The organism is Chromobacterium sp. ATCC 53434 (assembly GCF_002848345.1).
GTDB lineage: Bacteria > Pseudomonadota > Gammaproteobacteria > Burkholderiales > Chromobacteriaceae > Chromobacterium.
The window spans coordinates 4,521,775-4,633,457 of sequence record NZ_CP025429.1; the positions used below are offsets into that span (position 1 = coordinate 4,521,775).

Annotated in this window: 108 protein-coding genes (2 of these 108 only partly in view); 77 read left to right on the forward strand and 31 right to left on the reverse strand. The window is 67.4% G+C overall.

All coding sequences use genetic code 11. From position 1 onward, the window contains the following. Positions 1-939: the 5' portion of a DNA topoisomerase IV subunit A gene (gene parC / locus CXB49_RS20115; protein WP_101710011.1), read on the reverse strand. It extends 1,416 nt beyond the left edge of the window; 939 of the gene's 2,355 nt are visible here — the first part of the coding sequence; its start codon is at positions 937-939; its stop codon lies beyond the left edge, outside the window. A 94-nt stretch (positions 940-1,033) separates the two neighbouring features. Here parC and CXB49_RS20120 point away from each other — a divergent pair, with 94 nt between their 5' ends. Continuing rightward, entirely contained in the window at positions 1,034-1,501 is a 468-nt protein-coding gene (locus CXB49_RS20120; protein WP_101710012.1) for a GNAT family N-acetyltransferase, read from the forward strand. A 43-nt stretch (positions 1,502-1,544) separates the two neighbouring features. On the opposite strand, the gene CXB49_RS20125 is transcribed toward CXB49_RS20120, so the two are convergent. Then, positions 1,545-4,184, reverse strand: coding sequence for a TonB-dependent siderophore receptor (locus CXB49_RS20125; protein WP_101710013.1), 2,640 nt, complete (start codon positions 4,182-4,184; stop codon positions 1,545-1,547). Positions 4,185-4,557: 373 nt separating this feature from the next. Between CXB49_RS20125 and hemA the strand changes: the two genes are divergently transcribed. Next, a complete protein-coding gene (gene hemA / locus CXB49_RS20130; protein WP_101710014.1) occupies positions 4,558-5,811 on the forward strand; it encodes a glutamyl-tRNA reductase in 1,254 nt (417 codons plus the stop codon). Further along, entirely contained in the window at positions 5,811-6,887 is a 1,077-nt protein-coding gene (prfA, locus tag CXB49_RS20135) for a peptide chain release factor 1 (protein WP_101710015.1), read from the forward strand. Before hemA ends, prfA begins: the two co-directional genes overlap by 1 nt. 77 nt (positions 6,888-6,964) lie before the next feature. On the opposite strand, the gene CXB49_RS20140 is transcribed toward prfA, so the two are convergent. Beyond that, a complete protein-coding gene (locus tag CXB49_RS20140) occupies positions 6,965-7,546 on the reverse strand; it encodes a c-type cytochrome (RefSeq protein ID WP_101710016.1) in 582 nt (193 codons plus the stop codon). 170 nt (positions 7,547-7,716) lie between these two features. Here CXB49_RS20140 and CXB49_RS20145 point away from each other — a divergent pair, with 170 nt between their 5' ends. The 4 genes from CXB49_RS20145 to CXB49_RS20160 all read left to right on the forward strand — a co-directional run bounded on the left by CXB49_RS20145 (position 7,717) and on the right by CXB49_RS20160 (position 11,677). Next, positions 7,717-9,627 carry a radical SAM protein gene (locus tag CXB49_RS20145; protein WP_101710017.1) on the forward strand — a complete coding sequence of 637 codons (1,911 nt, stop codon included), beginning with the start codon at positions 7,717-7,719 and terminating at the stop codon, positions 9,625-9,627. 68 nt (positions 9,628-9,695) lie between these two features. Continuing rightward, entirely contained in the window at positions 9,696-10,346 is a 651-nt protein-coding gene (locus CXB49_RS20150; RefSeq protein ID WP_101710018.1) for an MBL fold metallo-hydrolase, read from the forward strand. After that, positions 10,346-10,663, forward strand: coding sequence for an MGMT family protein (locus CXB49_RS20155; protein ID WP_101710019.1), 318 nt, complete (start codon positions 10,346-10,348; stop codon positions 10,661-10,663). The genes CXB49_RS20150 and CXB49_RS20155 overlap by 1 nt, the downstream gene beginning before the upstream one ends. Positions 10,664-10,909: 246 nt before the next feature. Then, positions 10,910-11,677: an outer membrane protein OmpK gene (locus CXB49_RS20160; RefSeq protein WP_101710020.1), complete on the forward strand. Its 768-nt coding sequence runs from the start codon at positions 10,910-10,912 to the stop codon at positions 11,675-11,677. 88 nt (positions 11,678-11,765) lie between these two features. On the opposite strand, the gene CXB49_RS20165 is transcribed toward CXB49_RS20160, so the two are convergent. Then, positions 11,766-13,361 (reverse strand): diguanylate cyclase, encoded by a 1,596-nt coding sequence (locus CXB49_RS20165; protein WP_233492868.1) that lies wholly within the window; start codon positions 13,359-13,361, stop codon positions 11,766-11,768. A 118-nt stretch (positions 13,362-13,479) separates the two neighbouring features. Between CXB49_RS20165 and CXB49_RS20170 the strand changes: the two genes are divergently transcribed. Further along, positions 13,480-15,354, forward strand: a complete 1,875-nt coding sequence (locus CXB49_RS20170) for a ribonuclease catalytic domain-containing protein (protein WP_101710021.1) — start codon at positions 13,480-13,482, stop codon at positions 15,352-15,354. A 237-nt stretch (positions 15,355-15,591) separates the two neighbouring features. Next, complete coding sequence (locus CXB49_RS20175) at positions 15,592-17,253, forward strand: AMP-binding protein (protein ID WP_101710022.1); 1,662 nt, start codon at positions 15,592-15,594, stop codon at positions 17,251-17,253. Positions 17,254-17,270: 17 nt separating this feature from the next. On the opposite strand, the gene CXB49_RS20180 is transcribed toward CXB49_RS20175, so the two are convergent. Beyond that, entirely contained in the window at positions 17,271-18,092 is an 822-nt protein-coding gene (locus tag CXB49_RS20180; RefSeq protein ID WP_101710023.1) for an HDOD domain-containing protein, read from the reverse strand. Positions 18,093-18,303: 211 nt separating this feature from the next. On the opposite strand from CXB49_RS20180, the gene CXB49_RS20185 reads away from it, so the two are divergent. The 3 genes from CXB49_RS20185 (at position 18,304) to CXB49_RS20195 (ending at position 21,501) form a co-directional block, all read left to right on the forward strand. After that, positions 18,304-19,932 carry a methyl-accepting chemotaxis protein gene (locus CXB49_RS20185; RefSeq protein ID WP_101710024.1) on the forward strand — a complete coding sequence of 543 codons (1,629 nt, stop codon included), beginning with the start codon at positions 18,304-18,306 and terminating at the stop codon, positions 19,930-19,932. 85 nt (positions 19,933-20,017) lie between these two features. Beyond that, positions 20,018-20,758, forward strand: a complete 741-nt coding sequence (locus tag CXB49_RS20190; RefSeq protein ID WP_101710025.1) for a glycoside hydrolase family 16 protein — start codon at positions 20,018-20,020, stop codon at positions 20,756-20,758. Between the two features lie 95 nt (positions 20,759-20,853). Further along, positions 20,854-21,501: a hypothetical protein gene (locus tag CXB49_RS20195; RefSeq protein WP_101710026.1), complete on the forward strand. Its 648-nt coding sequence runs from the start codon at positions 20,854-20,856 to the stop codon at positions 21,499-21,501. A gap of 189 nt (positions 21,502-21,690) precedes the next feature. Here CXB49_RS20195 and CXB49_RS20200 read toward each other — a convergent pair whose 3' ends face one another. The 6 genes from CXB49_RS20200 to CXB49_RS20225 all read right to left on the reverse strand — a co-directional run bounded on the left by CXB49_RS20200 (position 21,691) and on the right by CXB49_RS20225 (position 27,392). Then, positions 21,691-22,512: an SAM-dependent methyltransferase gene (locus CXB49_RS20200; protein ID WP_101710027.1), complete on the reverse strand. Its 822-nt coding sequence runs from the start codon at positions 22,510-22,512 to the stop codon at positions 21,691-21,693. Positions 22,513-22,568: 56 nt separating this feature from the next. Then, positions 22,569-23,234: an META and DUF4377 domain-containing protein gene (locus CXB49_RS23985; RefSeq protein ID WP_199406728.1), complete on the reverse strand. Its 666-nt coding sequence runs from the start codon at positions 23,232-23,234 to the stop codon at positions 22,569-22,571. 119 nt (positions 23,235-23,353) lie between these two features. Continuing rightward, complete coding sequence (locus CXB49_RS20210) at positions 23,354-24,727, reverse strand: NAD(P)(+) transhydrogenase (Re/Si-specific) subunit beta (protein WP_101710028.1); 1,374 nt, start codon at positions 24,725-24,727, stop codon at positions 23,354-23,356. Between the two features lie 2 nt (positions 24,728-24,729). Continuing rightward, on the reverse strand, positions 24,730-25,029 hold the full coding sequence (locus CXB49_RS20215; RefSeq protein WP_101710029.1) for a proton-translocating transhydrogenase family protein: 300 nt from the start codon (positions 25,027-25,029) through the stop codon (positions 24,730-24,732). After that, entirely contained in the window at positions 25,022-26,185 is a 1,164-nt protein-coding gene (locus CXB49_RS20220) for a Re/Si-specific NAD(P)(+) transhydrogenase subunit alpha (protein WP_101710030.1), read from the reverse strand. Before CXB49_RS20220 ends, CXB49_RS20215 begins: the two co-directional genes overlap by 8 nt. Positions 26,186-26,588: 403 nt before the next feature. Continuing rightward, on the reverse strand, positions 26,589-27,392 hold the full coding sequence (locus CXB49_RS20225; RefSeq protein ID WP_233492869.1) for a 3-oxoacyl-ACP reductase family protein: 804 nt from the start codon (positions 27,390-27,392) through the stop codon (positions 26,589-26,591). A 102-nt stretch (positions 27,393-27,494) separates the two neighbouring features. Here CXB49_RS20225 and CXB49_RS20230 point away from each other — a divergent pair, with 102 nt between their 5' ends. From CXB49_RS20230 to ybgF, 10 genes are all read left to right on the forward strand, one after another. Then, entirely contained in the window at positions 27,495-28,433 is a 939-nt protein-coding gene (locus CXB49_RS20230; protein ID WP_101710031.1) for a LysR family transcriptional regulator, read from the forward strand. A gap of 124 nt (positions 28,434-28,557) precedes the next feature. After that, a complete protein-coding gene (locus tag CXB49_RS20235; RefSeq protein ID WP_101710032.1) occupies positions 28,558-29,550 on the forward strand; it encodes a sensor histidine kinase in 993 nt (330 codons plus the stop codon). A 31-nt stretch (positions 29,551-29,581) separates the two neighbouring features. Further along, positions 29,582-30,172, forward strand: a complete 591-nt coding sequence (locus CXB49_RS20240) for a TMEM175 family protein (RefSeq protein ID WP_101710033.1) — start codon at positions 29,582-29,584, stop codon at positions 30,170-30,172. A gap of 64 nt (positions 30,173-30,236) precedes the next feature. Then, positions 30,237-30,416 (forward strand): DUF3460 family protein, encoded by a 180-nt coding sequence (locus CXB49_RS20245; protein ID WP_101710034.1) that lies wholly within the window; start codon positions 30,237-30,239, stop codon positions 30,414-30,416. 61 nt (positions 30,417-30,477) lie between these two features. After that, positions 30,478-31,143, forward strand: coding sequence for a class I SAM-dependent methyltransferase (locus tag CXB49_RS20250; protein WP_101710035.1), 666 nt, complete (start codon positions 30,478-30,480; stop codon positions 31,141-31,143). Between the two features lie 117 nt (positions 31,144-31,260). Then, entirely contained in the window at positions 31,261-31,674 is a 414-nt protein-coding gene (locus CXB49_RS20255) for a biopolymer transporter ExbD (RefSeq protein ID WP_101710036.1), read from the forward strand. Next, the gene (locus CXB49_RS20260) at positions 31,671-32,558 is read left to right on the forward strand and encodes a cell envelope integrity protein TolA (RefSeq protein ID WP_101710037.1); all 888 of its coding nucleotides are present in this window, start codon (positions 31,671-31,673) and stop codon (positions 32,556-32,558) included. The genes CXB49_RS20255 and CXB49_RS20260 overlap by 4 nt, the downstream gene beginning before the upstream one ends. A gap of 28 nt (positions 32,559-32,586) precedes the next feature. After that, a complete protein-coding gene (gene tolB / locus CXB49_RS20265) occupies positions 32,587-33,873 on the forward strand; it encodes a Tol-Pal system beta propeller repeat protein TolB (protein WP_101710038.1) in 1,287 nt (428 codons plus the stop codon). 13 nt (positions 33,874-33,886) lie between these two features. Then, positions 33,887-34,405: an OmpA family protein gene (locus CXB49_RS20270; RefSeq protein ID WP_101710039.1), complete on the forward strand. Its 519-nt coding sequence runs from the start codon at positions 33,887-33,889 to the stop codon at positions 34,403-34,405. 123 nt (positions 34,406-34,528) lie between these two features. Beyond that, positions 34,529-35,269: a tol-pal system protein YbgF gene (gene ybgF, locus CXB49_RS20275; protein WP_101710040.1), complete on the forward strand. Its 741-nt coding sequence runs from the start codon at positions 34,529-34,531 to the stop codon at positions 35,267-35,269. Positions 35,270-35,339: 70 nt separating this feature from the next. Here ybgF and CXB49_RS20280 read toward each other — a convergent pair whose 3' ends face one another. Together CXB49_RS20280 and edd are read right to left on the reverse strand one after the other, a co-directional pair. Next, entirely contained in the window at positions 35,340-35,966 is a 627-nt protein-coding gene (locus tag CXB49_RS20280; protein ID WP_101710041.1) for a bifunctional 4-hydroxy-2-oxoglutarate aldolase/2-dehydro-3-deoxy-phosphogluconate aldolase, read from the reverse strand. Between the two features lie 68 nt (positions 35,967-36,034). Further along, positions 36,035-37,867 carry a phosphogluconate dehydratase gene (edd, locus tag CXB49_RS20285; RefSeq protein WP_101710042.1) on the reverse strand — a complete coding sequence of 611 codons (1,833 nt, stop codon included), beginning with the start codon at positions 37,865-37,867 and terminating at the stop codon, positions 36,035-36,037. Positions 37,868-38,120: 253 nt separating this feature from the next. On the opposite strand from edd, the gene zwf reads away from it, so the two are divergent. The 6 genes from zwf (at position 38,121) to CXB49_RS20315 (ending at position 44,481) form a co-directional block, all read left to right on the forward strand. Further along, positions 38,121-39,599, forward strand: a complete 1,479-nt coding sequence (gene zwf, locus CXB49_RS20290; protein WP_101710043.1) for a glucose-6-phosphate dehydrogenase — start codon at positions 38,121-38,123, stop codon at positions 39,597-39,599. Positions 39,600-39,749: 150 nt separating this feature from the next. Next, entirely contained in the window at positions 39,750-40,427 is a 678-nt protein-coding gene (gene pgl, locus CXB49_RS20295) for a 6-phosphogluconolactonase (RefSeq protein ID WP_101710044.1), read from the forward strand. Continuing rightward, positions 40,408-41,457 (forward strand): glucokinase, encoded by a 1,050-nt coding sequence (locus CXB49_RS20300; RefSeq protein ID WP_101710045.1) that lies wholly within the window; start codon positions 40,408-40,410, stop codon positions 41,455-41,457. Before pgl ends, CXB49_RS20300 begins: the two co-directional genes overlap by 20 nt. Beyond that, positions 41,450-42,298 carry a transcriptional regulator HexR gene (hexR, locus tag CXB49_RS20305; RefSeq protein ID WP_101710046.1) on the forward strand — a complete coding sequence of 283 codons (849 nt, stop codon included), beginning with the start codon at positions 41,450-41,452 and terminating at the stop codon, positions 42,296-42,298. The genes CXB49_RS20300 and hexR overlap by 8 nt, the downstream gene beginning before the upstream one ends. A gap of 11 nt (positions 42,299-42,309) precedes the next feature. Beyond that, complete coding sequence (gene pgi, locus CXB49_RS20310) at positions 42,310-43,953, forward strand: glucose-6-phosphate isomerase (RefSeq protein ID WP_101710047.1); 1,644 nt, start codon at positions 42,310-42,312, stop codon at positions 43,951-43,953. Positions 43,954-44,106: 153 nt separating this feature from the next. Then, positions 44,107-44,481: a hypothetical protein gene (locus tag CXB49_RS20315; protein ID WP_101710048.1), complete on the forward strand. Its 375-nt coding sequence runs from the start codon at positions 44,107-44,109 to the stop codon at positions 44,479-44,481. Here the strand turns inward: CXB49_RS20315 and thiE are convergent. Together thiE and thiD are read right to left on the reverse strand one after the other, a co-directional pair. Beyond that, entirely contained in the window at positions 44,468-45,091 is a 624-nt protein-coding gene (gene thiE, locus CXB49_RS20320) for a thiamine phosphate synthase (RefSeq protein ID WP_101710049.1), read from the reverse strand. The genes CXB49_RS20315 and thiE overlap by 14 nt on opposite strands. Then, complete coding sequence (thiD, locus tag CXB49_RS20325; RefSeq protein ID WP_101710050.1) at positions 45,075-45,917, reverse strand: bifunctional hydroxymethylpyrimidine kinase/phosphomethylpyrimidine kinase; 843 nt, start codon at positions 45,915-45,917, stop codon at positions 45,075-45,077. The genes thiE and thiD overlap by 17 nt, the downstream gene beginning before the upstream one ends. 74 nt (positions 45,918-45,991) lie before the next feature. On the opposite strand from thiD, the gene CXB49_RS20330 reads away from it, so the two are divergent. From CXB49_RS20330 to CXB49_RS20350, 5 genes are read left to right on the forward strand one after another with little or no spacing between them, the layout of a single operon-like run. Further along, positions 45,992-46,156 (forward strand): rubredoxin, encoded by a 165-nt coding sequence (locus CXB49_RS20330; protein ID WP_011133707.1) that lies wholly within the window; start codon positions 45,992-45,994, stop codon positions 46,154-46,156. Beyond that, positions 46,153-46,983 carry a M48 family metallopeptidase gene (locus CXB49_RS20335; protein WP_233492871.1) on the forward strand — a complete coding sequence of 277 codons (831 nt, stop codon included), beginning with the start codon at positions 46,153-46,155 and terminating at the stop codon, positions 46,981-46,983. The genes CXB49_RS20330 and CXB49_RS20335 overlap by 4 nt, the downstream gene beginning before the upstream one ends. A 3-nt stretch (positions 46,984-46,986) precedes the next feature. After that, positions 46,987-47,328: an MmcQ/YjbR family DNA-binding protein gene (locus tag CXB49_RS20340; protein ID WP_101710051.1), complete on the forward strand. Its 342-nt coding sequence runs from the start codon at positions 46,987-46,989 to the stop codon at positions 47,326-47,328. A 31-nt stretch (positions 47,329-47,359) separates the two neighbouring features. Further along, the gene (locus CXB49_RS20345) at positions 47,360-47,776 is read left to right on the forward strand and encodes a CopD family protein (protein WP_101710052.1); all 417 of its coding nucleotides are present in this window, start codon (positions 47,360-47,362) and stop codon (positions 47,774-47,776) included. 37 nt (positions 47,777-47,813) lie between these two features. After that, on the forward strand, positions 47,814-48,275 hold the full coding sequence (locus CXB49_RS20350) for a CYTH domain-containing protein (RefSeq protein ID WP_101710053.1): 462 nt from the start codon (positions 47,814-47,816) through the stop codon (positions 48,273-48,275). A 57-nt stretch (positions 48,276-48,332) separates the two neighbouring features. On the opposite strand, the gene CXB49_RS23765 is transcribed toward CXB49_RS20350, so the two are convergent. Both CXB49_RS23765 and CXB49_RS20355 read right to left on the reverse strand, forming a co-directional pair. Further along, on the reverse strand, positions 48,333-48,497 hold the full coding sequence (locus CXB49_RS23765) for a hypothetical protein (protein WP_158300967.1): 165 nt from the start codon (positions 48,495-48,497) through the stop codon (positions 48,333-48,335). 59 nt (positions 48,498-48,556) lie between these two features. Beyond that, the gene (locus CXB49_RS20355) at positions 48,557-49,000 is read right to left on the reverse strand and encodes a nitrogen fixation protein (RefSeq protein WP_101710054.1); all 444 of its coding nucleotides are present in this window, start codon (positions 48,998-49,000) and stop codon (positions 48,557-48,559) included. A 519-nt stretch (positions 49,001-49,519) separates the two neighbouring features. Between CXB49_RS20355 and hemL the strand changes: the two genes are divergently transcribed. From hemL to CXB49_RS20420, 13 genes are all read left to right on the forward strand, one after another. Beyond that, positions 49,520-50,797 (forward strand): glutamate-1-semialdehyde 2,1-aminomutase, encoded by a 1,278-nt coding sequence (gene hemL / locus CXB49_RS20360; RefSeq protein ID WP_101710055.1) that lies wholly within the window; start codon positions 49,520-49,522, stop codon positions 50,795-50,797. A 149-nt stretch (positions 50,798-50,946) separates the two neighbouring features. Continuing rightward, positions 50,947-52,233, forward strand: a complete 1,287-nt coding sequence (locus CXB49_RS20365) for a hypothetical protein (RefSeq protein WP_158300968.1) — start codon at positions 50,947-50,949, stop codon at positions 52,231-52,233. A gap of 121 nt (positions 52,234-52,354) precedes the next feature. Continuing rightward, entirely contained in the window at positions 52,355-53,695 is a 1,341-nt protein-coding gene (locus tag CXB49_RS20370; protein ID WP_101710057.1) for a hypothetical protein, read from the forward strand. A 225-nt stretch (positions 53,696-53,920) separates the two neighbouring features. Further along, positions 53,921-56,653 carry a DEAD/DEAH box helicase gene (locus CXB49_RS20375; RefSeq protein WP_158300969.1) on the forward strand — a complete coding sequence of 911 codons (2,733 nt, stop codon included), beginning with the start codon at positions 53,921-53,923 and terminating at the stop codon, positions 56,651-56,653. A 124-nt stretch (positions 56,654-56,777) separates the two neighbouring features. Continuing rightward, positions 56,778-57,242 (forward strand): hypothetical protein, encoded by a 465-nt coding sequence (locus CXB49_RS20380; RefSeq protein ID WP_101710059.1) that lies wholly within the window; start codon positions 56,778-56,780, stop codon positions 57,240-57,242. Further along, positions 57,239-58,045: a DUF2145 domain-containing protein gene (locus CXB49_RS20385; RefSeq protein WP_101710060.1), complete on the forward strand. Its 807-nt coding sequence runs from the start codon at positions 57,239-57,241 to the stop codon at positions 58,043-58,045. The genes CXB49_RS20380 and CXB49_RS20385 overlap by 4 nt, the downstream gene beginning before the upstream one ends. A gap of 376 nt (positions 58,046-58,421) precedes the next feature. After that, positions 58,422-59,246 (forward strand): S1/P1 nuclease, encoded by an 825-nt coding sequence (locus CXB49_RS20390; RefSeq protein WP_101710061.1) that lies wholly within the window; start codon positions 58,422-58,424, stop codon positions 59,244-59,246. A gap of 119 nt (positions 59,247-59,365) precedes the next feature. Continuing rightward, complete coding sequence (gene pdxH, locus CXB49_RS20395) at positions 59,366-60,007, forward strand: pyridoxamine 5'-phosphate oxidase (RefSeq protein ID WP_101710062.1); 642 nt, start codon at positions 59,366-59,368, stop codon at positions 60,005-60,007. 601 nt (positions 60,008-60,608) lie between these two features. After that, a complete protein-coding gene (locus CXB49_RS20400; RefSeq protein ID WP_101710063.1) occupies positions 60,609-62,087 on the forward strand; it encodes a M4 family metallopeptidase in 1,479 nt (492 codons plus the stop codon). Between the two features lie 93 nt (positions 62,088-62,180). Continuing rightward, on the forward strand, positions 62,181-63,428 hold the full coding sequence (locus CXB49_RS20405; protein ID WP_101710064.1) for a M28 family metallopeptidase: 1,248 nt from the start codon (positions 62,181-62,183) through the stop codon (positions 63,426-63,428). Positions 63,429-64,029: 601 nt separating this feature from the next. Beyond that, complete coding sequence (locus CXB49_RS20410) at positions 64,030-65,517, forward strand: M4 family metallopeptidase (RefSeq protein ID WP_101710065.1); 1,488 nt, start codon at positions 64,030-64,032, stop codon at positions 65,515-65,517. Between the two features lie 68 nt (positions 65,518-65,585). Beyond that, the gene (locus tag CXB49_RS20415) at positions 65,586-66,833 is read left to right on the forward strand and encodes a M28 family metallopeptidase (protein ID WP_101710066.1); all 1,248 of its coding nucleotides are present in this window, start codon (positions 65,586-65,588) and stop codon (positions 66,831-66,833) included. Positions 66,834-66,972: 139 nt separating this feature from the next. After that, positions 66,973-68,199: a M28 family peptidase gene (locus CXB49_RS20420; RefSeq protein ID WP_101710067.1), complete on the forward strand. Its 1,227-nt coding sequence runs from the start codon at positions 66,973-66,975 to the stop codon at positions 68,197-68,199. 77 nt (positions 68,200-68,276) lie between these two features. Here CXB49_RS20420 and ppc read toward each other — a convergent pair whose 3' ends face one another. Continuing rightward, positions 68,277-70,973 (reverse strand): phosphoenolpyruvate carboxylase, encoded by a 2,697-nt coding sequence (gene ppc, locus CXB49_RS20425; protein WP_101710068.1) that lies wholly within the window; start codon positions 70,971-70,973, stop codon positions 68,277-68,279. Positions 70,974-71,170: 197 nt separating this feature from the next. Here ppc and hemC point away from each other — a divergent pair, with 197 nt between their 5' ends. From hemC to CXB49_RS20465, 8 genes are all read left to right on the forward strand, one after another. Beyond that, positions 71,171-72,100 (forward strand): hydroxymethylbilane synthase, encoded by a 930-nt coding sequence (gene hemC, locus CXB49_RS20430; RefSeq protein ID WP_101710069.1) that lies wholly within the window; start codon positions 71,171-71,173, stop codon positions 72,098-72,100. Between the two features lie 32 nt (positions 72,101-72,132). Beyond that, positions 72,133-72,663: a DUF1697 domain-containing protein gene (locus tag CXB49_RS20435; RefSeq protein ID WP_101710070.1), complete on the forward strand. Its 531-nt coding sequence runs from the start codon at positions 72,133-72,135 to the stop codon at positions 72,661-72,663. Beyond that, positions 72,660-73,391, forward strand: a complete 732-nt coding sequence (locus CXB49_RS20440; protein ID WP_101710071.1) for a uroporphyrinogen-III synthase — start codon at positions 72,660-72,662, stop codon at positions 73,389-73,391. Before CXB49_RS20435 ends, CXB49_RS20440 begins: the two co-directional genes overlap by 4 nt. Next, positions 73,388-74,419: a uroporphyrinogen-III C-methyltransferase gene (locus tag CXB49_RS20445; RefSeq protein ID WP_101710072.1), complete on the forward strand. Its 1,032-nt coding sequence runs from the start codon at positions 73,388-73,390 to the stop codon at positions 74,417-74,419. Before CXB49_RS20440 ends, CXB49_RS20445 begins: the two co-directional genes overlap by 4 nt. A gap of 3 nt (positions 74,420-74,422) precedes the next feature. Further along, on the forward strand, positions 74,423-75,631 hold the full coding sequence (locus CXB49_RS20450) for a heme biosynthesis HemY N-terminal domain-containing protein (protein WP_101710073.1): 1,209 nt from the start codon (positions 74,423-74,425) through the stop codon (positions 75,629-75,631). Between the two features lie 353 nt (positions 75,632-75,984). Continuing rightward, positions 75,985-76,905 carry a transcriptional regulator GcvA gene (gcvA, locus tag CXB49_RS20455; protein WP_101710074.1) on the forward strand — a complete coding sequence of 307 codons (921 nt, stop codon included), beginning with the start codon at positions 75,985-75,987 and terminating at the stop codon, positions 76,903-76,905. 115 nt (positions 76,906-77,020) lie between these two features. Next, a complete protein-coding gene (locus CXB49_RS20460) occupies positions 77,021-78,601 on the forward strand; it encodes an MDR family MFS transporter (RefSeq protein WP_233492872.1) in 1,581 nt (526 codons plus the stop codon). Further along, a complete protein-coding gene (locus tag CXB49_RS20465) occupies positions 78,594-79,022 on the forward strand; it encodes a MarR family winged helix-turn-helix transcriptional regulator (RefSeq protein WP_101710075.1) in 429 nt (142 codons plus the stop codon). Before CXB49_RS20460 ends, CXB49_RS20465 begins: the two co-directional genes overlap by 8 nt. On the opposite strand, the gene CXB49_RS20470 is transcribed toward CXB49_RS20465, so the two are convergent. The 3 genes from CXB49_RS20470 to cysE form a co-directional block, all read right to left on the reverse strand. Beyond that, a complete protein-coding gene (locus CXB49_RS20470) occupies positions 79,019-80,566 on the reverse strand; it encodes an MASE1 domain-containing protein (protein ID WP_101710076.1) in 1,548 nt (515 codons plus the stop codon). The two genes, CXB49_RS20465 and CXB49_RS20470, sit on opposite strands and share 4 nt — an antisense overlap. 161 nt (positions 80,567-80,727) lie before the next feature. Further along, a complete protein-coding gene (locus CXB49_RS20475) occupies positions 80,728-81,570 on the reverse strand; it encodes an isopenicillin N synthase family oxygenase (RefSeq protein ID WP_101710077.1) in 843 nt (280 codons plus the stop codon). A gap of 244 nt (positions 81,571-81,814) precedes the next feature. Beyond that, a complete protein-coding gene (cysE, locus tag CXB49_RS20480) occupies positions 81,815-82,597 on the reverse strand; it encodes a serine O-acetyltransferase (protein WP_101710078.1) in 783 nt (260 codons plus the stop codon). A gap of 129 nt (positions 82,598-82,726) precedes the next feature. On the opposite strand from cysE, the gene CXB49_RS20485 reads away from it, so the two are divergent. Continuing rightward, on the forward strand, positions 82,727-83,389 hold the full coding sequence (locus CXB49_RS20485; RefSeq protein WP_101710079.1) for a tetratricopeptide repeat protein: 663 nt from the start codon (positions 82,727-82,729) through the stop codon (positions 83,387-83,389). On the opposite strand, the gene CXB49_RS20490 is transcribed toward CXB49_RS20485, so the two are convergent. Both CXB49_RS20490 and cyaY read right to left on the reverse strand, forming a co-directional pair. Continuing rightward, complete coding sequence (locus tag CXB49_RS20490) at positions 83,359-84,219, reverse strand: MBL fold metallo-hydrolase (protein ID WP_101710080.1); 861 nt, start codon at positions 84,217-84,219, stop codon at positions 83,359-83,361. The two genes, CXB49_RS20485 and CXB49_RS20490, sit on opposite strands and share 31 nt — an antisense overlap. Before the next feature lie 86 nt (positions 84,220-84,305). After that, positions 84,306-84,626, reverse strand: a complete 321-nt coding sequence (gene cyaY / locus CXB49_RS20495; RefSeq protein ID WP_199406910.1) for an iron donor protein CyaY — start codon at positions 84,624-84,626, stop codon at positions 84,306-84,308. Between the two features lie 87 nt (positions 84,627-84,713). On the opposite strand from cyaY, the gene CXB49_RS23990 reads away from it, so the two are divergent. From CXB49_RS23990 to CXB49_RS20565, 15 genes are all read left to right on the forward strand, one after another. Beyond that, positions 84,714-84,878: a lipoprotein gene (locus CXB49_RS23990; protein WP_199406729.1), complete on the forward strand. Its 165-nt coding sequence runs from the start codon at positions 84,714-84,716 to the stop codon at positions 84,876-84,878. 93 nt (positions 84,879-84,971) lie between these two features. Next, entirely contained in the window at positions 84,972-86,066 is a 1,095-nt protein-coding gene (locus CXB49_RS20500; protein ID WP_101710082.1) for a histidinol-phosphate transaminase, read from the forward strand. Positions 86,067-86,157: 91 nt separating this feature from the next. Further along, positions 86,158-86,964 (forward strand): hypothetical protein, encoded by an 807-nt coding sequence (locus tag CXB49_RS20505; protein ID WP_158300971.1) that lies wholly within the window; start codon positions 86,158-86,160, stop codon positions 86,962-86,964. A 66-nt stretch (positions 86,965-87,030) separates the two neighbouring features. Continuing rightward, positions 87,031-87,405 carry a hypothetical protein gene (locus CXB49_RS20510; protein ID WP_101710084.1) on the forward strand — a complete coding sequence of 125 codons (375 nt, stop codon included), beginning with the start codon at positions 87,031-87,033 and terminating at the stop codon, positions 87,403-87,405. Positions 87,406-87,556: 151 nt separating this feature from the next. Then, on the forward strand, positions 87,557-88,780 hold the full coding sequence (locus CXB49_RS20515; protein WP_101710085.1) for a molybdopterin-dependent oxidoreductase: 1,224 nt from the start codon (positions 87,557-87,559) through the stop codon (positions 88,778-88,780). Next, positions 88,777-89,100 (forward strand): sulfite:cytochrome C oxidoreductase subunit B, encoded by a 324-nt coding sequence (locus CXB49_RS20520; protein ID WP_101710086.1) that lies wholly within the window; start codon positions 88,777-88,779, stop codon positions 89,098-89,100. Before CXB49_RS20515 ends, CXB49_RS20520 begins: the two co-directional genes overlap by 4 nt. A 163-nt stretch (positions 89,101-89,263) precedes the next feature. Further along, on the forward strand, positions 89,264-90,085 hold the full coding sequence (locus CXB49_RS20525) for a CPBP family intramembrane glutamic endopeptidase (protein WP_101710087.1): 822 nt from the start codon (positions 89,264-89,266) through the stop codon (positions 90,083-90,085). A 124-nt stretch (positions 90,086-90,209) separates the two neighbouring features. Further along, on the forward strand, positions 90,210-90,698 hold the full coding sequence (gene purE / locus CXB49_RS20530; RefSeq protein ID WP_046156077.1) for a 5-(carboxyamino)imidazole ribonucleotide mutase: 489 nt from the start codon (positions 90,210-90,212) through the stop codon (positions 90,696-90,698). Next, positions 90,698-91,828, forward strand: coding sequence for a 5-(carboxyamino)imidazole ribonucleotide synthase (locus tag CXB49_RS20535; RefSeq protein ID WP_101710088.1), 1,131 nt, complete (start codon positions 90,698-90,700; stop codon positions 91,826-91,828). Before purE ends, CXB49_RS20535 begins: the two co-directional genes overlap by 1 nt. Before the next feature lie 104 nt (positions 91,829-91,932). Next, the gene (locus tag CXB49_RS20540; RefSeq protein WP_101710089.1) at positions 91,933-92,667 is read left to right on the forward strand and encodes a tetratricopeptide repeat protein; all 735 of its coding nucleotides are present in this window, start codon (positions 91,933-91,935) and stop codon (positions 92,665-92,667) included. Between the two features lie 7 nt (positions 92,668-92,674). Beyond that, complete coding sequence (locus CXB49_RS20545) at positions 92,675-93,346, forward strand: DNA alkylation repair protein (protein ID WP_101710090.1); 672 nt, start codon at positions 92,675-92,677, stop codon at positions 93,344-93,346. Positions 93,347-93,372: 26 nt separating this feature from the next. Continuing rightward, positions 93,373-94,251, forward strand: coding sequence for a phosphoribosylaminoimidazolesuccinocarboxamide synthase (locus CXB49_RS20550; RefSeq protein WP_101710091.1), 879 nt, complete (start codon positions 93,373-93,375; stop codon positions 94,249-94,251). Between the two features lie 105 nt (positions 94,252-94,356). Further along, positions 94,357-94,938 (forward strand): GNAT family N-acetyltransferase, encoded by a 582-nt coding sequence (locus tag CXB49_RS20555; RefSeq protein WP_101710092.1) that lies wholly within the window; start codon positions 94,357-94,359, stop codon positions 94,936-94,938. A 16-nt stretch (positions 94,939-94,954) separates the two neighbouring features. Then, positions 94,955-95,896, forward strand: a complete 942-nt coding sequence (locus CXB49_RS20560) for an alpha/beta fold hydrolase (RefSeq protein ID WP_101710093.1) — start codon at positions 94,955-94,957, stop codon at positions 95,894-95,896. Then, positions 95,893-96,504 (forward strand): glutathione S-transferase family protein, encoded by a 612-nt coding sequence (locus CXB49_RS20565; protein ID WP_101710094.1) that lies wholly within the window; start codon positions 95,893-95,895, stop codon positions 96,502-96,504. The genes CXB49_RS20560 and CXB49_RS20565 overlap by 4 nt, the downstream gene beginning before the upstream one ends. Positions 96,505-96,535: 31 nt before the next feature. On the opposite strand, the gene CXB49_RS20570 is transcribed toward CXB49_RS20565, so the two are convergent. After that, positions 96,536-97,105 (reverse strand): carbonic anhydrase, encoded by a 570-nt coding sequence (locus CXB49_RS20570; protein ID WP_101710095.1) that lies wholly within the window; start codon positions 97,103-97,105, stop codon positions 96,536-96,538. 194 nt (positions 97,106-97,299) lie between these two features. Here CXB49_RS20570 and CXB49_RS20575 point away from each other — a divergent pair, with 194 nt between their 5' ends. Further along, positions 97,300-99,321: an NADPH-dependent 2,4-dienoyl-CoA reductase gene (locus CXB49_RS20575; RefSeq protein ID WP_101710096.1), complete on the forward strand. Its 2,022-nt coding sequence runs from the start codon at positions 97,300-97,302 to the stop codon at positions 99,319-99,321. Between the two features lie 64 nt (positions 99,322-99,385). Here the strand turns inward: CXB49_RS20575 and CXB49_RS20580 are convergent, their stop codons facing one another. After that, positions 99,386-100,114, reverse strand: a complete 729-nt coding sequence (locus CXB49_RS20580; protein ID WP_101710097.1) for a bifunctional 2-polyprenyl-6-hydroxyphenol methylase/3-demethylubiquinol 3-O-methyltransferase UbiG — start codon at positions 100,112-100,114, stop codon at positions 99,386-99,388. A gap of 391 nt (positions 100,115-100,505) precedes the next feature. Here CXB49_RS20580 and CXB49_RS20585 point away from each other — a divergent pair, with 391 nt between their 5' ends. Together CXB49_RS20585 and CXB49_RS20590 are read left to right on the forward strand one after the other, a co-directional pair. Further along, a complete protein-coding gene (locus CXB49_RS20585; RefSeq protein WP_158300972.1) occupies positions 100,506-101,765 on the forward strand; it encodes a deoxyribonuclease II family protein in 1,260 nt (419 codons plus the stop codon). A gap of 205 nt (positions 101,766-101,970) precedes the next feature. Next, positions 101,971-102,963 carry a PHB depolymerase family esterase gene (locus CXB49_RS20590; protein ID WP_101710099.1) on the forward strand — a complete coding sequence of 331 codons (993 nt, stop codon included), beginning with the start codon at positions 101,971-101,973 and terminating at the stop codon, positions 102,961-102,963. Positions 102,964-103,026: 63 nt separating this feature from the next. Here the strand turns inward: CXB49_RS20590 and aroG are convergent, their stop codons facing one another. The 6 genes from aroG to CXB49_RS20620 form a co-directional block, all read right to left on the reverse strand. Next, positions 103,027-104,085 carry a 3-deoxy-7-phosphoheptulonate synthase AroG gene (gene aroG, locus CXB49_RS20595; RefSeq protein WP_101710100.1) on the reverse strand — a complete coding sequence of 353 codons (1,059 nt, stop codon included), beginning with the start codon at positions 104,083-104,085 and terminating at the stop codon, positions 103,027-103,029. Between the two features lie 140 nt (positions 104,086-104,225). Next, positions 104,226-104,636 carry an RNA polymerase-binding protein DksA gene (gene dksA / locus CXB49_RS20600; RefSeq protein ID WP_101710101.1) on the reverse strand — a complete coding sequence of 137 codons (411 nt, stop codon included), beginning with the start codon at positions 104,634-104,636 and terminating at the stop codon, positions 104,226-104,228. A gap of 283 nt (positions 104,637-104,919) precedes the next feature. Beyond that, on the reverse strand, positions 104,920-105,225 hold the full coding sequence (locus CXB49_RS20605) for a c-type cytochrome (RefSeq protein ID WP_101710793.1): 306 nt from the start codon (positions 105,223-105,225) through the stop codon (positions 104,920-104,922). 75 nt (positions 105,226-105,300) lie between these two features. Beyond that, a complete protein-coding gene (locus CXB49_RS20610) occupies positions 105,301-105,885 on the reverse strand; it encodes a YggT family protein (RefSeq protein ID WP_101710102.1) in 585 nt (194 codons plus the stop codon). Between the two features lie 9 nt (positions 105,886-105,894). Continuing rightward, entirely contained in the window at positions 105,895-106,698 is an 804-nt protein-coding gene (proC, locus tag CXB49_RS20615; protein WP_101710103.1) for a pyrroline-5-carboxylate reductase, read from the reverse strand. A gap of 49 nt (positions 106,699-106,747) precedes the next feature. Continuing rightward, positions 106,748-107,443, reverse strand: a complete 696-nt coding sequence (locus CXB49_RS20620) for a YggS family pyridoxal phosphate-dependent enzyme (RefSeq protein WP_101710104.1) — start codon at positions 107,441-107,443, stop codon at positions 106,748-106,750. 254 nt (positions 107,444-107,697) lie between these two features. Here CXB49_RS20620 and CXB49_RS20625 point away from each other — a divergent pair, with 254 nt between their 5' ends. The 4 genes from CXB49_RS20625 to CXB49_RS20640 all read left to right on the forward strand — a co-directional run. After that, complete coding sequence (locus CXB49_RS20625) at positions 107,698-108,192, forward strand: molybdopterin-dependent oxidoreductase (RefSeq protein ID WP_101710105.1); 495 nt, start codon at positions 107,698-107,700, stop codon at positions 108,190-108,192. 22 nt (positions 108,193-108,214) lie between these two features. Beyond that, positions 108,215-109,936 carry a hybrid sensor histidine kinase/response regulator gene (locus tag CXB49_RS20630; protein WP_101710106.1) on the forward strand — a complete coding sequence of 574 codons (1,722 nt, stop codon included), beginning with the start codon at positions 108,215-108,217 and terminating at the stop codon, positions 109,934-109,936. Positions 109,937-110,076: 140 nt separating this feature from the next. Continuing rightward, positions 110,077-111,114, forward strand: a complete 1,038-nt coding sequence (locus CXB49_RS20635) for a type IV pilus twitching motility protein PilT (protein ID WP_101710107.1) — start codon at positions 110,077-110,079, stop codon at positions 111,112-111,114. Between the two features lie 123 nt (positions 111,115-111,237). Beyond that, positions 111,238-111,683, forward strand: partial view of a PilT/PilU family type 4a pilus ATPase gene (locus CXB49_RS20640; RefSeq protein WP_101710108.1) — the beginning only. It continues 691 nt past the right edge of the window; the window shows 446 of its 1,137 coding nt (coding positions 1-446); it begins with the start codon at positions 111,238-111,240; its stop codon lies off the right edge, out of view.

The following is a 111,683-nucleotide window of genomic DNA, read 5'->3' on the forward strand; positions in this document are numbered from 1 at the left end:
CAGCTGCTTCTTGCCGGCCTTCAGCTTCGGATTGGTCGCCTCCTCGATCTCGGCCAGCACCTTCTGCGCCGACGAGCCGGGCGGCAGCTCGGTGACGATGGCGCGCCACTGGCCGCGGGCCAGCTTGTCCACTTCCCATTTGGCGCGCACCCGCACGCTGCCCCTGCCGGTTTCATAAGCGGCGCGGATGTCGGCGGCCGGCGTGATGATCTGGCCGCCGCCGGGGAAGTCCGGCCCGGGGATGTATCGCATCAGGCCGTCGGTGTCGAGCGAGGGGTCGTCCAGCAAGGCCACGCAGGCGGCGGCGACCTCGGTCAGATTGTGCGGCGGGATTTCGGTGGCCAGGCCCACGGCGATGCCGGAAGCCCCGTTCAGCAACACCATGGGCAACCGGGCCGGCAGCAGCGACGGCTCTTCGAAGGCGCCGTCGTAATTGGGCACGAAGTCCACCGTGCCCATGTCGATCTCGGACAGCAGCAACTCGGCGATGGGAGTCAACCGCGCCTCGGTGTAACGCATCGCCGCCGCGCCGTCGCCGTCGCGCGAGCCGAAGTTGCCCTGGCCGTCGATCAGCGGGTAGCGCAGCGTGAAGTCCTGCGCCATCCGCACCAGCGCCTCGTAGGCCGAGCTGTCGCCGTGCGGGTGATACTTACCCAGGATTTCGCCGACCACCCGCGCCGACTTCACCGGCTTGGCGCCATGGACCAGGCCCATGTCGCGCATCGCGTACAGGATGCGGCGCTGCACCGGCTTCTGGCCGTCGGCCACTTCCGGCAGCGCGCGGCCCTTGACCACGCTCATCGCGTATTCCAGGTAGGCCCGCTCGGCGTAGAGGTCGAGCGGAATCCAGTCGCCGGCGGCGGCGTCCGGCGCCGACGGCGGCGGTGGCGTGAGGTCGCCGGCAGGGCCCGGCGGGGCGAAGAGATCGTGATCGTTCATGTTTTCTTGCTGTCTTGATCTGGATTGAGGCGCGCGGCTGCAGCCGATGGTATAGCATCTCCGACGACCGCGACCGGAATGGAGGAATTCTACTATGGCAAACAGGATAGCGTGGCACTGCCACGGTTTCGACGGCTTCAAGCCGCATGCGCTGTATCAGGTATTGCAACTGCGCGACCGCGTTTTCGTCGTGGAGCAGCAATCGATTTACGGCGATGTCGACGGTGTCGACACCCATTGCCTGCATCTGTCCGGCCGCGACGACGCCGGCCGGCTGCTGGCCTACGCGCGGCTGATCGCGCCCGGCGACAAATACCCGGACGCCGCCGCCGTCGGCCGGGTGGTGGTGGCGCCGGAAGCCCGCGGCCAGGGCCTGGGCAAGGCGCTGATGGCTCAGGCTGTGGCGCAGTGCCAGGCCCACTTCCCGGACGCGGCCATCATGCTGTCGGCCCAGCTGGACGCCAGCGCGCTGTATGCGTCCTTCGGTTTCGAGCCGGTGTCCGAGCCGTACGACGACGGCGGGATACTGCATCTGGACATGAGGCGGGCGCGGCAGCAATGAAAACAGCCGCCTGGAAGGCGGCTGTCTTTTGCTGACCCGGCTATCAGAACTTGTAGTTGACGTTCAGATAGTAGGTGCGGCCCCACAGGTCGGTGTCGCTGCCGGAGAAGGTGCCCGGCGTCGAGGTGTTGGTGAAGTACGGCGGCGTACGGTTGCCGACGTTCTTCACCCCGCCGCCTATCTTCAGCTTCTTCAGCGGAGAGATGGTGAAGTCCACGTCGAAGGCGGTATAGGACGGAATCCGCGCGGACTTGCCCTGCAGCGAGCCGGTCGGGGAAATCGCCGTCTCCAGGTTCTTGAAGCCGGCGTAGCTGCGCGCGGTCATGCCCACCGAATACTTGTCATAGCTGTATTCGGCGGTGAACACGTTCTTCCAGCGCGGCTGGGCGGCATAGTCCAGCTCTTCCAGCCAGGGATCGCTAGCCAGCTTGTGGTCCTTGAAGCTCAACAGGTGGCTGTGCTGGTTTTCCAGCTTCAGCTTGCCGTAGCTGCCCAGCGACCAGTCGTAACGCAGATCGATGTCGAGGCCCGAAGTGCTCAGGCCGCCGGCGTTCTGATACGGCGTGTTCACGTAGTCGATATCGCCCAGCACGCCGGGACCGGCCGGCTTGCGGACGATGGCGCCCGGGTATTTGGCCGGATTGGTGACCACGTCCTCGAGGTCGACGGCGTTGATGACGTTCTTCTGGTTGATGCGATAGAAGTCCACCGACGCGAACAGATCCTTCACCGGCTGCAATACCACGCCCAGGCTGAAGCTGTCGTTGGTCTCCGGCTGCAGGCCCGGATTGCCGCCGCTGACGATCTTGGTGCTGCTGGCCGGGCACTTGTTGGCCGGAATGCCCTGCTGGGCGCACTGGTCGTAATCCTTCACCGAACCGTAGGCGGTGCGGGTCAGGTTCAGCTGGGTGAACGACGGCGCCTTGAAGCCGGACGTCGCCGAGCCGCGGAACATCACTTCCTTGATCGGCCGGTACGAGAAAGCGACCTTCGGATTGATGGTGTTGCCGAAGTCGCTGTAATGGTCGCCGCGCAAGGCCAGCTGCACTTCCAGGTTCTTGGCCAGCGGCAGGTTGAATTCGCCGTAGGCGGCGAAGATGCTGTGGCTGGCGTCCAGATAGCTCTGCGGCGCGGAGTTCATCACCAGGCCTTGCTGGCTGTTCATGTCCGGCGTGCTGACCAGGGTCTCGCGCCACCACTGGATGCCGGTGGCGAAGCCGGCGGCGCCGCCCGGCAGCTGGAACAGCTCGCTCTTAGACGCCTTCAATTCCAGGGCCTGCAGGCTGGTGGACGCCTTGTTGACGTCGTAGGCCTGGTACGGCGCCAGGCTGGAAGCCGGATTGCCGTGGAGGAACGGATTGTAGGTCGGGCCGTTCGGATTGCCGGTGCCCAGCGAATCCTCCAGCGAGCTCAGGTAGTCCTGGTTATTGTTGGTGACATTGTTGCCGCTGAGGTTGACGGACGCGTCGAAATCCCAGTCCTTCAGCGTCGTCGAATAACCGAGCACGGCGTGGTAGGTGTTGCTGGTGGCCTCGCGATCGCGGCCCCAGCCTTCGTTCAGGCCGCGATAGATCGTGATGTTGTCGACGCCGGGCTTGAAGCCGGGATTTTGCTTCAGAAGGTCATTGATCAGCTTCTGGTCGGTCGGGTAGGCGGCGTCGCCCGGGGCCAGCGTGATCGCGTTGAGGAAGTTGCTGCCGCCTTGCAGATAAGTCTTGGTCTGGTTGAAGCCCAGCTCGGCGTAGACCTGGCTGTCCGCGTCCAGCTTCTTCGTCAGCACCGACAGCACGCCGTAGCGGGTGGTGCGCGGCGAGACCTGGGCGTCGACGCGGTCATAGTCGATCGGGCAGATGGTCTGCCCGGTGGACTTGGTCACCAGCGGCAGCGGACAGTAAGGCATCGCGGTGTACTGCGATTTCGGGCTGGTGCGCCAGCCGCCCCAAGTGCTCAGATAGCGGTTGTCGTCGCCGCCGTAGCGACGGAAGTCCCGGCTCTTGATCGCGTCGTGCTTGCTGTAGAACACCGGCTCGCGATGGTAGGCGTCGAACGAGAACAGCGCGTTGTAGCCGTCCTTGTCCAAGTCGCCGGTGCCGGCCGACACGCCGGCCGCCTGCTCGGCGCCGTCGCCGGCCGAGGTCTGGCCGTATCGGGCGTAGCTGTCCACGCCCTGGTAATTGCGTTTGGTCTTGAAGTTGATCACGCCAGCGACCGCGTCGGAACCGTAGATCGCAGAAGCGCCGTCGCGCAGGATTTCGACCGATTCGATGACCGACAGCGGCAGCGTGTTCAGGTCGGTGAAGGAGTCAGTGCCGCTTTCCAGCTGGGCATAGGTGGCCAGACGGCGACCGTTCAGCAGGACCAGCGTGTATTTGGCGTCCATGCCGCGCATGCTGGCATGGGCCGCGCCGGGCACAAAGCTGGTGCTGCTGGTGCCGGAAGTGACGCTGGAGATCGCGGTCAGGTTATCCAGCAGCTGGATGACCGTCGACGCCCCGGTCTTGGCGATGTCCTCTTTCTTCAGGACCTCGACCGGCAGTGCGCCCTGCGTATTGATTCGCTTGATGTTGGAACCGGTGATGGTCACCCGTTCCAGTTGATTGTCATTTCCATCGGCGGCGTGCGCGCAGCCGCTCCCCAGCAGGCCGATGGCGGCGATCGCCTGGGCCAGGACAGTGATTCTCATCTTGTTTCCCTTCGTTCATCACGATGCTCGCGCTGCATGGGCGCAAGTCTGCTCCGGCGTCGTAATCTTTCTGAAACACGCGCCAGGGTAATGAAGTTGGCATTAAATGATGCCCTCGGCAACTTTATTGCCAGCGCGGTTCGACGAAGGGTTGGCCGAACCGTTGAAAACAATTTGTTAACGTTTTGATTACGATTGTGTTTTTTTGTTAATTCGCGCCGCGACAATATTTTGTTCGTGTATCAACGACACAACAACCGCGCGGCCGGCAGGCCGTTCCGCCGGGCTTCGGCGCCGCGACCGCCATGCCCGGCGGGACGCCGCCGATGACTTAGGCTAGAATGTCCTGTTTTCGTCTGCGGCGTTTCCGCCCATGCATCTGCTTGCCTTCGGACTCAACCACCACACGGCTCCGCTGTCGATACGGGAAAAGCTGGCCTTTCCGGCCGAGACCCTGCCGCGCGCGCTGGACAGCCTGGTGGCGTCGCAGGCCGCGCGGGAAGCGGCCATCGTTTCCACCTGCAACCGCACCGAGATCTATTGCAGCAGCCCGGACCCGCGCGCCGCGCTGGACTGGCTGTGCCGGTTTCACGGTCTGAGCCAGGCGGAGATCGAGCCCTATCTGTACCGGCTGGAGGCGGCCAATGCCGCGCGCCACGCGTTCAGGGTGGCTTCGGGACTGGATTCGATGGTGCTGGGCGAGACGCAGATCCTGGGCCAGCTGAAGGACGCGGTGCGCAGCGCCGAGCACGCCGGCACGCTGGGCACCTTGCTGAACGGCCTGTTCCAGCGGACCTTCGCGGTGGCCAAGGAAGTGCGGTCCAACACCGCGGTCGGCGCCAGTTCGGTGTCGATGTCGGCGGCGGCGGTCAAGCTGGCCGAGCAGATTTTCCCGTCCATCGCCGAGTTGAACGTGCTCTTCGTCGGCGCAGGCGAGATGATAGAACTGGTGGCGACCCACTTCGCCGCGCGCAATCCGTCCTGTATCACCGTCGCCAACCGCACGCTGGAACGCGGCCAGCGGCTGGCGGAGCAGTTCGGCGGCAACGCGGTGACGCTGGCCGAGCTGCCGGAATCGCTGTCGCGCTACGACGTGGTGGTCACCTCCACCGCCAGCCAGCTGCCCATCATAGGCAAGGGCATGGTGGAGCGGGCGATCAAGGCGCGCCGCCACCGGCCGATGTTCATGCTGGACCTGGCCGTGCCGCGCGACGTGGAGCTGGAAGTGGGCAAGCTGGACGACGTGTTTCTGTACAGCGTCGACGACATCGCCGGCATCGTCGAGGTCGGCAAGGAGGCGCGGCAGAACGCCGCCGCCGAGGCCGAGACCATCATACAGGCCCGCGTCGCCGAGTTCAGCGACTGGCTGAAGAAGCGCGAGACGGTGCCGCTGATCCGCGCCTTGCGCGACGAGGCCGACCGCACGCGCCGCCACGCGCTGGAAGGCGCGCTGAAACAGCTGGCGCGCGGCGAGGCGCCGGAAAAAGTGCTGGAGGCGCTGTCCGTCCAGCTGACCAATAAACTGATGCACCCGCCAACCCAGGCCTTGTCCTCGGGCAGCGGCGCGGAGCACGACGCGCAGGTGCAGGCCATCGCGCGGCTTTACCGTTTACATCCGGAGTCGTAATGAAAGCGTCTATCGCAGCCAGGTTGTCGCAGCTGGCTGACCGTCTGGAAGAGGTGACCCACCTGCTGGCCAGCGAAACGGCCACCCAGGACATGGAAGCCTTCAGGAAACTCACCCGCGAGCACGCCGAGCTGACGCCGGTGGTGGAGACCTTCGCCGCCTATCGCCGCTGCGAGGGCGACATCGCCGCCGCCGAGGAAATGCTGGCCGATCCGGAAATGAAGGAATTCGCCCAGGCCGAGATCGCCGACGGCAAGGACAAGCTGATCGCGCTGGACGTGGAGCTGCAGAAACTGCTGCTGCCGAAGGATCCGAACGACGACAAGAACATCTTCCTCGAAGTACGCGCCGGCACCGGCGGCGACGAGGCGGCGCTGTTCGCGGCCGACCTGTTGCGGATGTATACCCGTTACGCCGAGCGCAACCGCTGGCAGGTGGAGATCGTGTCCGCCAGCGAGTCCGACCTCGGCGGCTACAAGGAAGTCATCGTCCGTCTGGTCGGCCAGGGCGCGTACTCGCGGCTGAAATTCGAGTCCGGCGGCCACCGCGTGCAGCGGGTGCCGGCCACCGAGACCCAGGGCCGCATCCACACCAGCGCCTGCACGGTGGCGGTGATGGCCGAGGCCGACGAGATCGCCGAGGTGGTGCTGAACCCGGCCGACCTGCGCATCGACACCTTCAGGGCCAGCGGCGCCGGCGGCCAGCACATCAACAAGACCGACTCGGCGGTGCGCATCACCCACTTGCCGACGGGGATTGTGGCGGAGTGTCAGGACGGCCGCTCGCAGCACGCCAACAAGGCCAGCGCGATGCAGGTGCTGGCGGCGCGGATCTACGACATCCAGCTGCGCGAGAAGAACCAGAAGGAGGCGGCCGAGCGCAAGAGCCTGATCGGCTCCGGCGACCGCTCCGAGCGCATCCGCACCTACAACTACCCGCAGGGCCGGATCACCGACCACCGCATCAACCTGACGCTGTACAAGCTGGACTACGTGATGGACGGCGACCTGGTCGAGCTGACCGACTCGCTGATCGCCGAGCAGCAGGCGGAACTGCTGGCGGCGCTGGGCGACTGAGCGATCGCCGCGGGCCGGCGTCAGAATCATCGTCAGAAGAATCCGGGCCGCGCTTGCGCGGCCTTTTCTTTCGCCCGCTACAAGGTCCGCAGATAGGCCAGCGCCGCCTTGACGTCGTCGGCGCTCATCGTCTTCAGGATTTCCTGCATCTCCATCGCCGCGTCCGGCTGCGGCGCGTCCGACACCTGCATGCGCCGCGCCAGATAGGCCGCGTGCTGGCCGGCCAGCCTCGGCGCGGAACCGCCCTCGCCCTTGTCGCCGTGACAGCTGAAACAGGGCGGCGTGCCGGCCGCCAGATTGCCCTCGGCGTACAGCTTGCGCCCGGCCGCCAGCAAGGCCGGATCGGCGGCCGCGGCCGGACGGGCCGGCGCCGGCGGACGCGCGGCGAAATAAGCGGCGACGGCGCTAACGTCGTCGTCCTTCGTCAACGCGGCCAGCGCCGCCGCGTGGGCGCCGCCGTCGGCGCGCTGACGCTGCCGGAACGCCTGCAACTGTTGCGCGATATAGCCGGCCTGCTGGCCGGCCAGCCGCGGCGCCGGACCAGGGCCGTTACCGTCGGCGCCGTGGCAGCTGGCGCACAGCTGGATCTGGGCCGGCGCCGCGAACGCGGCCGGCGCCAACGCCGCCCCTCCCAGTGCGATCAGAAGCATGAATTTCATCGGAATCCTCCACCCTGTCGAATATGCATAAGGTATAGCCAAACGCCGCCATTCTACCGCTGGCGGAAACGCCAGCGCCTAGCCGCTGCCGGCCGGCTGTGGGACAATCGCGCACAGCCGGGCCTGCGCCCGGCTATGCTTTTTGAACCACCGCCCGGATTTCACGCACCATGTCTGCCAGCTCCCTGCGCGTGCTGTCGCTCATCCCGCCGATGACGCAGCTGAACACGCCCTACCCGTCCACCGCCTATCTGACCGGCTTCCTGCGCTCGCGCGGCGTGACAGCCTTCCAGGAGGACCTGGCGCTGGCGCTGGTGCTGCGGCTGTTCTCCAAAGCCGGCCTGGCCACGCTGCGCGAGCACGTGCACCGCATCCCGATGCGCCAGCGCAGCGACTGCATGATGCAGTTCGACATCTCCTACGAGCGCTACGCCGCGACGGTGGACGCGGTGATCGGCTTCCTGCAGGGCCGCGACGCCACGCTGTCCTACCGCATCGCCGGCCGCAACTACCTGCCGGAAGGTCCGCGCTTCGCCTCGCTGGACGTCTACGTCGACCCGGACGATCCGGACGGCGGCGACCCGCTGGCCTGGGCCTTCGGCGCGCTGGGCACCCAGGACCGCGCCCGCCACCTGGCCACGCTGTATCTGAACGACGTCGCCGACGTGCTGCGCGAGGCGGTGGACCCGCGCTTCGAATTCGTCCGCTACGCCGAATCGCTGGCCTTGTCGCAACCGAGCTTCGAGCCGCTGGCGCGCGCGTTGGCGGCGGCGCCGAACTGGGTCGACGACACGCTGGACGCGCTGACGCGCGAGGCGATGGACAGGCACCAGCCGCAGCTGGTGCTGATCTCGGTGCCATTTCCCGGCGCGGTGTACGCGGCCTTCCGCATCGCCCAGACCATCAAGCGCCACTGGCCCGAGGTCAAGACCTGTCTGGGCGGCGGCTACGCCAACACCGAGCTGCGCGAGCTGGCCGAGCCGCGGGTGTTCGACTACTTCGACTACGTGACGCTGGACGACGGCGAGCGGCCGCTGCTGGCCTTGATGGAGCACATCGAGGGCCGGCGCGGCGCGAGCCGGCTGGTGCGCACCTTCCTGCGCCAGGACGGCGCGGTGCGTTATGTGAACATGCAGGAGGCCGACGTGCCGTTCTCCGAAGTGGGCACCCCCACCTGGGACGGCCTGCCCATCGACCGCTATCTGTCGCTGCTCGACATGCTGAACCCGATGCACCGGCTGTGGAGCGACGGCCGCTGGAACAAGCTGACCATCGCCCACGGCTGCTACTGGAAGAAGTGCAGCTTCTGCGACGTAACGCTGGACTACATCTCGCGCTACGAGACGGCGTCGGCCGAGCTGTTGGTGGACCGCATCGAAGCCATCATCGCCGAGACCGGCCAGACCGGCTTCCACTTCGTCGACGAGGCCGCGCCGCCGAAAATGCTGAAGGCGCTGGCCGAGGAGCTGCTGCGGCGCAAGGTGTCGATCTCCTGGTGGGGCAATATCCGCTTCGAGAAGTCGTTCACGCCCGAACTGGCCCAGTTGTTGGCCGAATCCGGCTGCATCGCCATCTCCGGCGGCCTGGAGGTCGCGTCGGACCGGCTGTTGAAGCTGATGAAGAAGGGCGTGTCGGTGGAACAGGTGGCGCGCGTCACCCACGGCTTCGCCGAGGCCGGCATCCTGGTGCACGCCTATCTGATGTACGGCTTCCCGACCCAGACGGTGCAGGATACGGTGGACGCGCTGGAATACGTGCGTCAGCTGTTCGACAACGGCTGCATACAGTCCGGCTTCTTCCACCGCTTCGCCTGCACCGTGCACTCGCCGGTGGGCCAGAACCCGGAGGAGTACGGCGTCAAGCTGGTGCCGCTGCCGGCAGGCGATTTCGCCAAGAACGACATCGGCTTCATCGACCCGACCGGCACCGACCACGAACTGATGGGCAAGGGGCTGAACAAGGCGCTGTACAACTTCATGCACGGCATCGGCCTGGACGGCGACGTGCGCGGCTGGTTCGACGCCCGCGTGCCCAGGCCCAAGGTGCCGCAGCACTTCATCGAGCGCGCGCTGTACCAATGAGGCGGCGCTCCCCAAGCGCCGCCGGCCGTGCCAGAATGGCGGATTGAGATTCCGCCGCGAGCAATGCCATGGCCTTGAAATACCACGTGATCCCGGTCACCCCGTTCGCCCAGAACTGCAGCGTGCTGTGGTGCGACGCCAGCGGCAAGGCCGCCGTCGTCGACGCCGGCGGCGATATCGGACGCATCCAGGCCTGGATAAGCGGCCAGGGTCTGACGGTGGAGAAGCTACTGCTGACCCACGGCCACATCGACCACGCCGGCGGCGCCGCCGCGCTGGCCGACAAGCTGGGCGTCGAGATAGAAGGACCGCAGCGCGCGGAAAGCTTCTGGCTGGACCAGCTGCCCACCCAGGGCCAGATGTTCGGCTTCCCGCCCAGCCCGCCGCTGACGCCGCAGCGCTGGCTGGAGGAGGGCGACGCCGTCACCGTCGGCGACGAGACGCTGGACGTGATCCACTGCCCCGGCCACACGCCGGGCCACGTGGTGTTCCACAGCCCGGCTGCCAAGGTGCTGGTGGCCGGCGACGTGCTGTTCCAGGGCTCGATAGGCCGTACCGACTTCCCGATGGGCAACCACCAACAGCTGATAGACGCGATCCAGCAGAAGCTGTTCGTGCTGCCCGACGACACCGTGGTCATCCCCGGCCACGGCCCGTTCACCACCATAGGCGCGGAGAAGCGCGGCAATCCCTACGTCGCCGATCCGCGCTACCGCTGATGCCGCCCGAGTTCGCCCGCCGCGTGCTGGCGCTGTTGGCCGAAGTGCCGCCGGGCCGCGTCACCACCTACGGCGCGCTGGCCAAGATGGCCGGCTATCCGCGCCACTCGCGCCATGTCGGCAAGCTGCTGGGCAATCTGCCCGAGGGCGTCGCCGCGCCATGGTACCGGGTGCTGGGCGCCGGCGGCCGGCTGTCGCGTCCCGGCAGCCACCACGCCGACTGGCAGCGGCTGCAGTTGGAGGAGGAGGGGGTGGAATTCAATGCCAGCGGCAAAGTGGACCTGAGGATTTTCGGCTGGCCCGACCAGATGGTTTGACCTGAAACAAACCGGAAACCGGCGCGCGCTCAGATACTTATCTTCACGTAGAGAGATTTCCATGTGGCATTTGAGCAACAAAATGTAATTTATTTGTCATTTCGCTACAACAAAGCAAATAATCTTTGCAGAAAAGCGACAGAAGCATGACAAATTGTTTGCACAAGGCCATTTCTACGTCTAATCTGCGCGCGCTCGCCGACGCCTTGTCGGACGGTTACTACATGAAAATAGTCTGGTGAAACAATGAAAACTCGCAAGTCGCTGCTGGCCCTTTCCCTGTTGGCCGCCTCCGCTCTGGCTCACGCCGGCGGGGAATACTCTTTCGCAAACGTTAGCGCCAACTGGCTCGACTGGTCGGACCGCACCACCGAACAAAGCGGCAAGCGCGATTTCGGCTACCTGGAAGCGGAAGGTGGCATGGGCGCCAAGTGGGGCGAGGTGTACGGCTTCTTCGACTTGGAAAACCCGGGCAAGAGCAACAACGGTACCGGCACCAAGGACCGCCGTTACACCACCAAGGTAATTGGCCGCTACAATCTGGCCGAAGTCGGCGGTGTGCCGGTGCAACTGTACGCCCACATCTACGACACCCGCGGCAACGAGTTCTTCACCCAGAACCGCGTACTGGGCCTGGGCACCGACCTGAGCTTCGGCGCGCTGAACATCAAGCCCTTCTTCGGCGTGCACAACGAACTGGATTCGTTCGGCGTGGGCTCCGGCTACAACGGTTTCATGACCGGCTACGTGCTGCTGTACCCGTTCCAGGCTTTCGGCCAGAACCTGATGATCTCGCAATGGCATGAGACCGAATTCAATCGCCAGGACAAATTCACCGGCGCATACAAGAGCGGCGACCGCCCGCGCGTAGGCCAGAACGGCGCCGTCGCGCTGTGGTGGACCCCGACCAAGGCGATCACCACCGGCATCCAGTACCGCTACGCCGACCAGAAGCTGGGCAGCACCGCGTACCAGAACGCCGTGATCTACTCGATCAAGTACAACATCAAGTAATTGATGGACTGTCCGTCCGACAGGACGGATCGGCGGCTCTGCCGCCCTTGCACACCCCCGCTTACGCGGGGGTTTTGTTTTTCCGGCCTCAGCCGGCGCGGCTCTCCACCCGGTCGCGGCCGCCGGCCTTCGCGCGGTACAGCATCTCGTCGGCCTGCTGCACCAGGCTGATGGCGTCGTCGGCGGTCGCCAGCGAGCTGATGCCGACGCTGAAGGTCTGGCGGAAGGCGCGGCTCTCGGCGCGCTGCTCGATCTGGCCGAAGTCCCGCCGCAGGCTGTCCATCATCTGCCGCGCCTTATCCGGCGGCGTGCCCGCCAGCACGATGGCGAACTCCTCCCCGCCATAGCGGCCGACCAGATCGGTGCGGCGCAGCCTCTCTTTCAGGAAGCGGGCCAGATTGAGCAGCACCTGGTCGCCGGCCTGATGGCCGTAGGTGTCGTTGATGGCCTTGAAATAATCGAGATCCAGCATCGCCAGCGACAGCGGCTTGGCCTCGCGCTGCGCGCGCAGCACGGCGTTTTCCAGCTGACCATGCAGATGGGAGTGGTTGAGCAGCCCGGTCAGGCTGTCGTTGGCGATATACGAGCGCAGCTTGCGGTAGCGCCGCGCGCGGTTGATCACCGTCACCACCAGCTCCTCCGGCGCCACCGGCTTGGTCAGAAAGCCGTCTATGCCCAGCGTCAGCGCGTCCAGCTGCACCGCCTGCCGCTTCTCCACCGACAGAAAGACGATGGGAATGCCGTCCAGCAGCCGCTGCTGGCGTATCACCTTGGCCAGCTCGATGCCATTGCACTGCGGCATGTACATGTCCATCAGGATCAGGTCGGGGTTCAGCCGTTCGATCAGCTCCGGCACCTTCTCCGGGTGGGTCTCGCTACAGGCCTCGACGCCGTGCTCCGACAGCACCCGGGTGTACAGCCCGGCCAGCGAGGCCATGTCCTCGACGATCAGCACCCGGAGCGGATCGCGCCGCTCGCCGATATCGCCGAAGCTCAGCAGATCCACCAGCCGGTTGACCTGCAGCGGCCAGTCGAGAAAGCCGCAGGCGCCGAGACGCACCGCTTCCAGCCTGGCCGGGAAATCGCGCCGCGGCGAGGTCAGCACCAGCGGACAGCTGCTGCTGATCGCCGGCGCCAGCTGCACGATGGGATCGCCTCCGGCGAACTCGGTGAAGGCCACCACGGCCGCCGGCGTCGCCGCCTGCAAGGCGCGGGCCAGCTTGGCCGCCTGCGACAGCATCGTCGCCTCGAAGCCGAAGCAGGCCAGCTGCCGCTGCAAGGAGCCGGCGTCCAGGTCCGGCGGCAGCCACATATACAGCCTGGCGTTGCCGTCGGCCGACGCCGGCGACGCGTCCAGGCCGGCGACGCCGGTCTGCCTCTCCATCAGCCCCAGTTGGCTGACGATGCCCAGATGATGGCGCAGCAGGCCATAGCGTTGCTGTTCCGACGGCGGCGCCTGCGGCTGTTGCAGCCATTGCTGCAGCAGCCCCGCCAGCGTCCGGGCCTCGGCGGCGATGTCGCCGAGACCGACGCCCAGCACCAATTCCTCCAGCCGCAGCACCAGCGACAACAGGTGGGCGGCCAGAGGCTGCTCCCAGCGCGACACCAGCATATAGCCGATGCGGTCGATTTCCCGCGCCAGATGGACGCGCTGGCCCGGATGGATGGGCACGGTCTGTTTCATCGCGTGGCGTTTCCGTTTCGCGGCCGCCCTCCCCGCCGGGCGCTGCAAGTTTATGACGCCGACGGCCGGGGCTAACTGCTATAATCCGCCCTTAAATTCAACGGCCTGGCATGTTTTGATGAACGTTTTTTACGAAGAAAGCGGTAGTTTCAAGGTCGGCAGCATCGTCGCGCGCAGCGACGCCAGCCTGCAGGTGGACACCCAGCACGGCAAGCGCGCCAAGCTCAAGAGCGCCAACGTCCTTCTGGAGTTTAGCTCTCCGCTGGCCGATTTTCTGCCGGCGGTGGAGCGTCTGTCGGCTGACATCGATCTCGACTTCCTGTGGGAATGCTGCCCGGAGGACGAGTTCGCCTACCAGGAGCTGGCCGCCGATTATTTCGGCCACGAGCCGTCCGCCGCCGAGGCCGCCGCGCTGATCAACCGGCTGCACGGCGCGCCGATGTACTTCTACAAGAAGGGCAAGGGCCGCTACAAGAAGGCGCCGCAAGAGGCGCTGCAGGCCGCGCTGGCCGGCGTCGAGCGCAAGAAGCGCGAGCAGGAGCAGATAGACGGCTGGGTCGGCGAACTGAAGGCCGGCTCGCTGCCGGAAGCCATCCGCGGCCAGCTGATGCCCTTGCTGTGGCGTCCGGACAAGAACACGCTGGAATACAAGGCTTTCGACCAGGCCTCGCGCGAACTGAACCTACCGCCGCTGCGGCTGGCCGCCAAGGTCGGCGGCATCCCGTCGGTGCCGGACTACCTGATGGCCGGCTTCCTGATGGAGTACTTCCCCAAGGGCGCCGGCTTCGGCAAGTACGCGCCGCCGGCCGAGACGCCGGAGCTGCCGGTGGCCGCGGCGCGCGCCTTCTCCATCGACGACGCCAACACCACCGAAATCGACGACGCGCTGTCGGTCGAGGACCTGCCGAACGGCAACAAGCGCGTCGGCATCCACATCGCCGCGCCGACGCTGGGCGTGCCGGCCGACTCCGACATCGAGAAGATGGTGCTGTCGCGGCTGTCCACCGCCTACTTCCCCGGCGACAAGATCACCATGCTGCCGGACGACGTGGTGCAGGCGTTCACGCTGCAGCAGGGCCGCGACTGCCCGGCGTTCTCGCTGTACGCCGAGGTGACGCCGGCATTCGAGCCGGTGGCGTTCGAGAACCGCATCGAGCGGGTTCACATCGCCGCCAACCTGCGCCACGCCGAGCTGGAGCAGGTGTTCAACGAAGAAACGCTGGCCAACGATCCGGGCGTCGACTACCCGTTCAAGCGCGAGCTGGTGTGGCTGTGGCAGTTCGCCGAGGCGCTGGAGAAGCGGCGCGGCAAGCACGACCCGAGCCGTCCGGTGCAGCACGACTACAATATCGACGTCGTCGACGGCGTGGTGTCCATCGCCATCCGCAAGCGCGGCGCGCCGATGGACAAGCTGGTATCCGAGCTGATGATCCTGGCCAACAGCGAGTGGGGCCGGATGCTGGCCGAGGCCGACATCCCGGCGATGTACCGCGCGCAAAGCATGGGCAAGGTGCGGATGACCACCCGTCCGGAGCCGCACATCGGCCTGGGCGTCGCCCAGTACGCCTGGAGCACCTCGCCGCTGCGCCGCGCCAGCGACTTCATCAACCAGCGCCAGCTGGAGGCGATGATACGCGGCGAGAAGCCGCCGTTCGCCCAGGGCGACGCGATGCTGTTCGCCATCCTGCGCGACTTCGACGCCACCTACGGCGCCTATCTGTCCTTCCAGGACAAGATGGAGCACTACTGGTGCCTGAGCTATCTGCTGCAGCAGAACATCACCGAGCCGACCGCCACCGTGATCAAGGAGGATCTGGTGCGCATCGACGGCCTGCCGCTGAGGCTGCGCATCCCCGGCCTGCCGGAGCTGGCGCGCGGCGACCGCGTGCAGCTGTCGGTGGTCAAGGTGGACCTGCTGACGCAGGAGATCGAGCTGCGCTACACCGGCCGGCTCGACCATGTAGCACAAGAGGCCGACGACGGCGAGGGCTGAGCGTCCTCCGCTTCCAGGCAAGCCGCCGCGCCGCCAGGCCCGGCGGCTTTTTCACGCCCGCTCCCGGCCGCTTCGCGATGCGCGCTCGCCCGATATCACGGTCTGCTTCGGCTGTCCGATTGAAATGGAGATGACATTGGATTAACGTCGCGGGTGCAACGCCGCATGCCATTCACCGATTCCGACGATAACAAGATTGATCCGCGGCGCCCGCGCGCCGCGAGCACAGGAGGAAACATGCAGGATTTCACCCGTCACCCGAACACGCCCGAACGCATCGACGATCTGCCGGCCGCCTCTCTCGGCCAGATGCTGGCCCAAACCGTCGCCCGCTATCCCGACCACGCCGCCTGCCACAGCATGGGCCGCGATCTCGGCTACCGCGAACTGGACCGGCAAAGCGCCCGGCTGGCCGACTACCTGACCCGAGGCCTCGGTCTGCAGCCCGGCGAGCGGGTGGCGCTGATGCTGCCGAATCTGCTGCAATACCCGGTGGCGCTGTACGCGGTGCTGCGCGCCGGCCTGGTGCTGGTCAACGTCAATCCGCTGTACACCGCGCGCGAGCTGCACCACCAGCTGGCCGACTCCCAGGCCCGCGCCATCGTGGCGCTGGCCAACTTCGCCCACGTGGTGGAAGCGGCCGCCGCCGGCACCGATCTGCGGCATGTGATCGTCACCGAGGTCGGCGACCTGCTGCCGGCGCCGAAGCGCTGGCTGGTCAACGCCGCGGTGCGCTACCTGAAAAAAGGGGTGCCGCCGTACCGCCTGCCCGGCGCCGTCTCCTTCCGCCGCGCGCTGGCCGGCGGCGACGAGCGCCGCTGGCGCGACGCCAACACGCCGCCGGACGCGCTGGCCATTCTGCAGTACACCGGCGGCACCACCGGCCTGGCCAAGGGCGCGATGCTCAGCCACCGCAATCTGCTGGCCAATGTCGAGCAGGCGCGGCTGGTGCTGGGCGAGGCGCTGCCGGAGGGCAAGGCGGTGGTGGCCACGCCGCTGCCGCTGTACCACGTGTTCGCGCTGACCATCAATTGCCTGCTGGTGACGCGCCTCGGCGGCTGCAGCCTGTTGATCGCCAATCCGCGCGATCTGGACGGCCTGGTGGCCGAACTGGCGCGCCATCCGGTCAACGCCTTCACCGGCGTCAACACGCTGTTCAACGCGCTGACGCATCACCCCGGCTTCGCCAAGCTGGACTTTGGCCGCTGGCGGGTGGCGATAGGCGGCGGCGCCGCGGTGCAGGCCTCGGTGGCCGAGGCCTGGCAGCGCGTCACCGGCCTGCCGCTGCTGGAGGGCTACGGCATGACCGAGGCCTCGCCGCTGGTGACGGTCAACTCGCTGGCCCTCGGCCGCTACACCGGCACCGTCGGCCTGCCGGTGCCCGGCACCGAGGTGCAACTGCGCGACGACGCCGGCCGGCCGGTGGCCGACGGCGAGCCCGGCGAGGTCTGCGTGCGCGGGCCGCAGATCATGTCCGGCTACTGGCAGCGGCCCGAGGAAAGCGCCCAGGTGTTCCACGCCGACGGCTTCTTCGCCACCGGCGACATCGGCGTGCGCACCGAGGACGGCATGCTGAAGCTGGTGGACCGCAAGAAGGACATGGTGCTGGTATCCGGCTTCAACGTATACCCGAACGAGGTGGAAGAGGTCGTGGCCCAGCATCCCGGCGTGCGCGAGGCCGCCTGCGTCGGCGTGCCGGACGAGCGCACCGGCGAGGCGGTCAAGATCGTGGTGGTGCGCAAGGATCCGGCGCTGACGGCCGACGCGTTGCTGCGCCACTGCCGCGACCGCCTGACGGCCTACAAGGTGCCGCGCCACGTCGAATTCCGCGACGAGCTGCCCAAGTCCAACGTCGGCAAGATCCTGCGCCGCGAGCTGCGCAGCGGCGAGCCGGCCTAGGACTGGCCGGCCCAGGACTAAAACATGTCGTCGGTCAGCGTGCTGGCGCGCTGCAGCTCGTCCACCGCGTCCTTCACCGTGTCGCGGCCCAGGCGCAGCCGCTCCAGCACCCGGACCGGCAGGCTGGCCAGCATCTCGTCCGCCGTCATGCCGTTGCCGAAGCCGGCGACGACGAAGGTGGCCAGCCCGATCAGCAGCGCGTAGGACGAGGCGTCCTCGTTCAGCAGGTCGTGCTGGTTGAGGATGGCTTCCTGGATGTCGTCCGGGAAATTCCAGCGCCGCGCCAGTTCGGCGCCGAGCTCGGTCAGGTCCATGCCCAGCAGCATGCGCTCGGTGCTGATGCGCTCGGCGCCGCCGGCGACGATGCGGTCTATCTGCTGCGCCTGCTCCGGCACCGCGACGTAGAGCACCAGCTCGCCGATATTGGCCAACAGGCCGCAGGTATAGCCCAGCTGCGCGTCCTGGCCCGACAGCTTGGCCAGCAGCTTGGCGGTGTTGGCCATCTCGAAGCAGCGCTGCCAGAACGCCTTCATGTCGAAGCCGCTGATGCCCAGCGTCGCGCCGGTGACGCCGGAGGCGATCACCAGCACCCTGAGGTTGTCGAAGCCCAGCAGCACCACCGCGTCGTCCAGCGATCCGACCTTGCGGCTGCCGCCGAAGCGCGCGCTGTTGGCCAGCCGCAGCACCCGCGCCGTCAACACCTGATCGTGCCCCACCTTGTCGGTGATTTCGTCGATGTTCACGTCCGAGCGGTGGAAGCTCGCCACCAGTTCCTGCACCACCTTGGGCACCATCGGCAACTTGCCGGACGCCTTGTCGAAGATTTCCGCCACTTGCATCTGCCTGTCCCCCCATGGACGGTTGCGCAGGTTTGAGCTTAGGCAATGACGGCGGGAATGCGAAGTGGGAAAACAGCCGGGTCCGATCAGGCCATCCGGCGTTTTTCTTCGCTTTCCTTTTGCGCGGCCGCGCCGCAGCAACTATTTTTCAGGCATGCGCACCGCGCCGGGCCGACCGGGCCGGCGTTCCGCCGTTTCCGGGAGAAACCCCATGTTGTCGCAACTATCCGTCAAGCAAAAACTGCTGGCCGGCTACGGCCTGCTGATCCTGATCCTCGCCGCCATCGTCGTCACCGCCATCCTGAAATTGGGCACCATCGAGGCCAAGGAGCAGGAGATCACCGAGAACCGCTATCCGAAGGCCGAGTTGTGCAACAAGATCGTGCTGGTCACCTTCGACGTCGCGCGCAAGGTGCGCGACGCCATCATGGCCAGCAATCCGCAGGAGATCGAAGCCATCATCGGCAAGATCGACGCGCTGCGCGCGCAGAACACCGCCTATCTGAAGGAGCTGGACAAGGGCCTGGTGTCGCCGAAGGGCCGCGCGATCTTCGAACAGGCGATGCAGGCGCGCGACGTGCTGTTCGCCCAGTACGCGCCGCTGTACGCGCTGGTCCGCGCCAACAAGGACGCCGAATCGCAGACTTTCCTGAAGCAGCGCTTCGTGCCGGCCAACGAGGCCTTCATGACCAAGCTGCAGGAATTGTCGGCCTACCAGCACGAGCGGGTGCAGCAGGCGGTGGACGACAACAAGACCGCCTATACGCAGGCGATCACCATCATGCTGACGGCCGCCGCCATCGCGCTGGCGCTGTCGGTGGCGGTGGCGCTGTTCATCGCCAACCTGGTGACCACGCCGCTGAGAAAATCGGTCGCGCTGGTCCGCAACATCCAGCAGGGCGACCTGTCCGGCGCCGACGAGCCGCTGCCGGTATCGCGCGACGAGGCGGTAGAAATCGCCCGCAACATCCAGCACATGCGCCAGGGCCTGCGCGAAGTGGTCTCCAGCATCAAGGACAACGCCAACCAGGTGTCCGACTCCGCCCATGAGCTGGCCAGCATGGCACAGCAGGTGGCCACCGGCGCGCAGCGCCAGTCCGAGGCCACCGCCGAGGCCGCCGCCACCATCGAAGAGCTGACGGTCAGCATCAACCACGTCGCCGACAACTCGGACCAGGCCTCGCGCCAGGCGCGCGACGCCGGCGAGCTGGCCGGCCGCGGCGGCCACGCGGTGCAGGCCTCGGTCGGCAAGATACAGTCGGTCAGCAGCGCGGTGGCCGCCACCTCGGAGGAAATGCGCAGCCTGACCGGCGAGGTGCAGCGCATCGGCAATATCGTCACGGTGATCCGCGACGTCGCCGACCAGACCAATCTGTTGGCGCTGAACGCGGCGATCGAAGCCGCCCGCGCCGGCGAAATGGGCCGCGGCTTCGCCGTGGTCGCCGACGAGGTGAGGAAGCTGGCCGAACGCACCACCAGCTCGGCGCAGGAGATCACCCAGATGATAGGCGCGATCCAGCAGGGCGTGGAAAAGGTGGTCGGCAGCATGGAGCAGAGCCTGGCCAGCGTCGACGCCGTTTCCGGCAGCGCGCGCGACGCCAGCGAATCGATGGAGGAGATCGAGGGCAGCACCCGCTCCATCGTCGGCACCATAGGCAATATCACCAGCGCGCTGGGCGAACAGCGCACCGCCAGCCTGACCCTGGCGCAAAGCATGGAACAGGTGTCGCAGATGGCGGAATCCAACAGCGCCACGGTGGAGGAGCTGGCCACCACCTCCAGCCAGCTGAACGCGCTGTCGCACAATTTGCAGGGCGTCACCGCGCGCTTCAAGCTGTAGCGTCCGCCATCCTGGCCCGGCGGCCATGGCGGCCTGTCATCCGGCCATGGCAGGATGGCGGTTTCATCGCAATGGAACCGCCATCATGAAAACCCCGCTTCCGCTCGCCGGCGCGCTGTTGGCCGCGCTGGCGCTGGCCCATCCCGCCGCCGCCAAGACCCTGCGCTTCTCCGGCTATGACTGGGAAGTCAGAAACCAGGGCAGCAGCGGCCCCGGCCCCAATGTCTGGGACGAGAACAATGTCTGGCTGGACGCCCAGGGCCGGCTGCACCTGAAGATAGCCCGTCGCGGCGGCCAGTGGACCGCCGCCGAGCTCTACCTGCCGCAACGGCTGGGTTTCGGCCGCTACCAGTTCAAGCTGGTCGGCCGGCCGGACCGCTTCGACCCGAACGTGGTGCTGGGCCTGTTCAACTATCCGACGCCCGACGTCGGCCCGGACGGCAGCAACGAGATCGACATCGAGTTCTCGCGCTGGGGCAGTCCGGCCAATCCCATGGGCAATTACACCGTCTACCCGGCCCTGCCTGGCCCGGCGCCGACCTCCTACAGCTTCGATTTCGCGCTGAACGGCGACAACAGCACCCACCGCTTCGACTGGAGCGCCGCCGCGGTTGAATACCAGTCGCTGCACGGTTTCCAGGACGGCGACCGCTATCCGATCGCCCACTGGCGCTTCGCGCCGGCCGACGCGGCGCAGCGCGTGCCGCAGCAGGCGCTGCCGGTTCATCTGAACCTGTGGCTGTTCCAGGGCAAACCGCCGACGGACGGCAAGGAGGTGGAAGTGGTGATCCAGGAATTCGCCTTCACGCCGTCGCCGCGACGCTAGCGCCGCCTCTCTCTCCGTTTCACAGCCGCTCCGGCGCCGCGTCCCTGACGATGGGCGCCGCCGGACGGCGCGGACACGCAGACAAGGAGAGAGCAATGCAGCCAGGTGATATTGTTTTAAGTGTGGCCACCATCCAGGACGACCGCGGCACCAAGGTGCCGCGCGTCTTCATCCGCGCCGGACAATGGCTGAAATGCAAGATATTCAACGGCGCCGAAGCGCCCAGGGTGCCCATCGTCCATGCCGCGATCGCCGTCGGCGGCAACACCGTGATCGAGAGCGTGGGCTCCGGCATCGTCGCCACCAATCTGGCCAACGAGAATCCGCCGCGCTCGGCCATCGTCTACTCCGCGCGCAGTCCGCAGCTGGCCGAAGCCGCCGCGCTGGCGGCGTCGCAGTTCTACAACGACCGCGAGTCCAGCGGCATCACCGGCCGCTACAGCGTCTGGAAGGCCTTCCTGTCCATCTTCAAGAACAATAACGGCGGCGGCGAGCTGACGCGGCGCATCAATGAATCGGTGGCGATAGGCGACAGCTCGTTCTGCTCGCAATTCGTCGCCAACTGCTACGAGATAGGCAATCTCTACAGCAGCGCCAACCTGACGCCGCCGCCGGCGCCGGTGTTCGCGCTGCGGCCGTCGGCGATGACCCCGTACGAACTGGCCGAGTTCTGCGACCAGGCGGGCAGCGACTTCCTGTTCACCGCGTTCTGGCAGGACGGCGTCGAACACGCGCTGTCCTGAGAAACACTCGCTAAGAGCCTGTTTACGATCTTTTTGCGGCATCGGCGGTTTTCTGCCGGATGCAGGGCGCGGAAAACGGCCCGCCGCAGTGTCGTTCACTGCAAGGGACGTTTGACAAAGCCATGCGCCGGCAGAAAACCGTCCCGAAGGGCAGGCCTGCGCTACTCGGAAAAAGAGCGTAAACAGGCTCTAATAGGCGAAGCGCTCGCGCAGCTCCATCAGGTTCAATTCGTCCAGGATGGCCAGCTGGCGCTCGCGGGCGCTGTTCTTGCCCTTGCCGGTCTTCTTGGCGATGATCAGCTCGTTCTTCATCGAGTGCTCCCAGCCGACCAGCTCGGTGACGGTCAGCTGATAGCCGCGCGCCTCCAGTTGCAGGCAGCGCAACACATTGGTCAGCTGGCTGCCGAACTCGCGGGTGTGTATCGGATGGCGCCACAGCTCGGACAGCGGCGTCTTGCCGAAGGTCTCGTTCTTCTTCTGGCGCAACACCGACGCCACCTCGGCCTGGCAGCACGGCACCAGCACGATGTACTGGGCGTCCTTGGCCAGCGCGAAGCGGATCGCGTCGTCGGTGGCGGTGTTGCAGGCGTGCAATGCGGTGATGACGTCAACCTGCTCCGGCAGCTCGGTCGAGGTAATCGACTGCTCCACCGACAGATTGAGGAAGCCCATGCGGCCGAAGCCGAGGCGGTCGGCGAGCTCGCGCGACTTGTCCACCAGCTCCTGCCGCGTCTCGACGCCGTAGACGTGGCCGGCGGCCTTGTCCTTCAGGAACAGGTCGTACAGGATGAAGCCGAGATAGGACTTGCCGGCGCCGTGGTCGGCCAGCGTCATCGCGCCCTTCTTCTCCAGCACGTCGGCCATCAACGGTTCGATGAACTGGTACAGGTGGTAGACCTGCTTCAGCTTGCGGCGGGTATCCTGGTTGATCTTGCCGTCGCGGGTCAGGATATGCAGCTCTTTGAGCAATTCCAGCGATTGCTGCGGTTTGATTTCGGGAATCAGGCTCATGGCGGCCTCCTGCAAAAACAATGCGCGATTGTAGCAGAGCGGCCGCCGAGTTCCGCTTAAGGCTTGATCACTTCCTGCTCGACCACGGTCTCCAGTATCCAGCGCAGCGACGACGCGTCGGCCGGCGGATTGTCTACCTTCACTTCCTTGATCCGCAGCCGGTAGGCGACGCCGGACTCGGGCTTGAAGCCCTCGATCTCGCCGTAGTGCAGTTCCCACGGCTGGGCCTTGTCGGCGCGCACCTGCAGGCATTGCATCGGCGCGACGCCGACGCAGGCCTTGCGATCCGGCGCGACGTAGATCAGCTTGATCTCGCCTTGCGGCTGACGCTCGAAGCTCAGCGCGTCCTTGCCGTCGGCCAGCCGCAGCCGGTCGCCGTCCAGGCTGACGTCCATGCCGGCCTCCAGTTGATGGATCAGCCTCGCGTCGCGCTGCATCGCCTCCGGCGGGCACATCATCAGCGTCGACGCCAACCGCTCGGCGCGCAGCTTGCCGTCCTCGACCGCGGCCGGGCCGAACATGCCGTTGCAGCCGGCCTTGGCGAACAATCGGCCCTGGTCTATCCGCAGCAGAATGGCCTGCTCGCCGGCGCCGGTCTGCTTCCATTCGCCTTGCAACTGGGCCAGCGTCGGCGCCGGAGCGGAACGGAGCGGGGCGGAGGGGCTGGCGCAGCCGGCCAGCAGGGCGGCGCCGAGCGCCAGCAGGGTCAAGCGAAAGGACATTGCGGATTCCTGAATAAACAAGCTATGACGCGGCGGCGACGCACAGGTTCCTTCAATCGACGAACCGCGACATGGCAAAACGCCCGCCTGCGGCGGGCGTTCCACGCGAAAGACCGGCCTCAGTGCGCCGCGCTCTTCAGCAGATCCTCCACCACCTTCTTGGCGTCGCCGAACACCATCATGGTTTTATCCATGTAAAACAACTCGTTGTCCAGCCCGGCATAGCCGGCGTTCATCGAGCGCTTGACCACCACCACATTGCGCGCCTTGTGCGCTTCCAGGATGGGCATGCCGTAGATCGGACTCTGCTTGTCCTTCTGCGCCGCCGGGTTGACCACGTCGTTGGCGCCTATCACCAGCACCACGTCGGTGGTGGAGAAATCGGCGTTGATCTCCTCCATCTCCAGCACCTGCTCGTACGGCACCTCGGCCTCGGCCAGCAGCACGTTCATATGGCCCGGCATCCGTCCGGCCACCGGGTGGATGGCGTAGCGGACCTTGACGCCCTGCTCGTGCAGCAGCTCGGCGAACTCCTGCAGCGCGTGCTGGGCGCGCGACACCGCCAGGCCGTAGCCGGGCACGATCACCACCTGGTCGGCGTTGCCCATCAGGAAGGCGGCGTCCTCGGCGCTGCCGCTCTTGTAGGACTTCGCCGGCCCGGCGTCCGCCGCGCCGCCGGCCGCCGCCTCGGCGCCGAAGCCGCCGAGCAGCACGCTGACGATGGAACGGTTCATCGCCTTGCACATGATGTAGGACAGGATGGCGCCGGACGCGCCGACGCAGGCGCCGGCGATGATCAGCACCGGATTGTCCAGCGTGAAGCCGATGCCGGCCGCCGCCCAGCCCGAATAGCTGTTCAGCATCGACACCACCACCGGCATGTCGGCGCCGCCTATCGGAATGATCAGCGTCACGCCCAGGACCAGCGCCACCGCCAGCATCGCCAGGAAGGCGGCCTGGCTGCCCGTCAGGAAGTAGGCGACGCCGAAGCCGACCATCGTCAGCGCCAGCAGCAGATTCAGCGGGTGCTGGCCGGCGAAGCTGACCGCGCGGGCGCCGAAGCGGCCGGACAGCTTGCCGTAGGCGATCACCGAGGCGGTGAAGGTGATCGCGCCGATGAAGGCGCCGATGAACAGCTCCACCTTCTGCGCCGGCGTGTGCTCGACGCCGGCGTGGAAGATCGCCGCCACCGCGATCAGCACCGCCGACAGGCCCACCAGCGAGTGCATCGCCGCCACCAGCTCGGGCATGCCGGTCATTTCCACCGTGCGCGCCTTCCAGGCGCCGACGACGGCGCCGGCGGCGACCGCGCCGGCGATCAGCGCCAGCACCGGCTTGTCGACGACCATCAGCGTGGTCAGCACCGCGACCGCCATGCCGACGATGCCGTACAGATTGCCGCGCCGCGCCGAGGCCGGACTGGACAGGCCCTTCAGCGCCAGGATGAACAACACCGCGGCGACGAGGTAAAGAACAGCCGAAACGTTCTGCATCGTCATCCCCTGTTTTTCTTCTTGAACATGTCCAGCATCCGCTGGGTGACCAGGAAACCGCCGAAAATATTGATGCTGGCGAGGAAGACGGCGATGGCGCCGAGCACCGAGGTGACGGTGATCTGTTGGCCGCCTATGTCCACCACCTGCAGCATCGCGCCGACGACGATGATGCCGGAGATGGCGTTGGTGACCGCCATCAGCGGCGTGTGCAGCGCCGGCGTGACGTTCCACACCACGTGGTAGCCAACGAAGACCGCCAGCACGAAGATGGTCAGGCTGGTGATGAAGGGATCAACCATGATGCGGCTCCTTGTCTTGGTCGGCGGCGGCGGGACTGGCGGCGGCGCCGAAGCGCTGCTCGCCCTGGTGCGTGATCAGCGTGGCGGCCAGCAAGTCGTCGGCCAGGTCCAGCGTCAGGCCGTCCGGCCCCAGCAGCAGGCCCAGGAAGGTATGGAGATTGCGCGCATACAGGCTGGACGCGTCGGCCGCCAGCATCGCCGGCAGATTGAGCAGGCCCACCAGGTGCACGCCGTTGTCGGACAAGCAGGCCTCGCCGGCGCGGGTCAGCTCGCAATTGCCGCCGGCCTCGGCCGCCAGGTCGACGATGACCGAGCCGGCCCGCATGCCGGCCACCGCGGCGGCGTCCAGCAGCCGCGGCGCCGGCTTGCCGGGAATCAAGGCGGTCGCGATCACGATGTCGGCGGCGGCGGCGCGGCGGGCCAGCAGCTCGTTCTGCCGCGCCAGGAACTCCGCCGTCATCTCGCGGGCGTAGACGCCGGCGTTGGCCGCCTTCTCCTCGTCCGTCATCGGCACCTCGACGAACTTGGCACCCAGCGACTCCACCTGCTCGCGGGTGGCCGGACGCACATCGTAGGCCTCCACCACCGCGCCCAGCCGCTTGGCGGTGGCGATGGCCTGCAGGCCGGCGACGCCGACGCCCAGCACCAGCACCCGGGCCGCCTTCACCGTGCCGGCGGCCGTCATCAGCATCGGCATGAAACGCGGGTAGAACTGGCAGGCCAGCAGCACCGCCTTGTAGCCGGCGATATTGTTCTGGCTGGACAGCGCGTCCATGCTCTGCGCGCGGGTGGTGCGCGGCAACAGCTCCAGCGCGAAGGCCGACACGCCCTGCGCCGCCAGCTGCGGCAACAGCGGATTGTGATGCGGCGAGAGCATGCCGATCAGCGCGGCGCCGGCGCGCATCGCCTCGATGTCGGCGGCTTCCGGCGTGCGCACGCACAAGACCACGTCGGCGCCGGCCAGCAAATCCTGCCGCGACTCGACGATGGCGGCGCCGGCGGCGGCGTAGGCCGCGTCGGGAATGGCGGCGGCCAGGCCGGCGCCGCGCTCGACGCCGACGGCGTGGCCGGCGCCGACCAGCTTGCCCACGGTATCGGGCGTGGCCGCCACGCGGCGTTCGCCGGCCAGCCGTTCGGCTGGTATGACTATCTGCATCGCTGCGATCTCCTGCAAAAGAAGGGGGAAATCGGGGTCCGGAACGTTCGCGCCAAACCTTCGAACGATCGTTTGAAAACTATTAAAAGCATGCGCCCACCCATTATGCAAGGCATATATTGACTACCGTATATCGTCCTACAAGCATGATTCAACCGGGAAAACGGACATGTCATAGACATATGCCGCAGCAGCGAACGGATTGCAGCAGAACCGTGTTCCAGCCATGTGACAAGCCGGCTTGTCCTCTCAATCGACGGCTTCGATGAAATTAAGAGTTTTCTGATATTAAAGATCCGACACTAGCGTCGCCCGGATCCGGCTGTAAAGCGGAGCGAGCCGTCATTTGAGCCAGATCAGCTCCGGCTCGCCGGCAAAAGCCGCAGCGGCGCGCCGCTTGGACTTACGCCGAGAATCCGCCGTCTATGTTAAGACTCGCTCCGGTGACGTATCCCGCCTCCGGACCGGCAAGATAGGCGACCAGACCGGCGATTTCATCCGCCCTGCCATAGCGGTCCAGAGCCATCAGGGCCCTCAGCCGCGCGGCGGACTCGCCGTCCGCCGGGTTCATGTCCGTATCGACGGGGCCGGGTTGCACATTGTTCACGGTGATATGGCGCGGCCCCAAATCGCGCGCCATGCCCTTGGTCAAGCCGACCAAGGCGGCCTTGCTCATCGCGTAGACCGCCCCGCCGGCAACCGGGATGCGATCCGCGTTGACGCTGCCGATATTGATGATCCGGCCGCCGTCGCCGATATGGCGCGCGGCCTCCTGGCTGGCGACGAACACGCTGCGCACATTGATCGCCATCGCCCGGTCGAATGCCTCCAGCGGGAGCGCCTCGATCGATCCCCATGGCAAGACGCCGGCATTATTGACCAGGATGTCCAGCCCGCCGAAGCGTTCCACCCCATCGCGCAAAGCCTGTCGCACCGCGGCCTCGTCGGCGCTGTCGGCGCGAATGGCATAGGCCCTGCCCCCCGCCGCGCGGACCTCGTCGGCCAGCGCCTCGGCCTTTTCCACCGACGATGCGTAACTAAAACCGACTGCGGCCCCCTCGGCCGCCAACCGTCTGACAATGGCCGCGCCAATGCCGCGCGAACCACCCTGCACGAATGCGATCTTGCCCTGTAGGAATTTCGTCTTGCTCATATGCCGGCTCCAGATTCCGTCGATCATTGAAACGAGGCGGGCGATGCCTTCCATCCAACCGCATGCCTTCCTCGGCTGTTCACAGCTTGATTGATTCCATCAAATTCATTAAGTTGGAAAATATTCAAACACTCAGTCCAACAAGGAATTAATTGATTGGATCAAAATCACTTTCTCGGCATCCGGGAGTTCGTCGCCATCGCCCAGACCGGCAGTTTCACCGCCGCCGCCGAGATGCTGGGCATCACCGGCTCGGCCCTGAGCAAGCGCATCATGCGGCTGGAAACCCGGCTGGGCAGCAAGCTGTTGCATAGGACCACCCGGAGAGTGAGCCTGAGCAGCCAGGGCGAGGTTTATCTGGCCAGCTGCCTGCGCGCCATCGCCACACTGGAAGATGCGGAGAACTACCTGGATGCCGGGCAGCAGGAACCGGTCGGTCGCGTCCACATCAATCTTCCCGCGGCCTTCGGGCGGCGGCATGTGCTGCCGATACTGCTGGATCTGTCGGCGCGGCACGAAGGCCTGGACCTGTCGATCACCTTCAGCGAGCGCATGGTGGACCTGATCGGCAACGGCATTGACCTGGCCGTGAGGATAGGCAGGCTGACGGACAACGCCGATCTGGTCGCCCGCCAGCTGGGGGAACAGCATTTGCTGATTTGCGGTTCGCCCGCCTATATCGCGCGCAAAGGCATGCCGCATGCCAAGGAAGACCTCTTGCGGCACAATTGCCTGATCGACTGGCGTCGAGGCGCCCGCCATGCCTGGCATCTCAGAAACGCGGCGGGAATCGGCGAAGCTTTCGACATACCGGTGCGGCACGAAGTGGGCGACGGAGAGGCGATTCTGGCCGCGACGTTGGCCGGCCGCGGCCTGGCCCAGCTGCCGACCTGGCTCGCGCACCAGCACTTGCAAAGCGGGGAGCTGATCCCCGTTCTGCATGAGCTGTCCGGCGAGACCATGCCCATCCATGTCGTCTGGCCGCGCACCCATTACATGCATCCCAGGATGAGGACGATTGTCGACACCCTGCTGCGGGCGGCGCAGGCGCCGGGCAGCCGCTGGCGCTGGGATGCGCCCCCCGGGGCGGCTTAAGAACCAGACCGGAACCGGCTCCCAAGCCTGGTTTGGCGCGGCGGCCAAGCTGCATTCCGCAATACTCGGCGGCGATTTGCTCCGCCACGCGCTATCATCGCAGCATCTCCCCCGGATACCCACCATGTCCCGCTCCACCCCTACGCCGCTGCCGGACTTCCGCAACCTCGGCGTGATGCTGCGCATCCTGCTGCTGCCGCTGGCGCTGCTGTTCGCCGCCGGCATCGAGGCGCTGGCCGGACCCGAACCGCTGTGGCGCTGGCTGCAATCGGCGCTGGCGCTGCTGCCCGGCAGCCTGCTGACGCTGGCGCTGCTGGCGCTGGCCGGCCCGTGGCTGGCGCGGCGGCGCCGCGGCGACGTCTGGGCGGTGCTGATCGCCGGCGCCAGCTTCGCGCTGTGCCAGTGGCGGCTGCTGGCCGAGCCCGCCTGGCCGGCGCCGCTGCTGGCGATGCTGGCGGCGGCGGCGTTGCTGCATTACCTGTCGCTGCGGCAGCGCGCGTTGTCCCCGGCGATGGCCGAGGCCCGGCTGGCGGCGCTGCAGGCGCGGATACGGCCGCATTTCCTGTTCAACAGCCTGAACGCCGCCACCGCGTTGATCCGCTCGCGTCCGGAACAGGCCGAGGACGTGCTGGTCAACCTGGCCGAGCTGTTCCGCGCCCAGATGACGGCGCCCGACCGCGCCTCCACGCTGGCGCGGGAAATCGAGCTGGCCAGAATGTATCTGGCGATCGAGGCCGAGCGGCTGGGCCCTCGGCTGCGGACCGCCTGGCGGATAGAGGCGCCGCTGGACGCGGCGCTGCCGCCGCTGGTGCTGCAGCCGCTGGTGGAGAACGCGGTCTACCACGGCGCCGAGCAACTGGCCGGCGAAGTGGAGATCGTCGTCGCCGCCCGGCTGCAGAACGGCCAGCTGGAACTGACGCTGGACAATCCGGCGCCGCAGACGCCGGCGCCCAGCGCCGGCAGCCGGATGGCGCTGTCCAATCTGCGCGAGCGGCTGGCGCTGTTCTTCGACGCCGAGGCCTCGCTGTCCAGCGAGCTGCGCGACGGCCGCTACCGCACGCGGATCCGCCTGCCGTACCGACGAACCGATAGACCGGCGGACGACAGGCTAAACTAGGCTGATCCTCATTAGAAAAGAAAGACGACAGATGGAGAAGAACCGGCTGGAGGCATTCAGCGACGGCGTGATCGCCATCATCATCACCATCATGGTGCTGGAGCTGAAAGTGCCGCACGGCACCGACTGGCAGTCGCTGGCGCCGCTGCTGCCGGTCTTCCTCAGCTACCTGCTCAGCTTCATCTATGTCGGCATCTACTGGAACAACCACCACCACTTCTACCACGCCACCCACCGCGTCGACGGCCGGGTGCTGTGGGCCAATCTGCACCTGCTGTTCTGGATGTCGCTGATTCCCTTCGTCACCGGCTGGATGGGCGAAAACCACTACGCGCCGCTGCCGGTCGCGATGTACGGCGCGGTGCTGCTGATGTGCGCGATCGCCTGGTGGATCATGCAGCAGGCGCTGCTGTGCCTGCCCGGCAACCGCACCCGGCTGTCCGAGGCGCTGGGCGGCGACATCAAGGGCAAGATCTCGCCGCTGTGCTACCTGCTGGCGATCGGCCTCGCCTGGTACCAGACCTGGCTGTCCGGCCTGCTGTACCTGGCGGTGGCGCTGATGTGGCTGGCGCCGGACCGCCGCATCGAGAAGATGCTGTATCCGGACGAAGACGCCTGCTGAGCCAGCATGGCGGCATGGCCGCGAATCGATTAAAATCAGCGTATCAGCCACCATGGAGGGTACGATGTACCAGTCCGAATTCACCCAATTCATCAACGGCTTCCTGGACAAGAACCCGGAAGTGGACAGCGAGCGCCGCGAACTGCGCCTGACGCTGTGGGACCGCAAGCTGGATCTGGACGAGCAGCGCCGCTGGAAGGAATCCAGCGTGGCGCAAAAAGCCTACGTCTACCAGCCGGAATAAGTTCCAAGCAGTCCGCACCCGACGCCCCTCGCGGGCGTTTCGTCATTTTGGAAGCCCGAGTATGACCCGCCACACCGTCGCGCTCAGCAGCGCCCTCTCCGACTACCTGTTCGACATCGCCGTCACCGAGCATCCGGCTCAGCGCGAATTGCGCGAATTCACCGCCGGCCACCGGCTGGCCAAGATGCAGATCTCGCCGGACCAGGGCCAGTTCATGGGCTGGCTGGCCAAGCTGATCGGCGCGCGCCGCTATCTGGAAATCGGCGTGTTCACCGGCTATAGCGCGCTGACCGTGGCGCTGGCGATGCCGGACGACGGCCAGGTGGTCGCCTGCGACGTCAGCGAGGCCTTCACCGCCATCGCCCGCGAATACTGGGCCAAGGCCGGCGTCGCCGACCGCATAGACCTCAGGCTGCAGCCGGCGCTGAACACCTTGCGCGAATTGCTGGCCGACGGCCGGGCCGGCGGCTTCGACCTGGCCTTCATCGACGCCGACAAGCCGGGCTACCGCGACTACTACGAGGCCTGCCTCGAACTGGTGCGTCCCGGCGGCGTCATCGCCATCGACAACATCTTCCTGTCCGGCCGCGTGGTGGCGCCGAAGCCGGAAGATCCGCCCGGCGTGCACCTGGTGCACGCGTTCAACGCCAGCCTGAAGACCGATCCGCGCGTCCACCTGTGCGTGCTGCCGATAGGCGACGGCCTGACCTTGTGCACGCGCCGCTAGTCGGCGCGCACGAACTTTCCCCGTCGTCCGACGGTCTGTAACGTTTTGGCCACAGCGCCGCGCCCCGCGCCGGTGCTATGATGGCCGTTTGTCGACCGAGCCTACCCCGTCACCGTCATGCTGAACCGCCGCCCCCGCCGCCAGATCAACCAGATGAACGTCGTGCCCTATATCGACGTGATGCTGGTGCTGCTGGTGATCTTCATGGTCACCGCCCCGATGTTCACGCCCGGCGTGATCGACGTGCCCAGCGTCTCCGAGGCGCCGGCCATCGACGTGCGCCCGCTGGAAGTCACCGTGGACGCCGCCGGCAAGATCGAGCTGGTCGACGGCGAGCAGAAGAGCCGCGTCGACTCGCTCGACGACCTCGCCAGCCAGCTGCAGGCGATGATAGGCGCCGGCCAGCGGCCGGTGGCCATCTCCGCCGACGCCAATCTCAAATACGCCGACGTGGTGAAGATCGCCGACCGGCTGCACCAGGCCGGGATCAAGCGCGTGGCGCTGACCGTCAAGCAAATCAGCAAGCAATGAGTCCGCAACCGTCCTCCTCGCCGCGTCCCTGGACCTTCGTCGCGTCGGCGCTGTTCCACGCCGGCGTGATCGGCCTGTTGCTGTGGGGCGGCCTGCAGACCACGCCGCCGCCGAGTCCGGCGCCGCTGGCGCTGGAGTTGTGGACCACCGCGCCGCCGCCGCCTCCGGCAGTGACCGCGCCCGTCGCGCCCGCTCCCGCGCCGCAACCGGCCCCGGAACCGAAACCGGTGGCGGCCACGCCGCCCGCCGACGTCAATCTGGGCAAGAAGGACGCGCCCAAGCACGAGACGCCGAAACCGGAAGCCAAGCCGGCGGCCGAGCCGGAGCCGAAAAAGCCCAAGCGCGAGCCCAAGCCGGCCGAGCCGGAGAAAAAGCCGCACGACAAGGCCAAGCCGGCGGAAAAGGCGCAGGAAAAGAAGGACGCCAAGACCCAGACGCCGCCGGCGGCCAAACCCGGCCACAAGACCGCCAAGGCCTATAACAACGACGCCGACGACCTGCTGTCCAGCCTGGACAGCACGCGCACCAGCGGCAAGCCCAACGCGCGCAGCGACCAGGCCGGCAGCAAGCACGGCGTCGCCGGCGGCGCGGTCAACGGCTCCGGCGTCAACGCCGGCTGGATAGACCTGGTCAAGGCCAAGGTGACGCCGCTGGTGCAGGTGCCGCCGGGCCTCTCCGGCAATCCGGCCGCCGTGCTGCGGGTGACGCTGCTGCCGACGCTGGAAGTCAAAGCGGTGCAACTGGTGAAAAGCAGCGGCGTTCCGGCCTATGATGATGCCGTACAGCGCGCGGTCTGGGAGGCCAAGACTTTCCCCAAACTGCCGGCGGGAGCCAACTTCAACGACGGCTACCGCACGTTTACCCTGACGTTCCGTCCGCATTGAGCGGACGCGACAAAGCCCTGAGGAAGCCATGCCGAGTTTGAAAGCCCTGCTGCGGGGCGTGCTGGTGGCGGCGATGCTGGTCGCCGGCAGCGCCCACGCCGAACTGAATATCGAAATCATAGGCGGCGGCGCCAGCCGCCACGCCATCTCCGTGCTGCCGTTCAAGGACGAGGGCCCGACCCAGGGCAATCTGACGCCGGTGATACGCAACGACCTGGCGCTGTCCGGCGCCTTCCGCCTGGTGGACCCGTCGGCCGTCGCCAACGTGCCGTTCGAACCGGCCGACGTGCGCTATCCGCTGTGGCAGGCGGCCGGCGCCCAGTCCATCGCCATCGGCAAGGTGGAAAACGTCGCCGGCGGCCAGATCAAGATCAGCTTCCGGCTGATGGACGTGTCGCAGCACAGGCAGCTGACCGGCGGCGAGTTCACCGTGACGCCGGACCGCAGCCGCCAGGTGGCGCACGCGATCGCCGACATGATCTACGAGGCCATCACCGGCCAGAAGGGCTTCTTCAACACCCGTCTGGCCTATGTGCTGAAGTCCGGCCGCAGTTACTCGCTGCAGATTTCCGACGTCGACGGCCAGCGCAGCCAGACCATTCTGCGCTCGACCGAGCCGATCATCTCGCCGAGCTGGAGCCCGGACGGCCGCTACATCGCCTACGTGTCCTTCGCCAGCCAGAAGCCGGTGGTATGGGTGCAGGATCTGGCCACCGGCCAGCGCCGCGCGGTGGCCAACTTCAAGGGCAGCAACTCGGCCCCGGCCTGGAGCCCCGACGGCGGCAAGCTCGCCGTGGTGCTGACCACCAGCGGCAATTCGCAGATCTATCTGATCAACGCCGCCGGCGGTTCGGCGCGGCGGCTGATGTACAACGGCGCCATCGACACCGAGCCGACCTTCAGCCCGGACGGCTCCATGGTCTACTTCGTGTCCGACCGCAGCGGCGCGCCGCAAATCTACCGGGTGCCGGTCGGCGGCGGCGACGCCCAGCGCGTGACCTGGGAGGGCAATTACAATGTTTCGCCCAAACTGGCGCCGGACGGCAAGACTCTGGCCTATATCCGACGCTCCGCCGGCAATTTCCGTGTGATGTCGCAGGATTTGGCAACTAATGACACTCGTCTATTGTCAGATGGTAGTTACAGCGAACGCCCCAGCTTCGCGCCGAACGGCCGCATGGTGCTGTACTCCAGCGAAGCCGGCGGCAAGAGCGTGCTGTACGCCGCCACAGCCGACGGCAGCAGCAAGGTGAAGCTGGCCGTGCTCAACGGTGATGTTCAGGACCCGGCATGGGGTCCGTTTAATAATCCTTGATCGGGAGCCAATAATGAACTTGAAGCAACTCGTACTCGGCGGCGCAGTCGCCACCCTGCTCGCCGCCTGCGCCAGCACCAAGCCGGCCGAAGCGCCGGCCGCGCCGGTCACCCCGGCTCCGCAAAGCCAGGCGCCGGTCACCGCGCCCAGCACCGAGGGCAATGTGGCGATGGATCCGCTGAACGATCCGAACAGCCCGCTGGCCAAGCGCAGCGTCTACTTCGCCTTCGACTCCTCCGCCGTCGACGGCGAAGGCAAGGCCGTCGTCGCCAATCACTCCGACTACCTGAAGGGCCATGACAAGAAGGTGATCATCCAGGGCAACACCGACTCCCGCGGCAGCCGCGAGTACAACCTGGCGCTGGGCCAGCGCCGCGCCGAAAGCGTCAAGCACGCGATGGAAGTTCTGGGCGTCAAGGACAGCCAGCTCGAAGCGGTCAGCTTCGGCAAGGAAAAACCGAAGGCCTCCGGCAGCTCGGACACCGACTACGCCGAGAACCGCCGCGCCGACATCGTCTACCAGGGCCAGTAAGCGCCTGAGGCGGGCGGCCTCCGTCGCCCGCCATGTCGTTTCGCAGCCGGATGTCGGCCCGAGGCTGCCGTCCGGCGGCCGAAGCGCTATGATATCCGGCTGTCGCCACTCACCGGAAACCCCATGAAACGGATCGCCATCAGTAGCGCCCTCCTGTTGATCCTGACCGGCTGCGCCAGCTCCAGCGACCTGGAGGAAACCCGCCGCCAGCTGGCCCAGGTGAATCAGCAGGCCAGCACCCGCATCGCCGCGGTGGAAACCAAGCTGTCCAACGACAAGCTGCTGGAGATGGTCAACCAGGTCGACACGCTGAAGGCCGAAGTCGCCAAGCTGCGCGGCGACGTCGAAGTGCTGAACTACAATCTGCAAACCACGCAGAAACGCCAGAACGACCTGTACAACGACCTGGACGGCCGCCTCGCCCACCTCGAGGGCGGACCGGGCAAGCAGGACGCCTCGCAGCCAGCCGCCCAGCAGGCCGCCGCCGGCGACAGCCAGGCCGCGCCCGACTACGACAAGGCGCTGAACCTGTTGCGCGCGCGCGACTTCCCGCACGCCATCAACGCGCTGGCGCTGTTCATCCAGCAGAACCCGCAGGCGCCGCAGGCCGCCGAGGCCAGCTACTGGCTGGGCGTCGCCCATACCGCGATGCGCCAGTACGACGCCGCGATCGACATCCATCGCCGCTTCGTCGAACAGTACCCGAACAACCATTTCGCGCCGGACGCCTTGCGCAATATCGGCAACTGCCAGCGCGACCTCGGCCAGATGGACCAGGCGAAGAACACCTTCCGCCGCCTGATCAAGCTGTATCCGAAAACCGACGCGGCGCAAAAGGCCAAGCAGGCGCTGGCCAGAATGTGATCTCCACCGACGCGTGGACGAAAAAAACGCTCCCGGAGGAGCGTTTTTTCTTGGCCGGCGAAAACCAGGCTCAGCCGCGGGACAGCTGGCAGGCCTCGCGGGCGAGTTCGGTGATGCGGTCCCAGTCGCGGGCGGCGATGGCGTCGTCCGGCGTCAGCCAGCTGCCGCCGACGGCCAGCACATTCGGCAATGCCAGGTATTCCGGTGCCTTCTTGATGTCGATGCCGCCGGTCGGGCAGAAGCGCAGGTCGGGGAAGGGGCTGGCCAGCGACTTCAACAGCTTGACGCCGCCGACCGCCTCGGCCGGGAACAGCTTCAGCGTGTTGAAGCCCTCGTCCTGCGCCCACATCGCCTCCGACGGCGTGGCGATGCCGGGAATCAGCGTCAGGCTGGACGCGCGCGCCGCCGAGGCCAGCTCGGCGGAGAAACCGGGGCTGATGCCGAACTGGGCGCCGGCGTCGACCGCCGCCTCCAGCTGGGCGCGGTTGCGCAGCGTGCCGGCGCCGACGATGGCTTCCGGCACTTCGTCGCGCATCCGGCGCATCGCCGCCAGCGCCGCCTTGGTGCGCAGCGTCACTTCCAGCACCCTGATGCCGCCGTTCACCAGCGCGCGGGCCAGGTCCACCGCCACCGCGGCGTCGTTGACGATGATCACCGGAACCACCGGGCCCTGGCGCAGTACAGACAGTGCATCCATTTCCATCTCCTGTTGGCGGACGGCCAGACCACGCTGCGCCGCCCTGCTGAATATCGTATGGCCCGCGCTCAGTTCCAGGCCGGGTGGCGGAAGCTCATCGCGCCGGCCTCGGCCTCGTCGGCGCCGTGGCGGAACACCGCGAACAGTTCGCGGCCCATGCCGTAATCGTTGTGCGACAGGTCGGCCTGAACCTGCTCGCGCGCCGCCCACTCGGCGGCGTCGACCAAGGCCTTCAGCTCGCCGGTCTCGGCGTCGACGCGTATCAGGTCGCCGTCGCGAACCTTGCCGATGGCGCCGCCGGACAGCGCTTCCGGCGACACGTGGATGGCCGCCGGCACCTTGCCGGACGCGCCGGACATGCGGCCGTCGGTGACCAGCGCCACCTTGAAGCCGCGCTCCTGCAGAATGGTCAGCGCCGGGGTCAGCTTGTGCAGCTCCGGCATGCCGTTGGCGCGCGGACCCTGGAAGCGGATCACCGCGACGAAGTCCTTTTCCAGCTCGCCGCGCTTGAACGCCGCCAGCATGTCGTTCTGGTCGTGGAACACCACGGCCGGGGCCTCCACCACGCGGTGCTCCGGCTTCACCGCCGACACCTTGATCACCGCGCGGCCGATATTGCCGGCCATCAGCTTCAGGCCGCCATCGGCCGAGAACGGATTGGACGCCGGGCGCAGCACGCTGTCGTCGCCGCTGAGCGCCGGCGCGTCGCGCCATTTCAGCTCGCCGCCGTCCAGCCACGGCTCGCGGGTGTAATGCGCGAGGCCGCGGCCGACCACCGTGCCGACGTCCTCGTGCAACAGGCCGGCCGACAGCAGCTCGCGGATCACGAAGCCCATGCCGCCGGCGGCGTGGAAGTGATTGACGTCGGCCTTGCCGTTCGGATAGGCGCGCACCAACAGCGGGATCACGGCGGACAGCTCGTCGAAATCGTCCCAGTTGACGTCGACGCCGGCCGCGCGGGCGATGGCGACGATGTGCATCGTGTGGTTGGTGGAGCCGCCGGTGGCCAGCAGGCCGACGATGGCGTTGACGATGGATTTCTCGTCTATCATCTCGCCGACCGGCGTGAACTCGGCGCCCTGGGCAGCGATCTTCGCGCCCTGCACGGCGGCGGCGCGGGTCAGCGCCTCCCTGAGCGGGGTATTCGGGTTGACGAAGGCGGCGCCCGGCAAATGCAGGCCCATGATCTCCATCAGCATCTGGTTGGAGTTGGCGGTGCCGTAGAAGGTACAGGTGCCGGGGCCGTGATAGGACTGGCATTCCGACTCCAAGAGCGCGTCGCGGCCGACCTTGCCCTCGGCGTACAACTGGCGCACCTTGGCCTTGTCGTCGTTGGCGATGCCGGTGGTCATCGGACCGGCCGGCACGAAGACCGCCGGCAGGTGGCCGAAGCTCAGCGCGCCTATCATCAGGCCCGGCACGATCTTGTCGCACACGCCGAGATACAACGCGGCGTCGAACATCTGATGGCTCAGCGCCACCGCGGTGCTCATCGCGATCACATCGCGGCTGAACAGCGACAGCTCCATGCCCGGCTGGCCCTGGGTCACGCCGTCGCACATCGCCGGCACGCCGCCGGCGAACTGGGCGGTGGCGCCGGCGGACAGCGCCGCCTCCTTCAACCAGGCCGGAAAGACCGCCAGCGGCTGGTGGGCCGACAGCATGTCGTTGTACGAGGACACGATGGCCAGATTCGGCCGATGCTCCTGCTTCAGATGGATCTTCACCGTGTCCGGCATCGCCGCGAAGGCGTGGGCCAGGTTGGTGCACGACAACTGGGCCCGCTCCACCCGGCCCTGCTGGGCGGCGGCGCGCACGCGGGCCAGATAGGCGTCGCGGCGCGCGCGGCTGCGCGCGACGATGCGGTCGGTAACGGCGGACAGGGTGGGATGCAAGGCCATGATGACGTTCCGTGTTGAATTGATGTCGATAGTAGTTTTACTACACTCAAAATGCAAGGCGCGCTACGCGCCCCCGCAGGCGCCCTGCGGCGGCCATCAGCCTTCCGGTCCTCGATTTCCGCAGCAAAATCGGTAATTTTGCGTCAGGACAAAAGGTGTTGCAAAAGCGGCCATGATCTTGTTACCAGCATAGACAGTACAGCCTTGAGTGGTAATATAACTACATCTAATACCTTCGAGATGGAAGATCAGGATGGAGACCCGTTCTACCGCTACCCCGGCCTTCGACATGGTGCTGTTCGGCGGCGCCGGCGATCTGGTGATGCGCAAGCTGCTGCCCTCGCTGTACCAGGCGCACGCCGCCGGCCTGCTCAACGAGCAGGGTCGCATCCTGGCGCTGGGCCGCAAGGACCTGAGCCGCGACGACTACCTGGCCTTCGTCGAGAAGAATTCCCGCATCCACATCAAGTCGCACTTCGACGACGCCGCCTGGGCCGGCTTCTGCGCCCGCATCGACTATCTGCGCGTCGACGCCTCCCAGGCCGCCGACTACCCGGCGCTAGCCCAGAAGATCGGCGCCGACGCCGACAAGGTGGTGGTCTGTTATCTGGCCACCGCGCCCAATCTGTTCGCCGGCATCTGCGACAATCTGGCCGCCGTCGGACTGAACCGCGCCAATGTGCGGGTGGTGCTGGAGAAGCCGCTGGGCACCGATCTGGACTCGTCCAACGAGATCAACGACGACGTCGCCCGCTTCTTCAAGGAAGAACAGTTGTACCGGATCGACCACTACCTGGGCAAGGAGTCGGTGCAGAACCTGATGGCCATCCGCTTCGCCAACGCGTTGTTCGAGCCGCTGTGGCGCCGCGAGTGGATACACGATGTGCAGATCACCATTTCCGAGGAGCTCGGCGTCGGCAGCCGCGGCGACTTCTACGACGGCACCGGCGCGCTCAGGGACATGGTGCAGAACCACCTGCTGCAGCTGTTGTGCATCGTCGCGATGGAGCCCCCGGCCAATATGGAGGCCGACGCGGTCCGCGACGAGAAACTGAAGGTGCTGAAGGCGCTGCGCCCGTTCTCCGAGCAGGACGTCGCCGCCAAGACCGTGCGCGGCCAGTACAAGGCCGGCGCCATCGGCGGCCAGCCGGTGGTCGGCTATCAGCAGGAGAACGGCATCCCGGCCGGCAGCCCGACCGAGACCTTCGTCGCGATCAAGGCCGAGATCGACAACTGGCGCTGGGCCGGCGTGCCCTTCTTCCTGCGCACCGGCAAGCGGATGCAGGAACGGCTGGCCGAAATCGTCATCAATTTCCGCGACGTGCCGCACCAGCTGTTCTCCGGCCCGATGGGCGGCAGCCACACCGCCAACCGGCTGGTGATCCGGCTGCAGCCGGAGGAAAGCATACGGATGTACTTCCTGGCCAAGGAGCCCGGCGACACGATGCGCCTGCAGCCGGCCTATCTCGACCTCGATTTCTACAAGGCCTTCAAGGTGCGCCGCGCCGACGCCTACGAACGGCTGCTCTTGGACGTGATCCGCGGCAAGCTGGCGCTGTTCATGCGCCGCGACGAGCTGATCGAGGCCTGGCGCTGGGTCGAGCCCATCATGGACACCTGGGCCGCCAGCGGCAACATCCCGCCGAAGCAGTACACCGCCGGCAGCTGGGGTCCGGCCGCGTCCAGCGCGCTGCTGTCGCGCGACGGCATCAGCTGGCACGAGGAGTGTTGAATGCTTGATCGGCGCGTCGTCCAAGCCAATCGGTGCGTCGCCCAGCGGTGCGTCGCCCCTTCGGGGTGACGCACCCTACGGTAAACGACCGAATATCGGTGGGTCACTCGATAAGGTGGCCACCGCCAACAAAACGACCGAGGTACGCGAATGAACTGGTTGGAATTCCCCGACGCCGCCCAACAAACCGACGCCTTGGCCAATAGCGTGGCGTCGCGGCTGGCGGCCGCGATCGAGAGCCGCGGCACGGCGGTGCTGGCGGTGTCCGGCGGCAAGTCGCCGATCCCGCTGTTCAAACTGTTGTCCGAGATGGCGATAGACTGGGCACGCGTCAGCGTCACCCTGGTCGACGAGCGCTTCGTGCCGCCCGGACACGCCGACAGCAACGCCAGCCTGGTGCGCGAGCATCTGCTGCGAAACCGCGCCGCGCCGGCGCGCTTTGTGCCGCTGGTGCGCGAGGCCGCCGACATCGACGCCGAAGTGGCGGCCGCCAGGCGCGAATTCGCCGCGCCCGACGTCGCCATCCTGGGCATGGGCGAGGACGGCCACACCGCCTCGCTGTTTCCCGGCGCGCCGGAGCTGGCCGCCGGCCTGGACCCGGCCAATCCGGCCCCCATCCTGGCGGTGACGCCGCAGACGGCGCCGCACCGCCGCGTGACGCTGAGCTACGCCGCGCTGCTGCAGGCCGGCAGCCTGATTCTGTCCATCCAGGGCGCCGGCAAGCGCGCGGTGCTGGACGCGGCCGCCGCCGGCCCCGACGACGCGCGGCCGATCAGCCACCTGCTGGCCCAGGACAAGGTGCCGCTCGATGTCTACTGGTCTGCCTGAGACCTGGCCTCGATTGCTGGCCGATGTCGGCGCCAGCAACGCCCGCTTCGCGCTGGAGACGGCGCCCGGCGTCATCGAGGACATCGTGTCGTTGCCCACCGCCGGCTATCCGACGCTGGCGGACGCGCTGCGCGACTACCTGGACCAGGTCGGCGCGCGCCGCATCGCCCACGCCGCGATAGGCATCGCCAATCCGCTGAACGGCGACGCGGTGACGATGACCAACTGCCACTGGTCGTTCTCCATCGAGGCCGTGCGTCGCGCGCTGGGCTTCTCCACCTTGCTGTTGCTGAACGATTTCGCCGCGCTGGCGCTGGCGCTGCCGATGCTGCCGCGCGGCGAACTCGCGCAGGTGGGCGGCGGCGCGCCGCGGCCGGACGCGCCGCTGGCGCTGATCGGCCCCGGCTCCGGCCTGGGCATGGCCACGCTGCTGCCCGAAGCCGGCGGCTGGCGGGCGCTGCCCGGCGAGGGCGGCCACGCCTCGTTCGCGCCGCAGAACGAGCGCGAAGCCGGCATCCTGCGTTACGCCGCCGCCCGCTTCGGCCACGTCTCCTGGGAGAGGCTGCTGTCCGGCCCCGGCCTGGCGCTGATCCATCAAGCGCTTTGCGCGCTGGACGGGGCTGGGGAAACCATCTTTTCGCCGGCCGAGGTCAGCGCGCGCGGCCTGTCCGGACGCGACGCGCGCTGCCGCGAAGCGTTGGAAATCTTCTGCGCCGCGCTCGGTTCGGCCGCGGCAAATCTGGCCTTGACCGTCGGCGCCCGTGGCGGGGTATACATAGGTGGTGGTATTGTGCCGCGTCTAAGCGGTTTTTTTGAACAATCCCCATTCCGCCGCCGCTTCGAGGACAAGGGACGGATGTCGGCCTATCTGGCCGCCATCCCGGCGTATCTGATCACCAGCGCCCACCCGGCCCTGCCGGGTGTGGCCGCCCATCTGGCGGCCCATCTGGCGGCCGACAGCGACCATGCCCCGGTGGACGTCTCCACCAGCCCTCCGCGCGGCGGCACAGCAGGAGACATGCATGCTTGATCGCATCCGTGGCCAACTGGAGACGCTGTCTTCGGCCGAGCGCAAGGTGGCCGAGCTGGTGCTGGAACAGCCCTATACCGTGATCCAGGCCGCGGTCGCCGACATCGCCAGAAACGCCGGCGTCAGCCAGCCCACCGTGATCCGCTTCTGCCGCACCGTCGGCTGTTCCGGCCTGCCCGACTTCAAGCTGAAGCTGGCCGGCAGCCTGGTGACCGGCGTGCCCTACGTCCACTCCAGCGTGCGCCCGGAAGATCCGACCTCGGAAATCGTCGCCAAGGTGTTCGACAACACCGTGTCGGCGCTGCTGAAGTGCCGCAACGACGTCAATCCGCAGGCGATAGAAGCCGCGGTGCGGCTGCTGACCGACGCCAACCGCATCGAGTTCTACGGCCTGGGCAACTCCGGCATCATCGCCGCCGACGCCCAGCACAAGTTCTTCCGTTTCGGCATCCCCACCGTCGCCTACTCCGACACCCACATCCAGATGATGGCGGCGTCGGTGCTGGGCCCGGACGACGTGCTGGTGGCGATCTCCAGCTCCGGCCGCACCATGGAACTGCTGGAGGCGGTCGACGTGGCCATCGCCGCCGGCGCCAAGGTGATCGCGCTGACCACCAGCGGCTCGCCGCTGGCGCGGCGCGCCACCGTCGCGCTGATCGCCGACACGCTGGAGGACAATGAAACCTACAGCCCGATGATCTCGCGCATCGTCCACCTGGTGCAGATAGACATCCTCGCGGTCAGCGTGGCGCTGCGCCGCGGCCCGGGCCTGATCCGCCAGCTGGAAAAAACCAAGCACAGCCTGAAGAACCGCAGACTGGACAACAAACAAGCAGAATAGGACGAGACATCATGAGTGAACTGACCGAACTGCCGGCCTGGCAGTCCCTGTGGGACCATTTCGCCGAGGCCAAGCACCTGCACATGCGCGAGCTGTTCGACACCGACCCGGAGCGGGCCGAACGCTATTCGCTGGATGTGGGCGGCCTGTTCCTCGACTATTCCAAGAACCGCATCACCGACGCCACGCTGCTGGGCCTGATGCAACTGGCGCGCGAGACCGGCTTGCCGTCGCGCATCAAGGCGATGTTCAAGGGCGAGAAGATCAACCGTACCGAAGACCGCGCGGTGTTGCACGTGGCGCTCAGGAACCGCACCAACTCGCCTATCCGCGTCGACGGCGACGACGTGATGCCCAAGGTCAACTCGGTACTGGAGCGGATGGGCCGCTTCTCCCACGCGGTGCGCTCCGGCGAATGGCTGGGCTACACCAACCAGCCGATCACCGACATCGTCAACATCGGCATCGGCGGCTCCGACCTCGGCCCGCTGATGGTCTGTTCCGCGTTGAAACCGTTCGGCCATCCGCGCTTGAACATGCACTTCGTCTCCAATGTCGACGGAGCCCAGCTGAAGGAAACGCTGAAGAAGGTCCACCCGGAGACCACGCTGTTCGTCGTCGAGTCCAAGACCTTCACGACGCAGGAGACGCTGACCAACGCGCTGACCGCGCGCGAATGGTTTCTCGCCCGCGCCCGCGACGAGAAGGCGGTGGCCAAGCACTTCGTCGCCGTCTCCACCAACCAGAAGGCGGTGGCGGACTTCGGCATCGACCCGGCGAACATGTTCGAGTTCTGGAACTGGGTCGGCGGCCGCTACAGCCTGTGGTCGGCGATAGGCCTGCCCATCATGCTCTACCTGGGCGAGGAGAACTTCACCGAGCTGCTCAACGGCGCCCACATCATGGACCAACACTTCATGAATGCGCCGTTCGAGCAGAACATGCCGGTGCTGCTGGCGATGATAGGCATCTGGTACATCAACTACTACGGCGGCGGCAGCCACGTGATCGCGCCGTACGACCAGTACCTGCACCGGCTGCCCGCCTTCATCCAGCAGCTGGACATGGAATCCAACGGCAAGCAGGTGACGCAGTCCGGCCATCCGGTCGATTTCGAGACCGCGCCCATCATCTGGGGCGAGACCGGCATCAACGGCCAGCACGCCTTCTTCCAGTTGCTGCACCAGGGCACCCACATCTCGCCGATCGACCTGATCGCCTCGCTGGAGAACCGCTCCAGCCTGCCGGGCCACCACGAGATACTGCTGGCCAACGTGTTCGCCCAGGCCGAGGCCTTCATGCGCGGCAAGACCGCCGACGAGGTGCGCGCGGAGCTGGCCGAGCAGGGCCTGAAGGGCGAGGAGATGGAAGCCTTGGTGCCGCACAAGGTGTTCGGCGGCAACCGCCCGACCAACACGCTGCTGATGAGCCGGCTGGACCCGCGCAACCTCGGCTCGCTGATCGCGCTGTACGAACACAAGATCTTCGTCCAGGGCGTGGTCTGGCACATCAACAGCTTCGATCAGTGGGGGGTGGAGCTGGGCAAACAGCTGGCCAAGACCATACACGCCGAACTGACCGGCAAGCTCTCCCGCGCCGAGCACGACAGCTCGACCCGCCGGCTGATCCAGCTCTACCGCAAGATCAACGGCTAAGCGCGCCCCGACAGCGACCCGCCCCCGCCATCCGGCGGGGGCTTTTTATTTGTCGGACAGTCGGGATAACCCTGATTGTCGGACAGATGACATCCTGCTGAAATGGCGGCTGCAAGTCTGACAATAATAATGGACTGAAGAAGATCGATCGGGATGTGTAAGTTCTGCAGCACCGTGCTGGCCGGCTTTCTGCTGGTCGCCAGCCTGGCCGGCCATGCCGCCGGCCAGGTTTTCCGCATAGACGGCGACGCCGCCGCCCCCATTACCCTCAGCGGCACCGTGGTGGGGCCGATTGCCGCCGGCAGCAAGGCCGAGGGCACCTTTTTCCGGACCTACCACCTCAAACTGCGCCGGCCGATACGACTGGACGACCGCGCCGCCTGCGGCGAGCAAGAGATACGCAGCCTGCCGCTGAGCCAGGAAGACATGGCCAGGCTGAAGGGCCGCGCCATCGTCGTGCGCGCCCGCGCCTTCTGCCAGGAAGACCGCGCCGGCAGCTACCGGCTGGCCGACATCACCGTTCTCTGAACCGGCCCGCCAGCGTCCGCGCCGCCGCGCCGACATCGTCAGCCTCGAACAACGCACCCACCACCGCGACGGCGTCGGCGCCGGCCGCGATGACCCGCCCGGCGTTGTCGGCCGTGATGCCGCCTATCGCCACCGCGTTCGCGCCCAGCGCCGCCGCCTCAGCGAACAGCGACAACGGCGCGGCCACGGCGTCCGGCTTGGTCCGCGACGGAAACACCGCGCCGAAGGCGACGTAGCTGGCGCCGGCCGCCAGCGCCGCGCGCGCCAGCGCCAGGCTGTCGTAGCAGGACGCGCCGACGATGGCGTCGGCGCCCAACCGGCTCCGGGCGGCGGCGATGCCGCCGTCGTCGCGGCCCAGATGCACGCCGTCGGCGCCGACCCGCGCCGCCAATTCGACGTCGTCGTTGACGATGAACAGGGCGCCGCTCAGCCGGCACAGACGACGCAGCTCGGCCGCCTGGCGTTGCCGGCGCTCCGGATCGCCGCTTTTGTCGCGATATTGCAACGCGCGCGCGCCGCCCTCCAGTGCCGCCGCCGCCAGCGAAAACAGCCGCGCGTCGTCGACGCCGTCAGGCGTCACCGCGTACAGGCCTTCAAGCCTGGGCGGCATCGCCTTCCTCCTCGTCGCCTCGCGCCCAGAACATCCGGTCCGGCAGGAACTGGCCCATGCCGGGACGGAAACCGTTGATCAGCGTCTGATAGGTGTATTCCTGCGCCTCGCGCACCGCCTCCGGCAGCAGCAGGCCGGTGGCCAGCATCCCGGCGATCGCCGAGGCCAGCGTGCAACCCGAGCCGTGGTAGCTGCCGGGCAGCCTTTCCCAGTGGTCGGCCCGCACCACGCCGTCCTGGCCGTACAGGCTGTTGACCACCTCCTTGGTGTTCTCGTGGGTGCCGGTGATCAGCAGATACGGCGAGCCCAGCGCCAGAATGCGCTCGGCGCACTGGTCCAGCGTCAGCTCCTCGTCGTCTTCCGGATCGTTGCTGGCCAGCCGGCGCGCCTCCAGGCTGTTCGGCGTCAGGATGGACACCTGCGGGATCAGCATGTCGCGCATCGCCGAGATCAGGTCGTCATCGGCCAGCTCGTGGCCGCCGCCGCTGGCCAGCACCGGATCGAGCACCACCGGGATGTCCGGATAGTCGGCGATCAGCTGCGCCACCACGGCGACGTTCTCCACACTACCCAGCATGCCGATCTTGAACGCCGCCACCGGCATGTCCTCCATCAGGAAGCGCGCCTGGTCGTTGACCCAGTCCGCGTCCAGCACCATTAGGTCGTTGACGCCGACGGTGTCCTGCACCGTGATCGCGGTGATCACCGACAGCGGATGGCAGCCCAGGCTGGCCAGCGTCAGGATATCGGCCTGGATGCCGGCGCCGCCCGAGGGGTCGGAACCGGCCAGAGTCAGTACCACGGGAGGGGATGCGGGAGTGGTCAAGGGCGAACCTCTTTTGTTTTATTGCGGTGGCACGATTTAGAATATCCATTTTATCCGATCACGAGGGCGAAGCGATGCGTACTTGGATGTGTTTGATCTGCGGTTTCATCTACGACGAAGAAGCCGGTCGGCCCGAGGACGGCATCCCGCCCGGCACCCGCTGGGAGGATCTGCCGCCCAACTGGACCTGCCCGGACTGCGACGCGCGCAAGGACGATTTCCAGATGGTGGAAATTTGATCGCCTCGGCCAAGACCTGTAGGCGCTGGCTGGGCGGCGCCCTGCTGGCCGCCGGCCTGGTCGCCTGCGCCCAGGTCGCCACCACCTCCGGCGGCGCGGTCGGCGTCAGCCGCAGCCAGCACATGCTGCTGTCCAGCCAGGAAGTGGAGCAGATGTCGGCCAAGTCGTACGCGGAACAGCTGCAGCAGGCGCGCGCCGCCGGCCGGCTGAACACCAGCGCGGCGCAGACGGCGCGGGTGCGCCGCATTTCGCAGCGGCTGATCGCGCAGACCCCGGCCTTCCGCCCCGACGCCCGCGACTGGCGCTGGGAGGTGAATGTGTTGTCCACCGACGACATGAACGCCTACGCGATGGCCGGCGGCAAGATCATGGTCTACACCGGCCTGATGGGCCGGCTCAAGCTCACCGACGCCGAACTGGCGGCGGTGATAGGCCACGAGATTTCGCACGCGCTGCGCGAACATACCCGCGAGAACCTGAGCCAGGAATACGCGCAGCAAGTGGGCCTGTCGCTGGTCGGCGCGCTCGCCGGCCTCAGCGCCGACCAGGTGAAGCTGGCCGGCATGGTGACCGACGTCACGCTGAGCAAGCCGCACAGCCGCACGATGGAGTCCGAGGCCGATCTGATGGGGCTGGAGCTGATGGCGCGCGCCGGCTACGATCCGAACGCCGCGGTCAACGTCTGGCAGAAGATGCAGGCGGCCGGCAGCGGCGGCGGCATGGAGTTCCTGTCCACCCACCCGTCCGGCCCGACCCGCATCCACGACCTGCAGGCCCATATCCCGCAAGTGTGGCCGCTGTACCAGGCGGCGCCGAAGAAGGGCTGAGCGATGGACACGGCCCTGTTCGACGCGCTGCTGGACCATGCCCGCTCGCTGCCCGGCGCCGAGTTCGACGTCAAATGGGGCGGCACCCAAGTACTCTCCATCGGCGGCAAGATGTTCCTGACGCGCGGGCCGCATGGTCTCAGTTACAAGGTTGACGACGACGACTTCCTCGCGCTGTCCGGCCTGCCCGGCGTGCGGCCGGCACCGTACCTGGCGCGGGCGCGCTGGATCCAGGTGCTGTCGACCGCCGCGCTCGACGCCGACGACATCCGCCGCGGCATCGCGCGCTCGCGCGAGCTGGTGTTGCAAAAACTGCCTCAAGCGCGGCGGCGGGCCTGGTCTTGAGCCGGCCCCCGATGCGCATCATGGAAAAACGATGACTTACCTGTATCTGAAAGCCTTCCATATCTTCTTCGTGGTGTCCTGGTTCGCCGGCCTGTTCTATCTGCCGCGGCTGTTCGTCAATCTGGCGATGGCCGACGAGACGGCGGAGTACGACCGCCTGCTGCTGATGTCCAACAAGCTGTTGCGCTTCATGACGCCGCTGGCCGTGCTGACGCTGGCCACCGGCCTCGGCCTGTGGCTGGGCTTCGGCATCGGCGGCGGCTGGCTGCACGCCAAGCTGACGCTGGTGGCGCTGCTGTTCGGCTACCACGGCTACTGCGCCCGGCTTTACGCCGACTTCGCCGCCCGCCGCAACCGCAAATCCCACCGCTGGTTCCGCGTGTTCAACGAACTGCCGGTGCTGGTGCTGCTGGCGGTGCTGATCCTGGTGGTGGTGAAGCCGTTCTGAAGCATCCCCAACCCTGAATTCGCCTGAGGAATTGTCGATGGCATTGGAAATCGAACGCCGCTTCGTCGTCAGCGGCGACGGCTGGCGCGGCCTGGCGCCCGCGGTACAGTACCGGCAGGGCTATCTGTCGGTGGAAAAGGAGCGCACCGTGCGGGTGCGGGTGGTCGGCGAGCAGGCCTGGCTGACGCTGAAAGGCCATATCAGCAATGTCAGCCGCCACGAATTCGAATACGCCATTCCGCTGGCCGACGCGCAAACCATCATGGACGCGATGTGTCCGATGGTGGTGGACAAGCTGCGCCACCGCATCGAGCATCAGGGCTTCGTCTGGGAAGTGGACGAGTTTTTCGGCGAAAACGCCGGACTGGTGCTGGCCGAGATCGAGCTGCCGGCGGAGGACACGCCATTCGCCAAACCGCAATGGATAGGCGAGGAAGTCACGGAAGACGGGCGCTACACCAACGCCTATCTGTCCAAAAAACCATACCGCAGCTGGTAGCCGCGGACGCATGCGGTTCCGCAACCCGCGTCGCGGGCTGCGGAACCGGGCGCCGGATTACTCCGTCGGCAGATAGCCTGCGGTGTGGCCGGGGCCGACGGCGAGGCCGCCGGACACTTCTTCCACTTCGCTCTGCTCCAGGCGAACCATGGCGGCGATTTCCACGCTGTTTTGCAGCTGGGTTTCGAAATCGGCGGCCGGCAGGGTTTCGTTCTTTTTCATATTGCTTCCTTTCGAGGTTGGTCAGATGGAACGGCGGCTCGCGGCCGCTCTTGTTGTGATCATGCGGCAGGCGCGACGCCGGGCGGCAAACGCGCCTCGGCGATCTCGATCGGCGCCTGCAAATCCTGGGTGATGATGCGGGCGCAGCGTTTACAGGCGTCGGCGCCATGCTGGCTCCACCACACGCATTCGGGGCGGATGGCGCAATAGGCCAGTTCCTCGCTGATGGTTTCCACCTTGTCCACGATCCGGTTCACCAGCGTGCACTCGGCGCTGGCCTTGTCGTGGTGCGCGCACTTGTCGCCGGCGCAACGCCCGGCGGTGCGCAGCACTTCTCCGGGCGAGATGCCGTTCAGCTTGTCCAGATCGACCCGCTCCACCGGCAGCGCCTGCTTCAGATAGATGATGCGGCGCTCGCCGACGCTGCCGCCCAGCATGCCGAACACCACTTCGCCGTTCGCCCCGAACTCCGCGCTGGGACAGAGGCCCTTGTCGTTCTTCATACGCTTGGTCCACTTGGATGATGATGGAAGCCAGCGCGCGCCGGACCATGATAGGCAAAACGGCAGCATGGCCGCGACTACCGCCTGGGCGCATCCGCCGACATCGATTTTCAGTGAAAATACCTATAGAAGCGCGCTTTTCACCGAAGTTCTGTTATGCATTTGTAATTTATAGTACATGACAATCGAATTGTGAAATGGTTTTATCAGGCCTGTTTCGACAAAAACAATATGCTGCCGGGCGGACTGTCATAGTCTCGACGCTTGTGCCGGCCATAGTCGAAAAATGACAATTAAATATTCTTGCCATCGATGTTTCGGCAATCAAGTGCGCCGGGAATGGCCGGCTGTGGACAAGCCCGACAATGACCCGCCCCTGTGGATAACGTCCGCCGCGCGCCCCGTCGGCAACGCCACCCCGCCGCCATCATGTAAAATATGCCCGGCCCAGTGGACCCCACTCCCCACCGCGCCTCCCCCTATATTTCGCGGCACAGGCCGCCAGACAAGGAAAAACGCATGTCTCGCAATCTGGAACTGTTCGAACGTGGCAAACAAGTGATCCCCGGCGGCGTCAACTCGCCGGTGCGCGCCTTTGGCCAGGTAGGCGGCACGCCGCGCTTCGTCGCCCGCGCCGAAGGCGCCCATTTCTGGGACGCCGACGGCAAACAGTATCTGGACTATGTCGGCTCCTGGGGTCCGGCCATCGTCGGCCATGCCCACCCGGACGTGGTGAAGGCGGTGCAGGACGCCGCCGTCGGCGGCCTGTCCTTCGGCGCGCCGACCGAGGGCGAGGTGGTGATCGCCGAGGAAATCTGCAAGCTGCTGCCGTCGATCGAACAGGTCAGGCTGGTGTCGTCCGGCACCGAGGCGACGATGACCGCGATCCGCCTGGCGCGCGGTTTCACCGGCCGCGATCTGATCGTCAAGTTCGAAGGCTGCTACCACGGCCATTCCGACAGCCTGCTGGTCAAGGCCGGCTCCGGCTTGTTGACCTTCGGCAATCCGTCGTCCGGCGGCGTGCCGGCCGACTTCACCAAGCACACGCTGGTGCTGCGCTACAACGACGTCGAGCAGCTGGCCACCACCTTCGCCGAGATCGGCGACAAGATCGCCTGCGTGATCCTGGAGCCGATCGCCGGCAATATGAATCTGATCCAGCCGTCGGCCGAATTCGTCAAGACGCTGCGCGGCCTGACCGAAAAGCACGGCGCGGTGCTGATCTACGACGAGGTGATGACCGGCTTCCGCGTGGCCAAGGGATGCGCGCAAGGCCTGCACGGCGTCAAGCCGGACCTGACCACGCTGGGCAAGGTGGTCGGCGGCGGCATGCCGCTGGCGGCCTTCGGCGGCCGCGCCGACATCATGGGCCGGATCGCCCCGCTGGGCACCGTCTACCAGGCCGGCACGCTGTCCGGCAACCCGCTGTCGGTGGCCGCCGGCCTCGCCACGCTGAAGCTGATCCAGCAAGCGGGCTTCTACGAAACCTTGGGACGCCGCACCGCCCGGCTGGCCCGGGGCCTGGCCGAACAGGCGAAACAGGCCGGCGTCGCGCTGTCCACCGACAGCGTCGGCGGCATGTTCGGCTTCTACTTCAGCGCCCAGGCGCCGAAGTCCTACGCCGAGGCGACCGGCTGCGACATCGAGCGCTTCAAGCGCTTCTTCCACGCGATGCTGGACGAGGGCATCTACTTCGCGCCGTCGGCCTACGAAGCCGGTTTCGTCTCCAGCGCGCACAGCGACGAGATGATAGAGCGGACCATAGACGCCGCCGGCCGCGCCTTCGCGCGCATCTGAGCATTCGCGTCGTCGACGAGCAAGGGAGCCCCGGGCTCCCTTTTTTCATTGGCATTCACGCCCAAGTTGGTAAAATTGCCGCCGCAGTCAAAACAAGCATTCAGGCCGGAACGGCCAGCAGGACATTGTTGTAGTCAGGGGGGATGTGGATGGAACGGAAGACCAGGCTGCGCCTGGCCGCCGGTCTCGGCGCGCTGGTGATCGCGGCCGCGGCCGCCGGCCTGCTGTGGCGCAGCAGCCACGAGGTCAGGGTGGAGCGCTTGGCGCTGGACGAGGCGCCCGGCAGCAAGCTGGCGGCGGGCATCATGAACCGCGCCTACGGCCGCCTGCAGCATGACGAGGCCCGCAACTGCTGGCGCTACCTGCGCGAGAACGGCAGCGACTACTGCCTGAGCCCGCTGTCGCTGGACCGGGTCGAAGCCGGCGGCCAACACCGGCTCTACCTGTTCGCCAGCGGGCGCAAGGACGGCGCGGGAACGCGCGATCTGGCCGGCCTGGTCGGCGCCTTCGTCGTCGACGCCGATTCCAGGGCCGTGATCGCCGCGAACAAGGCGCTGGACTTCGTCAACGACAGCGCCGCCGGACCGCGGCAGGTTCAACTGCTGCAATTGTCCGGCGACGGTTATATGGGCTGGTATGCGGCCGGCCGCGCCGCCGCGACCGGCGCCGATTTCCCGCATTTCTACGCGCCCCGGGACGACAAGGTGATCGAGATAGGCGGCGACGTGTTCGGCCGCAACGCCGCCATCCCCGCCGGCGTCAAATTCGAGTACCAGATCGACGACAGCCGCAAACAGGCCAGGGTCTATCCGCTGACGCTGACGGTCAGGGACGGTCGGGACAGGCAGCTGGCCAACCTGGACTTCAAGTTCGACCGCAGCCGCTGGCGCTATGTCTGCGCCGACGACGACTGCCGCATGCGCGGCGGCATTCCGCTGCGCGCCAGCGGCGACGCGCAGGCGCTGGCGCCCGCCGACGCCAACGAAGCGCTGTTCGGCCAGGGCCGCAAGCTGTCCGACGCCGATCTTAACGACGTGCTGGGCCAGCTGGGCGTGCGCTACGTGGCCAAGGACGACGCGGCCGGCTTCATCGACCAGAACGGCTGCGACGAGCCCTATCAGCTGGACGGCAGCTTCGAGCGGGACGGCGGCCAGGAACAGCTGTGGGTCCGCGGCGGCAATACCTGCACCTCCGGCGTCGTAGGCAGCTCGGCTTGGGTCTTCGTCCGCGACGCCGATGGCCGGCTGCGCGCCAATCTGGGCCTGCCCGCCGCCGACATCCGCCGCGACGTCGGCGTCTCGGCCGGCGTGCACGACCTGCGCGTCGGCGCCGCCGGCTTCTGCGACGGCGTCTGGCGCTGGAACGGCAAGACCTTCGTCCACCTGAAGGACATCGCCACCCGGCCCGGCGGCTGCGGCGGTCCCGTCGGCGCCTGACCGCGCCCGGCATCGCCAATCGGTCCCGCTTGAGCGCAGACGCCCGGTAAAATGACAAATAAAAACTATTGATTCGCACCCTCTTCAATCGACATTAAGTTGCGTAGAACAGAGGCAAGGGATGGAAAACGGGAAAAAACTCACGCTGCTGGCGGGCGCCGCGGTCTTGCTGCTGGCGGCCGGTTTCGGCGGCTGGAAATACTGGCGCGGACACCAGGCCGTGACGGTGGCGCGGATGGCGCTGGACGGCGAGCCGGGCCGACAGCTGGCCGGCGGCATCATGGACAAGATGTACGGCAAGGGCGCGTACGACGGCAAGGGCAAGTGCTGGAACATCGACCATGCGGTCGCCAAAGGAGAAGAGCCGGCCACCTACTGCATGAAGCCGCTGGCGCTGGACCGGGTGCGGGTCGCCGGCGAGGAGCGTCTATACCTGTTCGCCGGCGCCGGCCGCCCGGATGCCGGCCACGCCGAATCGGAAGCGCTGATCGGCGCCTTCGTCGTCGATGCCGGCACCCAGTCGTTGATCGCCGGCAACCGGGCGCTGTCCTTCCTCAACGGCTTCGCCGGCGCGCCGAGCGGGGTGAAGCTGCTGCAGCTGTCCGCGACCGGCTATATGGCCTGGTTCGCCGAAGGCGAAGACATGCACCAGGGCATCGCCGCCGGCTATCCGCAGCTGTACGCGCCCAAGGGTAGAAAGGTGGTGGAAATCAGCGGCGAGCTGTTCGGCAAGGACGAGAACATGGCCGAGGGGCTGAGCTTCGACTACGAAGCCGACGCCGCCCAGGCCGACGCCAAGGTGTTCCCGCTGCTGCTGAAGATCAGCGACGACAAGCACAAGCCGGTCGCCAGTTTCCGTTTCCGCTTCGACAGCCCAAAATGGCAATACGTCTGCGCCGATCAGGCCTGCCGCAAGAAAACCGGCATTCCCGCGGCCCAGCCCATGAGCCTGAAGGACGATGACAACGCCGCCCCGCCGCCGCCGGCCAATGCCAATGCCGCGCTGTTCGGCGCAGACGCCGGACTGGCCGCCGACGACCTGAAGGACGTGCTGGCCGCGCTGGGCGCCAGCTATGTGGTCAACAACAACGGTTGGGGCTTCGTCACCGGACGGTGCCGGACCCCGTTCCAGCTGAGCGCCTCCTACCCGGCCGACGAAAAGGACAGCCACAACGAGCTGTGGGTCCGGGGCGGCGACGCCTGCACCTCCGGCGCCGACGGCCAGAGCATATGGCTGTTCATCCGCGGCGACGACGGCCATCTGCGCGCCAATCTGGGCGTGCCTGCGATCAAGACCACGGTGACCGGCGACGCCAATGACGGCCGCTACGACCTGCGCCTGTCGGGGATAGGCTTCTGCGATACGATCTGGCGCTGGGACGGCAGCCGATACCAGCACTTGAAGAACATCGCCGCCCGGCCAGGCGGCTGCGACAGCGACGCCGGCGCGCAGCGGCAGTAAGAGCCTGTTTACGATCTTTTTGCGGCATCGATGGTATTCTGCCGGATGCAGGGCACGAAAAACGGCCCGCGGCAGTGTCGTTCACTGCAAGGGACGTTTGACAAAGCCATGCGCCGGCAGAAAACCGTTCCGAAGGGCAGCCCGAGGCTGCCTTTTCCGACTCCGCTTTCCTTGATGTCTCGAATGGGGCAACATCGGCCCCGAATCCCAACTTCCCGTCAGCCGATGACCGAAGCCCAATCTTCCTCCCGCCTGATCTGGCGCCTGCGCCTGGCCGAATCCGGCGTCCAGCTGCAGCCGCTGCTGCAAAGCGCCGGCCCCGACGGCTGGAGCCGCGGGCGCGCCTGCTCGCTGGCCGGCCTGCTGCAGGATCAGGCCGACGCGGTGCGTCCGCACGACTTGCCGGTGCTGAAACCGCTGCTGGCGCTGTGGCAGGCGCATGACGGCGATGCCGGCCTGATCGACGCCGCGCCGCTGCTGCCGGCCTTGATCGACCATCCGCTGCTGTTCGACGCCGACGCGCCGGCGCGGCGCATCCATGCCGAAGCCGGCCAGCCGGCGCTGCAGATGGAACGGGTGGGCGCCGAGTTGCGGCTGAAGCTGCTGCCGGACGGCCTGGCCGGTTGCGGCGGCATGCTGTGGCGGCGGCCGCAGCCGGAACGGCTGCTGATTTACCGGCTGACCGACGAATTGAAGGCGCTGGCCGACCTGGTCGGCCACGGCCTGACCGTGCCCTGGCAGGCGCGGCAGCGGGTGCTGGAGGCGATACGCGACGTCGCGCCAGGCCTGCCCTTGCTTGACGCCAGTCCGACGTTCGATCCGACACTCCCGAGCGAGGCCGCCGACCCGACCCTGTACGCCTTGCTGACCCGGCAAGCGGAAGGCCTGCGGCTGCAATTGAAGGTCAAGCCGCATCCGACCGCCGCCTGGAGCGCGCCGGGACGCGGCGCGGCGGGCCTGGTGCTGGATATCGACGGCGAGTACCGCCAATTCGTCCGCGATCTGGCCGACGAAGCCTCCCGCTTGCGCGCGCTGCGCGAAGCCTGCCCGGCGATAGGCCGCGGCCAGCGCGACGGCGACGGCTGGCTGTTCGCCGACCAGCATTCGGCCTTGTCCCTGCTGTCGCAACTGCAGGCGGCCGGCGAGGCGCGCGTCGCCTGCCTGTGGCCGCACGGCGACAAGATCCGCCTGGCCGCCGCCGACGGCATGCCGCAGCTCAAGTTGAAAGTGAAGCGGCGCGGCGGCTGGCTGCAGGCCGACGGCGAACTGGAGCTGGACGATGGCCGCATCCTGACCCTGCGCCATCTGCTGGCGGCGCTGGCCAAGCAGAACGGCAAATACCTGCAACTGTCCGACGGCGACTGGCTGGCCCTGTCCGGCAGCCTGGGTCAGCGGCTAGGCGAGCTGGCGCGGATGGTCGACCACGCCGGACCGGACGGGTTGGCGATCAGCCCGCTGGCCGGCCCCAGATTGCAGGCATTGGGAGAGGAGGCCGGGCAATTCGACGGCGACGACGGCTGGACGCGGCAGGCGGCGCGCTGGCGCGAGGCGTCGATGTTCGACCCCCAGGTGCCGCCAAGCCTGAACGCCACGCTGCGGCCGTACCAGCTGCAGGGTTTCGCCTGGATGGCGCGGCTGGCGCACTGGGGCGCCGGCGCCTGCCTGGCCGACGACATGGGCCTGGGCAAGACGGTGCAGACGCTGTCGCTGCTGCTGACCCGCGCCCACCTGGGGCCGCAACTGGCGGTGGCGCCGACCTCGGTGGCGCTGAACTGGCTCTCGGAGGCCGCCCGTTTCGCGCCCGGCCTGCGCCTGCGCGCCTACCACCAGCAGCGCCGGCTCGACGACGTCGGCCCCGGCGACCTGGTGGTGGTCAGCTACGGCCTGCTGCAGCGCGAGGCCGACGCCTTCTGCGACGTGCACTGGGCGTCGGTGGTGCTGGACGAGGCGCAGGCGATCAAGAACCCGCAGAGCCAGCGCGCCCAGGTGGCGCAAAGCCTGCGCGCCGATTTCCGCCTGGCCGCCAGCGGCACGCCGGTGGAAAACCACCTGGGCGAGCTGTGGAGCCTGTTCCGCTTCATCGCGCCGGGCTTGCTCGGCAATCTGGCGCAGTTCGAACAGCGCTACGCCCAGCCCATCGCCGACGGCGACGAGACCGCCCGCGCCCAGCTGAAGGCGTTGATCCAACCCTATCTGCTCAGGCGGACCAAGCGCGAAGTGCTGACCGAGCTGCCGCCGAAGACCGAGACCACCCGGCTGATCGAGTTGTCCGAGCAGGAACGCCATGTCTACGAGGCCATGCGGCAGGAGGCGCTGTCCCGCGTGGCCGAGGCCGACCCGGCCGCCGGCGGCCAGACCATGCAGGCGCTGGCCGAGCTGACCCGGCTGCGCCGCTTCTGCTGCCACCCCCGCCTCACCCAGCCGGACAGCGCGCTGCCGGCCAGCAAGCTGGCGGCCTTCGCCGAGATTTGCGAGGAGTTGCTGGACAACGGCCACAAGGCGCTGGTGTTCAGCCAGTTCGTCGACCATCTGGCGCTGGTGGCCGAACACCTGCGGGAAAAAGGCGTCCGCTTCCACTACCTGGACGGCGGAACCCCGATCCGGCAGCGCAAGGCCAGCATGGACGCCTTCCAGGGCGGCGACGGCGATCTGTTCCTGATCAGCCTGAAAGCCGGCGGCACCGGGCTTAACCTGACCGCCGCCGACTACGTGATCCATCTCGACCCGTGGTGGAATCCGGCGGTGGAGGACCAGGCGTCCGACCGCGCCTATCGGATGGGCCAGCAACGGCCAGTGACCGTGTACCGGCTGGTGGCGGCCGGCACCATAGAAGAGAAAATCGTCGAGCTGCACCGCGAAAAACGGGCGCTGGCCGACAGCCTGCTGGCCGGCGGCGACGCCAGCGCCCGCCTGGACGGCGCGGCGCTGCTGGCCCTGCTGCGAGGTGATGCCGGCTAGGCGCCGCGAGCCTCTCGTTCTTGTTGATGCGCTTGAGCAAGGTCAAGCGCGCGGACGGTCCGATTGCCTGTTTACAATTGGCTAGGCATGATGACGACCATTTTCATTACAGTGAGGTTGCATCATGTCGCGTTACTCCCTGTTGGCCGGCGCTCTGCTGTTGGTCGCCTCCTGGCCCGCGCTGGCCGATCCCTCCATCGGCAAGAACGGCTCGGAAACCATAGGCATGGGCGCCGTCTCCATCCTTGCCGCGCCGGTGATGAGCGTGGGCGGCGCATCCCAGGAACATGGCGAATCGGCGCTGGGTCCGGTGCTGGCAGTGACCGGCAGCGCCTATATCATCGCAGGCGTCGTCCAAGGCGTCGGCGATGTGGCCGAACTGACGCTAAACTCGGCGCAGGGCGGCGCCAAGCTGCTGGTCAAAATTTCCGGTTCCGCGGTAAAGGCGTCCGGCGCAGCCGTCGGCGCTTCAGTACAGGTGACGGCCACCGCCAGCGGCACGCTGCTGGTGACCTCGGGCAAGGTGTTGGCCTTCATCCCCAACAAGGCGGGCGAAGCGCTGCTGGAGCACTCGAGGATTCCGGGATGAAGCCATCGCGCCTCCTCGCCGTCCTCGCGCTGACGCTGCCGGCCTTGGCCGTTGCCGGCCAGAGCTGCGAGGAAAAGCCGCTGACGCCGGAAACCTTCCGCATGGCGATGCAGACCGCGCAGAAAGTGCAGCAGCGGCTGGACCAACTGGGCAGCGACGTGGTGGTGCTGGGGCGCATGGGCCAGGACCTCAGCCAGTACAATTTGCGCTATACCCACGCCGGCATTGTCTATCGCACCGAGCCGGATCGCCGCTGGCGGGTGGCGCATCTGCTGAACGACTGCGGCACCGACCATTCCGAGCTGTGGTACGAGGGCTTGGGCAATTTCTTCCTCGACGACATGTTCCGCTTCGACTCGGTGGCGCTGGTGCCGCCGCCCCAGGTGGCGTCGCGCTTGCTGGCGCGGCTGAACCAACCGGCGAAGCTACGCGAGCTGCACACCGCTCGCTACAATCTGCTCGCCTACCCGTTTTCCACCCGTTACGAGAATTCCAACGTCTGGGTGCTGGAGCAACTGGTTGCGGCGGAGAGCCACGAGACGGTGATACGCAGTCGCGAACAGGCGCAGATGTGGTTGAAGCTGAACGGCTACCAGCCCACTGAGCTGAAGCTGGGGCCGATGACCCGGCTGGGCGGCCGTATGTCCCAGGCCAACGTCTCCTTCGACGACCACCCGAACGAACTGCGTTTCGCCGACCGCATCCAGACGGTGTCGGTCGATTCCATCATCCAGTTCCTCGACGCGCGCGAGGAAGGCTGGAAGATGGAGGAGATCGCCGGCGCGCAGCCGCGCCGCTACTGAACCCTGTCATCTTGCCAAGCGGCCCTTCGGGGCCGTTTTCGCGTTCGCGCGCCGCCAGGCTGGTGGTCAGCGGCTCGCGCAACAGGCTGGCCAGTATCGGAATCAGCGCGAGCAACACGCCAATTGTCACCGCGCCCGGCGGAGCCAGCGCAGGGCGCGCTGTTGCGGCTGCTGCAGGCCGGCGATGGCAAAAATACCGCGCCGCCGCCAGCCTCCCGTGGAAAGGCTGAATCGGATCAAAAGGTTGTAATTTAGAAAATTAAATACCAAACTATCTTCAAATAAAAGCTTTTATATTTTTGTCATTTCTCTCCCGTATCATGCGCCGCGCCGCATCGCGCGGCGATTACAAAAACATATTCATCCGGGAGAACACATGAAGAAAGCACTATCGCTGCTGCTGGGCGCCAGCCTGGCCGCCGCCAGCGCGCAAGCGCTGGCCTGGGGCCAGGAAGGCCACCGCATCACCGGCTACATCGCCCAGCAACTGCTGAGCGCCAAGGCCAAGGCCGAAGTAGCCAAGCTGATCCCCAGCGCCGACTTCGGCCAGCTGGCGCTGTACATGGACCAGCACAAGCAGGATCTGAAGCAGACGCTGCCGGGTTCCGACCAATGGCACTACAACGACGAGCCGGTCTGCAGCGGCGTGACCGAGGACGAGTGCCCGGACGGCAACTGCGCGTCCAATCAGATCGAACATTACCGCCAGGTGTTGGCCGACCGCGCCGCCAGCAAGGCCGATCGCGCCCAGGCGCTGACCTTCCTGATCCACATGGTCGGCGACATCCACCAGCCGTTGCACGCGGCCGACAACCTGGACCGCGGCGGCAACGACTTCAAGGTGCAGCTGCCGGGCAGCAAGAAGGTCAGCAATCTGCATTCGGTGTGGGACACCGCGCTGGTGCAACAGGAACTGAACGGCGCCAACGAAAAGACCTGGGCCGCCAGCGATCTGCAGCAGTATCAGCGCAACGTCGCCGGCTGGCAGAGCGGCAGCGTGATGGACTGGGTGCACGAATCCAACCAATACGCCCGCGCCGACGTCTACGGTCCGCTGGCCGGCTTCAGCTGCGGCGCGTCGCCGTCCACGCCGGTCTACCTGGACAACACCTATCTGCGCGCCGGCGGCCTCCTGGTCGACCAGCAGCTGGCCAAGGCAGGCGCCCGCATCGCCGCCGTCGTCAACCAGGCGCTGAACTAAGAACCGGCTCGCGGTCTTGCTGTCCGCGCCTTCCGCCCCGCGACGCCGCGGGGCGGCGCCGACATCGCGCGTAGGCGTCGCGGCCGCGATGGACTAAGATGCACGGCTGAGGAGGAATCATGACCCTGAATCTCGCCGACATCCGTCTGGAATACGCCAAGAAAGAACTGTCGCCGGAAGACTGCCTGCCCGACGCCGTCGCGCAGTTCGAGATCTGGCTGAACGAGGCCATATCGGCCCAGGTCAACGAGCCGACAGCGATGAACCTGGCCGCGATCGGCCCGGATGGCCGGCCGTCGGCCCGCATCGTGCTGCTGAAGGGCGTGGAGGACGGCCAGCTGCTGTTCTACACCAATTACCAGAGCCGCAAGGGCCAGGCGCTGGCCCACAGCCCCTATGTCGCGCTGACCTTCTTCTGGCCGGAGCTGGAACGCCAGGTGCGCATCGAGGGCCGGGCCGAGCGGGTCGCGCCGGAAACGTCCGACGCCTATTTCGCCAGCCGTCCCTACACCAGCCGCCTCGGCGCCTGGGCCAGCGAGCAAAGCAGCGAGATCGCCTCGAAGGCGGTGCTGGTGACGCGCGCCGCGATGTACGGCGCCCGCCATCCGATCAACGTTCCGCGGCCGCCGCACTGGGGCGGCTACGCCATCGTGCCGGACCGCGTCGAATTCTGGCAGGGCCGTCCCAGCCGGCTGCACGATCGCGTGCTGTACACACAGACCGCCGACGGCGGCTGGCAGCTGTCCCGCCTGGCGCCGTAAACCAACGCCAAGCCTTTCCTCTCCGGGGCCGCTCACGCGGCCCTGTCAAATTCTGCCAGTGTCATATTTTTACCAATACTGCTTGTGAATAAAAACAAGACACGAATTATTCGTTAATTTTTATTTTGATTCCAACCAGTACCCAAGCACAGAACTCCGCGCCAGACAAGCGATTCGCTCCTGCAAGGCTTTGAAAGGCTGTTAGCAACTGCCTCAAAGTACAGATGAATATCGGCAGGAAAAATCCAATACCTAATTTATGCACTTGGGATTAACCGGGTAAGGACAAGCCATGTCCGATCTCGCCGCGCGCCTGGCAGGGCCGCGACGCGGTCGCCCGCCATTCCGAGGCTAGCCGCAGACGCAGCCCGAACCGATTCACCGGGCGGCTGACGACGGCGCCAGGCGGTACGCACGGCCACAACAGAACCGGCCGGCGAGCCACACCGCCCGCGCGACGGCGTCCGCCCTCGCTCCCGACCATGCCGGGAACGCGACAGCCCCTTCGAACGGCGCCGGCGGCTCCGGTACCGCCAGCCATCAGCCGGCGGTGTACGCGGGACGCACCCCGTTCCGCCTTGTCTACATTTGGAGTTCCGTGATGAGAAATCAACAATTGATGTTGCGTGGTCTGGTATTGTCCGCCCTGGCTGTGATGAGCTCGGCGGCGCTGGCTGCCGAGCGTATCGATCTGGAACGTCTGGGCAAGGCCCAGGCCAACAGCGCCGCTGCGGCCGCCTTCACCGGCGTGGGCCAGGCTGATCTGAAGCCGCTGCGCAGCACCCAATTCTCCACCGGCAAGGTGGTCACCCGCTACCAGCAGTACTACCAGGGCGTGCCGGTATGGGGCGAAGCCGTGGTCGAGGAAAAACAGCCGGGCGCGCTGAAGGCTTCCGCCGCCAAACTGTCCGGCCACTACATCGCCAACATCCAGTCCGACCTCGCCTCGGCCAAGCCGACGCTGAGCAGCGCCCAGGCGCTGAGCCAGGCCAAGTCGCTCAAGGCCAACGGCAACGCGACCTATAACGACAAGACCGAACTGGTGGTGCAGCTGAACGGGCAAAACGTCGCCCAGCTGGTCTATCTGGTGTCCTTCGTCGTCGACAACGGCAAGGAGCCGAGCCGTCCCAGCTTCATCATCGACGCCAACAGCGGCCAGGTGCTGAAGCAATGGGAAGGCCTGAGCCACGCCGAAGCCGGCGGTCCCGGCGGCAACGCCAAGACCGGCCAGTACACCTACGGCAAGGACTACGGCCCGCTGATCGTCACCAGCGACTGCAAGATGGACAGCGGCAACGTCGCCACCATCAATCTGAACGGCGGCACCAGCGGCACCACGCCGTACAAGTTCGCTTGCCCGACCAACACCTACAAGGCCATCAACGGCGCCTACTCGCCGCTGAACGACGCCCATTACTTCGGCAATGTGGTGTTCAATCTGTACAAGGACTGGTTCAACCTGAAGCCGATCAACCAGAAGCTGCTGATGAAGGTGCACTACAGCCGCAACTACGAGAACGCGTTCTGGGACGGCACCGCGATGACCTTCGGCGACGGCGGCAGCACCTTCTACCCGCTGGTGTCGCTGGACGTGTCGGCGCATGAAGTCAGCCACGGCTTCACCGAGCAGAACTCCGGCCTGGTCTACAGCGGCCAGTCCGGCGGCATCAACGAGGCGTTCTCCGACATGGCCGGCGAAGCCGCCGAATACTACATGAAGGGCAAGAACGACTTCCTGGTCGGCGCGGAGATCTTCAAGAAGACCGGCGCGCTGCGCTACTTCGCCGATCCGACCAAGGACGGCCAGTCGATCGGCAACGCCAAGGACTACTACAACGGTCTGGACGTGCACTACTCCAGCGGCGTGTACAACAAGGCCTTCTACCTGATCGCCACCAGCCCGAACTGGAACACCCGCAAGGCCTTCGAAGTCTTCGTCGACGCCAACCGCCTGTACTGGACCGCCAACGCCACCTATAACAGCGCCGCTTGCGGCGTGGTCAAGGCGGCCGACGCCCGCGGCTACAGCAGCGCCGACGTCACCAAGGCCTTCACCGCCGTCGGCGTGACTTGCAAATAAGCCGACGCCGCCGCCAACGCGGCCCCGCCCGGGGCCGCGTCCAATAGCCGTACCGGCGCCGACAGGCGCCGGCCTTCGCTCGGGAGTCCCCCAATGTTGAAACTGCGTCAAACCGCGCTGCTGGTCCTGCTGGGCCTGGCCGGCGCCGCCCAGGCCCAACCGGTCTGGATTTCGGTAGGCGATCAGGGCTACCAGTTGTTGCGCAAGATAGACACCGGCGTCAAGAGCCAGGAAAACCGCAAGCTGGCGGCCGACGGCCGCCTCGCCAAAGGCGACGCCGCCGGCGAAACCGTGCACCTGGTACAGGTGGACGAGGCGCTGCTGCCCAAGCTGTCCGACGCCATCCACGAAAACCTGCGCCACTGCGGCGGCTTCATCGTCCACCGCGACCTGCAGGAAGCCCGCGCCGCGCTGAACGGCCCGGCCGCGCCGCTGGCCAAGACCGTCGCGCCCAGCTACGCGATAGACAACCAGGCCGTCGTCAACAAGCTGTTGCCGCAACTGCAGGACAGCAATGTGCTGGGCACCATCCAGTCGCTGTCCAATTACCAGAACCGCTTCTACACCACCAGCCACGGCGTCAACGCGTCCAACTGGATCGCCGCCCAGTGGAAACAGCTGGCCGGCAGCCGAACCGACGTCACCGTCGAGCAGTTCGCCCATGCCGGCTGGCCGCAGAAATCGGTGATCCTGACCATCAAGGGCAGCGACAACGCGGCGGAAACCATCGTGTTGGGCGGCCATCTGGACTCGACCATAGGCAGCGGCACCGGCGAAAGCAGCCGCGCGCCGGGCGCCGACGACGACGCCTCCGGCGTGGCCAGCCTGACCGAGGTCGCGCGCGTGCTGCTGGCCGGCAACTACCAGCCGCGTCGCACGATCAAGTTCATCGCCTACTCGGCCGAGGAGGTCGGCCTGCGCGGCTCGGCCGACATCGCCAAACGCTACAAACAGCAACAGGCCAATGTGGTCGGCGCGCTGCAGCTGGACATGACCAACTACCAGGGCGACGCGCAGGACATCTTCCTGTTCACCGACTACACCAACGCCGCGCAGAACACCTTCCTCGCCAATCTGGCCAAGACCTATCTGCCCACGCTGAAAGTCGGCTACAGCCAGTGCGGCTACGCCTGCTCCGACCACGCCTCGTGGACGGCCCAGGGCTATGCGGCGTCGTTCCCGTTCGAGTCCAGCTTCAACAATTCCAATCCCTACATCCACAGCCGCAACGACACGCTGGCAAGCTCGGGCAATCAGGCCAAGCATGCGCTGAAGTTCTCGCAGCTAGCGCTGGCCTACGCGGTGGAACTGGGCAGCGACGGCCCGGCCAAGCTGCGCTGAAGCACTCGACGATTTGCTCCGTCGCGGCGCTTGCCGCAACGCGGCCCGGTTTGCCCGGGCCGCGTTTTTTATGGTTCGATCGGCGCGGCATGCTGTCGCATTTCCGCTCATACCACAGTCAAGTTTCAGGCAAAACGGCAATTTTTCATTATTTTTTACCATTGTTTAAATCAAAAAATCATTGAAATGCCGCGTCGCCTGGATGATTCGCTCCATCGATAGTTGATTTATATAATTACAACTGTCTAAACGTACAGTTAATGACCGACAGGCAAAGCCAATAGTCTTGTCCATGTCGGGATTGAACGTACTGAAACCATTCAATCGGTTCCGATCTCGCCGCGCGCCTGGCAGGGCCGCCGCGTGATCGCCTGTCATCCCGAGGCTGGCCGCAGACGTTGTCCGGATCGCGCCCGGACCGTGGACGACGACGCCAGACGATGAGCGCGGCCACTGCCGCCGCACCGTTCAGGCATCGACGCCCGGCTTTGCTGGAGGACGGCAACGCCATCCGACAACACCGCGGCTCCGCAGACGCCGGCTATCAGCCGGCGACATCACGCGGGACCTACCCTGGTCCCGCCCTGTTCTGGAGTCCGTGATGAAAAAACCGCAATGGATGTTGCACAGCCTGGCGCTGTGCGCGCTGACGATGAACGGTCCGGTCGCGATGGCGGCCGAACGCATCGATCTGGCGCGGCAGGACAAGGTCCAGCCCCGCGCCGCCGTCACCGCCGCGCCGGCCTTCTCCGGCGTCGGCCAGGCCGATCTGAAGCCGCTGCGCAGCGCCCGCTTCGCCGGCGGCATGGTCGTCACCCGCTACCAACAGTACTACCAGGGCGTGCCGATATGGGGAGAGGCCGTGGTCGAGGAGAAACAGGCGGGCGCGTTGACGGCCTCCGCCGCCAGACTGTCCGGCCATTACATCGCCGACATCCAGTCCGACCTCGCCTCGGCCAGGCCGACGCTGAGCGCCGCCCAGGTACTGAGCCAGGCCAAGGCGCTGAAGGCCGACGGCTACGCGACCCGCAACGACAAGACCGAGCTGGTGGTGCGCCTGAACGCGCAAAGCGTCGCCCAGCTGGTTTATCTGGTGTCCTTCGTCGTCGACGATGGCAAAGCGCCCAGCCGCCCCCACTTCATCATCGACGCCAACAACGGCCAGGTCCTTCAGCAATGGGAAGGCCTGAACCACGCCGAGGCCGGCGGCCCCGGCGGCAACGCCAAGACCGGCCAGTACACCTACGGCAAGGACTACGGCCCGCTGATCGTCACCAGCGACTGCAAGATGGACAGCGGTAACGTCGCCACCGTCAACCTGAACGGCGGCACCCGCGGCAACACGCCGTTCCAGTTCGCCTGCCCGACCAATACCTACAAGCGGATCAACGGCGCCTACTCGCCGCTGAACGACGCCCATTACTTCGGCAACGTGGTGTTCAATATGTACCGGGACTGGTTCGGACTGCGTCCGCTCAGCCAGAAGCTGCTGATGAAGGTCCACTACAGCCGCTATTACGAGGACGCGTTCTGGGACGGCGAGGCGATGAATTTCGGCGACGGCTTCATCGACTTCTATCCGCTGGTGGCGCTGGACGTGTCGGCGCATGAAATCAGCCACGGCTTCACCGAGCAGAACTCCGGCCTGATCTACAGCGGCCAGTCCGGCGGCATCAACGAGGCCTTCTCCGACATGGCCGGCGAGGCGGCCGAGTATTACATGCGGGGCCGGAACGACTTCCAGGTGGCCGCCGAAATCTTCAAGAAAAAAGACGCGGCATTGCGCTATATGGCCAATCCGCCCCAGGACGGCCACTCGATCGGCAACGCCAAGGACTACTACAACGGTCTGGACGTGCATTATTCCAGCGGCGTGTACAACAAGGCCTTCTACCTGATCGCCACCAGCCCCGGCTGGAACACCCGCAAGGCCTTCGAAGTCTTCGTCGACGCCAACCGCCTGTACTGGACCGCCAATTCCACCTTCAACAGCGCCGCCTGCGGCGTGGTCAAGGCGGCCAACGCCCGCGGCTACGACGGCGCCGACGTGACCAAGGCCTTCGCCGCCGTCGGCGTGGCTTGCCAATAAGCCGACGCCTCCACCAACGCGGCACGGCCGGCGTCGCCTGATGCCGGCCTGCGCTCGGGAGTCCCCCAATGTTGAAACTACGTCAAACCGCGCTGCTGGTCCTGCTGGGCCTGGCCGGCGCCGCCCAGGCCCAGCCGGTCTGGATTTCGGTAGGCGATCAGGGCTACCAGTTGTTGCGCAAGATAGACACCGGCGTCAAGAGCCAGGAAAACCGCAAGCTGGCGGCCGACGGCCGCCTCGCCAAAGGCGACGCCGCCGGCGAAACCGTGCACCTGGTACAGGTGGACGAGGCGCTGCTGCCCAAGCTGTCCGACGCCATCCACGAAAACCTGCGCCACTGCGGCGGCTTCATCGTACACCGCGACCTGCAGGAAGCCCGCGCCGCGCTGAACGGCCCGGCCGCGCCGCTGGCCAAGACCGTCGCGCCCAGCTACGCGATAGACAACCAGGCCGTCGTCAACAAGCTGCTGCCGCAACTGCAGGACAGCAATGTGCTGGGCACCATCCAGTCGCTGTCCAATTACCAGAACCGCTTCTACACCACCAGCCACGGCGTCAACGCGTCCAACTGGATCGCCGCCCAGTGGAAACAGCTGGCCGGCAGCCGAACCGACGTCACCGTCGAGCAGTTCGCCCACGCCGGCTGGCCGCAGAAATCGGTGATCCTGACCATCAAGGGCAGCGACAACGCGGCGGAAACCATCGTGTTGGGCGGCCATCTGGACTCGACCATAGGCAGCGGCACCGGCGAAAGCAGCCGCGCGCCGGGCGCCGACGACGACGCCTCCGGCGTGGCCAGCCTGACCGAGGTCGCGCGCGTGCTGCTGGCCGGCAACTACCAGCCGCGTCGCACGATCAAGTTCATCGCCTACTCGGCCGAGGAGGTCGGCCTGCGCGGCTCGGCCGACATCGCCAAACGCTACAAACAGCAACAGGCCAATGTGGTCGGCGCGCTGCAACTGGACATGACCAATTACCAGGGCGACGCGCAGGACGTCTTCCTGATCACCGACCACACCAACGCCGCGCAGAACGCTTTCGTCGCCGACCTGGCCGCAAGTTATCTTCCGGCGCTGAAAGTGGGCTACAGCCAGTGCGGCTACGCCTGCTCCGACCACGCCTCGTGGACGGCCCAGGGTTACGCGGCGTCGTTCCCGTTCGAGTCCAGCCTCGACCATCACAACCCCTACATCCACACCAGCCGCGATACGCTGGCCAACTCCGGCAACCAGGCCAGACACGCGCTGAAGTTCTCGCAGCTGGCGCTGGCCTACGCGGTGGAACTGGGCAGCGACGGCCCAGCCCAAGCGCTCTGAACGAGCGGCGGCCCATGATTTTCCCCATCGCGACGCACACCGGCAGCAGCCCGCCACCGTCGTCGAACGACAAGCAGGCAGGCCAAGACCCCATGCCCCAACCACCGGCCGGCGGCGCCGGCCTTTCGGGAGTATCGACATGTTGAAACCGAGTCAAACCGCGCTGCCTATCCTGGCGATCCTGCTGGGCCTGGCCGGCGCCGCCCAGGCCCGACCGGTCTGGATTTCGATAGGCGAGCCGGCCTACCAGCTGCTGCGCAAGATAGACACCAAAGCCAGCAGCCGGCTGAGCCGCCAAACGCCGACCGGCGAAACCGTGCGCCTGGTCAGGGTGGACGAGGCGCTGCTGCCCAGCCTGTCCGACGCCATCCACGACAATCTGCGCCACTGCGGCGGCTTCATCGTCCACGGCGACCTGCGGCAGGCCCGTGCCGCGCTGAACGGACCGGCCGCGCCGCCGGCCGGCATCGTCGCGCCCGCTTACGCGATAGGCCAGCAGGCCATCGTCGCCAAGCTGCTGCCGCAACTGCGGGACAGCAATATCGTCGACACGATCCGGACCCTGTCCAACTACCAGAACCGCTTCTACACCAGCCGCCACGGCGTCGACGCGTCCAACTGGATCGCCGCGCAGTGGACGCGGCTGGCCGACGGCCGCGGCGACGCCGCCGTCGAGCAGTACGTCCATGCCGGCTGGCCGCAGAAGTCGGTGATCCTGACGATCAGGGGAACGGACGAGGCGATGGAGACGGTGGTGCTGGGCGCCCACCTCGACTCCTCCATCGGCAGCGACGCCGGCGAGAGCGGCCGCGCGCCGGGCGCCGACGACGACGCCTCCGGCGTGGCCAGTCTGACCGAAGTGGCGCGCGTGCTGCTGGCCGGCGACTACCGGCCGCGCCGCACGATCCAGTTCATCGCCTACTCGGCGCACGAGGTGGGCCTGCGCGGCTCGACCGACATCGCCCGACGCTACCGGCAACAGCGGATCGACGTGGTCGGCGCGCTGCAGCTGGACATGACCAATTATCCGGGCGACGCGCAGGACATCTTCCTGATCACCGACGACACCAGCCGGGCGCAGAACGCCTTTGTCGCCGACTTGGCCAGGACCTATCTGCCCGCGCTGAAGGTCGACTACAGCCAGTGCGGCTACGCCTGCTCCGACCACGCCGCGTGGACGGCGCAGGGCTATGCCGCGTCGTTCCCGTTCGAGTCCAGCTTCGACAAGCGCAACCCGCACATCCACACCGACCACGACACGCTGGCCAACGCCGACGAGCAGGCCAGGCATGCGCTGAAGTTCTCGCAGCTGGCGCTGGCCTACGCGGTGGAGCTGGGCAGCGGCGGCCCGGCCAGGCCGCGCTGACGCGCTCGACGATTTGCTCCGTCGCGGCCCTTGCCGCAACGCGGCGCCGGCCGGACAGGGCCGGGCCGCGTTTTTTATCAACCGGTGTTGCGCAAGCCGGCGGCGGTGCCGTTGATCGTCAGATGGATGGCGTACAAGGCGTCCTCGTCGTCCGGCTCGGCGCGCAAGCGCGCCAGCAGGTCGGCCTGCAGCAGGCCCAGCGCGTCGAGGAAGGGCAGCCGGGTTTCCAGGCTGCGGCGCAGCGTCGGGTTGCCCTCCAGCAACGCCGCCTGGCCGGTGATGGCGAAGAAGGCGTCGTGGGTTTTCTGCCATTCGGCCTTGACGATGCCGAACAGGCGCGCCGCCAGCTCGCGATCGGCCACCAGGCCGGAGAAGCGGCGGGCGATGCCCAGATCGGCCTTGGCCAGCACCTGCTCCATATTGGACAGCATCACCTGGAAGAACGGCGAATGGCGGTACAGGTGCTGCAAGCGCGCCAGACCGGCGTCGCCGTGCCTCTGCACATAGGCGGCCACCGCCGAGCCGACGCCGAACCAGCCGGGCAGCATCAGCCGCGACTGCGACCAGGAGAACACCCAGGGAATCGCCCGCAGATCGGTGATGGCCGACAGGCTCTTGCGCGAGGCCGGCCGGCTGCCGATATTGAGCTGGGCGATCGCCGTCACCGGCGTCGCCTCCAGGAAGTACTGCATGAAGCCCGGCGTCTCCACCAGCGCGCGATAGGCGGCGAAGGCGCTGGCCGACAGCTCGTTGAACAGGCCGGCGTCCACCTCGCCGCCGGGCGCCTTGCCCAGGCTGGCCTCCAGCGTCGCCGCCACCAGCGCCTCCAGATTGCGGCCGGCGATGGCCGGATCGGTATATTTGGCGGTGATCACCTCGCCCTGCTCGGTGATGCGGATGCGGCCGGCGACGCTGCCGGCCGGCTGAGCGACGACGGCCTCGTACGACGGGCCGCCGCCGCGGCCGACCGAGCCGCCGCGGCCATGGAACAACTGCAGGCGCACGCCGGCGTCGGCGAAGGCCCTGACCAGGCGGGTCTCGGCCTGGTACAGCTGCCACTGGCTGGTCAGATAGCCGCCGTCCTTATTGCTGTCGGAATAGCCCAGCATCACCTCCTGCACCCGCTCGCGGCTGTCCAACAGCTGCTTGTACCACGGCAGCGCGAACAGCGCGCGCATCACGCGCTCGCTGTCCTCCAGGTCGGCGATGGTTTCGAACAGCGGCACCAGGTTGACGCTGGCGCGCGGCACGCCGTCCTCCAGCCGGATCAGCCCGGCCTCCTTGCACAGCAGCGCCAGCGCCAACACGTCGCTGACATCGGCGCAGTTGGAAATGATGCACTGGCCGATGGCCTCGACGCCGAACTCGCGCTGTATCGCCGCCGCCTCGCGGAAGATCGCCAGCTCCTTCTCGGCCTGCTCGCCGTAGCGCAGATACGGCGAGAACAACAGCCGCGGCGTCGCCAGTTCGCGGATCAGCACCCGCACCCGCGCCGCCTCGTCCAGCGCGCGGTATTCCTCCAGCCCGGCGGCGCTGAACAGCTCGGCCACCACCGCCTCGTGCACCGCCGCGTGCTGGCGCAGATCCAGCGGCATCAGGAAGAAGCCGAACACGTCGACGCTGCGGATCAGCCGCGCCAGCCGGCCGTCGGCCAGCGGCGCGCTGCCATGGGCGCGCAGCGACGCCGACAAGGCGGCCAGATCGCGAATCAGCTCGCGGTGGTCGCGGTAGGGCTGGCGCTCGTCCCAGCGGCAGGCCAATTCGACGCCGCGCAGGCGGGCGGCGGCGCGCAAACGGCCCTGCATCGTCGCCAGCGCGCGCCGGTACGGCTCCTCGGCCCGGCTGACGGCGCCGTCCGGCGAATCGGCCGCCAGCGCCAGCACCTCGGCGCCGACCTCGACCAGCCGCGACGACAGCGACAGCTCGCGGTACAGGCTGTGCAGCTCGCGCAGATAATGCTCGAAGGCCTGCTGCGCCTGGCGCGTCACCGCGTGGCGCAGCAGGCCGGCGTCGACATTGGGATTGCCGTCGCGGTCGCCGCCTATCCAGCTGCCGACGCGGACGAAGGACGGCAACAGCGGCGCCTCGCCCCACAATTGGCCGACCTCGCGCTCCAGCCGCTGGTACAGCGCCGGCAGGGCCTCGAAGAAGGCCAGCGGGTGGTAGGCGACGCCGTTGGTGATCTCGTCGCGCACCGTCATCTTGAAATGGCGGATTTCCGAGGTCTGCCACCATGCCAGCATCACCCGCTTCAGCTCGGCCTCCAGCTGCGCCCTGTCGTCAGGCGTCAGATCCGCCGCGTTCAGGCGCGACAGCAAGCCCCGCACCGCGCGCTGCGCTTCCAGCACGCTCTGGCGCTGCACCTCGGTCGGGTGCGCGGTCAGCACGGCGCCGACCTGGGCATGGCTCAGCAACTGGTGCAGCGCGTGGAAGCTGACGCCATCCTGGTGCAGCCTGGCCAGCGCCCGGCCGACGCTGCCCTGCTGCGGCGCCGAGCCGGCCAGCTGGTGGGCGCGGCGACGGCGGTTGTGATGCAGGTCCTCGGCGATATTGAATAGCTGGGCGTACAGGCCGCAGGCGCGCAGCAGCGAGGCGGCGGCCCGCGGCGCCAACTGCGGCAGCGGCTGGCTGCGCTCGTCGCCGCGGCGGCCGGCGATGGCCTGCACCGCGCCGGCCAGCAACGGCCCCTCCTGTTCGCTGACCACCTCGGCCAGCAATCGGTCCAGCCGGGCGAGGTCGGCGCGTAGCGGTTCGTCCTTGTCGTGTTCGCTCATATTCTTGTCGTCCCTTGTCTGCACTGGTCGGCGACCAAACATTCATCATAAGCAGCTTGCGCGCTGTAGTGGCCAGACTACGGCAATTTCGCGGCCCGCGCCTTGATCTTGCTGCGTCGCAGCAACAAGCAGGCCAAGTCCATGACGGCAGCGTGGTAGAATCGGCGGCATTTCTCCCCAACACGGGACCCGGTTTCATGGACAAGATCGTCATCGCCAGCCGCGAAAGCCGGCTGGCCATGTGGCAGGCCGAGCACATCCAGGCTCGGCTGCAAGCGTTGTACCCGCACCTGACGGTGGACATCCTCGGCATGACCACCCAGGGCGACCAGATTCTGGATAAGACCCTGTCGAAGATCGGCGGCAAGGGCCTGTTCGTCAAGGAACTGGAACAGGCGCTGCTGGACGGCCGCGCCGACCTGGCGGTGCACTCGCTGAAAGACGTGCCGATGACGCTGCCGGACGGCTTCGCGCTGACGGCGGTGTGCGAACGCGAGGACCCCCGCGACGCCTTCGTCTCCAATCATTACCAGAGTCTTTCCGAGCTGCCCGCCAGCAGCGTGGTCGGCACCTCCAGCCTGCGCCGCGAGGCGCAGCTGCGCGCCCGCTTCCCGCAGCTGGCGGTCAAGCCGCTGCGCGGCAATGTGCAGACCCGGCTGAAAAAACTGGACGACGGCGAGTTCGACGCCATCATCCTGGCCGCCGCCGGCCTGAAGCGCCTGGGCCTGGCCGAGCGCATCCGAAGCGAGCTGGCGCCGTCGGAAAGCCTGCCGGCCGCCGGCCAGGGCGCGCTGGGCATCGAGATCCGCGCCGATCGCGCCGATCTCGCCGCGCTGCTGGCGCCGCTGAACGATCCGGCCACCCGCGCCTGTACCGCCGCCGAGCGCGCGCTGGCCCGCGAACTGGGCGGCAGCTGCCAGGTGCCGCTGGGCGCCTTCGCCACGCTGGCCGACGGCGCGTTGACGCTGGGCGGCCTGGTCGCCCATCCGGACGGCTCGACGGTGCTGACCGCCAGCGCCAGCGGCCCGGCCGACTACGCCGAGGCGCTGGGCCGCGCGGTGGCCAAGCAACTGATCGACGCCGGCGCCCGCCCGCTGATAGACGCGGTGCTGGCCGAGCCGCGCTGACAAGCGGCGTCTTTATATAAAAGGAGACGGCAATGGAGCCGTGTGTCGCGCTGATTCGCGGTATCAACGTCGGCAAGGCCAAGCGCGTCGCGATGGCCGAGCTGCGCCAGATGGCGGCCGGGCTCGGCGCCGAAGCGGTCGCCACCTTGCTGAACAGCGGCAATCTGGTCTGTCGCCACCACTCGGCGCCTTTGCTGGCCGAGGGCCTGGAGGCCGCCATCGCCCGCGACTGCGGCTTTTCCGCCCGGGTGTTGGCGCTGGCCGGCGCCGCGCTCGACGACATCGTCGCCGCCAATCCCTACGCCGGCCTGGCCGACGACCCGGCCCGGCTGCTGCTGGCGTTTCCGCTGGAAACCGCCGCGCTGGCCGGCTGTGCCGCCGTCGAATACGACCGCGCCGGACCGGAACGGCTGCACATCGGCGCCGGCGCGGCCTATCTGTGGTGCGCGGCCGGCCTGATGGACAGTCCGCTGGCCGCCGACTTCACCCGCCGGCTGGGCGAGCGCTTCACCGTCCGCAACTGGGCTACCGTGCTGAAACTGCAACAGGCGCTGCCGCGATGAAACGCATCCTGGCCGCCCGCCCGCTGGCGCAATGCGCCGACCTGCTCGATCGTCTGCGCGCCGAAGGCTGGCGGGCCGAACACTTGCCCTTGATGGAGATCGCGCCACAGGCCGGCGCGCTGGATGCGCTGCCGGCGCTGGCCGCCGCGGCCGACGCGCTGTTCTGGGTCAGCCCCAGCGCGATAGACATAAGCTGGCCGGCGCTGGCCGGCGCCGATCTCGCCGGCAAGCGGCTGGCCTGCGTCGGCGCGGCCAGCGCCGACAAGCTGGCGCGACTGGCCGGCTGGCCAGTGTTGCATCCCGCCTCGGGCAGCGACAGCGAGGCGCTGCTGGCCTTGCCGGAGCTGGCCGATGTCTCGGGCCAGCGCTGGCTGATCGTCCGCGGCCTGGGCGGCCGCGCGCTGCTGGCGGACACGCTGGCGGCGCGCGGCGCCCTGGTCGGCGTCGCCGAAGTCTACCGCCGCCTCGACGGCGCGCCGGACTGGACCGCCTTCGACGCCTCGCCGCCCGATGCCGTCATCGTTTCCTCAAGCGAAATGGTAGAGCAATTGTTCCGACTGGCTGGCCCGCGCCGGACTGGGGCGCTACAATGCCTGCTGTACTGTGTGCCGCATCCGCGCATAGCCGAGCGCCTGGCCGCTCTCGGCGCGGCACGCGTCGTGACAACCCGGGCCGACGACGCCTCCCTTGTCGCCGGCCTCAAAGAATGGTTCCGTCGTCACCCATGAGCGAATCCCAGATCCACGAAGCCATCCCGGCCGCCGCGCCCCGCAAGCGCCCGACCTTCGCCTTCCTGTTGGCCGCCGCCGCTCTGGGCGTGGCCGGCTGGCAGTTCTACAGCACCCAGCAGCAGCTGGAGTCGATGCGCCAGGAACTGGCGCGCCGGCTGTCCGAGGGCAGCGGCGCCGGCAAGGAGCAGCGCGCCATCGCCGAACAGGCGCTGGTGGCGACGCGCGCCACCGACGGCAAGCTGGCCCTGGTCGAAGCCCGCGTCAACGAAGCGGCCGGCCAGTACGCCACGCTGAACGGCATGTACCAGGAGCTGACCAAGAATCGCAGCGACTGGCTGTTGTCGGAAATCGAGCACACGCTGGCCATCGCCAGCCAGCAGCTGCAGCTGGCCGGCAATGTCAGCGCCGCGGTGTCGGCGCTGGAAATGGTCGACGCGCGGCTGTCCAAGTTCGACCGCCCGCAGCTGATCGGCGTCAAGAAGGCGGTCGCCTCCGATCTGGAAAAACTGAAGGCGCTGCCTTATCTGGACACCGTCGGCCTGACCGTCAAGATCGACCGGCTGATGCTGGGCGTGGACGCGCTGCCGCTGGCGGTGGACTCGCACCGGCTGGGCAGCGCGCGGACGGCAACGCCGGCGGCCGCGCCCGCCAACTTGCCGTGGTGGGAACGCCTGAGCTACGAAATCAGCCAGAGCCTGGGCGAACTGATCCATATCCGCCGGATGGACAAGCCGGAAGCGCTGCTGCTGTCGCCGGAGCAGGCTTTCTTCCTGCGCGAAAACTTGAAGATGCGCTTGCTGGACGCCCGTCTGGCGCTGTTGCAGCGCGACGGCAAGACCTACGCCGCCGACGTCGCCGCCGCGCGCAGCTACGTGCAGCGCTACTTCGACCGCGACGCCGCCGCCGCCACCCAGTGGCTGACGACGCTGGGCGAACTGGAAGGCGCGCCATTGGACATCAGCCTGCCCGACATGGCCGCCAGCCTGAAGGCGGTGCGCGATGCCCAGGGCAATAGCGGGGAGTAAACGGTGAAATTCGCATTGTGGATTACCGGCCTGTTCGCGCTGGCCGTGCTGGTGGGGCTGGCCTCCACCCTGAACACCGGCTACGCCATCCTGTTCCTGCCGCCGTACCGGATGGAAGTGTCGTTCAATCTGATGATCGTGCTGGTGGTGGCGCTGATCGTCGCCACCCACGTCGCTCTGAGACTGATCGCGCTGGCCGCCGATCTGCCGCGCCAGGTGCAGCGCTTCCAGCGCCAGAAGAAGCTGAAGGCGGCCCGCCACGCGCTGCGCGAAGCCGGCATCGCCTTCTTCGAGGGCCGCTACCAGCGCGCCGAGCGCGAAGCGGCCAAGGCCCTGAACGACGAGTACGCGCCGGAAAACCGCGCGCTGGCGCTGCTGATCGCCGCCCGCGCCGCCGGTTCGGCCGGCGCCGGCGACAAGCGCGACGTCTACCTGAACCAGCTGGATTCGCTGCCGGAACGGCTGCAGCTGGCGCGCCACATGCTGGACGCCGAGCTGAAACTGGAGAACAAGGACGCGCTGGGCGCGCTGGGCGCGATCGAACGCGTGCGCGCGCTGTCGCCCAATCTGACCAACGCGCTGCGGCTGGAGTTGAAGGTGCGGCTGCTGCAGAAACAGCCGGAGGCCATCCTGACGCTGACCGAGAAGCTGTTGAAGGCCGACGCGCTGGAGCCGGAACAGGCGCGCCGCTACCGGCTGGCCGCCTACCAGCAGCAGCTGACCGGCCTGCTCGGCGAACGCGAGGTGCGCGACTGGCTGCGCCGCATTCCCGAGGTCGAGCGCGCCAATCCTCAGCTGCTGCAGCAGGTGGTCGCCCATCTGATCCGCCTGCAGCAGTACGACTACGCCGCCACATTGCTGGCCGGCGCGCTGGCCGGCGACGAGACCGAGCTGCCGGAACTGGCGCGCGAGCTGGGCCAGCTGGCCAGCCATCTGAGCGTGGAAAAGCGCCTGGAGCTGCTGAAGAATGCCGAGAACTGGCTGAAACAGCGGCCGCGCGACCACTGGCTGTTGCTGGCGCTGGGCCGACTGGCGCAGACGCAGCAGTTGTGGGGCAAGGCGCAAAGCTATCTGGAGGCCAGCGTGTCCATCCAGCCGACGCTGTGCGCCCACGCGGAGCTGGCGCGGCTGTTCGAGGCCACCGGCAAGGAAGAGCAATCGCAGCAGCACTATCGCAAGAGCCTGGAATTGGCGCTGAGCCAGGGCTGCTGAGCCCGCGACGCCGCCGTGCCGATGCCGCCCGCCTGCCAGGCCGGCGTCATTTTTCTTGCCCGCGGACAAAAAAAATCGGACTCCGCTCGGAGCCCGTTCATGCCAACGTGGACTGGCAACAACAAATCGATACGAGAGTGCAGGGCGGCATCTTGTCTGACAATAATGATGCCGGGCAACGAAAGCTGTGCCAGAATCAACCATTATGCATGGCAGAACCGCTTGCCATGCATGACGGCTGTCGTCGCCATGTCGCCGGCACGCGGCGACATCCTCAGCAGCATACGTGGTGGCGCCGATTTGCACAAAGCAGTTAATCTCATCAAAACCATGAAGAAAAGGCATGTAACAGCATGAAGCTGCCTCCGCTGAATGCCCTGCGCGTATTCGTCGTTGCCGCCGAACACCTGTCGTTCACCCGCGCCGCCGCCGCGCTCAGCCTGACCCAAGGCGCAATCAGCCGCCACGTCCAAACCCTGGAAGAATATTACGGCGCCACCCTGTTCACCCGCCAGGCCCGCGGCCTGGCTTTGACCGCCGAAGGCGAGGCCTTGCTGAAGCCGGCGCGCGAGGCATTCCAATTGCTCAATGAGGCCAGCGAGGCGCTCAGACTGCGCCAGAGCGACCTGCGGGTGCGGATGCCGCCGACGCCGGCGATGCGCTGGGTGCTGCCCAATCTGGCCGACTTCCAGGCGCGCCATCCCGAATACACCTTGCACCTGCTGACGCAGCTGATCCACAACAAACCGTTCAATCGCGCCGAGTACGACCTCGCCGTCGTCGGCCTGTCCAGCCCGGAGGCCGCGCCCGACCTGCGGCTGGAATGCATCTGCCGCGAGAAGCTGATTCCGGTGTGCTCGCCCAGCCTGCTGGCCGGCAAGCATCCGCTGCACACGCCGCAGGACCTGCAACACCACACTTTGTTGCATCCGTGGCGCGATCAGAACACCTGGAAGCGCTGGCTGAAGCTGGCCGGCGTCAACGGCGTCAATCCGGAGAGCGGCGTCACCTTCGACGCGCTGGAATACGCGCTGCACGCGGCGGTGGCCGGCATGGGCGTGACGCTGGCCCAGGCCTCGATGGTGACGCAGGATCTGGACAGCGGCCGGCTGGTGATCCCATTCGACACCGTGCTGGAAACCGAGTGGGCCTACTATCTGGTCTATCCGCACGAGCTGGCCGAGCTGCCCAAGGTCCGCGCCTTCCGCGACTGGCTGGTGCATACCGTCGCCCACAGCGAGGAAGCCAGCTGGCTGGCGCGCCAGGGCTACTGAGCCCCTTCGCCGCCCGCGTCCGCCGGCGCGGCAACATCTGTTAACCGCAAGCGCTTGGACAGCCCGCCGGGCTGTCGGCAAAATGATTGCCATAGCAATTATTGACCTTGCAATCATGAATACGCCCTCTACACCCGCCGGCCTCGCCGCCGCGCTGGATTTCCGCCAACGGCTGATGGCCATGCTGGGCCTGTGCTGCGTGCTGATCATGGTGGCGCTGGACCAGACCGTGGTCGGCACCGCGATGCCGACGGTGGTGGCCGACCTGCGCGGCTTCGCGCTGTACGCCTGGGTCGGCACCGCCTATCTGCTGACCTCGGTGATCACCGTGCCCATCTTCGGCAAGCTAGGCGACGACCACGGCCGCAAGCCGTTCGTGCTGACCGCCATCGTGCTGTTCACCGCCGCCTCCGCCTTGTGCGGCCTGGCGCAGGACATGCCGCAGCTGGTGCTGGCGCGCGCGCTGCAGGGCGTCGGGGGCGGCATGCTGGTGGCCACCACCTTCGCCAGCGTGCCCGATCTGTTCCCGCATACCCGCGAGCGGCTGCGCTGGCAGGTGATGCTGTCGGCCTCCTTCGGCCTCGCCAATGCCGTCGGCCCGTCGCTGGGCGGCTTCCTGACCGAGTATTTCGGCTGGCGCTGGGTGTTCTACGTCAATCTGCCGGTCGGCGCGGTCAGCCTGTGGTTCGTCTGGCGCTATCTGCCGGTGATCCGCCACGCCCAGCGGCCGTCGTCGCGGCTGGACTGGCAGGGCGCGATGCTGATCGCGCTCTTCCTCGGTTCGCTGCAACTGGCGGTGGAATGGCTGCCGCAAGGCAAGCCGGCGCCGCTGCTGGCCGCCTTGGCCGCGCTGTCGCTGGCCGCCTTGCTGGGCCTGATCTGGTGGGAAAAGCGCAGCCCCAATCCGCTGCTGCCGCCCAGCATGCTGACCCACCGCGGCCTGGCGCCGCTGTTCGGCCTGTCCTTGCTGATGGGCTTCGGCATGTTCGCCGTGATGTACTACGCGCCGCTGATGTTCCAGGCCGGCTTCGGCCTGTCGCCGAACCAGGCCGGCATTCTGGTGACGCCGCTGGTGGTGTGCATCACCATAGGCAGCATGCTGAACGGCCGCATCGTGCAGCGGCTGCGCCATCCGACCCGGCTGCTGGCGCTGGGTCTGCTGATGTTCGCGCTGACCGCGGCGCTGCTGAGCCGGGCGACGCCGGCCACCGCCCACGCGCTGATCATCGCCGACATGGTGGTGGGCGGGCTGGGCCTGGGCCTGTTGATGCCCAATCTGACCATCTTCGTGCAGCAACTGGCGCCGCGGCAGCAGCTGGGCGTCTCCACCGCGATGCTGCAATCGACGCGGATGATAGGGGGCATGCTGGGCACCGCGGTGATGGGCGCCGTGGTCAGCCACCACTTCCAGCGCGGCGTGGCCGCGCTGGTGGCCGGCGATGCGCGCGGCGGAGACTGGCTGCGCTGGCTGGCCGATCCGCAGACGCTGCTGAACGCCGCCTCGCTGGCCCAATTCCGCGCGGCGGCGGCGGCAGCCCACCCCGACGCGCTGCTGGCCGCCACCCGGCTGCGGCTGGTCGACGCCATACATTTCAGCCAGTGGCTGGTCGCGGCCGTGCTGTTGCTCGGCCTGTGGCTGGTGCGCAAGGTGCCGGCGATCCAGCTGACCGCCGCGCCGGAGCCGCGACATGACTGAGCGCAATCTGCTGCAACAGCTCGGCCGCAGCACCCGTGCGATGTACGGCGCCTTCGAGAGCCGGGTCGGCCACCCGCTGCCGCGCTGGCGCATCCTGACGGCGCTGGAGGAGTTGCAGCCGGCCAGCCAGAAACAACTGGCCTGCCACCTGCAGATGGACCCGGGCGCGCTGACCCGGCAACTGAAGCAACTGGAGGCGGAACGGTTGGTGCGGCGCGATACCGACCCGGCCGACAACCGGCAGACGCTGGTGACGCTGGACCAGACCGGAACCGAGCTGCTGCGCCAGGCGGCGCCGCAACGGCAGGCCTTCTTCCGCCAGGCGCTGGCGGACATCGACGCGCGGCAGCTGGAAACCGCGCTGCAGGTGCTGCGTCAGCTGGAACAGCGTTTCCGCGACATGGCGGCCGACCCGGACTAGCTGGTGGCCGCGGCGGCGCCGGAGTCGCCATGGGCGACCGCCATCCGGTTGCGTCCCTGCTGCTTGGCGCGGTACAACTCGCGGTCGGCGGCCTCGATCAGCTGGCGGCTGTCGTGCGCCTCGCGCGGCAGGATGGCGGCGCCGCCTATGCTGATGGTGACGATGGCGGCCAGCGCCGAACCGGCATGCGGCAGCTGCAGCTCGCGCACCGCCGCCAGCACCGCTTCGCCGACGACGCCGACGCCGTCCTCGCTGGTGTCCGGCAGCAGACAGACGATCTCCTCGCCGCCGTAGCGCGCCACCAGGTCCTGCGGCCTGCGCACGCTGCTGCGTATCGCCTGCGCCACCTCGCGCAGGCAGTAGTCGCCGCTGACATGGCCGTAGTGGTCGTTGTAAAGCTTGAAGTGGTCGATATCTATCATCAGCACGCCCAGCGGCGCGCCCAGGCGGCGCGCCCGGCGCCATTCGCCATCCAGGCTCTCCTCGAAACTGCGCCGGTTGGCGATGCCGGTGACCGGATCGACCCGCGACAGCGCCAACACCTCGGCATGCGACTGCTCCAGCGCCAGCGTGCGGATGCGCACCTGCTGTTCCAGCTGCTCCCGCTGCAGCCTCAGCTCCAGTTTCACCTGTCGCTGCTCGCTCATCAGCGCGCCGACGCACAGCGACACCACGGTCAGGATGCCGGCGTAGGTTTGCAGGACGATCAGCGTGCTGTAGGCGGAATAGCCCAGATAGGGGCCGCCGCCATGGCGCGTGCCCCACAAGGCCAGCCACACGATCAGCAGCAGCGCCAGCACCACCTCGCGCGGGGTGAAGCGGAAGGCCGCCCAGGACACCAGCGGCAGCACCAGCATGTCCAGCGGATAGGTGGTGTCCAGCGTCGGGTGCCACCAGACGAAGATGCTGGCGGTCAGCAGCGCCACCATGCCGAAGTAGGCCAGCATCTCGTACCAGGCTTCCCGCCCCTGCCGCGGCAGGCCATGGCGGTGGAAAGCCAGACAGGCGCTGCCGAACAGCAAGGTGCCGCTGGCGCTGCACAACCACCACAGGCAGAACCTCGACACCAGCTGTTTTTGCGGCAGTTGTTCGGCCAGGAACAGCGCGCCGACGGCGATCAGGCTGCCCAATAGCGTCGCCGCCGCCACGATCACGCAAAACGCCAGGCAGTCGCTGAAACCGTCCATCGGATTGCGGCGGCCGATATGGCGCCGCACCAGCCAGGCGCCGATCAGCGTCTGCGCCAGCACCGCCAGCGCCGCGCCGGCGGCCGGCAGCATCCAGTGCAGGCCGCCCAGCTCGGGCTGCCAGCGCCGGCCCTCGATCAGCAAGGCGCCCAACAGCACGCCCGGCCACACCCGCCATCCCAGCAGCAATAGCGCGGCCAGCGCCAGGCCCGGCTGCGGCCACATCACGCTGTCCATGCCCAATTCCAGCACCAGCAGCTTTTCGCCTCCCCATGCCGCCAGGCAGTAGGCCGCCGCGACCAGCAGATTGGCCAGCCAGTCGGGCGGAGCCGGAAAACTGGGTAGGATGCCGCGCATGAAATCCTCTCAACGAGACAGGCCGCGGCCGGATAAGCCGGCCGCGCGATAGTGTCATCGTAGTTGGCGAATGCCCCAGGCGCTGCCCGGCGCGCGGCGCGCGGACGAAAAAATGGCCGGAGCAAGGCTCCGGCCGGCTTTTCATCCACAAAGGATAAGGCTTACATTTTCACGCCCAGCTCGCGCAGGCGCTCGTCCAGATAGGCGCCGGCGCTGTAGCGGTCGGACAGCGTCACTTCCGGACGCGGATGCAGGAACAGCGGCAGCGAGATGCGGCTCTTCTTCGCGCCGTCGCCGCTGGGATTGACCACGCGGTGCTGGGTGGACGGATAGTAGCCGGCGGACGCTTCTTGCAGCATGTCGCCGATATTGACCACCAGGGTGCCGAAATCACAGGGCACGTCCAGCCACTCGCCGTCCTTGCCCTGCACCTGCAGGCCCGGCTCGTTGGCGGCCGGCAGGATGGTCAGCAGATTGATGTCGCCATGGGCCGCGGCGCGCAGCGAGCCGGCCGGCTCCTCGCCGGTCAGCGGCGGGTAGCGCAGCACGCGCAGCAGCGTCTGCTGGCTGTCTTCTATCATGTGCGACAGCGGCTCGCGGTAATTGGCGGCGATGGCGGCCGGCGTGTACTGCTGCACCCAGGACAGCAGTTCGCGCGCCAGCTGGTTGGCGATGCCGTAGTAGCGCTCGGCGTCGGCCTTCAGTTGCGGCGGCACGCGGCCCCACGGATAGACGTGGAAGTATTCCTTGATGTCCTTCAGCGCGGCGCCCTTGGCGGTTTCCGACACTTCCGGCGAAAACCAGCCGTCCTGCTTCTCCACCGAGAAGGCGTAGTCGAGCTTTTCGTCGCTGTTGAAGAAGCCCAGCCAGTCGGCGTAGATCTTTTCGACCAGGTCTTGCGGAATCGGGTGGTTGGTCAGCACGCCGAAGCCGGTTTCGTGCAGAGAACGGGTGAACTGTTCCGCGGCGTCCGGGGCGCGGTAATCGACAACTCTGACGTTCATGGGGTGGTTTTCCTGATGAACCCGACGCCGCCATGCAATATCGGGGCGGACGCCGGCCGCGCGCATTGTAGCGGCTAAGCTACATGCCGCCAAGCCGATGGCATCGGCGCTGTTGGAAAAGCGCCAAGCGCGCGGCGCCGCCGCGTTTCATGCCCCGGACGGCGCGGCGACACGCCGGCGCGGACAACGCAGGCGGTCTGCGCGCCGGCGCCGTCGACCGCAGCCCGCTGTATTTAAATGACGGTCAAACCCGCTGATCCATGTCCAGCGCCGGCGTGCCGGGACAGGCCTGCGCGACGACCCGCGCCGGCACGCCGGCCACGGTGGCGTGCGGCGGCACGTCCTCCAGCACCACGCTGCCGGCGCCGACCTTGGCGCAATCGCCGACGCGGATATTGCCCAGCACCGAGCTGCCGGCGCCCAGCATCACGCCGTCGCCTATCTTCGGATGGCGGTCGCCGCGCTCCTTGCCGGAGCCGCCCAGCGTCACGCCGTGCAGGATGGACACATTGTTGCCGATGACGGCCGTCTCTCCGACCACCAGGCCGGTGCCGTGGTCCAGCATCACGCCGTGGCCGATGCGCGCCGCCGGATGGATGTCGGCGCCGGTCACTTCGGAAATGCGGTTCTGCAGGAACAGCGCCAGCGTCGCTCGGCCCTGCCGCCACAGCCAGTGCGTGATGCGCTGGCTCTGTATCGCGTGGAAGCCCTTGAAGTACAGCAGCGGCGTCGAATAGCGGTCGCAGGCCGGATCGCGCTCGTAGCTGGCGCGGATGTCGGCGCGCATCGCCGCGCTGAGGCCGGGATCGGCCTGGAAGGCCTCGCGGAACAGCTCGAACATTGCGCGCGGGTCCATCACCGGACTGGCGAGCTTGCTCGACAGATGGAAGGCCAGCACGTCTTCCAGCGTGGCGTGGCGCAATACCGTCATGTGCAGAAAGCTGGCCAGCAACGGCTCATCTTCGACCGCCGCCAGCGTCTCGTCGCGGATGGCCGACCACAGCGGATCAACCAGGGGGGAATTCATCGGATGCTCCGGAAATGACTTCTAGTCGGAATATTGTAGCCTGCCACAAGCCGCCCCGTCAGACAAAGGCCGCCGTCGTCAGAATCGGTCCGCCAAGCCGACTAAGCTGAAAATAGCGGAGGAACGACGATGAAACGGTTGGCGACGCTGTTGCTGCTGTGCGCGCTGGCCGCGCATGCCGCCGCGCCCGAGGTGCCGGGCTGGAGCGAATACCGGTCCGGCCGTCTGGCGGCCGCCCGCGTCGCCTTCTGGCAGGCGGCCGAGAACGGCGACCGGGTCGCGGCCTTCAACTTGGCGATGATGGACTGGAACGGCGAGGCCGGGCCGGTCGACAAGCGGCAGGCGCTGTACTGGCTCAGGCGCGCCGCCGAACTGCAGCTGGCGCAGGCGCAGCACGCGCTGGGCCTGCTGGCCGAGCGCGGCGACGGCGTGCCCAAATCGCTGGTCGAGGCGACCCGCTGGTTCACGCTGGCCGCCCGACAGGGCTATCTGCCGGCCGAGCTCGATCTGGGCACCCAGTACTTCCTCGGCCGCGGCGCGCCGCAGGACGACAGGCTGGCCGCCTACTGGTACGAGGAGGCGGCCAAGCAGGGCGACGCCGGCGCCCAGTATCTGATCGCCAGCATGTACGAACACGGCCAGGGCGTGCGGCGGGACATTCCGGCGGCGATACGCTGGTACGCGCGGGCCGCCGCCCAGGGCGATCCCGGCGCGCGCGCCAAGGCGCTGGATCTGGCGCGGCGCGAGAGCGCGCGCCGCGCTCACAGCGCGTCCAGCGGCAGCTTCAGATAGCGCACGCCGTTGTCCTCGGCCGGCGGCAGCGCGCCGGCGCGGATATTGACCTGCACCGCCGGCAGCAGCAATTGCGGCATCGCCAGCGTCTGGTCGCGCGCCGCGCGCATCGCGACGAAGTCCGCCTCGTCGACGCCGTCGCGCGCATGCAGATTGGCGCGGCGCTGCTCGGCCACCGTCGCGCACCACGCCGCCTCGCGGCCCGGCGGCGGATAGTCGTGGCACAGCAGCAGCCGGGTGGCGTCCGGCAAGGCCAGCAACCGGCGGATCGAGCGGTACAGCTCGCGGGCGTCGCCGCCGGGAAAGTCGCAGCGGGCGGTGCCGACATCGGGCATGAACAGCGTGTCGCCGACGAAGACCGCGTCGCCGACGCGGTAGCCGACGTCGGCCGGCGTATGGCCGGGCAGCGCCAGCACCGTGGCCTCCAGCTCGCCGATATGGAAGGTCTCGCCGTCGTCGAACAGCCGGTCGAACTGCGAGCCGTCGCTGCGAAACGCCGGCTCCAGATTGAACACGCGGCCGAAGATGGCCTGCACCTCGGTGATGCGGCGGCCTATCGCCAGGCTGCCGCCGGCCTGCCGCTTCAAATAGGCCGCCGCCGACAGATGATCGGCATGGGCGTGGGTTTCCAGTATCCATTGCAGCGTCAGCCGCCGCTCGGCCAGGAAGGCCAGCAGCCGGTCGGCCGAGCCGTGGCCGGTGCGGCCGGAGCGGGGATCGAAGTCCAGCACCGGATCGACCACCGCGGCATGGCCGCCGGGATGGTCGTGGACGATGTGGCTGATGGTGCCGGTGGCGGCGTCGTAGAAGCTGGCTATCTGCGCGGGCATCGCGTCCTCAGTGCTGGCGGGGCCGGGTAATCATACTGAAACCTATAATGTTTCTCGCCATCCCGCCAGCATGTCGGTGATCCGCCTCAGTCGGCGAACGCGAAAGCCTCGCCGCTGCCGGCGCGTATCGCCTCGGCCAGCGTGGCGAAGAACTCGGCGCCGTCGCGGCTGGCGATCCAGCCGCCGTCGCGGCGCGAGAAGTGGTAGCCGCCGCTCCTGGCGGCGATCCACATCTCCTGGTTGACCGCATGGCGGTTGACGATCACCTTGTCGCCGCCGTCAAACTCGATCTCCAGCACATTGCCCTGGCGCAAGGTGTCGGCGTCCAGGCCCTGCGCGTCTATCGCCGCCTCGATGCGGTCGAAGATGGCGTCGCTCAATTGCAGAAATTCGCTTTCGGTCATGATGTCTGTCCTGATTGCGCCGGGCGCGGGCAACACGGCCCGGCGGGGTTTTGCTAGTATGCTGATTTTGCCATATCGGATAGCGTCAGTATGCGTACCCTGCTCGTCTGCGCCAGCATGTTCCTCTTTCTCGCCGCCTGCGGCTACAAGGGCCCGCTGGTGCTGCCCAAGGCCCCGACCGGCCATCATGCCGCCAAACCGGCGGCCTCGGCGCCGCAAGCCGCGGTCCCGGCCGCCGCCTCCGCCGCGCGCTGAAAGCCGATGTCATAAGGATATTGCCAAGCGATCGCTTGTCGAACCGGGCCATGGCCTAGAATGGCCGTCGTCAACTCGGGAGTGGGAACTGCCATGCACTACGCGCGCCACCTGGAACACCATACCATCGTCAACCCGTTTCCCGGCATCGCCAAGCTCGAAGCGGCGCTGGGGCACAAGGTGGTCTGCCGCCTGGGCGCCAACGAAAGCATGGCCAAGCCCGATTCGCCGCTATTGGCCGAATGGGGCGAGCTGCTGACCGAGCTGGCGCGGCTGTATCCGGACCCGTACGCGCTGGCCCTGCGCGAGCTGGCCGCCGAGCGCCACGGCGTCGAAGCGAGCCAGGTGCTGTTCGACAGCGGCGCCGACAGCCTGATCCTGCTGGCGCTGCGGCTGCGCTGCAATGCCGGCGACGCGGTGGTATGCAGCGCCGGCACCTATCCCGCTTTCCGCTACTTCGCCGAGGGCGTCGGCGCGCGCATCCTGGAAGTGCCGTACCAGCAGCACGGCGTCGGGCTGCGCCCCGACCTTGCCCGGCTGTGCGAGGTGGCGCACGCCGAACGCGCCGTCGTGCTGTATCTGGCCAATCCCGACAACCCGACCGGCCACTACTGGTCCGCCGCCGACATCCTGGCCCTGCGCCAGCAGCTGCCGTCGCAAACGCTGCTGATCCTGGACGAGGCCTATGTCGATTTCTGCGTCGATCCGCAGGACGCGCCGCCGGCCGGCGCGATGGCCAATACGCTGCGGCTGCGCACGCTGTCCAAGGCTTACGGCCTGGCCGGCCTGCGCGTCGGCTTCGCGCTGGCGCCGGCCGACATCATCGCCAAGGCCGACCAGATCCGTCCGCAGTACGCGCTGTCCGGCCTGGCCCAGCACGCGGCGCGGCGAGTGCTGGAAGACCCGGACTACAGCGTCCAGCTGGTGCAGGCCACGCTGCAGCTGCGCGACAAGCTGGACGCGGCGCTGCGCGCCCGCGACCTGACCGTGCTGCCGTCGCACACCAACTTCGTCGCCGTTGTCTATCCGAACGCCACCGCCGCCGAGGCGATCCAGCGCTGCCTGCTGGCCGACGGCATCGCGGTGCACCGCCCGCCGCACCCGGCCCTGCGCCATCTGCTGCGCGTCACCGCCCAGCCGCCGGCGCTGTCGAGCAAGGTGCTGGACGCGCTGGCCGGCCACCGCTGAGTCCGCCCGCCGGCGGTGAATAGTTGCGTTGACCCCAGGTAACGCCAGTGACATAAGCGGTACGGAAATCTTTCCATATCGCATGTCACCGATGATGAAACCTTCCCTCGCACTGGCGGCGTTGCTGCTGCCGCTGGGCGCCGCCGCCGCGCCCATCACCAATTTCGATTCGCCGCCGGTCGTCGACCTGGCCGGACAGCTGCGCGCGCAAGCGCACGGCGCGCGCGCCGTCGCCGTGCAACAGCTGGACACCGCCAGCGGCGACGGCATTCTGCGCGCCGCGGCCGACACTCGCCAACGGCTCAATCCAATGGAATCGCCGAAGAGCGACGCCAAGGCGCTGGCCGCCCACGCCGGGCTAGCCCAGCGCAAGGGGCCGCTGCTGACCGTCTCGGCCGGCAACGGCAGCCGGCTGCAGTTCAAGAGCTGGCGCACCAGCCAGGGCGATGGCGACAGCTCCGCCTTCGCCTACCAGGGCCCGCTGGCCGGCGGCGCGCTGCAGCGGGTGGACCTGTGGTTCGGCCACGACGCGCCCGGCAGCCTGCTGATCGACAACCGCGACGGCAAGGTCTACTTCACCTACAGCACCGAGAACATCGTCGCGCCGGCCCCGGACGGCAAGGCGCTGCTGCAGGTGCAGACCGAATCCGACTGGCGCCTGCAACTGTCGCCGCTGCCGCAGAGCGGCCAGGGCGGCCTGTTCTGCAGCCTGCGGCGCGACAGCGGCGCCAGCACCGTCTTCAAGTCCTGGCAGGGTGACGCCGTGGGGCTGGAGCTGGAGCAGGGCGGCCAGCGCGTCGCGCTGCGCATCGCCCGCGACGGCGGCGCGTGGCGGGTGGCCGCCAGCCAGCCGGCGATGCTGGCCCGGCTGGGCCTGCGCTGCAGCCTGCCGCGCTGACGCCCGCGGCGCCCGCCTGGCGCGGGCGCCGGCCGTGATGAACCCAAGCAAGAAAACCATTCGAACATGAAAACCACCCATGCCGCGCGCGCGCTGAGCGCGCTGTTGCTGCTGGCCGCCGGCCCGCTGTCCCAGGCCCAGCCGCTCGCCGTGCGCGAAGACGGCGAGACCGCCGTCAGGCTCAGCGGCACCGTCATCGGTCCGATCTCGTCCGGCAGCAAGGCCGACGGCACCCTTTTCAAGGCCTACCATCTGAAACTGGCCCAGCCGCTGACGCTGGACGACGGCGCCGAATGCGGCGAGCAGGACAAGCGCAGCCTGGCGCTGAACCAGGAAGACATGGGCCGCTACAAGGGCCGGGCCATCACCGTCAAGGCCAAGGTGTTCTGCCAGACTAACCGCACCGGCACCTACCATCTGAGCGACATCGCGGTGCAATAAGACCCTGTTCGCGATCTTTTTGCGGCGGCGGCCGTTTTCCGCCGGATGCGGGGTGCACCCAGCGCCCCACCTGTCCCTTCCTCCGGTCGACAGCCGCCGCGCCGCCGCCTAGCATCGCCCCATTTCCCCCGCTTTCCCCGGGCTTGCGATCATGGACGACGATGCGCTGCGCCGACGCGCGGTACTGAAGGGCGGCCTCGCCGCCGCCGCGCTGCTGGCGCTGCCGGGCCGGGTCCGCGCCGCCTGGCTGGACCAGGGCTTCGACAACGGCTGGCGCGAGCTGGTCCCATACCCGCAGAAGATGCCGCTATTGCGCATCACCACCCGGCCGGTCCATCTGGAAACGCCGTTCTCCCAGTTCGATCGCGGCCTGATCACCCCCAACGAGGCGGTGTTCGTCCGCTACCACCTGGCCGGCCATCCGCTGGACATCGACCCCGCCGCCCACACGCTGACGATAGCCGGCAAGGTGAGCCGGCCGCTGACGCTGACATTGGCGGAGCTGAAAAAGCGCTTCGAGACGGTGAGGCAGACGGTGGTGATGCAGTGCGCCGGCAACGGCCGCGGCCTGTCGCAGCCCAGGGTGCAGGGCGCGCAGCTCGGCAACGGCTCGATGGCCTGCGTCGAGATGGCCGGCGCGCGGCTGGCCGACGTGCTGGCCGCCGCCGGCGTCGACGACGGCGCGCGCCAGATCGCCTATCGCGGCACAGACCAGCCGGCGCTGGAGGCAACGCCGTCCTTCGTCCGCTCGCTGGACCTCGCCGACGCGCTGCGGCCGGAGGCGATGATAGCGTGGGAGATGAACGGCCGGCCGCTGCCGGTGCTGAACGGCTATCCGCTGCGCCTGGTGGTGCCGGGCTTCTACGCCGCCTACTGGATGAAGCATCTGTCCCGCATCGACGTGCTCGACCATGTGTTCGACGGCTGGTTCGCCAGCCAGGCCTATGTGGTGCCCGACACGCCGGACAACGGCGTGCCGCCCGGAACCAGGCCGGACAGGACGGTGAGGCTGACCCGGATGAAGGTGCGCAGCTTCATCACCAATTTCTCCGACGGCGACATCGCGCCGGCGGGCCAGCTGGCGCTGCGCGGCATCGCCTTCGACGGCGGCAGCGGCATCCGCCGGGTCGACGTCTCCGCCGACGGCGGCGCGAGCTGGCTGCCGGCCCGGCTGGGAAAGGACGCCGGCCGTTTCGCGTTCCGGCCGTGGACGCTGACGCTGGACGACGTGAAGCCGGGACCGCTGACGCTGATGGCACGCGCCACCGCCAACGACGGCCAGGTCCAGCCCGCGGCCCAGCCGTGGAATCCAGGCGGCTACGCCCGCGACGTGATCGAGCGGCTGGACATCATCGTCACCGAGGCCGGACGATGAGGGCCGCGCTGCTGTTGACGCTGCTGCTGGCCGGCCCCGCCGGCGCGGCAAGCATCTCGCTGCCGAACGAGACGGCGATGCTGCCGGACAGCGGCCATCCCGGCTATCTGCCGGCGCTGCAGCGCTGCCTGATCTGCCACTCCGCCGACTACATCGCGCTGCAGCCGGATTTCGACGAGGCGCGCTGGCGCGCCATCGTCGACAAGATGCGGCTGGCGTTCAAGGCGCCGGTCCCGGCGGAGGAGGCGGCACCGATCGCCGCCTATCTGGCCGACGCCCAGCGCCGCCGGCTGCTGCGGCCGCATCCGCCCAAGCCCTGACAGTCCTTTCGCGACAGCGGGCCGGCAGGAACAGGCCGGGACGCGCTTGCCGCCCGCAGGCCAGGCCCCCAAAATACGCAAACATCATTAATGGGATCCAGTTTGGCCCCCCGTCTGTCTGCCGTTATCATCGGACGCTTGCCCATCCCGAGACGGAGACGCCATGTTCACGCTTTCCACCCTGACGCTGGCCGCCTACGGCCTGATGGCGCTGGGCCTGATCGCCGCCAGCCTGCGCCAGGAAGCGCCCGGCTGGATCGCGCTGACCACCAGCGCGATGGTGGCGCTGGCCGCCGGCGTGCTGCAGCCGCTGGGCCTGCTGGCCGCGGTCATCGTCGCCGGCCTGACGCTGGCGCTGCGCCGCTACCCGCGGCCGGAGCTGTACCTGGTGTGGATAGCCGCGCTGTTGGCGCTGGCCGTGCACGCGCTGCCCGGCTTCGACAATCCCTTGCTGTGGCAGGGCAAGGCCAGCGCCGCCAGCGCGCCGTACCGGCTGTTCTGGAGCTACGACAAGGGCCTGGCCGGCCTGCTGCTGTTGCTGAATCTCGCCCGCGCGCCGCTGCCCGAACGGCAGCTGGGCTGGCCGGCGGCGGCCGTAGGCGCCTTGGCGCTACTGTTCGTGTTCGGCATCGCCTCCGCCGTCGGCGTCATAGGCTTCGCGCCGAAATGGCCGGACTGGCTGCTGCCGTGGCTGCTGGCCAACTGCTTCCTGGTATCGCTGGTGGAGGAGGCCTTCTTCCGCGCCGGCGTCCAGCGCTGGCTGGAGTTGCGCACCGAACCGTTCGCCGCGCTGATGGCGGCGTCGCTGCTGTTCGGCCTGGCCCATCTGGCCGGCGGCTGGGCCTGGGTGGGCCTGGCCACGCTGGCCGGCATAGGCTACGGCCTGATCTACGCCGCGCGGCGCCAGCTGTGGCTGGCGGTGCTGGCCCATCTGGGCTTCAACACGCTGCAGCTATTGTTGTTCACCTATCCGAAACTGGCTTGAAGGCGTCGATTCGAGCCAGCTTTATTCGCTAACTGTCTTGATCTGAAAATAAAAAACCATAACGGGTAGTCTGCGGCATCGGTTAAAATTGCGCTTTCGTTCACCATCAGCGAGCAGCATCTCCATGATTGAAGTCGGCATCGTGATGGGTAGCAACAGCGACTGGGAAGTGATGCAGCACGCCGCCCGCGTGCTGAAAAGCTTCGGCATCGCCTGCGAAACCCGCGTCGTCTCCGCCCACCGCACCCCGGACCTGCTGTTCCAGTACGCCGAAGAAGCCGCGCCGCGCGGCCTGGCGGCCATCATCGCCGGCGCCGGTGGCGCCGCCCACCTGCCGGGCATGCTGGCCGCCAAGACCCATGTGCCGGTGCTGGGCGTGCCGGTGCCGTCCAAATACCTGCGCGGCGAGGATTCGCTGCTGTCCATCGTCCAGATGCCCAAGGGCATACCGGTGGCCACCTTCGCCATCGGCGAGGCCGGCGCCGCCAATGCCGCGCTGTTCGCGGTGGCGATGCTGGCGACCACCCGCCCGGAACTGGCCGAAAAGCTGACGGCCTTCCGCAAGCAACAGGAAGAAACCGTGCTGGCGATGACGCTGCCGGAGGTCGAATAATGGCCGCCATCCTGCCGCCGGCGATGCTCGGCATACTCGGCGGCGGCCAGCTGGGCCGCATGTTCGTCGTCGCCGCCAAGACCATGGGCTACCGCGTCACCGTGCTGGACCCGGACGAGAACGCCCCCGCCGCCGCCTACGCCGACCGCCATCTTCGCGCGCCGTACAACGACCCCGCCGCGCTGCGCGAGCTGGCCGACAGCTGCGCCGCCGTCACCACCGAATTCGAGAACGTCAACGCCGACGCGATGCGCGAGCTGGCGCGCCGTACCCGCGTGTCGCCGTCCGGCGACTGCGTCGCCGTCGCCCAGGACCGCATCGCCGAAAAGGCGTGGATCAACAAGGCCGGCCTGCCCACCGCGCCCTACCTGGCGATCGAAAGCGTCGAGGACATCCAGGTCGACCTCTCGCCCTACCTGCCCGGCATCCTGAAGACCGCCCGTCTCGGCTACGACGGCAAGGGCCAGGCGCGGGTGCAGACCGCGGCCGAGGCGCGCGCCGCCTACGCCAATCTCGGCGGCCAGGCCTGCGTGCTGGAAAAGATGCTGGACCTGCAGCTGGAAGTGTCGGCCATCGTCACCCGCGTCAGCCCGGCGCAGAGCGCGGTGTTCCCGGTGGCGGAAAACCTCCACAAGGACGGCATACTCGACGAATCCATCGTGCCGGCGCGCATCGCCCCGGCGCTGGCGCGGCAGGCGCAGGACATGGCCAGGCAGCTGGCCGAGGCGCTCGACTACGTCGGCGTGCTGGCGGTGGAATTCTTCGTGCTCGCCGATGACAGCCTGGTGGTCAACGAGATCGCCCCGCGCCCGCACAACTCCGGCCACTACACGCTGACCGCCTGTCTGACCGACCAGTTCCAGCAGCAGGTGCGCGCGATGTGCGGCCTGCTGCCGGGCCGCACCGACCTGCTCAGCCCGGTGGCGATGGTGAATTTGCTCGGCGACGTGTGGAAAGAGGACGGCCGCGAGCCAAACTGGGACGTGCTGATGGAGGCGCCCAACGTCCAACTGCACCTGTACGGCAAGAAAAACGCGCGGCCGGGCCGCAAAATGGGCCATTTCAACGTGATGGCCGCCAGCGCCGACGAGGCGCTGGAACAGGCCAGGGCGCTGAAGGACACCTTGTAGCATGCCGAGCGGGTCCATTTCGCCGCCCCCGCCCGGCCGGTAGGCTGAACGTGGCGCCGCTTGTCCGGCGCCCGACCGCTACCGAACGACACAAGGTTTCCACGATGAACACGATTTCTACATTCCCGTCCCTGTTCCGCCCGGCCCGCCTGGCCTCCTTGCTGTGCGCGCTGGCGCTGGCGCCGCAATTCCCGGTCCAGGCCGCCGAGACGCCGGCTTCCCAGGCGCTGGCGCCGCAAGCGGCCGCCGCGCCGCTGGCCGAACAGGCCTACCAGCTGATGATGTCCGGCCAGCAAGCCAAGGCCCACGAGCTGTATCTGCAGGCCGCCGCGATGGGCAACCGCCGCGCGCTGTCGACCTTGGCGGAAAGCTACGGCCGCAACCGAAACGGCTTTCTGAAATCGCCGTCGGTGAAAAAGGACTACCCGCGCCTGCTCGGCCTGCTGGAGCGCGCCGCGCGCTATCCGGAACCGGAGGGCAGCGGCTACTGGCTGCAGAGCGACTACGCGGTGCTGCTGGCCACCGCGCCGGCGCCGTACCGCGACGCCAAGCGCGGCGGTCAGTTGCTGGAGCAACTGATGCGACAGCATCCGTCGATTGCAGAATGTTATCTGCTCGGCCAGATGCACGAAGAGGGCCGGGGCTTCGCCGCCGATGGCCAGCAGGCCGTCTACTGGTACCAGAAGGCCTTGAGCGCCGACGCCAGCTACGCGCCGCCGTACATCCAGCGCGCGCTGTCGCGGCTGTACCGCACCGGCGCCGCCAATCTGCCGCCGGACGCCAAGAAGGCGCGCGAGTGGGCCGACAAGGCCAAGCGCAATCCCGGCTACCAGTCCTGACGCCGCCATGGCCCCGAGCGCCGAGCCGACCGAACTGCGCGCCCTGCTGAGCGCCGCCGCCGACCCGGCGCGCGCGCCGGCGATGCGCGCCTATATGCGCGGGCAGTTCGACTTTCTCGGCGTCGCCGCCCCGCTCAGGCGCCGGGCCGCCGGCGCGTGGATCCGCTCGCACGACGCGGCCGGCCCCGACGGCTGGCTGGCGCTGGCCGAAGCGCTGTGGCGGCAGCCCGAGCGCGAGTTCCACTACGTGGCGCTGGACCTGCTGGCCCGCCACGCCGCCGCGCTGCCGGCCTCGGCGCTGCCCAGGCTGCTGGCGCTGGCGACGGCCAACGCCTGGTGGGACACCGTCGACGGCCTGGCCGCCTGGGCGGTCGGCCCGCTGGTGCGGAGCCGGCGCGAGCTGCAGGCCGATATGGACGGGCTGGCCGGCGACGCCGACTTCTGGCTGCGCCGCGTCGCCATCCTGCACCAGTTATATTGGAAGCGCGAAACCGACGCGGCGCGGCTGTTCCGCTACTGCGGCGCCAATGCCGCCGATCCTGAATTCTTCATCCGCAAGGCGATAGGCTGGGCCTTGCGCGAGTACGGCTACACCGACGCCGAAGCCGTCCGCAGCTTCGTCGCCGCCACCGCGCTGTCGCCGCTATCGCGGCGCGAAGCGCTGAAACGAATCCAATAGCAACCCCCGCCCGCGAAGGAAGCATGATGACCGGACTGAACACCACCCATCTGAAGAGCCTGAACAAGATCTACTCCGGCAAGGTGCGCGACCTCTACGAGATCGACGACAAGCGCATGCTGATGATCGCCACCGACAGGCTGTCCGCCTTCGACGTGATCCTGGACGATCCGATTCCGGCCAAGGGCCAGATCCTGACCGCGATCTCCAATTTCTGGTTCGACAAGCTGAAGGACGTGGTGCCCAATCACCTGACCGGCGACAAGCCGGAAGACGTGGTGTCGGCGGAGGACCTGCCGCAGGTCGAGGGCCGCGCCGTCGTCGCCAAGCGCCTGAAGGCCGTGCCGATCGAGGCGGTGGTGCGCGGCTACCTGGCCGGTTCCGGCTGGAAGGAATACCAACAGTCCGGCTCGGTCTGCGGCATCGCGCTGCCGGCCGGCCTCAGGGAGGCGGACAAGCTGCCCGAGCCTATCTTCACCCCGTCCACCAAGGCGGCGGTCGGCGACCACGACGAGAACATCGACTTCGCGCGATGCGAGGCCATCGTCGGCAAGGAATTGGCGGTCAAGGTGCGCGACACCGCCATCCTGCTGTACCAGGCGGCGTCCGAATACGCCGCGACGCGCGGCATCATCATCTGCGACACCAAGTTCGAGTTCGGCCTGGACGAGGACGGCACGCTGACGCTGATGGACGAGGCGCTGACGCCGGACTCCAGCCGCTTCTGGCCGGCCGACAGCTACCGGCCGGGCAGCAATCCGCCGTCGTTCGACAAGCAGTTCGTCCGCGACTGGCTGGAAGCCTCGGGCTGGAACAAGCAGGCCCCGGCGCCGGCGGTGCCGCTGGATGTGCGCGAGAAGACCGCCGCCAAGTACCGCGAGGCGCTGCAACGGCTGGCCGGCTGAACGCGCGAAGACCGGCGTCCGGCGCCGCCGCTCCCGGCGGCGCCCTTGAGCAGCGGGCCGCATTGCGACTACTATCTACTGCCTTGTCATAACAGTCGCAACGCCATGTCCGCCGCCCAAGCCATACTCGACACCCCCCGCCTCCGGCTATTGCCGGCCGATCCCGCCCGGGCGCCGGCCGTGCTCGATTACCAGCTGCGCAACCGCGCCCACCTGGAACCGTGGAACCCTACCGCCAGCCAGCAGTTCTACACCGCCTCCCACTGGGCGATGCAACTGCGCCAGGCCGTCCGCAGCTGGGAAGACGGCGTCAGCGCGCGTTTCCTGCTGGCGACGCAGGCCGAGCCAGACCGCGTCATCGGCACCGTCGGTTTCAGCAACATCGTCCGCGGCGTGTTCCAGGCCTGCCATCTCGGCTACGGCATAGACCGAGCCTACGAGGGCCAGGGCCTGATGCGCGAGGCCTTGCAGGCGGCCATCGCCTTCGCCTTCGACGACTTGCGGCTGCACCGCATCCAGGCCAACTACCAGCCGCACAACCTCCGCAGCGCGGCGTTGCTGAAACGGCTGGGCTTTGTCATCGAGGGCCAGGCCAAGCACTACCTGTTTCTCGACGGCGCCTGGCGCGACCATGTGCTGACCTCGCTGATCCACCCCGATTTCGACAGCCGCGCCCTGCTGGGCTGAATTCCGGAGAACGCGCATGCGCAGCCTGACCCTAGCCGCCGCCGACGGCGCCGCCATTCCGCTATGCCAGTGGCTGCCAGCCGGACAGGCGCGCGCGGCGGTGCTGATCTCGCACGGCATGAGCGAATACGCCGCCCGCTACCACCGTTTCGCCGGCGCGCTCGCCGCCGCCGGCTACGCGGTGTACGCCCACGACCACCGCGGCCACGGCGACTCGACGTCGCCGCGCGGCTGCTTCGCCGCCGACGACGGCTGGCGCAAGGTGGTCGACGACGTCGAGACGGTGCGCCGCCACGCCGCCGAACGGCATCCGGGCCTGCCGGTGGTGCTGTTCGGCCACAGCATGGGCAGCTTCATCGCCCGCGCCCACTTCCTGCGCTACGGCGGCCGGCTGTCCGGCCTGATGCTGTCGTCCACCGGCTACCGCCAGCGGCCGCTGGCCCGCCTGCTCGGCGCGCTGGCGCGCTGGCTGGGCCGCGGCGACGGCCGAGACCGGTCCAGCCGGCTGATGGCGGCGTTGGTGTTCGGCAGTTTCAATCTGGGCTTCCCGCCATGGCGGACCAAGATGGAATGGCTGAGCCGCGATCCGGCCGAGGTGGACGCCTATCTGGCCGATCCGCGCTGCGGCTTCGATCCGACGCCGGGGCTGTGGGCCGACCTGTTCGCCGGCATCGTCGACATGGAGGACGGCGAGGCCGCCGGCGCCGGCGTCAACCGTCGCTGTCCCATCCTGCTGTTCGCCGGCAGCCGCGATCCGGTCAGCCTGGGCCGGCTGGCGCTGGGCCAGCTGGAAATCCGCTACCGCGACGCCGGCGTGCTGGACCTGCAAAGCAAGGTCTATCCGGGCGGCCGCCACGAGATGCTGAACGAAAGCAACCGCGCCGAGGTGGAGGACGACATCCTGGCCTGGCTGGCCAGGATCGTCCCCGCCCATCCCATTCCGAAGGAGTCGACATGATAGAAGTGCACCACCTGAACCAATCGCGCTCGCGCCGCATCACCTGGCTGCTGGAGGAACTGGGCCTGGATTACCGCGTGATCGCCTACCAGCGCGATCCCGAGACCCGGCTCGCGCCGCCGGAATTGAAAGCCATCCACCCGCTGGGCAAGGCGCCGGTGCTGCGCGACGGCGACACCGTGCTGATCGAGTCCGGCGCCATCGTCGACTACCTGATCCGCACTTATGGCAAGGGCCGTTTCGCGCCGGACATCGCCTCGCCCGACTACAACCGCTACGTCCAGCTGCTGCACTACGCCGAAGGCTCGGCGATGCTGCCCATCCTGCTGCAGCTCTATGTCGGCAGGCTGGGCGAGGCCGGCGCGCCGCTGCATCCGCGGATAGACGGCGAATTGTGCAACCACCTGGGCTATCTGGACGGCGAGCTGGAAGGCCGCGACTACTTCGTCGGCGACGCGCTGAGCGGCGCCGACGTGCAGCTGTCCTTCGTCGCCCAGATCGCGGTCGCCGGCGACGGCCGCGCCCGCTATCCGAATCTGGCGCGCTTCGTCGACAGGCTGGAGAGCCGTCCGGCCTACCGCCGCGCCGCCGACAAGCACGGCGAATGAAAGACCCCGCCAGGCGGCGGGGTCGCGGCGCTTAGGCCGGGATCTCCTCCGCCTTGCCGTCCAGCGCCATCAGATAGGTTTCCACCGCCAGCTGCGGATGCCTGGCCAGGACTTCCCGGCGCAAGGCCCGCAGCGCCTTGGCGTGAACCTCGGTCTCCTTCTCCGGCGCCTTCGCGAAATCCTCGCCGAAGGCCACCTTGTACGCGCCGCAGTCGCGATGGTCCAGCAAGACCACCCGCCGGATGTGGTGCAGGTCTATCGCGACGCCCAGGTGCTGCCAGAAGGTGGCGTTCCAGTCGGGAAACTTGTCGGTGATCGAAATCAGCGAGGCGCCGGCCAGCACGATGTGATCGTACTTGCCGCGCAAGTCCAGGCCTTCGTCCATGAATTCGCCGACGGCGTGGACCAGGCGGTAGTCCATGCACGACAGCAGCAGGGCGTCGGTGCCGCCGGCGGCCCAACTGGTCCGCGGCAGGAAGCTGCCCAGCAGCACGGCGCCGCCGCCCAGCGTGGCCAGTCTCAGGAAGCCGCGGCGCCCGACTGGTCGCTGCTCCGGGCTTGTCAGGCAATCAGCGTGAGCATGATGCGGTGATTCACACATACGATTCTCCTTGTTGATGACGGCAAGCCGTCCAGACATTGGATGGATGGCAGTCACAGTCAAGCATCCGGCGATTCCGTTGACAACTTACTTACCAGTAAGTATCTTGGCCGTCAGGGTTGACATCGCCAGACGAATCAAAGGCTTGGGCTTGCCCCGCCCGGGCCGCTACATAACGGACACGAGGAAGAAACATGAGCGCTTACCCGCACCTGCTGGCCCCGCTGGACCTGGGTTTCACCACGCTGAAAAACCGCGTGCTGATGGGCTCGATGCATACCGGCCTGGAAGAATCCCCGAACGGCTTCGAGAAAATGGCCGCGTTCTACGCCGAACGCGCGCGGGGCGGCGTGGCGCTGATCGTCACCGGCGGCGTCGGCCCGAACGCCGAAGGCTGCGTGGCCGAGGGCGCGGCCCAGCTGTCCGACGAGCACGAAGTGGAGAAACACAAGCTGGTCACCGACGCGGTGCACCGCGAAGGCGGCAAGATCGCGCTGCAGATCCTGCACTCCGGCCGCTACAGCTTCCAGGAGAAGTGCGTGTCGGCCTCGCCGCTGCTGGCGCCGATCAATTTCTACACCCCGCGCGAACTGTCCGACGCCGACGTGCGGCAGACCATCGCCGACTTCGCCAACTGCGCCCGGCTCGCGCAGCAGGCCGGCTACGACGGCGTCGAGGTGATGGGCTCGGAAGGCTATCTGATCAATCAGTTCATCGCCCGCGCCACCAACAAGCGCGCCGACGACTGGGGCGGCAGCTTCGAAAACCGCATCCGCTTCGCCATCGAAACCGTCAAGGCGGTGCGCGCGGCGGTCGGCAGCGACTTCATCATCATCTACCGCCTGTCGATGCTGGACCTGGTGCAGGACGGCAGCAGCTGGGACGAGGTGGTCCACCTGGCCGGCGAGATCGAGAAGGCCGGCGCCACCATCATCAACACCGGCATAGGCTGGCACGAGGCGCGGGTGCCGACCATCGCGACGATGGTGCCGCGCGGCGGCTTCGCCTGGGTCACCAAGAAGCTGATGGGCCGGGTGAAGATCCCGCTGATCACCACCAACCGCATCAACACGCCGGAAGTGGCCGAGGAGATCCTGGCCGACGGCTGCGCCGACATGGTGTCGATGGCGCGCCCCTTCCTGGCCGATCCGGACTTCGTCAACAAGGCCGCCGAGGGCCGCGGCGACGAGATCAACACCTGCATAGGCTGCAACCAGGCCTGTCTGGACCACATCTTCCAGGGCAAGCTGACCTCCTGTCTGGTCAACCCGCGCGCCTGCCGCGAGACCGAGCTCAATTACGAGAAGACCGCCGCGCCGAAGAAGCTGGCCGTGGTCGGCGCCGGCCCGGCCGGCCTGGCCTTCGCCACCGTCGCCGCCGAGCGCGGCCACGCGGTGACGCTGTTCGACGCCGCGGCCGAGATCGGCGGCCAGTTCAACGTCGCCAAGCAGATTCCGGGCAAGGAAGAGTTCTACGAGACGCTGCGCTACTTCAAGCGCCGCATCGAGACCACCGGCGTCGAACTGAAGCTGGGCGCCCGCGTCGCCGCCGGCGATCTGTCCGGCTTCGACGAGGTGGTGCTGGCCACCGGCATCGCGCCGCGCACGCCGGCCATTCCCGGCATCGACCATCCGAAGGTGCTGAACTACCTCGACGTGCTGAAGCACAAGAAGCCGGTCGGCAAGAAAGTCGCCATCATCGGCGCCGGCGGCATCGGCTTCGACACCGCCGAATACCTGTGCCACGAAGGCCGCTCCACCTCGCTGGACGCCGGCGCCTTCATGCGCGAATGGGGCGTGGACATGACGGGCGACACCGCCGGCGGCCTGGCGCCGCAGGGCCCGCAGCCGCACGCCAGCCCGCGCGAGGTCTATTTGTTGCAGCGCAAGACCAGCAAGGTCGGCGAAGGCCTGGGCAAGACCACCGGCTGGATACACCGCGAAAGCCTGAAAATGAAGCGGGTGAAGATGCTGTCCGGCGTCAGCTACGACCTGATCGACGACGCCGGCCTGCACATCACGGTCAAGGGCGAGGCGCAGCTGCTGCCGGTGGACCATGTGGTGATCTGCGCCGGCCAGGACCCGCTGCGCGAGCTGCAGGCGCCGCTGCAAGCCGCCGGCAAGCCGGTGCACCTGATAGGCGGCGCCGACATCGCCGCCGAACTGGACGCCAAGCGCGCGATCGACCAGGGCTCGCGACTGGCCGCCGCGATCTGATCGTTCCGTCGCCCCATGACCAAGCCCCCGCTTTGCGGGGGCTTTTGTCTGACAACGGGCCGGTCTAGCGCTGCGCGGCCACCAGCAACAGCATCGGCCGCTCCCTTTCCTCCGCCAGTTCCGGCATCGCCGCCACCTGCCCGGCGCTGGGCCCCCAGTCCTCGACGTGGCACAGCGTGAAACCTGCCGCCATCACCTGGTTGAGCAAGGTGCCGATGGTGCGGTGCTGCTTGATCACGCCGTCGGCCAGCCAGTGGGTGACGCGCGGGCCCTCGTCCTGGTAGCCGCTGACCGGCCAGCAGCGCTGTCCTTGCGCGTCCTGCAGCCATTGCGGCAGCCGGGCGGCCATGAAGATCGGGTGCTCGATCGAGAACACCAGGCGGCCGCCCGGTTTCAACGCCTGGTGGCAGGCGGCCAGCAGGCCGGCCAGGTCAACAATGTAATGCAGGGTCAGCGAGCTGTAGACCAGATCGAAGGCGGCGGGCGGCAATTGCAGCGTTTCCAGGTCCTGGCGCCGGTATTCGATGGCGTCGTCGGCGGTCATCGCCGCGGCCTGGGCCAGCATCTTTTCCGAGACGTCCAGACCCAGCGCCGAACCGGCGCCGGCTTCGCGCGCCCAACGGCAGAACCAGCCGTAGCCGCAGCCCAGATCGGCCACCGCGCGGCCCGCCAGCGCCGGCAACAGCGCTTGCAGGCTGGCCCATTCCGGCGCGCCGGCCAAGCCGTGGACGGAGCGGTTCAATTGGCTGTAGCCATGGAAAAACTCAGGGGTGTCGTAAATGTTTTGCGTCATTGTCAAAAAACTCCATGTCGAGACATGCCGACGGCTGGGCGTTTGATGCCAACAAGACAAGCCCGGCCGCGTGCGGCGGGGCTTGAGGGGGCGGAGCTAGGCTCCCGGGATGCGCGCGCACTCCTCCCCCTCACCCCGCGATGGGGTGATGACGGGTCTGGAGACGATCAGGGTGTCGAGTTCGCGCATTCGTCCATTTTACCCGTTTTTCCCGTCGCTTGCCGGGATGTGGATAACTTGGCGCATCGCGAGAGACTGTGGATGGATCGCCACTTGGTTAACAAATGTTGCGGTGACGCCCGCCTTAAAACTCTCTACATAATACTCGATCAGCATGGCGCGGCCGCATCCGCGGCTCGTACATAACAATACCGATCAAAGGAGAAATGCCATGCCCATCCTGCCTTCCTGGCGCCAGACCTGCCTGGGCCTGACGCTGGCCGCCGCCGCGCTGTGCGGCCACGCCGCCCCGTCCCCGCTGCTGGACGCCAGCCATCCGGTCAACTGGTGGTTCGCCTTCAAATTCAACGCCGCGTCCTTCCCCGGCTGCGGCGGCGGCGCCGCCGTCAACAGCTGCCAGTTCGGCGGCAATCCGCAGACCTACACCAGCGGCAGCAGCTACAGCCAGCAGTACATCTACGCCAGCAGCAGCCAGCCCAGCCTCTCCCAGGGCGACGGCTGCGTCGGCGACACCCAGGCCGATCCGGTCGGCGCCACCTTCGGCCAGATCTACAACGGCACGCTGAATTACGTGGTGTGGAACGACCAGTTCTACGGCGATCCGGCCATCGCCAGCTGCTCCGGCGACGCCTGCGACGCGCCGTGGGGCCACTCCAAGGGCGTGCTGGCCTGGGACGCCCAGGGCAACGGCGTGGTGATGCAGGTCAGCACACCGTCGTGGCCGGCCTCCGGCAACGCCCAGTATCCACGCACCAGCGACGGCAACACGCTGGGCTGCGTCGCCGACAACGACGTCGAGGTCAGCCAGCACTTCTTCTCGCTGAAGCTGAGCCACGCCGACGTGCTGGCGGTGCTGCAGGGCCTGGCCAACGCCAGCGTCGTCACCGATCCGGGCAATCCGCAGATCGTCCAGAACGGCGGCCCGGCCGACATCCAGAGCGCGGTCAGCCAGCTGGGGCAGAAGTCCGGCAGCAAGACGCCGCAAGTCAGCAAGCTGTCCAGCGGCGTCACGCTGATCTCCAAACCGTCGGCGCTGCACGTGGCGCCGTGGCAGCTGGTGTCGGCCGAGATGGGCGGCATCGCGCTGCGCGCCGCCACCTGGTGGGAGTCCAGCAAGAGCTACGCGATCCCGACCACCACCCAGTCCGGTGCGCCGGCTTGCTGGGACAGCAGCCTGCCGACGCCGGGACCGGTGGCCATCGCCACCTCCGGCAGCTGGCAGGGCCAGACCTTCTCGCTGAAGGGCGGCCTGGGCAAGAACTACAACCACGCCAAGATCGGCGTCAGCACCAGCGGCGGCACCGCCTACGCGATCTTCGGCGACATGAACCAGGAGGGCGCGCTGTCCGGCAACTGCGCCAGCGCCCAGAACGGCCGCGGCGGCCTGTTCTTCGCGCTGCCGAACGCCGCGCTGGCCCAGTCCATCGGCAAGCTGATCGGCGGCAGCACCGCCGCCGCCGCCGCGCGCTAGGCGCGGCCCTGCCGGCGCCGGCCTGGGAAACCGGCGGCCAAAGCGCCGACGCGGCCCGCCTTTCAGGCGGGCCGCTTGCTTATCGGCAAGAAAATCAACATTTGTCATTGCCATTTGGTCAATGATTTGCCATTTTCATCATGAATGCCGGCCCGGAGCGGCCATCCGGCCGCGCCGACGGCATGTCTTCCAAGGAGGAGCGTCGATGAAACGCAAGTCATTGTTCTGCCTGCTCGCCATGCTGGCGGCGACGGCCTGGGCGGCCGAGCCGCTGCCGGCCTTCCACGGCGACGCCAAGCAGTCGTCGGTGTCCGGCCTGTCGTCCGGCGCCTTCATGGCGGTGCAATACCAGATCGCCTATTCGGCGTCGGTGGTCGGCGTCGGCGTCGTCGCCGGCGGGCCGTACTACTGCGCGCTGGGTTCGCTGGCCGGCACCACCGCCTGCATGAGCGGGCCGCCGCCGCAACCCGGCCAGCTGCTGGCCGGCGCCGCCCAGTTCGCCGCCGCCGGCCGGATAGACCCGCTGACCAATCTGGCCACGCGCCGCGTCTATCTGTTCAGCGGCAGCCAGGACAACACGGTCAAGACCCAGGTGGTCGACGCCGCCGCCGAATTCTTCCAGCTGGCCGGCGTGCCGGCGACCCAGATCGCGTACGAGCGCAGGCTGCCGGCCGGCCACGCCCAGATCACGCCGGCCTACGGCAACGCCTGCGGCGCCACGGCGTCGCCGTATGTCAGCCATTGCGAATGGCAGGGCCGCGGCTACGACCAGGCCGGACTGATCCTGAAGCAGATCTACGGCGCGCTGCAGCCCAAGGCGCAGGCGCCGGGCGGACGCATCGTCCGCTTCAACCAGAAGCCCTACGCCGCCGCCGGCAGCAGCCTGGCGGACGAAGGCTACGTCTACGTGCCGCGCGCCTGCGCCGACGGCGAGGCCTGCCGCGTGCACATCGCGCTGCACGGCTGTCAGCAATACGCGGACAAGGTCGGCGACGCCTTCTACGTCCACGCCGGCTACAACGACTGGGCCGACAGCAACCACATCCTGGTGCTCTACCCGCAGACCACGGTCAGCGCCGCCAATCCGCAGGGCTGCTGGGACTGGTTCGGCTATACCGGACCGGCCTACGCCTGGCGCGACGGGCTGCAGATGCGGGCTCTGAAGGCGATGGCCGACCGGCTGGTGTCGGCGCGCTGAGGCGGAGCCGAAACGACGATGCCCCGCCGAAGCGGGGCATCGCGCTACCGATACGGGCGGCGTTTACGCGGCGGCGCGGCGCGCCTTCACCGCGTCGGCCAGCTGCGTCAGCAGCTTCTCGGTGTCGTCCCAGCCCAGGCAGCCGTCGGTGATGCTCTGGCCGTACTTCAGCTCGCAGCCGGGCTTCTGGTCCTGGCGGCCCTCGACCAGATGGCTCTCCACCATCACGCCGAAGATGTTGCGGTCGCCGCCGGCGATCTGGCCGGCGATGTCGGCGCTGACCTCCATCTGGCGGCGATAGTCCTTGCGGCTGTTGGCGTGGCTGAAGTCCACCATCAGCTTCTGCGGCAGGCCGACCGCGGTCAGCTCGGCGGCGGCGGCGCGCACGTGCTCGACCGAGTAGTTCGGCTCCTTGCCGCCGCGCAGGATCACGTGGCAGTCCGGATTGCCGCCGGTGGAGACGATGGCGGAATGACCGGTCTTGGTCACCGACAGGAAATGGTGCGACACGCTGGACGAGCGTATCGCGTCGACGGCGATCTTCAGATTGCCGTCGGTGCCGTTCTTGAAGCCCACCGGGCAGGACAGGCCGGAAGCCAGCTCGCGGTGCACCTGGCTCTCGGTGGTGCGGGCGCCGATCGCGCCCCAGCTGATCAGGTCGGCGAAATACTGCGGCGTGATCATGTCGAGGAACTCGGTCGCGGCCGGCATGCCCAGATTGTTCAGCGTCAGCAGCAGGCGGCGCGCGATGCGCAGGCCGGCGTTGATGTCGTAGGACTCGTTCAGGTGCGGATCGTTGATCAGGCCCTTCCAGCCGACGGTGGTGCGCGGCTTCTCGAAGTAGACCCGCATCACCACCTCCAGCTCGCCGGCCAGCGCCTGGCGCAGCGGCGCCAGCTTCTGCGCGTACTCGACGGCGGCTTCGGTGTCGTGGATCGAACAGGGGCCGATCACCACCAGCAGCCTGTCGTCCTCGCCGCGCAGCAGCGCCGCGATGTCGCGCCGGGTGTTGTAGATCAGCTCGGAAGCGGACTCGCTGATCGGCAGTTCATACAGGTGGGCGATCGGAGGAAGCAGTTCCTTGATCTCGCGGATTCTGACGTCATCGGTCTGGCGTTGCATGCTTTGGTCCCTTGGCTATATCGTTTTCTGCATAGCAGCAAGATAACCGGATTTGTCCGCGGGCGACAACTGCCGCGCGGCAAGCATGCAAAAAGCGCCACGGCCTGACGGCGGTGGCGCTCGATTCCGCGAAGCGTCGCTTAGTCGGCGTATTGGCGCTTCATGCGCTCGCGGCGCTCCTGCGCCTCGACCGACAGCGTGGCGGTCGGCCGCGCCATCAGCCGCTTCAGGCCGATCGGTTCGCCGGTGTCCTCGCAGAAACCGTAGGAACCATCTTCGATCTGGCGGATCGAGGCCTGGATCTTCTGCAGCAGCTTGCGCTCGCGGTCGCGGGTACGCAGCTCCAGCGCGTATTCTTCTTCCAGCGTGGCCCGGTCGGCCGGGTCAGGCGTGGCTTCCTGTTCCTGCAGATGGCTGGCAGTGGCGTTGGCGTTTAGCAGCAACTCCTGCTGCATCTGCAACAACCGGTCCTTGAAGAACTCAAGGTGGTCGGCGTTCATGTAATCATCGCCTTCCCAGTTGAGGATATCCTGTTCGGTCAGCTTGGCCATGTTTGGTGCTTCCAGCATTGAGTTGGCAACAGGCGGAGAAGATTACCGGCGGGCCAATGTTTGCGCAACTGTCTTGAGCTTGAATCCAAATAATCACCCACTGCCGCTAACATTTGATATAGCCCGGTTTTTCTTCGATAACAAGTCCGCCAAAATTCGATGAAAGGCAATCAATTCGCCGGTTTCGACCGGCGCCGGCCCGACAAGTTCAAAGGCGGCCCGGGCCGCCTTTGCAAGCAGGCAAATCCGTTGCGGACTTGCCTCAATTAAATCCGAGCGCAACTTATTTCTGGCTCAGCACCCACTTCACCAGCGCGCGCAGATCGGCGTCCGGGATATTCGGATGCGGCGTCATCGGAATCGGTCCCCACACGCCGGAACCGCCGTTTTTCACCTTGGCCATCAACATCGCCTCGGCGCCCTTTTGACCGGCGTATTTTTTCGCCACGTCCTTGTAAGCGGGGCCGACGATCTTTTTGTCCACCGCATGACAGGCGGTACAGCTGTATTTCTGCGCCAGCTGCAAATTGGCCAGGGCGGGGGCGGCGGCGGCGCCCATCAGCAGGGCCGCGAGCAGAATCTTTTTCATCATGGTTCTTCCTATCGTTTCACAAAACCGCCAGCCCGGACGAGCCGGCGGTCAAGGTATGACAGATAACCCGTTTTACTGGGCGACGACATTGAGTTGCATCAAAAAGCCCGCTTCCAGCATACGTACCGGCAGCATCAGAATCACCTGGATGATGATCAGCAACACCAGCGGCGACAGGTCCACCCCGCCGACCGCGACGCGGCGGAACGGCCGCAGGAACGGCCGGGTCAGGCTGTCCAGCACCGGCGCCAGCGGATTATAGGGATTGACCCAGCTGAGCACCGCCTGCACGATCACCGCGCCCATCAGCAGCGTCAGCGACTGCTTGAACACCTCCAGCAGCGACAGCAGCGCCAGCGCCACCCACACCTGCGGGAAGGCGAACACCTCCGGCACCGAGCCCAGCAACAGCATCAGCACGTTGGCCAGCAGGCAGGTCAGCCAGGCCAGCAACATGGTCGCGGTATCGTAGTTGCGCACCGACGGCACCAGCTTGCGCGCCGGCACCACCAGAAAATTGGTGGCGGCCATCACGAACTGGCACACCGGATGCTTGAACGGCGCGCGCACCACCTGCAGGTAGAAGCGCAGCAGCAAGACCAGCACGAACAGGCCGGACAAGGTCTTGATCAGGAATTGCAGGGTATCGACAAGCATGATCTTCGCTCACTCCTGGCTCAGTTGTTGGCCCATCTCGATCGAGCGCTCGCGACAATCCATCGCGCCGGCGACGATGGCCGCCTTGACGCCGTCGGCCTCGAAGCGCGCGATCGCGCGCTCGGTGGTGCCGCCCTTGGACATCACGTTCCGCCGCAGCGTCGCCACCGGCAGCGGACTTTGCCGCGCCAGCTCGACGGCGCCGTCGAAGGTCGCCAGCACCAGCTCGCGCGCCCGCTCCTCGTCGAAGCCGGCCCGCGCCGCGGCCTCCATCATGCTCTCGATGAAATAGAACACATAGGCCGGACCGCTGCCGGACACGCAGGTGATGTCGTCGATGCCGCCCTCGTCGGCCAGCCACACGGCCTGGCCGGTCGCGCGCATGATGGTCTCGGCCGCCGCGCGGTCGGCCGCCGGCACCGCCGCGTCGGCGTACAGACCGGACATGCCCTTGCCGACCAGCGCCGGCGTGTTCGGCATCACCCGCACGATGCGCTCGCTGCCCAGCCAGCGCCTGAGCGCGTCCAGCCGGATGCCGGCGGCGATAGACACCACCAGCGCGCCGTTCAGCCGCGGCGCCAGCGCCAGGCACAATTCGCGCAGCTGCTGCGGCTTGACCGCCAGCACCACCGCGTCGTCGGCGGAAAAGCGTTCCGGCAGCGCCTGGCCGCCGCTGCAGCCGAAGTCGGCCGCCAGCTGGTCCAGCTTGTCCTGCTGATGCTCGACCACGTGGATGCGATGGCCGCCCTGGGCGGCCAGGCCGCCGATGATGGCGCCGGCCATATTGCCGCCGCCGATGAAAGTGATCTGCATGGTTTCCCCCTGGATGCCGCGGCTTCCGGCAGCGCCGGAAGCGAAATCGTTATTGCCGGTAATCGCGCCGGCCGAAGATGGCCGAACCCACCCGCACCACGGTGGCGCCTTCCGCCACCGCCAGTTCCAGATCGGCCGACATGCCCATCGACAGCGTGTCCAGCGGCAGGCCCTCGGCCTGCAGCGCCTGCTGCAAGCGGCGCAGGCCGGCGAACTGCGCCGCCAGCCGCGCCGCGTCCTCGGTCGGCTCCGGCACGCACATCAGCCCGCGCAGCCTGAGACGCGGCAGCGCCGCCACCGCGCGCGCCAGCGCCGCGGCCTCCTCCGGCGCGCAGCCGCTCTTGCTGTCCTCCCCGGACACATTGACCTGCACGCAGACATTCAGCGCCGGCAGATCGTCCGGGCGCTGCACCGACAGCCGCTCGGCGATCTTCAGCCGGTCTATCGAATGCGCCCAGTGCGCGCGCTCGGCGACAATACGGGTCTTGTTCGACTGCAAGGGGCCGATGAAGTGCCATTCTATCGCCAGGTCGGCCAGCGCTTCGCTTTTCTGCTGCAACTCCTGCACATAGTTCTCGCCGAAGGCGCTGAGACCGCAGCCGTGGGCGGCGCGCACGTCGGCGGCGGGGAAAGTCTTGCTGACCGCCAGCAAGGCGACCGCGTCCCGCGGCCGGCCGGCGGCGGCGCAGGCTGCCGCCAGACGCGCGCGAAGCTGTTCGAGGCGAGCGGAAAGGGAATCTGTCATCGGTATCCGTTCATGGCCCGGACGCGCCGGGATGGGCTTGTTGCCGGAGATTGTAGGGAAAGCCGCCGCCGATCACAATCGAACCGCCGACGGCGCGGACGGCCTCCCCGGCCCGGCCGCCCGACCGAAAGGCGGGCTGGCGGCAACAAAGCCATGTTGCCGCCAGGCACATGCGGTATGATATCCGGGCAGCGCATTAAACAGATGCATGCCGTAAGATTGAACAGCCACAGCGGATATCGATCCTAGCAGCCATGATTGCCAAGCTTTCCGGTTTTTTTCTGCTCGCCAGCCTGGCCTCCGGCCCGGCGCAGGCCCAGGCCGACCCCGTCCTGCTGACGGTATCCGGCGAGATTTCCCACTACACCGACCCGGCGCGCAAGCTCTACCAGTTCCGCGAATCGGAGTTGCAGGCGCTGCCCCAGCACACCAACGTCACCGCCACCACCTGGACCTTGCGTTCCGCCTTCAGCGGGCCGCTGATGCGCGACATCCTGCAAAAGGTCGGCGCCCGCGGCCCGCGGGTGAAATTCCGCGCGCTGAACGACTACGCCTACACGCTGGACGCCGCCGAGCTGCGGCAGTATCCGGTGATACTGGCGCGCTCGCAGAACGGCAAGAAGATGGACATCGCCAACCGCGGCCCGCTGTGGCTGATGTATCCGCTGGAAGACATGCCGCCCAATCTGCGCGGTCCGCTGCTGGACGCCAAGCTGGTGTGGCAGGTCGATCGCATCGAGATCCAGTAGCGCGACCGCCCCGAGAAACGCCGTGAGCCGAACACTCCGTACCCTGCTGAAGGACGTCTCGCCGACGCTGCTGATCCTGTTCTTCGTCGGCGCTTCCGGCATCTATTTCGCCATCGAGCGATACGTCGCCGCCCGTTCGCTGTCCGGCCACAGCGAGGACCTGTACTGGACGGTGGCGCAGCTGCAGGTGGAGCTGGAGCGCTCGCGCGCCGAACTGGTGCGGCTGAAGGCCGGCGAGATCGGCGCCGAGCAGGCCGAGACCCGGCTGCAGATCGCCCAGAGCCGGGCGCAGGACTTCACCGAGCCGTCCTCGATCCATAACACGCTGGACGGCATCGCCGGCTTCGACAATCTGACCGGCATGCTGCGGCGCTTCTTCCAGGACCGCCGGCTCAGCCAGCCGGATCCGGCCTCGGCCCAGCCGCTGATAGACAATATCGACAGCATCCGCCCGGTGCTGGCCGAGTTCGCCGTGCAGTCGCGGGTGTCGGAAGTGGCGTCGCGCGAGGCGCGCAACAAGGACCTGGAACACAATCAGCGGCTGGTGTCGCTGTGGTTCGCGCTCTGGGTCGGCATCTGCATCATCATCCTGGTGCTGCTGTACCGCTACCGCGGCGCGCGGCGCGACATCGCCTCGCACCAGGCGCTGCTGGAAAAGGAGCGCGCCGCCCACCAGGCGACGGTGTCGGCCGAACTGGACCGCACCACCTTCCTCGCCACCATCAGCCACGAGATCCGCTCGCCGCTGCAGACCATGCAGGTGTGCGTGGAGCTGATCGAGCCCAGGATAGAATCGTCCAGCAAGGCCTACACCGCGCTGGTGCGGCTCAAGGCCAGCATGTCGCACCTGATGACCCAGGTCCGCGACATCATGGACATCTCGGCGATACACAATATGCAGTTCCGCCTGAATCCGGAGGACGTGGACCTGGCCGAGATCCTGCAGGAGGCGATAGACGCCTACCGGGTGCAGCTGGACAGCAAGAACCTGAAGCTGCACGTGTCGCTGCCGCAACAGGCCGGCCGCGTGCGGCTGGACGGCGGCCGGCTGCGCCAGATCGTCGGCAACCTGGTGTCCAACGCCATCCGCTACACCGACCACGGCGAGGTGTCGGTGACCGCGCGCATCGAACACCGCAACGGCTTCCACCTGCTGGAGATCCGGGTGGCCGACACCGGCATAGGCGTGCCGGCCGATCTGCAGTCGCGCATCTTCCAGCCGTTCTTCCAGGGCCGGCAGCGCCGCGCCGGCAGCAGCGGCCTGGGCCTCGCCATCGTCCGCGAACTGGTCAGCCTGCAGGGCGGCGAGGTGGAACTGAAAAGCGAGGAGGGCCGCGGCTCCGAATTCACCGTGCGGCTGCCGATCAGCCTGCAGCAAGGCGCCGCCACCGATCCGCGCGCCATTCTGCTGATAGACGACGACCCCAACATACGCGAGCCGTTCGCCGACTGCCTGGAGCTGGACGGCTACGCGGTGGCCACCGCCAGTTCGGCGACCGAGGCCTGCCGGCTGATCGCCGAGCGCGCCTTCAGCACCATCCTTCTGGACATGCAGCTGGGCGCCGACAGCGGCTACAGCGTCGCCGAGTTCGCCCGCGCCAGCGGCAACCGCCACGCCGCCATCATCGCGATGACCGCCTACCCGGACGAATACAGCGATCCGCGCGCCAGCTGGTTCGCCGAGAAGCTGGAAAAACCGTTCGACCTGAACCGGCTGCGCAGCATATTGCGGCAGCGGCGCTAGCCGCGCCGGCGCTTCCTCGCGATTTTGTTGCGTCCGGCGTCGGCAGCGTCGAGAATGCGCTTAACCGCATCAAGGGCCGCCGTCCGGCGGCGAGGGCAGCCAACCGCGGCAGCGGCCGCGACATCGAAACGGGTCAACACATGGAAATTTCCGAGCTGCTGGCATTCACCGTCAAGAACAAGGCCTCCGACCTGCACCTGTCCGCCGGCCTGCCGCCGATGATACGGGTCAACGGCGACATCCGCCGCATCAACCTGCCGCCGATGGACCACCATGACGTGCACGACATGGTGTACGACATCATGAACGACTACCAGCGCAAGATATTCGAGGACACCTTCGAATGCGACTTCTCGTTCGAACTGCCCGGCATCGCCCGTTTCCGCGTCAACGCCTTCGTGCAGAACCGCGGCATGGCCTCGGTGTTCCGGGTGATTCCCAGCAAGGTGCTGTCGCTGGAGCAGCTGTCGGCGCCGCGCATCTTCCAGGAAATCTCCAGCTACCCGCGCGGCCTGGTGCTGGTGACCGGCCCGACCGGTTCCGGCAAGTCGACGACGCTGGCGGCGATGATAGACTATGTCAACGAAAACGACTTCTCGCACATTCTTACCGTGGAGGACCCGATCGAGTTCGTCCACGAAAGCAAGAAGAGCCTGATCAACCAGCGCGAGCTCGGCCTGCAGACCCACAGCTTCTCCAATGCGCTGAAGAGCGCGCTGCGCGAGGACCCGGACGTGATCCTGGTCGGCGAATTGCGCGATCTGGAGACGATACGGCTGGCGCTGACCGCCGCCGAAACCGGCCACCTGGTGTTCGGTACGCTGCACACCAGCAGCGCCGCCAAGACCATAGACCGGATCGTCGACGTGTTTCCGGCCGGCGAGAAGGAAATGGTGCGCTCGATGCTGTCGGAATCGGTGCGGGCGGTGATCGCCCAGACGCTGTTGAAGACCAAGGACGGCCAGGGCCGGGTGGCGGCGCACGAGATCATGATGGGCACGCCGGCGATACGCAATCTGATCCGCGAGAACAAGATCGCCCAGATCAACTCGATGATACAAACCGGTCAGCAATACGGCATGCAGACGCTGGACCAGTGCCTGTCGGACCTGGTGCGCCGCAATATCGTGTCGCCGGGCGAGGCCCGCGCCAAGGCCAGCAACAAGGACGCCTTCTAGCGCCGGAAACGCCGCCGATCCTATTCCTCGCCGGACTTTTGGCAGAAAGCCGCGGCCATAATCGCCTGCTGCCGGCAACGATAGCAGGCTAGACTGTAAGCAGCCCACGCAGGATACGCCGCCATGGAAAAAGACCAGGCATCCAAGTTCATCCACGATCTGCTCAAACACGCGATCGGCAAGAATGCCTCCGACGTTTTCATCTCTCCCGACTTCCCGCCGGCGATGAAGATAGACGGCAAGATCACCCCGGTGGCGCCGCAGCCGCTGTCGGCCCAGCAAAGCAAGGAATTGGTGCGGGCGATCATGAACGATCGCCAGACCGAGGAGTTCGAGACCCGCAAGGAAGCCAATTTCGCGATCAATCCACCCGGCATCGGCCGCTTCCGCGTCAGCGCCTTCGTCCAGCAGGGCGCCGTCGGCATGGTGCTGCGCAAGATCAACACCGACATCCCCAACTTCGACCAGCTGAATCTGCCCGAGGTGCTGAAGGACATCGCGCTGATCAAGCGCGGGCTGGTGATCTTCGTCGGCGGCACCGGCTCGGGCAAGTCCACCTCGCTGGCCGC

What these genes read in the sequence shown, in the direction of transcription:
- CXB49_RS20120 (WP_101710012.1), top strand. Translation starts at nt 1,034, where the DNA reads ATGGCAAACAGGATAGCGTGGCACTGCCACGGTTTCGACGGCTTCAAG.
- CXB49_RS20125 (WP_101710013.1), bottom strand. Translation starts at nt 4,184, where the DNA reads ATGAGAATCACTGTCCTGGCCCAGGCGATCGCCGCCATCGGCCTGCTG.
- hemA (WP_101710014.1), top strand. Translation starts at nt 4,558, where the DNA reads ATGCATCTGCTTGCCTTCGGACTCAACCACCACACGGCTCCGCTGTCG.
- prfA (WP_101710015.1), top strand. Translation starts at nt 5,811, where the DNA reads ATGAAAGCGTCTATCGCAGCCAGGTTGTCGCAGCTGGCTGACCGTCTG.
- CXB49_RS20140 (WP_101710016.1), bottom strand. Translation starts at nt 7,546, where the DNA reads ATGAAATTCATGCTTCTGATCGCACTGGGAGGGGCGGCGTTGGCGCCG.
- CXB49_RS20145 (WP_101710017.1), top strand. Translation starts at nt 7,717, where the DNA reads ATGTCTGCCAGCTCCCTGCGCGTGCTGTCGCTCATCCCGCCGATGACG.
- CXB49_RS20150 (WP_101710018.1), top strand. Translation starts at nt 9,696, where the DNA reads ATGGCCTTGAAATACCACGTGATCCCGGTCACCCCGTTCGCCCAGAAC.
- CXB49_RS20155 (WP_101710019.1), top strand. Translation starts at nt 10,346, where the DNA reads ATGCCGCCCGAGTTCGCCCGCCGCGTGCTGGCGCTGTTGGCCGAAGTG.
- CXB49_RS20160 (WP_101710020.1), top strand. Translation starts at nt 10,910, where the DNA reads ATGAAAACTCGCAAGTCGCTGCTGGCCCTTTCCCTGTTGGCCGCCTCC.
- CXB49_RS20165 (WP_233492868.1), bottom strand. Translation starts at nt 13,361, where the DNA reads ATGAAACAGACCGTGCCCATCCATCCGGGCCAGCGCGTCCATCTGGCG.
- CXB49_RS20170 (WP_101710021.1), top strand. Translation starts at nt 13,480, where the DNA reads ATGAACGTTTTTTACGAAGAAAGCGGTAGTTTCAAGGTCGGCAGCATC.
- CXB49_RS20175 (WP_101710022.1), top strand. Translation starts at nt 15,592, where the DNA reads ATGCAGGATTTCACCCGTCACCCGAACACGCCCGAACGCATCGACGAT.
- CXB49_RS20180 (WP_101710023.1), bottom strand. Translation starts at nt 18,092, where the DNA reads ATGCAAGTGGCGGAAATCTTCGACAAGGCGTCCGGCAAGTTGCCGATG.
- CXB49_RS20185 (WP_101710024.1), top strand. Translation starts at nt 18,304, where the DNA reads ATGTTGTCGCAACTATCCGTCAAGCAAAAACTGCTGGCCGGCTACGGC.
- CXB49_RS20190 (WP_101710025.1), top strand. Translation starts at nt 20,018, where the DNA reads ATGAAAACCCCGCTTCCGCTCGCCGGCGCGCTGTTGGCCGCGCTGGCG.
- CXB49_RS20195 (WP_101710026.1), top strand. Translation starts at nt 20,854, where the DNA reads ATGCAGCCAGGTGATATTGTTTTAAGTGTGGCCACCATCCAGGACGAC.
- CXB49_RS20200 (WP_101710027.1), bottom strand. Translation starts at nt 22,512, where the DNA reads ATGAGCCTGATTCCCGAAATCAAACCGCAGCAATCGCTGGAATTGCTC.
- CXB49_RS23985 (WP_199406728.1), bottom strand. Translation starts at nt 23,234, where the DNA reads ATGTCCTTTCGCTTGACCCTGCTGGCGCTCGGCGCCGCCCTGCTGGCC.
- CXB49_RS20210 (WP_101710028.1), bottom strand. Translation starts at nt 24,727, where the DNA reads ATGCAGAACGTTTCGGCTGTTCTTTACCTCGTCGCCGCGGTGTTGTTC.
- CXB49_RS20215 (WP_101710029.1), bottom strand. Translation starts at nt 25,029, where the DNA reads ATGGTTGATCCCTTCATCACCAGCCTGACCATCTTCGTGCTGGCGGTC.
- CXB49_RS20220 (WP_101710030.1), bottom strand. Translation starts at nt 26,185, where the DNA reads ATGCAGATAGTCATACCAGCCGAACGGCTGGCCGGCGAACGCCGCGTG.
- CXB49_RS20225 (WP_233492869.1), bottom strand. Translation starts at nt 27,392, where the DNA reads ATGGAAGGCATCGCCCGCCTCGTTTCAATGATCGACGGAATCTGGAGC.
- CXB49_RS20235 (WP_101710032.1), top strand. Translation starts at nt 28,558, where the DNA reads ATGTCCCGCTCCACCCCTACGCCGCTGCCGGACTTCCGCAACCTCGGC.
- CXB49_RS20240 (WP_101710033.1), top strand. Translation starts at nt 29,582, where the DNA reads ATGGAGAAGAACCGGCTGGAGGCATTCAGCGACGGCGTGATCGCCATC.
- CXB49_RS20245 (WP_101710034.1), top strand. Translation starts at nt 30,237, where the DNA reads ATGTACCAGTCCGAATTCACCCAATTCATCAACGGCTTCCTGGACAAG.
- CXB49_RS20250 (WP_101710035.1), top strand. Translation starts at nt 30,478, where the DNA reads ATGACCCGCCACACCGTCGCGCTCAGCAGCGCCCTCTCCGACTACCTG.
- CXB49_RS20255 (WP_101710036.1), top strand. Translation starts at nt 31,261, where the DNA reads ATGCTGAACCGCCGCCCCCGCCGCCAGATCAACCAGATGAACGTCGTG.
- CXB49_RS20260 (WP_101710037.1), top strand. Translation starts at nt 31,671, where the DNA reads ATGAGTCCGCAACCGTCCTCCTCGCCGCGTCCCTGGACCTTCGTCGCG.
- tolB (WP_101710038.1), top strand. Translation starts at nt 32,587, where the DNA reads ATGCCGAGTTTGAAAGCCCTGCTGCGGGGCGTGCTGGTGGCGGCGATG.
- CXB49_RS20270 (WP_101710039.1), top strand. Translation starts at nt 33,887, where the DNA reads ATGAACTTGAAGCAACTCGTACTCGGCGGCGCAGTCGCCACCCTGCTC.
- ybgF (WP_101710040.1), top strand. Translation starts at nt 34,529, where the DNA reads ATGAAACGGATCGCCATCAGTAGCGCCCTCCTGTTGATCCTGACCGGC.
- CXB49_RS20280 (WP_101710041.1), bottom strand. Translation starts at nt 35,966, where the DNA reads ATGGATGCACTGTCTGTACTGCGCCAGGGCCCGGTGGTTCCGGTGATC.
- edd (WP_101710042.1), bottom strand. Translation starts at nt 37,867, where the DNA reads ATGGCCTTGCATCCCACCCTGTCCGCCGTTACCGACCGCATCGTCGCG.
- zwf (WP_101710043.1), top strand. Translation starts at nt 38,121, where the DNA reads ATGGAGACCCGTTCTACCGCTACCCCGGCCTTCGACATGGTGCTGTTC.
- pgl (WP_101710044.1), top strand. Translation starts at nt 39,750, where the DNA reads ATGAACTGGTTGGAATTCCCCGACGCCGCCCAACAAACCGACGCCTTG.
- CXB49_RS20300 (WP_101710045.1), top strand. Translation starts at nt 40,408, where the DNA reads ATGTCTACTGGTCTGCCTGAGACCTGGCCTCGATTGCTGGCCGATGTC.
- hexR (WP_101710046.1), top strand. Translation starts at nt 41,450, where the DNA reads ATGCTTGATCGCATCCGTGGCCAACTGGAGACGCTGTCTTCGGCCGAG.
- pgi (WP_101710047.1), top strand. Translation starts at nt 42,310, where the DNA reads ATGAGTGAACTGACCGAACTGCCGGCCTGGCAGTCCCTGTGGGACCAT.
- CXB49_RS20315 (WP_101710048.1), top strand. Translation starts at nt 44,107, where the DNA reads ATGTGTAAGTTCTGCAGCACCGTGCTGGCCGGCTTTCTGCTGGTCGCC.
- thiE (WP_101710049.1), bottom strand. Translation starts at nt 45,091, where the DNA reads ATGCCGCCCAGGCTTGAAGGCCTGTACGCGGTGACGCCTGACGGCGTC.
- CXB49_RS20330 (WP_011133707.1), top strand. Translation starts at nt 45,992, where the DNA reads ATGCGTACTTGGATGTGTTTGATCTGCGGTTTCATCTACGACGAAGAA.
- CXB49_RS20340 (WP_101710051.1), top strand. Translation starts at nt 46,987, where the DNA reads ATGGACACGGCCCTGTTCGACGCGCTGCTGGACCATGCCCGCTCGCTG.
- CXB49_RS20345 (WP_101710052.1), top strand. Translation starts at nt 47,360, where the DNA reads ATGACTTACCTGTATCTGAAAGCCTTCCATATCTTCTTCGTGGTGTCC.
- CXB49_RS20350 (WP_101710053.1), top strand. Translation starts at nt 47,814, where the DNA reads ATGGCATTGGAAATCGAACGCCGCTTCGTCGTCAGCGGCGACGGCTGG.
- CXB49_RS23765 (WP_158300967.1), bottom strand. Translation starts at nt 48,497, where the DNA reads ATGAAAAAGAACGAAACCCTGCCGGCCGCCGATTTCGAAACCCAGCTG.
- CXB49_RS20355 (WP_101710054.1), bottom strand. Translation starts at nt 49,000, where the DNA reads ATGAAGAACGACAAGGGCCTCTGTCCCAGCGCGGAGTTCGGGGCGAAC.
- hemL (WP_101710055.1), top strand. Translation starts at nt 49,520, where the DNA reads ATGTCTCGCAATCTGGAACTGTTCGAACGTGGCAAACAAGTGATCCCC.
- CXB49_RS20365 (WP_158300968.1), top strand. Translation starts at nt 50,947, where the DNA reads ATGGAACGGAAGACCAGGCTGCGCCTGGCCGCCGGTCTCGGCGCGCTG.
- CXB49_RS20370 (WP_101710057.1), top strand. Translation starts at nt 52,355, where the DNA reads ATGGAAAACGGGAAAAAACTCACGCTGCTGGCGGGCGCCGCGGTCTTG.
- CXB49_RS20375 (WP_158300969.1), top strand. Translation starts at nt 53,921, where the DNA reads ATGACCGAAGCCCAATCTTCCTCCCGCCTGATCTGGCGCCTGCGCCTG.
- CXB49_RS20380 (WP_101710059.1), top strand. Translation starts at nt 56,778, where the DNA reads ATGTCGCGTTACTCCCTGTTGGCCGGCGCTCTGCTGTTGGTCGCCTCC.
- CXB49_RS20385 (WP_101710060.1), top strand. Translation starts at nt 57,239, where the DNA reads ATGAAGCCATCGCGCCTCCTCGCCGTCCTCGCGCTGACGCTGCCGGCC.
- CXB49_RS20390 (WP_101710061.1), top strand. Translation starts at nt 58,422, where the DNA reads ATGAAGAAAGCACTATCGCTGCTGCTGGGCGCCAGCCTGGCCGCCGCC.
- pdxH (WP_101710062.1), top strand. Translation starts at nt 59,366, where the DNA reads ATGACCCTGAATCTCGCCGACATCCGTCTGGAATACGCCAAGAAAGAA.
- CXB49_RS20400 (WP_101710063.1), top strand. Translation starts at nt 60,609, where the DNA reads ATGAGAAATCAACAATTGATGTTGCGTGGTCTGGTATTGTCCGCCCTG.
- CXB49_RS20405 (WP_101710064.1), top strand. Translation starts at nt 62,181, where the DNA reads ATGTTGAAACTGCGTCAAACCGCGCTGCTGGTCCTGCTGGGCCTGGCC.
- CXB49_RS20410 (WP_101710065.1), top strand. Translation starts at nt 64,030, where the DNA reads ATGAAAAAACCGCAATGGATGTTGCACAGCCTGGCGCTGTGCGCGCTG.
- CXB49_RS20415 (WP_101710066.1), top strand. Translation starts at nt 65,586, where the DNA reads ATGTTGAAACTACGTCAAACCGCGCTGCTGGTCCTGCTGGGCCTGGCC.
- CXB49_RS20420 (WP_101710067.1), top strand. Translation starts at nt 66,973, where the DNA reads ATGTTGAAACCGAGTCAAACCGCGCTGCCTATCCTGGCGATCCTGCTG.
- ppc (WP_101710068.1), bottom strand. Translation starts at nt 70,973, where the DNA reads ATGAGCGAACACGACAAGGACGAACCGCTACGCGCCGACCTCGCCCGG.
- hemC (WP_101710069.1), top strand. Translation starts at nt 71,171, where the DNA reads ATGGACAAGATCGTCATCGCCAGCCGCGAAAGCCGGCTGGCCATGTGG.
- CXB49_RS20435 (WP_101710070.1), top strand. Translation starts at nt 72,133, where the DNA reads ATGGAGCCGTGTGTCGCGCTGATTCGCGGTATCAACGTCGGCAAGGCC.
- CXB49_RS20440 (WP_101710071.1), top strand. Translation starts at nt 72,660, where the DNA reads ATGAAACGCATCCTGGCCGCCCGCCCGCTGGCGCAATGCGCCGACCTG.
- CXB49_RS20445 (WP_101710072.1), top strand. Translation starts at nt 73,388, where the DNA reads ATGAGCGAATCCCAGATCCACGAAGCCATCCCGGCCGCCGCGCCCCGC.
- gcvA (WP_101710074.1), top strand. Translation starts at nt 75,985, where the DNA reads ATGAAGCTGCCTCCGCTGAATGCCCTGCGCGTATTCGTCGTTGCCGCC.
- CXB49_RS20460 (WP_233492872.1), top strand. Translation starts at nt 77,021, where the DNA reads ATGAATACGCCCTCTACACCCGCCGGCCTCGCCGCCGCGCTGGATTTC.
- CXB49_RS20465 (WP_101710075.1), top strand. Translation starts at nt 78,594, where the DNA reads ATGACTGAGCGCAATCTGCTGCAACAGCTCGGCCGCAGCACCCGTGCG.
- CXB49_RS20470 (WP_101710076.1), bottom strand. Translation starts at nt 80,566, where the DNA reads ATGCGCGGCATCCTACCCAGTTTTCCGGCTCCGCCCGACTGGCTGGCC.
- CXB49_RS20475 (WP_101710077.1), bottom strand. Translation starts at nt 81,570, where the DNA reads ATGAACGTCAGAGTTGTCGATTACCGCGCCCCGGACGCCGCGGAACAG.
- cysE (WP_101710078.1), bottom strand. Translation starts at nt 82,597, where the DNA reads ATGAATTCCCCCCTGGTTGATCCGCTGTGGTCGGCCATCCGCGACGAG.
- CXB49_RS20485 (WP_101710079.1), top strand. Translation starts at nt 82,727, where the DNA reads ATGAAACGGTTGGCGACGCTGTTGCTGCTGTGCGCGCTGGCCGCGCAT.
- CXB49_RS20490 (WP_101710080.1), bottom strand. Translation starts at nt 84,219, where the DNA reads ATGCCCGCGCAGATAGCCAGCTTCTACGACGCCGCCACCGGCACCATC.
- CXB49_RS23990 (WP_199406729.1), top strand. Translation starts at nt 84,714, where the DNA reads ATGCGTACCCTGCTCGTCTGCGCCAGCATGTTCCTCTTTCTCGCCGCC.
- CXB49_RS20500 (WP_101710082.1), top strand. Translation starts at nt 84,972, where the DNA reads ATGCACTACGCGCGCCACCTGGAACACCATACCATCGTCAACCCGTTT.
- CXB49_RS20505 (WP_158300971.1), top strand. Translation starts at nt 86,158, where the DNA reads ATGATGAAACCTTCCCTCGCACTGGCGGCGTTGCTGCTGCCGCTGGGC.
- CXB49_RS20510 (WP_101710084.1), top strand. Translation starts at nt 87,031, where the DNA reads ATGAAAACCACCCATGCCGCGCGCGCGCTGAGCGCGCTGTTGCTGCTG.
- CXB49_RS20515 (WP_101710085.1), top strand. Translation starts at nt 87,557, where the DNA reads ATGGACGACGATGCGCTGCGCCGACGCGCGGTACTGAAGGGCGGCCTC.
- CXB49_RS20520 (WP_101710086.1), top strand. Translation starts at nt 88,777, where the DNA reads ATGAGGGCCGCGCTGCTGTTGACGCTGCTGCTGGCCGGCCCCGCCGGC.
- CXB49_RS20525 (WP_101710087.1), top strand. Translation starts at nt 89,264, where the DNA reads ATGTTCACGCTTTCCACCCTGACGCTGGCCGCCTACGGCCTGATGGCG.
- purE (WP_046156077.1), top strand. Translation starts at nt 90,210, where the DNA reads ATGATTGAAGTCGGCATCGTGATGGGTAGCAACAGCGACTGGGAAGTG.
- CXB49_RS20535 (WP_101710088.1), top strand. Translation starts at nt 90,698, where the DNA reads ATGGCCGCCATCCTGCCGCCGGCGATGCTCGGCATACTCGGCGGCGGC.
- CXB49_RS20540 (WP_101710089.1), top strand. Translation starts at nt 91,933, where the DNA reads ATGAACACGATTTCTACATTCCCGTCCCTGTTCCGCCCGGCCCGCCTG.
- CXB49_RS20545 (WP_101710090.1), top strand. Translation starts at nt 92,675, where the DNA reads ATGGCCCCGAGCGCCGAGCCGACCGAACTGCGCGCCCTGCTGAGCGCC.
- CXB49_RS20550 (WP_101710091.1), top strand. Translation starts at nt 93,373, where the DNA reads ATGACCGGACTGAACACCACCCATCTGAAGAGCCTGAACAAGATCTAC.
- CXB49_RS20555 (WP_101710092.1), top strand. Translation starts at nt 94,357, where the DNA reads ATGTCCGCCGCCCAAGCCATACTCGACACCCCCCGCCTCCGGCTATTG.
- CXB49_RS20560 (WP_101710093.1), top strand. Translation starts at nt 94,955, where the DNA reads ATGCGCAGCCTGACCCTAGCCGCCGCCGACGGCGCCGCCATTCCGCTA.
- CXB49_RS20565 (WP_101710094.1), top strand. Translation starts at nt 95,893, where the DNA reads ATGATAGAAGTGCACCACCTGAACCAATCGCGCTCGCGCCGCATCACC.
- CXB49_RS20570 (WP_101710095.1), bottom strand. Translation starts at nt 97,105, where the DNA reads ATGTGTGAATCACCGCATCATGCTCACGCTGATTGCCTGACAAGCCCG.
- CXB49_RS20575 (WP_101710096.1), top strand. Translation starts at nt 97,300, where the DNA reads ATGAGCGCTTACCCGCACCTGCTGGCCCCGCTGGACCTGGGTTTCACC.
- CXB49_RS20580 (WP_101710097.1), bottom strand. Translation starts at nt 100,114, where the DNA reads ATGACGCAAAACATTTACGACACCCCTGAGTTTTTCCATGGCTACAGC.
- CXB49_RS20585 (WP_158300972.1), top strand. Translation starts at nt 100,506, where the DNA reads ATGCCCATCCTGCCTTCCTGGCGCCAGACCTGCCTGGGCCTGACGCTG.
- CXB49_RS20590 (WP_101710099.1), top strand. Translation starts at nt 101,971, where the DNA reads ATGAAACGCAAGTCATTGTTCTGCCTGCTCGCCATGCTGGCGGCGACG.
- aroG (WP_101710100.1), bottom strand. Translation starts at nt 104,085, where the DNA reads ATGCAACGCCAGACCGATGACGTCAGAATCCGCGAGATCAAGGAACTG.
- dksA (WP_101710101.1), bottom strand. Translation starts at nt 104,636, where the DNA reads ATGGCCAAGCTGACCGAACAGGATATCCTCAACTGGGAAGGCGATGAT.
- CXB49_RS20605 (WP_101710793.1), bottom strand. Translation starts at nt 105,225, where the DNA reads ATGAAAAAGATTCTGCTCGCGGCCCTGCTGATGGGCGCCGCCGCCGCC.
- CXB49_RS20610 (WP_101710102.1), bottom strand. Translation starts at nt 105,885, where the DNA reads ATGCTTGTCGATACCCTGCAATTCCTGATCAAGACCTTGTCCGGCCTG.
- proC (WP_101710103.1), bottom strand. Translation starts at nt 106,698, where the DNA reads ATGCAGATCACTTTCATCGGCGGCGGCAATATGGCCGGCGCCATCATC.
- CXB49_RS20620 (WP_101710104.1), bottom strand. Translation starts at nt 107,443, where the DNA reads ATGACAGATTCCCTTTCCGCTCGCCTCGAACAGCTTCGCGCGCGTCTG.
- CXB49_RS20625 (WP_101710105.1), top strand. Translation starts at nt 107,698, where the DNA reads ATGATTGCCAAGCTTTCCGGTTTTTTTCTGCTCGCCAGCCTGGCCTCC.
- CXB49_RS20635 (WP_101710107.1), top strand. Translation starts at nt 110,077, where the DNA reads ATGGAAATTTCCGAGCTGCTGGCATTCACCGTCAAGAACAAGGCCTCC.